The 83,724-nt window shown below is 63.2% G+C and carries 76 protein-coding genes and 2 pseudogenes (1 of these 78 running past the window's edge); 27 read left to right on the top strand and 51 right to left on the bottom strand.

Going from position 1 to position 83,724, the window contains the following annotated elements; genetic code table 11:
- From JQ575_RS06015 to ltnD, 4 genes are all read right to left on the bottom strand, one after another.
- A protein-coding gene (locus JQ575_RS06015; RefSeq protein WP_212032318.1) for a methyl-accepting chemotaxis protein crosses the window boundary here: on the bottom strand, positions 1 to 858 show its 5' portion. 822 nt of this gene lie to the left of the window's left edge; only the first 858 of its 1,680 coding nucleotides appear in the window; the start codon lies at positions 856 to 858; its stop codon lies off the left edge, out of view.
- 177 nt (positions 859 to 1,035) lie between these two features.
- Positions 1,036 to 2,313 carry a 3-oxo-tetronate kinase gene (otnK, locus tag JQ575_RS06020; RefSeq protein WP_212032319.1) on the bottom strand — a complete coding sequence of 426 codons (1,278 nt, stop codon included), beginning with the start codon at positions 2,311 to 2,313 and terminating at the stop codon, positions 1,036 to 1,038.
- The gene (otnI, locus tag JQ575_RS06025) at positions 2,310 to 3,092 is read right to left on the bottom strand and encodes a 2-oxo-tetronate isomerase (RefSeq protein WP_212032320.1); all 783 of its coding nucleotides are present in this window, start codon (positions 3,090 to 3,092) and stop codon (positions 2,310 to 2,312) included. Before otnI ends, otnK begins: the two co-directional genes overlap by 4 nt.
- A gap of 84 nt (positions 3,093 to 3,176) precedes the next feature.
- Positions 3,177 to 4,091, bottom strand: a complete 915-nt coding sequence (ltnD, locus tag JQ575_RS06030; RefSeq protein WP_212032321.1) for an L-threonate dehydrogenase — start codon at positions 4,089 to 4,091, stop codon at positions 3,177 to 3,179.
- Positions 4,092 to 4,206: 115 nt separating this feature from the next.
- Here ltnD and JQ575_RS06035 point away from each other — a divergent pair, with 115 nt between their 5' ends.
- Together JQ575_RS06035 and JQ575_RS06040 are read left to right on the top strand one after the other, a co-directional pair.
- Positions 4,207 to 4,863: an aldolase gene (locus JQ575_RS06035; RefSeq protein ID WP_212032322.1), complete on the top strand. Its 657-nt coding sequence runs from the start codon at positions 4,207 to 4,209 to the stop codon at positions 4,861 to 4,863.
- A gap of 18 nt (positions 4,864 to 4,881) precedes the next feature.
- On the top strand, positions 4,882 to 5,148 hold the full coding sequence (locus tag JQ575_RS06040; protein ID WP_212032323.1) for a hypothetical protein: 267 nt from the start codon (positions 4,882 to 4,884) through the stop codon (positions 5,146 to 5,148).
- Between the two features lie 92 nt (positions 5,149 to 5,240).
- On the opposite strand, the gene JQ575_RS06045 is transcribed toward JQ575_RS06040, so the two are convergent.
- From JQ575_RS06045 to JQ575_RS06070, 6 genes are all read right to left on the bottom strand, one after another.
- Positions 5,241 to 5,945 carry an ABC transporter ATP-binding protein gene (locus JQ575_RS06045; RefSeq protein WP_212032324.1) on the bottom strand — a complete coding sequence of 235 codons (705 nt, stop codon included), beginning with the start codon at positions 5,943 to 5,945 and terminating at the stop codon, positions 5,241 to 5,243.
- The gene (locus tag JQ575_RS06050; protein WP_212032325.1) at positions 5,929 to 6,663 is read right to left on the bottom strand and encodes an ABC transporter ATP-binding protein; all 735 of its coding nucleotides are present in this window, start codon (positions 6,661 to 6,663) and stop codon (positions 5,929 to 5,931) included. The genes JQ575_RS06045 and JQ575_RS06050 overlap by 17 nt, the downstream gene beginning before the upstream one ends.
- Entirely contained in the window at positions 6,660 to 7,640 is a 981-nt protein-coding gene (locus JQ575_RS06055) for a branched-chain amino acid ABC transporter permease (protein ID WP_192737285.1), read from the bottom strand. The genes JQ575_RS06050 and JQ575_RS06055 overlap by 4 nt, the downstream gene beginning before the upstream one ends.
- Positions 7,640 to 8,518 carry a branched-chain amino acid ABC transporter permease gene (locus tag JQ575_RS06060; protein WP_192737284.1) on the bottom strand — a complete coding sequence of 293 codons (879 nt, stop codon included), beginning with the start codon at positions 8,516 to 8,518 and terminating at the stop codon, positions 7,640 to 7,642. The genes JQ575_RS06055 and JQ575_RS06060 overlap by 1 nt, the downstream gene beginning before the upstream one ends.
- Positions 8,519 to 8,690: 172 nt before the next feature.
- On the bottom strand, positions 8,691 to 9,935 hold the full coding sequence (locus tag JQ575_RS06065) for an ABC transporter substrate-binding protein (protein ID WP_212032326.1): 1,245 nt from the start codon (positions 9,933 to 9,935) through the stop codon (positions 8,691 to 8,693).
- Positions 9,936 to 10,016: 81 nt separating this feature from the next.
- The gene (locus tag JQ575_RS06070) at positions 10,017 to 10,838 is read right to left on the bottom strand and encodes a putative hydro-lyase (RefSeq protein WP_212032327.1); all 822 of its coding nucleotides are present in this window, start codon (positions 10,836 to 10,838) and stop codon (positions 10,017 to 10,019) included.
- 119 nt (positions 10,839 to 10,957) lie between these two features.
- Between JQ575_RS06070 and JQ575_RS06075 the strand changes: the two genes are divergently transcribed.
- Genes JQ575_RS06075 through JQ575_RS06085 form a run of 3 tightly spaced genes read left to right on the top strand, consistent with a single transcriptional unit; the run spans position 10,958 to position 14,106 of the window.
- Positions 10,958 to 11,875: a LysR family transcriptional regulator gene (locus JQ575_RS06075; RefSeq protein ID WP_212032328.1), complete on the top strand. Its 918-nt coding sequence runs from the start codon at positions 10,958 to 10,960 to the stop codon at positions 11,873 to 11,875.
- Positions 11,876 to 11,915: 40 nt separating this feature from the next.
- The gene (locus JQ575_RS06080) at positions 11,916 to 13,166 is read left to right on the top strand and encodes a Zn-dependent hydrolase (protein ID WP_212032329.1); all 1,251 of its coding nucleotides are present in this window, start codon (positions 11,916 to 11,918) and stop codon (positions 13,164 to 13,166) included.
- A 25-nt stretch (positions 13,167 to 13,191) separates the two neighbouring features.
- A complete protein-coding gene (locus JQ575_RS06085) occupies positions 13,192 to 14,106 on the top strand; it encodes an NAD(P)-dependent oxidoreductase (RefSeq protein WP_212032330.1) in 915 nt (304 codons plus the stop codon).
- A gap of 151 nt (positions 14,107 to 14,257) precedes the next feature.
- Here the strand turns inward: JQ575_RS06085 and JQ575_RS06090 are convergent, their stop codons facing one another.
- Positions 14,258 to 15,331 (bottom strand): tartrate dehydrogenase, encoded by a 1,074-nt coding sequence (locus JQ575_RS06090; protein WP_212032331.1) that lies wholly within the window; start codon positions 15,329 to 15,331, stop codon positions 14,258 to 14,260.
- A 189-nt stretch (positions 15,332 to 15,520) separates the two neighbouring features.
- Here JQ575_RS06090 and JQ575_RS06095 point away from each other — a divergent pair, with 189 nt between their 5' ends.
- Positions 15,521 to 16,297, top strand: coding sequence for an SDR family oxidoreductase (locus JQ575_RS06095; RefSeq protein WP_212032332.1), 777 nt, complete (start codon positions 15,521 to 15,523; stop codon positions 16,295 to 16,297).
- A 137-nt stretch (positions 16,298 to 16,434) separates the two neighbouring features.
- On the opposite strand, the gene JQ575_RS06100 is transcribed toward JQ575_RS06095, so the two are convergent.
- Positions 16,435 to 17,286: an alpha/beta hydrolase gene (locus JQ575_RS06100; protein WP_212032333.1), complete on the bottom strand. Its 852-nt coding sequence runs from the start codon at positions 17,284 to 17,286 to the stop codon at positions 16,435 to 16,437.
- 52 nt (positions 17,287 to 17,338) lie between these two features.
- On the opposite strand from JQ575_RS06100, the gene JQ575_RS06105 reads away from it, so the two are divergent.
- The 4 genes and pseudogenes from JQ575_RS06105 to JQ575_RS06120 all read left to right on the top strand — a co-directional run bounded on the left by JQ575_RS06105 (position 17,339) and on the right by JQ575_RS06120 (position 22,204).
- Positions 17,339 to 18,805: an amidase gene (locus JQ575_RS06105; protein WP_212032334.1), complete on the top strand. Its 1,467-nt coding sequence runs from the start codon at positions 17,339 to 17,341 to the stop codon at positions 18,803 to 18,805.
- A 148-nt stretch (positions 18,806 to 18,953) separates the two neighbouring features.
- Positions 18,954 to 20,275 (top strand): annotated as a pseudogene (locus JQ575_RS06110) (MFS transporter).
- Between the two features lie 11 nt (positions 20,276 to 20,286).
- Entirely contained in the window at positions 20,287 to 20,952 is a 666-nt protein-coding gene (locus JQ575_RS06115) for a sulfite oxidase-like oxidoreductase (RefSeq protein WP_212032335.1), read from the top strand.
- Positions 20,953 to 20,980: 28 nt separating this feature from the next.
- A complete protein-coding gene (locus tag JQ575_RS06120) occupies positions 20,981 to 22,204 on the top strand; it encodes a bifunctional alpha/beta hydrolase/OsmC family protein (protein ID WP_212032336.1) in 1,224 nt (407 codons plus the stop codon).
- 176 nt (positions 22,205 to 22,380) lie between these two features.
- Here the strand turns inward: JQ575_RS06120 and JQ575_RS06125 are convergent, their stop codons facing one another.
- The 17 genes and pseudogenes from JQ575_RS06125 to JQ575_RS06205 all read right to left on the bottom strand — a co-directional run bounded on the left by JQ575_RS06125 (position 22,381) and on the right by JQ575_RS06205 (position 37,144).
- Positions 22,381 to 23,352 carry a YeeE/YedE family protein gene (locus tag JQ575_RS06125; RefSeq protein ID WP_409364765.1) on the bottom strand — a complete coding sequence of 324 codons (972 nt, stop codon included), beginning with the start codon at positions 23,350 to 23,352 and terminating at the stop codon, positions 22,381 to 22,383.
- Positions 23,353 to 23,666: 314 nt separating this feature from the next.
- Entirely contained in the window at positions 23,667 to 24,671 is a 1,005-nt protein-coding gene (locus tag JQ575_RS06130; RefSeq protein ID WP_409364764.1) for a zinc-binding alcohol dehydrogenase family protein, read from the bottom strand.
- A 127-nt stretch (positions 24,672 to 24,798) separates the two neighbouring features.
- Positions 24,799 to 25,085 (bottom strand): annotated as a pseudogene (locus JQ575_RS06135) (GIY-YIG nuclease family protein); the annotation flags it as partial.
- 139 nt (positions 25,086 to 25,224) lie between these two features.
- Complete coding sequence (paaK, locus tag JQ575_RS06140; protein WP_212032338.1) at positions 25,225 to 26,556, bottom strand: phenylacetate--CoA ligase PaaK; 1,332 nt, start codon at positions 26,554 to 26,556, stop codon at positions 25,225 to 25,227.
- A gap of 27 nt (positions 26,557 to 26,583) precedes the next feature.
- On the bottom strand, positions 26,584 to 27,036 hold the full coding sequence (gene paaI, locus JQ575_RS06145) for a hydroxyphenylacetyl-CoA thioesterase PaaI (RefSeq protein ID WP_212032339.1): 453 nt from the start codon (positions 27,034 to 27,036) through the stop codon (positions 26,584 to 26,586).
- Between the two features lie 88 nt (positions 27,037 to 27,124).
- Complete coding sequence (gene paaE / locus JQ575_RS06150; RefSeq protein ID WP_212032340.1) at positions 27,125 to 28,204, bottom strand: 1,2-phenylacetyl-CoA epoxidase subunit PaaE; 1,080 nt, start codon at positions 28,202 to 28,204, stop codon at positions 27,125 to 27,127.
- Between the two features lie 2 nt (positions 28,205 to 28,206).
- A complete protein-coding gene (gene paaD, locus JQ575_RS06155) occupies positions 28,207 to 28,710 on the bottom strand; it encodes a 1,2-phenylacetyl-CoA epoxidase subunit PaaD (protein ID WP_212032341.1) in 504 nt (167 codons plus the stop codon).
- The gene (gene paaC, locus JQ575_RS06160) at positions 28,704 to 29,480 is read right to left on the bottom strand and encodes a 1,2-phenylacetyl-CoA epoxidase subunit PaaC (protein ID WP_212032342.1); all 777 of its coding nucleotides are present in this window, start codon (positions 29,478 to 29,480) and stop codon (positions 28,704 to 28,706) included. The genes paaD and paaC overlap by 7 nt, the downstream gene beginning before the upstream one ends.
- A 136-nt stretch (positions 29,481 to 29,616) precedes the next feature.
- Positions 29,617 to 29,904: a 1,2-phenylacetyl-CoA epoxidase subunit PaaB gene (gene paaB, locus JQ575_RS06165; RefSeq protein ID WP_192737264.1), complete on the bottom strand. Its 288-nt coding sequence runs from the start codon at positions 29,902 to 29,904 to the stop codon at positions 29,617 to 29,619.
- A 10-nt stretch (positions 29,905 to 29,914) separates the two neighbouring features.
- Positions 29,915 to 30,907: a 1,2-phenylacetyl-CoA epoxidase subunit PaaA gene (gene paaA, locus JQ575_RS06170; protein ID WP_212032343.1), complete on the bottom strand. Its 993-nt coding sequence runs from the start codon at positions 30,905 to 30,907 to the stop codon at positions 29,915 to 29,917.
- A gap of 75 nt (positions 30,908 to 30,982) precedes the next feature.
- Positions 30,983 to 31,852: a phenylacetic acid degradation operon negative regulatory protein PaaX gene (gene paaX / locus JQ575_RS06175; protein ID WP_212032344.1), complete on the bottom strand. Its 870-nt coding sequence runs from the start codon at positions 31,850 to 31,852 to the stop codon at positions 30,983 to 30,985.
- An 82-nt stretch (positions 31,853 to 31,934) separates the two neighbouring features.
- Positions 31,935 to 32,705, bottom strand: coding sequence for a triacylglycerol lipase (locus tag JQ575_RS06180; RefSeq protein WP_212032345.1), 771 nt, complete (start codon positions 32,703 to 32,705; stop codon positions 31,935 to 31,937).
- Positions 32,706 to 32,893: 188 nt separating this feature from the next.
- The gene (locus JQ575_RS06185) at positions 32,894 to 34,180 is read right to left on the bottom strand and encodes a DUF445 domain-containing protein (protein WP_212032346.1); all 1,287 of its coding nucleotides are present in this window, start codon (positions 34,178 to 34,180) and stop codon (positions 32,894 to 32,896) included.
- Between the two features lie 192 nt (positions 34,181 to 34,372).
- The gene (locus JQ575_RS06190) at positions 34,373 to 34,849 is read right to left on the bottom strand and encodes a phasin (RefSeq protein WP_212032347.1); all 477 of its coding nucleotides are present in this window, start codon (positions 34,847 to 34,849) and stop codon (positions 34,373 to 34,375) included.
- Positions 34,850 to 35,091: 242 nt separating this feature from the next.
- A complete protein-coding gene (locus tag JQ575_RS06195; protein WP_212032348.1) occupies positions 35,092 to 35,685 on the bottom strand; it encodes a GNAT family N-acetyltransferase in 594 nt (197 codons plus the stop codon).
- The gene (locus JQ575_RS06200; protein ID WP_212032349.1) at positions 35,682 to 36,767 is read right to left on the bottom strand and encodes an alpha/beta fold hydrolase; all 1,086 of its coding nucleotides are present in this window, start codon (positions 36,765 to 36,767) and stop codon (positions 35,682 to 35,684) included. The genes JQ575_RS06195 and JQ575_RS06200 overlap by 4 nt, the downstream gene beginning before the upstream one ends.
- Entirely contained in the window at positions 36,764 to 37,144 is a 381-nt protein-coding gene (locus tag JQ575_RS06205) for a poly(R)-hydroxyalkanoic acid synthase subunit PhaE (protein ID WP_192737256.1), read from the bottom strand. The genes JQ575_RS06200 and JQ575_RS06205 overlap by 4 nt, the downstream gene beginning before the upstream one ends.
- Positions 37,145 to 37,384: 240 nt before the next feature.
- Here JQ575_RS06205 and JQ575_RS06210 point away from each other — a divergent pair, with 240 nt between their 5' ends.
- Positions 37,385 to 38,302, top strand: a complete 918-nt coding sequence (locus tag JQ575_RS06210) for an alpha/beta hydrolase (protein WP_312015888.1) — start codon at positions 37,385 to 37,387, stop codon at positions 38,300 to 38,302.
- A 104-nt stretch (positions 38,303 to 38,406) separates the two neighbouring features.
- Positions 38,407 to 38,868, top strand: coding sequence for a nuclear transport factor 2 family protein (locus JQ575_RS06215; RefSeq protein ID WP_212032350.1), 462 nt, complete (start codon positions 38,407 to 38,409; stop codon positions 38,866 to 38,868).
- Positions 38,869 to 38,928: 60 nt separating this feature from the next.
- On the opposite strand, the gene JQ575_RS06220 is transcribed toward JQ575_RS06215, so the two are convergent.
- From JQ575_RS06220 to JQ575_RS06250, 7 genes are all read right to left on the bottom strand, one after another.
- Entirely contained in the window at positions 38,929 to 39,603 is a 675-nt protein-coding gene (locus JQ575_RS06220) for a spermidine synthase (RefSeq protein WP_212032351.1), read from the bottom strand.
- Between the two features lie 168 nt (positions 39,604 to 39,771).
- The gene (locus tag JQ575_RS06225; protein ID WP_212032352.1) at positions 39,772 to 43,008 is read right to left on the bottom strand and encodes a bifunctional cytochrome P450/NADPH--P450 reductase; all 3,237 of its coding nucleotides are present in this window, start codon (positions 43,006 to 43,008) and stop codon (positions 39,772 to 39,774) included.
- A gap of 150 nt (positions 43,009 to 43,158) precedes the next feature.
- The gene (locus JQ575_RS06230) at positions 43,159 to 44,154 is read right to left on the bottom strand and encodes an alpha/beta fold hydrolase (protein ID WP_212032353.1); all 996 of its coding nucleotides are present in this window, start codon (positions 44,152 to 44,154) and stop codon (positions 43,159 to 43,161) included.
- Positions 44,155 to 44,163: 9 nt separating this feature from the next.
- The gene (locus JQ575_RS06235; RefSeq protein WP_212032354.1) at positions 44,164 to 45,711 is read right to left on the bottom strand and encodes a wax ester/triacylglycerol synthase family O-acyltransferase; all 1,548 of its coding nucleotides are present in this window, start codon (positions 45,709 to 45,711) and stop codon (positions 44,164 to 44,166) included.
- Between the two features lie 102 nt (positions 45,712 to 45,813).
- Positions 45,814 to 46,548 (bottom strand): triacylglycerol lipase, encoded by a 735-nt coding sequence (locus tag JQ575_RS06240; RefSeq protein ID WP_249166471.1) that lies wholly within the window; start codon positions 46,546 to 46,548, stop codon positions 45,814 to 45,816.
- 62 nt (positions 46,549 to 46,610) lie between these two features.
- The gene (locus JQ575_RS06245) at positions 46,611 to 46,865 is read right to left on the bottom strand and encodes a DUF6489 family protein (RefSeq protein ID WP_212032356.1); all 255 of its coding nucleotides are present in this window, start codon (positions 46,863 to 46,865) and stop codon (positions 46,611 to 46,613) included.
- 99 nt (positions 46,866 to 46,964) lie between these two features.
- Positions 46,965 to 48,218 carry an FAD-binding oxidoreductase gene (locus JQ575_RS06250; RefSeq protein WP_212032357.1) on the bottom strand — a complete coding sequence of 418 codons (1,254 nt, stop codon included), beginning with the start codon at positions 48,216 to 48,218 and terminating at the stop codon, positions 46,965 to 46,967.
- Between the two features lie 193 nt (positions 48,219 to 48,411).
- Here JQ575_RS06250 and JQ575_RS06255 point away from each other — a divergent pair, with 193 nt between their 5' ends.
- The 12 genes from JQ575_RS06255 to JQ575_RS06310 all read left to right on the top strand — a co-directional run bounded on the left by JQ575_RS06255 (position 48,412) and on the right by JQ575_RS06310 (position 62,461).
- A complete protein-coding gene (locus JQ575_RS06255) occupies positions 48,412 to 50,007 on the top strand; it encodes an ABC transporter substrate-binding protein (protein ID WP_212032358.1) in 1,596 nt (531 codons plus the stop codon).
- Between the two features lie 106 nt (positions 50,008 to 50,113).
- Positions 50,114 to 51,094, top strand: coding sequence for an ABC transporter permease (locus tag JQ575_RS06260; RefSeq protein WP_212032359.1), 981 nt, complete (start codon positions 50,114 to 50,116; stop codon positions 51,092 to 51,094).
- A 14-nt stretch (positions 51,095 to 51,108) separates the two neighbouring features.
- The gene (locus JQ575_RS06265) at positions 51,109 to 52,080 is read left to right on the top strand and encodes an ABC transporter permease (protein ID WP_212032360.1); all 972 of its coding nucleotides are present in this window, start codon (positions 51,109 to 51,111) and stop codon (positions 52,078 to 52,080) included.
- A complete protein-coding gene (locus tag JQ575_RS06270) occupies positions 52,077 to 53,075 on the top strand; it encodes an ABC transporter ATP-binding protein (RefSeq protein WP_212032361.1) in 999 nt (332 codons plus the stop codon). The genes JQ575_RS06265 and JQ575_RS06270 overlap by 4 nt, the downstream gene beginning before the upstream one ends.
- A complete protein-coding gene (locus JQ575_RS06275; protein WP_192737242.1) occupies positions 53,072 to 54,070 on the top strand; it encodes an ABC transporter ATP-binding protein in 999 nt (332 codons plus the stop codon). The genes JQ575_RS06270 and JQ575_RS06275 overlap by 4 nt, the downstream gene beginning before the upstream one ends.
- A gap of 88 nt (positions 54,071 to 54,158) precedes the next feature.
- Positions 54,159 to 55,964, top strand: a complete 1,806-nt coding sequence (locus tag JQ575_RS06280) for a gamma-glutamyltransferase family protein (RefSeq protein WP_212032362.1) — start codon at positions 54,159 to 54,161, stop codon at positions 55,962 to 55,964.
- Between the two features lie 28 nt (positions 55,965 to 55,992).
- Positions 55,993 to 56,715 (top strand): DUF1028 domain-containing protein, encoded by a 723-nt coding sequence (locus JQ575_RS06285; RefSeq protein WP_212032363.1) that lies wholly within the window; start codon positions 55,993 to 55,995, stop codon positions 56,713 to 56,715.
- Positions 56,712 to 57,764, top strand: coding sequence for an ABC transporter ATP-binding protein (locus JQ575_RS06290; RefSeq protein ID WP_249166462.1), 1,053 nt, complete (start codon positions 56,712 to 56,714; stop codon positions 57,762 to 57,764). The genes JQ575_RS06285 and JQ575_RS06290 overlap by 4 nt, the downstream gene beginning before the upstream one ends.
- Positions 57,761 to 58,867 carry an ABC transporter ATP-binding protein gene (locus JQ575_RS06295; protein WP_212032364.1) on the top strand — a complete coding sequence of 369 codons (1,107 nt, stop codon included), beginning with the start codon at positions 57,761 to 57,763 and terminating at the stop codon, positions 58,865 to 58,867. The genes JQ575_RS06290 and JQ575_RS06295 overlap by 4 nt, the downstream gene beginning before the upstream one ends.
- Positions 58,868 to 58,884: 17 nt before the next feature.
- The gene (locus tag JQ575_RS06300) at positions 58,885 to 60,396 is read left to right on the top strand and encodes an ABC transporter substrate-binding protein (protein ID WP_212032365.1); all 1,512 of its coding nucleotides are present in this window, start codon (positions 58,885 to 58,887) and stop codon (positions 60,394 to 60,396) included.
- A gap of 232 nt (positions 60,397 to 60,628) precedes the next feature.
- Positions 60,629 to 61,570, top strand: coding sequence for an ABC transporter permease (locus JQ575_RS06305; protein WP_192737237.1), 942 nt, complete (start codon positions 60,629 to 60,631; stop codon positions 61,568 to 61,570).
- 3 nt (positions 61,571 to 61,573) lie between these two features.
- On the top strand, positions 61,574 to 62,461 hold the full coding sequence (locus JQ575_RS06310; protein ID WP_212032366.1) for an ABC transporter permease: 888 nt from the start codon (positions 61,574 to 61,576) through the stop codon (positions 62,459 to 62,461).
- A 4-nt stretch (positions 62,462 to 62,465) separates the two neighbouring features.
- On the opposite strand, the gene JQ575_RS06315 is transcribed toward JQ575_RS06310, so the two are convergent.
- From JQ575_RS06315 to JQ575_RS06345, 7 genes are all read right to left on the bottom strand, one after another.
- Positions 62,466 to 63,209, bottom strand: a complete 744-nt coding sequence (locus JQ575_RS06315; protein WP_212032367.1) for a hypothetical protein — start codon at positions 63,207 to 63,209, stop codon at positions 62,466 to 62,468.
- Between the two features lie 19 nt (positions 63,210 to 63,228).
- On the bottom strand, positions 63,229 to 64,479 hold the full coding sequence (locus JQ575_RS06320) for an adenylate/guanylate cyclase domain-containing protein (RefSeq protein ID WP_212032368.1): 1,251 nt from the start codon (positions 64,477 to 64,479) through the stop codon (positions 63,229 to 63,231).
- Positions 64,476 to 64,865 carry a response regulator gene (locus JQ575_RS06325; protein WP_212032369.1) on the bottom strand — a complete coding sequence of 130 codons (390 nt, stop codon included), beginning with the start codon at positions 64,863 to 64,865 and terminating at the stop codon, positions 64,476 to 64,478. Before JQ575_RS06325 ends, JQ575_RS06320 begins: the two co-directional genes overlap by 4 nt.
- Before the next feature lie 61 nt (positions 64,866 to 64,926).
- A complete protein-coding gene (locus JQ575_RS06330) occupies positions 64,927 to 67,512 on the bottom strand; it encodes an ATP-binding protein (protein WP_212032370.1) in 2,586 nt (861 codons plus the stop codon).
- 121 nt (positions 67,513 to 67,633) lie between these two features.
- Positions 67,634 to 70,729 carry a MexW/MexI family multidrug efflux RND transporter permease subunit gene (locus JQ575_RS06335; RefSeq protein ID WP_212032371.1) on the bottom strand — a complete coding sequence of 1,032 codons (3,096 nt, stop codon included), beginning with the start codon at positions 70,727 to 70,729 and terminating at the stop codon, positions 67,634 to 67,636.
- Positions 70,730 to 70,827: 98 nt separating this feature from the next.
- Positions 70,828 to 72,021, bottom strand: coding sequence for an efflux RND transporter periplasmic adaptor subunit (locus JQ575_RS06340; protein WP_212032372.1), 1,194 nt, complete (start codon positions 72,019 to 72,021; stop codon positions 70,828 to 70,830).
- A 1-nt stretch (position 72,022) separates the two neighbouring features.
- Positions 72,023 to 72,724: a TetR/AcrR family transcriptional regulator gene (locus tag JQ575_RS06345; protein ID WP_212032373.1), complete on the bottom strand. Its 702-nt coding sequence runs from the start codon at positions 72,722 to 72,724 to the stop codon at positions 72,023 to 72,025.
- 375 nt (positions 72,725 to 73,099) lie between these two features.
- Between JQ575_RS06345 and JQ575_RS06350 the strand changes: the two genes are divergently transcribed.
- Positions 73,100 to 74,338, top strand: a complete 1,239-nt coding sequence (locus JQ575_RS06350; protein ID WP_212032374.1) for a cytochrome P450 — start codon at positions 73,100 to 73,102, stop codon at positions 74,336 to 74,338.
- Between the two features lie 12 nt (positions 74,339 to 74,350).
- Here JQ575_RS06350 and JQ575_RS06355 read toward each other — a convergent pair whose 3' ends face one another.
- A complete protein-coding gene (locus tag JQ575_RS06355) occupies positions 74,351 to 74,542 on the bottom strand; it encodes a hypothetical protein (protein ID WP_212032375.1) in 192 nt (63 codons plus the stop codon).
- 189 nt (positions 74,543 to 74,731) lie between these two features.
- On the opposite strand from JQ575_RS06355, the gene JQ575_RS06360 reads away from it, so the two are divergent.
- Both JQ575_RS06360 and JQ575_RS06365 read left to right on the top strand, forming a co-directional pair.
- Positions 74,732 to 74,869, top strand: a complete 138-nt coding sequence (locus JQ575_RS06360; RefSeq protein WP_212032376.1) for a hypothetical protein — start codon at positions 74,732 to 74,734, stop codon at positions 74,867 to 74,869.
- A gap of 215 nt (positions 74,870 to 75,084) precedes the next feature.
- Complete coding sequence (locus tag JQ575_RS06365; RefSeq protein WP_212032377.1) at positions 75,085 to 75,573, top strand: hypothetical protein; 489 nt, start codon at positions 75,085 to 75,087, stop codon at positions 75,571 to 75,573.
- Positions 75,574 to 75,726: 153 nt separating this feature from the next.
- Here the strand turns inward: JQ575_RS06365 and JQ575_RS06370 are convergent, their stop codons facing one another.
- The 7 genes from JQ575_RS06370 to JQ575_RS06400 form a co-directional block, all read right to left on the bottom strand.
- Complete coding sequence (locus JQ575_RS06370) at positions 75,727 to 76,590, bottom strand: sugar phosphate isomerase/epimerase (RefSeq protein WP_212032378.1); 864 nt, start codon at positions 76,588 to 76,590, stop codon at positions 75,727 to 75,729.
- A complete protein-coding gene (locus tag JQ575_RS06375; protein ID WP_212032379.1) occupies positions 76,590 to 77,783 on the bottom strand; it encodes a dihydrodipicolinate synthase family protein in 1,194 nt (397 codons plus the stop codon). The genes JQ575_RS06370 and JQ575_RS06375 overlap by 1 nt, the downstream gene beginning before the upstream one ends.
- A gap of 9 nt (positions 77,784 to 77,792) precedes the next feature.
- Positions 77,793 to 78,944 carry a Gfo/Idh/MocA family protein gene (locus JQ575_RS06380; RefSeq protein ID WP_212032380.1) on the bottom strand — a complete coding sequence of 384 codons (1,152 nt, stop codon included), beginning with the start codon at positions 78,942 to 78,944 and terminating at the stop codon, positions 77,793 to 77,795.
- Complete coding sequence (locus tag JQ575_RS06385; RefSeq protein WP_212032381.1) at positions 78,941 to 80,344, bottom strand: mandelate racemase/muconate lactonizing enzyme family protein; 1,404 nt, start codon at positions 80,342 to 80,344, stop codon at positions 78,941 to 78,943. The genes JQ575_RS06380 and JQ575_RS06385 overlap by 4 nt, the downstream gene beginning before the upstream one ends.
- A gap of 13 nt (positions 80,345 to 80,357) precedes the next feature.
- Complete coding sequence (locus JQ575_RS06390; protein ID WP_212032382.1) at positions 80,358 to 81,206, bottom strand: ABC transporter ATP-binding protein; 849 nt, start codon at positions 81,204 to 81,206, stop codon at positions 80,358 to 80,360.
- Between the two features lie 121 nt (positions 81,207 to 81,327).
- Positions 81,328 to 82,314 (bottom strand): ABC transporter substrate-binding protein, encoded by a 987-nt coding sequence (locus JQ575_RS06395; RefSeq protein WP_212032383.1) that lies wholly within the window; start codon positions 82,312 to 82,314, stop codon positions 81,328 to 81,330.
- Between the two features lie 131 nt (positions 82,315 to 82,445).
- A complete protein-coding gene (locus JQ575_RS06400) occupies positions 82,446 to 83,255 on the bottom strand; it encodes an ABC transporter permease (protein ID WP_212032384.1) in 810 nt (269 codons plus the stop codon).
- Positions 83,256 to 83,724 lie beyond the last annotated feature (469 nt).

Raw genomic sequence — 83,724 nt, forward strand, 5'->3', positions numbered from 1 at the left:
GGTGATGCCGTCGACCCGGCGGCCGCGCTCGATCTTGGCTTCGGCGTCAAGCGCCGCGGCCTCGTCGGCGGCCTTCTTCGCGATCAGCGCCTGCTTGAACACCTGCAAGGTGTCTGCCATGGCACCGATCTCGGTCTTCTCGCCCTGATGCGGAACCTGCGCGCTGAGGTCGCCTTTGCCCAGCGCCTGCATCGGGGTGACGATGGAAGCGATGCCGCTCGAGACGTCGCGAACCAGATAGATGCTGACGGCAATGCCGACGATGACGGCGGCACCGAGGATCAGCGAGAGCATCATGAAGGCGGACGCGTAGCTGTCAGCCGCTTCCTGGGCCGCCTTGTCAGCGCCGGCGTTGTTGAGGTCAATGTCCTTGCGCAGGACGGCGTCGGCCTCGAGCCCGATCTTGTTGACGGTCTTCGAGTTCAATTCATGCGCCTCTGCTGGAAATTTGCCGGCGGCTGCGCGCGACAGCGCCATCACTTCCTGCGTAAGTCCCAGAGATCGGACCATTCCTTTGTACAGCGCACGCTCCTCCGGAGAGGTAATCAGAGGCTCGTAGAGGGCACGGATCTTGGTGTTGCTCTCGACCACGCTCGCCAAGGTCTTTTCCTGCGCCAACTTTCCTTCCAGCGCTCCGACCAGCATGTGCTCGCGGATCACGTTGCGGTAGGTGATGACGCCGGCGCGCAGGTCACCCAGTACGCGGACGCTCGGCATCCAGCTGGTCGCGATGTCGACGGTGCTGGCGTTGATGGCCCGCATGTTGCGGACCGCCAGCAGGCCCATGCCCGTCATCGCGACCAGCAGGAAGGCGACGACAGTAATGATTTTGGCGCGGATCGAGTACTTGGCAAGCATGGGTTAGAATCTCTTGGTTTTGGACGCGCGGAAGACGCGCCGGTTGCGACGGGCGGGTTAAGTCGATGCCCTTCACACCCAGCAGAATCTTATTCGTTCTCAGGTTGTGTTAATTTGGCGCACCGTAAAAATACGGTACGCTACAGAAGTCTCTGAGAAATGAATGGCGTAGGACGATCAGCGCATCAGCTTGAGCGCGTCGGAAAAGAATTCGGCGCCGCCGAAATTGCCCGATTTCAGTGCAAGCAGCATCTCGCCATTTTTCGCGCCCACCGCGCGCAGAACCGGCACCCCTGCAGCGATTTCTGCGCCAACGAGGAAGCCGGGAATTCCCAGGCGATCGACCACGGCGCCTGAAGTTTCACCACCTGCGACGACCAACCGGCGCACGCCCGACTGCACCAATCCGTCCGCGATATCGGCCATCGCCTGCTCGATGGCATGTCCAGCTGCATCGCGGCCATGCCGGGATTGCAGAGCTACGACCTGATCCGGCGTCGAGCTGCTCGCGATCAGAAGCGGGCCGTCACCGATTCGCTCCTTCGCCCACGCCAGCGCACGCCGCGCTTCATCGGGACCAGCGACGACGCGGTCGGGATCGAGATGAAGCACCGGCATCGCCTTTTCGGCATTGGCGATTTGCTGCAGCGTCGCCTGCGAACAACTGCCGGCCAGGCACGCAGCCGGTCCGCCGACCGGCGCATCGGCGCCAGCCTTGGTCACGTTGGATTTGACCTTGCCGGACGCGACCATCGCCCGCGCGAGGCCGAGCCCGATGCCGGAGGCGCCGACCGACAGTCGATGATCCAGCGCGACGTTGCCGATGGTTTCCAGATCGCGGTCGAACACCGCGTCGATCACGGCGGCGCCAATGCCTTTGCCGGCGAGATCGGCAAGGCGCGCGCGGACAGAAGCTTCCCCGCGCGCGAGCGTTGCAAGGTCGACCAGCCCGACTTTCGTCCGGCTCTGCCGCGCCAGCACCCGCACCAGATTGGAATCATGCATCGGGTTGAGCGGATGATCCTTCAGCGGGCTTTCGTTCAGCGGCACGGCGCCGACGAACAGATTGCCCTGATAGACGGTGCGGCCGGTTTCCGGAAAGGCCGGCGTCACCAGCACGATGGCATCGCCGGAATCACCGCGCAGCGCATCCATCACGGGACCGATATTGCCGGCGTCGGTGGAATCGAAGGTCGAGCAGATCTTGAACAGCACATGATCAGCGCCGCGGCCGCGCAGCCATTTCTCCGCCGACCGCGATCTGGTGACGGCCAGGCCCGCCTCGATCGAGCGGCTTTTGAGCGACACCACGACCGCGTCGACTTCCGGCAGCGCGAGATCGTCCGAGGGCACACCGATGGTCTGCACCGTGCGCAGGCCGCAGCGCGTCAGCGTGTTGGCGAGATCGGAGGCGCCGGTGTAGTCGTCGGCGATGCAGCCCAAAGACAATTTCACGATTTTGCTCCGGCGTAGGGTTTGAACCAGCCGAGGCCGTCGGTGGTGTTGCCGCGCGGGTTATATTCGCAGCCGACAAAGCCGCCATAGCCGAGCCGGTCGAGCTCAGCGAACAGGAACGGATAGTTCAGCTCCTCGCCGTCGGGTTCGTTGCGCGAGGGGATGCTGGCGATCTGGATATGGCCGATGATTGGCATCATCTCGCGCAGCCGCATGGTGACGTCGCCATGAATGATCTGACAGTGGTAGATGTCGAATTGCAGTTTCAGGTTCGGTATCTTCAGCTCGGTGATGAGATCGCGCGCGAACAGGAAGTCATTGAGGAAGTAACCCGGCACGTTGCGCGCATTGATCGGCTCGATCACCACGTCGAGGCCATGGGGCGCGAAGAATTCCGCCGCCCACGCCACCGATTTGTAGAACGCTTCCACTGCCTTGCGATCGCCGCGGTCGGCAATTCCCGCCATCAGATGCAGCCGCTTGACGCCGGTCGCCTGCGCGTAGGGCAGCGCCGTCTGCAGGCTGTTCTTGAGATCTTCAAAACGTTCCGGCAGCGCCGCGAATCCCTTTTCGCCGGCGTTCCAGTCGCCCGGCGGCAGGTTGAACAGCGCCTGCGTCAGGCCGGCGCCCTTGAGCCGCGAGCCGACTTCGTCGGCCGGATGCTCATAGGGAAACAGGAATTCCACGGCGGAGAATCCCGCTTTCGCGGCGGCGTCGAAGCGGTCGAGGAACGGGACCTCGTTGAACATCATCGTGAGATTGGCGGCAAAGCGGGGCATGTTCTGTCCTCTTGTGTGTCGCGATTACTCTTTGTCTTGACGCGTTTTCTTCATGCGAACCGGTATCCACTTCGCTAGAAAACGCTATGTTGGCTCGCCCGGCAGATGCGTGCCGGTGACGCGGGCATACATCCGCGCTACCGAGGCGTCGTCGTCGCGGCCCATGCCGGAGGCCGCCGTCATCAGGAACATCTGCAGCGCGGCGGCGGCGACCGGCACCGGGAATTTCGCCGTGCGCGCCATGTCCTGGATGATGCCGAGGTCTTTCACGAAAATCTCCACCGCGCTGCGCGGTGCGTAGTCGCCATCCAGCACATGCGGCATGCGGTTCTCGAACATCCAGGAATTGCCGGCGGAGGCCGTGATCACTTCATAGACTTTTTTGATGTCGAGACCCTGCTTGGCGGCAAACGTAATCGCTTCGGAGGCTGCGGCGATGTGCACGCCGGCCAATAGCTGGTTGATCATCTTGAACGCCGCGCCCTGCCCCGCGGCATCGCCGAGTTCATAGAGTTTGGCGGCCATCGCATCCAGCGCCGGGCGCGCCTTGGCGAACGCGGCCGCACTGCCCGAGGCCAGGATGGTGAGTTCGCCCTGCGCCGCGCGCTGCGCGCCGCCGGAGATCGGCGCGTCCAGATAAAGCCGCCCCGTGGCCTCCAGCTGTTTCGCCAGCCGCCGCGCCACATCGGGATCCATGGTGGCGGAAGAGATGAACACCGCGCCCTTGGCCAGGGTTTCCGCAACGCCGTCAGCGCCAAACAGGATGGTTTCGGTTTGCGCGGCATTGACGACGACGCTGACGACGATATCGGCCGCCTTGGCCGCTTCCGCCGGGGTCTTGGCGCCGTTACCGCCGTCGGCCACGAAGCGCGCGACGGACTCGGCCGAGACATCGCACCCGGTGACCTCGAACCCGGCGCGGCGCAGCGAGGTGGCCATGCCAAAGCCCATCGAGCCCAGGCCGATGACGGCGACGCGCGGTTTTACGGATTCTGGCATTGTGGCGTTCCCTTACGCTTTTGGGCCGCAGTCCCCAGCGGCTTTGCCTCTGGGTATCACGGCTTGGCCGCGCTGCCAAAGCGTGAGAAAAGGCCAGAGGAACAGGGTTTAATCCATGAGCGAAACCAGGATTCGCGAGGAAATCTGCCGCCTCGGCCGCTCGCTGTTCGAGCGCGGGCTGACGCCGGGCTCCTCGGGCAATATCAGCGTCAAGCTCGACGATGGCGGCTGGCTGGTGACCCCGACCAACGCCTCGCTCGGCTCGCTCGATCCTGACAGGCTGTCGCGGTTAGGGCCCGACGGCAAACTGGTCTCCGGCGACGCCCCGACCAAGGAAGTGCCGCTGCACGCCGCCCTCTATCAGACCCGCAGCGCCGCGCGCGCGGTGGTGCATCTGCACTCGACCCATTCGGTGGCGCTGTCGATGCTGCCGGAGATCGATCCCCGCGCAGCATTGCCGCCGATGACGCCCTATTACCTGATGAAATGCGGCCAGACCGCGCTGGTGCCATATTTCCGGCCCGGCGATCCCGCGGTGGCGGACGCCATCAAGGGGCTTGCCGGCAAATATTCTTCCGTGCTGCTCGCCAACCACGGCCCGGTGGTATCCGGCGACACGCTGGAAGCCGCGGTTTTCGCGATCGAGGAACTGGAAGAAACGGCGAAATTGTATCTGCTGCTGCGCGGGCTGAACCCGCGGTATTTGTCGCCGGAACAGGTGGCGGATTTGACAAAAACGTTTGGGCTTACGCTGCCGGACCACAATCACTGATATTCGTGGAGGACGCACATGTTCAAGTTCACTGGTTTCGCCTTCGGAGCTCTGTTCTTGATTGGCCTGTCGGATTCGACAGCGCTGGCGCAAGAGACGGTGCAGAGCATGCTGGCTGCACAGATCCGCACGCAGGGCTTCACCTGCGACAAGGCGCTCGGCGCAAAAAAGGACGCCAAGCGCTCGAAGGCGGACCGCGAGGTGTGGGTTCTCAGGTGCAGCAACGCGACCTACCGCGTGGGCCGCGCGCCGGACATGGCAGCGAAGGTCGAGGTCATTCGGTAGCTGCGTAGGGTGGGTTAGGCGAAGCCGTAACCCACCACTTTTGTCGAGAGCGAGCTGTGGATTACGCCTTCGGCTAGTTCACCCTACAAACTCTACAATCCCAGATACGCCTTCCTTACATCCGGATTGGTCCGGATCTCCGCCGCGCTGCCCTGCATCAGCACGCGGCCGGTTTGCAGGATGTAGGCGCGGTCGGCGATTTCGAGGCACTCGGCCATGCGCTGTTCGACGATCAGGACGGTCATGCCGGTGTCGCGGATGCGTTTCACCGCCTGGAAGATTTCATCGACCAGTTTCGGCATGATGCCTTGCGAGGGCTCGTCAAGCATCAAGAGCCGCGGCCGCGTCATCAGTGCGCGGCCGATCGCCAGCATCTGCTGCTCGCCGCCGGACAGCGTTTCGGCGCGCTGATCCAGCCGCTCCGACAGCCGCGGGAACAGCTTGAACACCAGATCCAGCGGCGCTTCGCGGTCGGCTTCGCCGCGATAGAGGTAGCTGCCAAGCCGCAGATTGTCGCGCACCGAGAGCCGCGGAAACAACCGGCGGTTTTCCGGCACATAGGCGATGCCGCGCGAGGTGATGACATGCTGCGCCAGGCAATCGATCCGCTCGCCGTCGAAGGTGACGGTGCCGGAACGCGGACGCTCGGCGCCGGCGACCGATTTCAGCAGCGTCGACTTGCCGGCCCCGTTGGCGCCGGCGACGCAGACGACTTCGCCCCTGGCAACCTCGATCGTGACAGCCGAGATCGCGACCAGCCCCTGATAGGCGGTGGTGACTTCATGCACCGACAGCATGACGATCCCCCAAATAGGCGGTGATGACTTTCGGATCGCGAACGACGTCGTTTGGCTTGCCCTCGACCAGCACCTTGCCGAGATCGAGCACGATGGCGCGGTCGACCAGCGGCATCACGATTTCCATGACGTGCTCGACCATCAGAATGGTAACGCCGGTATCGCGCACCTTGCGCACCAGTTCGACGCCAGTCTGGGCCTCGAGCGGGGTCAGACCGGTCAGGCATTCGTCGAGCAGCAGCAGTTTCGGTTCGGTTGCCAGTGCGCGCGCCACCTCGAGGCGGCGCTTTTCCGACGGCACCAGGTCGCTGGCGAGCACATTGGCACGCCCGGCCAGGCCACAAAAATCCAGAACCTCATTGGCTTTCTGCCGCGCCACACGCATCACGGTGTTTCTAACCAGCGCGCCGACGATGACGTTGTCGATCACCGTCATGGTCTCGAAGCTTTTCACGACCTGAAAAGTCCGGGCGACGCCGCGCGCGCAGCGCTCGGCTGCCGGCAGCGAGGTGACGTCTTCGCCGTCGAACCAGATCGAGCCCTGGGTGGGCGGCAGCACGCCCGCGATCAGATTGAACAGCGTCGATTTGCCGGCGCCGTTCGGCCCGATCAGGCCGACGATTTCGCCGCGCTCGACCGAGATCGAGACGTCGCTGTTGGCGACGAGGCCGCCAAAACGCTGCCAGACGCCGCGGGTTTCCAGCAAGGGCGTGCTCATCGCGTCGCCTCCTTGCGCTTGGGTGCGAACAGCGAGACCAGGCCTTGCGGCCGCGCCAGCGAGATCGCGATGATCAGGCCGCCATAGACGATCAGGTCGACGCCGCGGCCGGAACCGCCGGCATAGGACCGCGTCAATTCCGTGACCGGAATCAGGATGACGGCCCCCAGCATCGGCCCCCACAGCGTGCCGATGCCACCCAGCACCGCGGGCAGCGCCATCAGCAGCGAGATGTGAAAGCCCATGATGCTTTCGGGATCGATATAGGAGACGAACTGCGCATAGAAGCTGCCGCCGACCGCGACCAGAAACGCCGACACCGCGGCTGCGCCCATCTTGGAATTGAACACCACGACACCAAGGCTTTCAGCGGCATCCGGATTGTCCTTCACCGCGCGCCACCAATAGCCCCATTTGGAATCCTCCAGCCACCAGGTGACGAACCAGGCGACGCAGGCCAGCGCGAGCGCAAAGTAGAAATACGGCAGCTTGCTGCGCGCGAACTGGAATTTGAGCCAGCTGTCGCCGCGCACGGGAATCTCGATGCCCAGTGCCGCGCCCGCCCAATCCCAGTTGTGGAACAGCAGGAGCCCGATCTCGGCAATGACGATGGTGGCGATCGCGAAGTAATGCCCGCGCAGGCGGAAGCAGGGATAGCCCAGCCCCATCGCGATGAGAGCCGATATCAGGCCGCCGCCGAGCATACCGAACCACGGCAGGACGCCGAACTTGGTGAACAGCAGCGTCGTGGTGTAGGCGCCAATCCCGAAATACAGCGCGTGACCGAGCGAGATCTGTCCGCAATAGCCGGAGAGGATGTTCCAGCTCTGCGACAGCGCCGCCCACATCAGCGTCAGCACCATAATGTTCTGGACGTAGGAGTCCTTGACGAACAGCGGCACCACGGCCGCGATGGCGGCGAGGCAGAATGCGACGATCAGGTCGCGGCGACGGCGTTTTGCGAAATCCGTATCCATCACATCGATCCGAACAGGCCGCGCGGCCGCACGAACACGACCAGGAGATAAACCGCGTAGATGCCGACCGACTTCAATGACGGCGGCAGGAGAAGCGCGGTGGAGGCTTCGACCAGGCCGACGATGATGCCGCCGGCAAAGGCGCCGAACACGCTGCCGAAGCCGCCGAGCGCCACCGTGACGTAGGCAATCAGCGCAAACGACGCGCCGACGTCGGGATAGATGTAGAAGAAGATCGACATGATGGCGCCGGCGAGACCGACCAGCGCCGCACCGAGCCCCCAGCCCAGCGCGAACACGCGATTCTTGTCGATACCAACCAGCGCCACCGCGCCGGCGTCCTCGCGGGTGGCTTCGAGCGCACGGCCGAAGTCAGTTCGGTTGATGAAGTAATAGAGCCCACCGAAGGCCAGCATCGCCACCGCCGCGCCGATCAGTTGCGGCTGCGGCAGGAAGATGCCGCCGATCGAGACGGTTTTGCCGCCGAACCAGGAATGGGTGACGCTGCGGTAATCCGGCGTGAAGAAGAACTGCGCCACGCCGCGCATCACGATCGCAAGCCCGAAGGTGGAGAAGATCTGCACCATGCCGGCATTGGCCTTTGCCCTGACCGCGAAGCGTACAATCAGGAGATAGACCACGGCGCCAAAGACGAACAACGCCGCCGCGACCAGCGGCGCCGCCAGCAATGGATCGATCGCGAAGAACGCGAACAGGAAGAACGACGCGTACATCGCGATCATCAGGAATTCGCCATGGGCGAAATTCACGACGTCCATCAGGCCGAAGATCAGCGCGAGGCCGACCGCAATCAGCCCGTAGAGCAGCCCCATCAACAGGCCGCTCGCCAGGCTCTGGATAATCGTCTCGGCTGTCACAGGTGTACCCCCGTCTCACGTCGTCCCTGCGAACGCAGGGACCCATAACCACTGGATTCGCATTTGAAAGAAGGACGTGAGGCCACGATGAAACCGATGCTCCTGAGCGTATGGGTCCCTGCGTTCGCAGGGACGACGCAGCACTTGTGATACATCCCCAAGAAACGATGACTTACTTCATCGGCCAGACGGCCTCGGCGACCGCGCCTTGCGGCGGGGAGATGGTGACGAACTTGCCGCCGATATACTGCAGCAGCACCGGATCGGCGTCGTTGTTCTGGCCCAACTCGTCGAACTTGACGCGCTTCCACGGCATGATGGTCTGCTCGCCCGGGATTTCGGTCGCGGCCAGCGCGGCGCGGATCTTTTCACCGTCGGTCGACTTGGCGCGATTGATGGCGTCCGCCAGCACGATCAGGCCCATGAACTCGCGCGACGTGTTGTCGTTCAGGTCCTTGCCCGACTTCGCCTTGAACAAATCGTTGATCTTGCCGACCATCGGCCGCTTGGCCGCGAGATCGAGCGAGAAACTGCCGCGGGTGATAACGCCCTCGAGCTTGTCGCCAACCGCGTCGTACAGCGCCTTCTCGGAAAAGCCCGCGGCCTGCGCCACGATGGCTTTCGGCTTGTAGCCGAGCTCGGCCATGGTCTTGACCAGCATGATGCCGTCGGTGGTGTAGCTCGAGGGCATCAGCACGTCGGCATTCGCCGACTTGAGCTGCTGGACCTCGGCCGACAACGACGGCGAATTGGAGCGGTACTTGATGTCGGCAACGATCTTGTAGCCGCGCTCATTGGCAAGCTTGATCTGCGCGTTCGCGGAGTCGGTTCCGAAGATCGTGTCCTCGTGGAACAGGGCCAGCGTCTCGATCTTGGTGCCCTTCTTCTTCAAGGCGTCGTAGAAGTCGAACATCGCCTTGGTGAACATTTCGTCGTGGGGCGCGGCGCGGAAGAAGAATTTCAGGCCACGGGTATGCAGGCTCGGCGACGAGTTGTCAGCCGAGACAAACGGGGTCTGATAGCGCTCGCAGATCTGGCTGATGGTGACCGCCACCGAGCTCTGGTAGCTGCCGATGATGGCGCAGACTTTCTCCTGCGTGATCAGGCGCTCGGCTTCGGCACGACCCTTCTGGGGATCGCCCTGATGGTCGGCGAACACGAGGCGAATCTTGGCGCCGCCGAGTCCAGGCAGTCCGGCATCCTTGGCCAGCGGCAGCTCGAAATCATGCTTGTTGTTGATAATGTCGGTGGCGGTGACATAGGCGTGCTGCGCGTCGACGCCGATCTGCGCATTGGCGCCGGACATCGGATAGGTGACACCGATCACCACTTCGGACGTTTGCGCGCGGGCCGCGATCGGCGCGAGAGCGGCGGCAGCGGTGGCTCCAAGCAATACATTGCGGCGCGTGATCGTCATTGCAAATCCCCTTTTGAACGGCTGACATCGATGAAGCGGTTGGCGGTTACGGTAAAGCCTCAATGATCGGCACGAGTTGCATCAAAGCACGGCAAGCGCCTTGTTCTGCAAATCGGTCACCAGCATCAATCCGGGCGCGTGCGTGATCGCAAACGGCAGTTTGGCCGCCGCGATTACCGATTGCGGCGTCACGCCGCAAGCCCAGAACACCGGAATCTCGTCGTCCCCGACCGGCACCGCATCGCCGTAGTCGGGCTTGTTGATATCGGCGATCCCGATCGAATGCGGATGACCGAGATGAACCGGCGCGCCGTGCACCGAAGGAAAGCGCGACGTGATCTGCACCGCGCGGATCGCATCCGCCGGTTTGAACGGCCGCATCGACACCACCATTGGACCTGCGAACGGGCCCGCCGCGCCGCAGGCGATGTTGGTGCGGTACATCGGCACGCGCAGCTTGCGCTCGATGTGGCGGATCGGCAGGCCGTCCGCCAGCAACGCTTCCTCGAATGAATAGGAGCATCCGATCACGAACGCCACCAGGTCGTCGCGCCAGTGCGACGTAATGTCGGTCGGCTCTTCGACCACTTCGCCGTCGCGCCAGACGCGATAGCGCGGCAGGTCGGTGCGGATGTCGAGGTCGAGGCCGAGCGAGGGAATTCTGAAGTCGCCGACATCGGACATGCCGATGATCGGGCACGGTTTGGGGTTGAGCTGGCAGAACCGGTGAAACGCGGCCGCCAGCTTTTCCGGCAGGATCACCAGATTGCCCTGCACGAAGCCGTTGGCGACGCCGGCCGTGGTGGCGGCCATGCCGGTACGGCAGGCATGCCGGGCGGCGACGCTGGGCGATAAATTCGCCGTATCAAGACCGGGTCGTTCCGTCTTTGCCAAGCTGGTCATCGTTGCAACAGCTCCAATCGGGTCGACATCTACTCCCGCATATGGCTATGATAATGTCTAATCGTGATTTTTAATCAAGATCGATAAAATAAATTTATCGACATGCGGGCAGAGGGTGCATGGTTGATTTCAAGGCAATTGAGACCTTCATGTGGGTGGTGACGCTCGGCAGTTTCCGCGGTGCTGCGCACAAGCTCAACACCACCCAGCCCGCCATCTCGCAGCGGATCGCCCAGCTCGAACGCGAGGTGGGCGTGAGATTGCTCCAGCGCGAGCGCCGAATGGTGATGCCGACACCGAGCGGCCGGCAATTACTGGTCTATGCCGAGAAACTGATCGGGCTGCGCTCGGAAATGCTCGCCGTGGTCGGCGACCACTCGGCGATGCGCGGCGTGCTGCGGCTCGGCGTCGCCGAGACCATCGTCCACACCTTCCTGACGCAGCTGATCAAGAGCGTCAATCACACCTATCCCAACCTCTCGCTCGAGATCGAAGTCGACATCACCTCGAATTTGCGCAACCGGCTGTTGGCGCAGGAGATCGAACTGGCGTTCCTGCTCGGACCGGTGACGGGGCCGACCATCAGCAACCGGGTGCTGTGCGACTATTCGGTCGGATTCCTTGCCAGTCCCGCGCTCGGGCTCGGCAAGGAACGGCTGTCGGTGCATGACCTCGCCAAATTTCCCATCATCACCTTTCCGCGCAAGACGCCGCCTTACGAAATCGTCCGCTCGCTGTTCAACCGGCCCGACCTGCCGCCGATGCGCCTGCACGCCAGCGCCTCGCTGGGTACGGTCAAGCATATGGCGATCGAAGGCCTTGGCATTGCGGTGATTCCGACGGCGATCGTCGAAAGCGAAATCGCGGATGGAAGGCTGCAATTGCTGTCGACCAACCTGCAGATGCCGCTGTTGACGTTTTCGGCGAGCTGGCTGGCTTCTCCGGACACCATCGCGGTCGAGCGGGTGGCTGAACTGGCGGCCTCGCTCGCGCAGGGCGGCGTCGTTGTTGACGCGCCGCTGCAGGCGCGTCATTGAAGCGGATCGGGTGAGCATCAATCAAGACCGGAATGGCTGAATGACCAAGATCGCATCCAACCTGCAAATCGATTCCGCCCGGCTGTGGGACACCATTCACGAAACCGCCAAATTCGGCGCAACGCCGAAAGGCGGCGTGAGGCGGCTGACGCTCGGACCTGAGGACAAGCAGGTCCGCGACTGGTTCCGGAAAGCCTGCGAAGCCGCCGGCCTCGAGTGTCACGTCGATGCGCTCGGCTCGATGTTCGGCCTGCGCAAGGGGCGCGACATGTCGAAGGCGCCGATCGGGGTCGGTTCCCACCTCGACACCCAGCCAACCGGCGGCAAGTTCGACGGCATACTCGGCACGCTCGCCGCGCTTGAAGTGGTTCGCACCCTCAACGATGCCGGTATCGAGACCGAGACACCGATCTGCATCTGCAACTGGACCAATGAGGAAGGCTCGCGTTTTGCGCCGGCGATGATGGCGTCGGCCGCCTATGTCGGTGATTTCACCACCGACGACATTCTGTCGCGGAAGGATGCCGAAGGCGTCACGGTGGCGGAGGCGCTGGACAGCATCGGCTATCGCGGCGAGAGCCCGGTCGGCCGGCAGAAATTCTCCAGCTTCGTCGAACTGCATATCGAGCAAGGCCCGATCCTCGAAGCGGAGAACAAGACCATCGGCGTGGTCGATTCCGGCCAGGGCGTGCTGTGGTACGACGGCAAGATCACCGGGTTCGAAAGCCATGCCGGCTCGACGCCGATGCCGCTGCGGCGCGACGCACTGGCGACGCTTTCGGAAATCGTGCTGGCGATGGAAGCTACCGCCAGGAAGCACGGCCCGAAGGCGGTCGGTACCATCGGCGAGGCTGTGATCGCCAACCCCTCGCGCAACGTCATTCCCGGCGAGATCGCCTTTACGATGGATTGCCGCAGCGCGGACGCCGCGATCATGGACGCGCTGGACAGGGATTTGCGCACGGCGATTGCGGAGATCGCGGTCCGGCGCAAGGTCGACGTCAAGCTCGATCTGGTCTGGCGCAAGCCGCCGACCCATTTCGATCCGAAACTCGTCGACGCCGTCGAGAACGCCGCCACGGCACTCGGCTATTCGCATCGTCGCATCACCTCCGGCGCTGGCCACGACGCCTGCAACCTCAACACGGTAATGCCGGCGGCGATGGTGTTCGTGCCCTGCAAGGACGGTATCAGCCACAACGAACTGGAAGACGCCACGCAGGCCGATTGCACGGCCGGCGCCAACGTCCTGATGCATACCGTGCTGGCGCTTGCCGGCGTCGCGTCATAAAATAATCAAAACCGGAGGGACTGCCGTGCGCGGTGTTTTTGTCGATGCCAATGAATCGCTGGCCGTGATCTTCGAGCGGCTGCAAAAACCCGGTGATCCCGAGGTCCGCATCAACAGGGATCCCGACATCACCTCGGATCAGTATCCGGCCCTGCTCGACGGTGCTGAAATCGCCGTCGTCGATCACACCGCGCTGCCGACCGAGATTGCGAAGAAGTGCACCGGCCTGAAGCACGTGGTGTTCCTCGGCACCGGCGCGCGCAGCTACATGAATCCGGAAGAGCTTAGCCAGCTCGGCATCGAAGTGCACCTGATCAAGGGCTATGGCGATACGGCGGTGGCCGAATGCGCCATCGCGCTGATGTGGGAAGGCGCGCGCGGCCTCGCCAGCATGGATCGCGGGATCCGCGCCGGCAACTGGCTGCGCGATGACGCCATGCAACTGACCGGCAAGACGCTGGGACTGATCGGCTACGGCGGCATCGCCGCCGAAGTCGCGCGCATCGCGCTCGGCAGCGGCATGCGCGTGATCGCCTGGAACCGGTCGCCCAAGAAGCATCCGAAGGTCGAGTTCGTCGAACTCGATGAGCTCCTGACCGAGAGCGACGTCATCTCGATCCACCTGCTGCTCAACGACGAGACGCGCGGGATGGTTTCGCGTGCCTGTATCGAGGCGATGAAGCTCGGCGTCATCCTCGTCAACACCGCGCGCGGCGCCATCGTCGATGAGGAAGCGATGATCGAAGCCCTGAAATCAGGCCAGATCCGCCATGCCGGCCTCGACGTCTTCAACATCGAGCCGCTGCCGGCGGATCATCCCTTGACCAAGCTGCCCAACGTCACGTTGTCGGCGCATTCCGCGTTCCGCACGCCGGAGGCGAGCGAGAATCTGATCCGGGCGGCGCTGGAGCACTGCCGGCGGATCGCGAAGGGGAAGTAGGTATCTCGTCGTCCCGGCGAACGCCGGGACCCATACCGCGTTGTGCTATCGGCTGAAGCAAGGTGGCGGACACCTGCCACAAAGACAACGGTCGCGGCGTATGGGTCCCGGCTCAAGGCCGGGACGACGATCGAGTTCGTAATCTCGCGCCCTACTCCACCATATCCGCGACCGCCTTGCCGCAAGCGGTCGTGTCGGCGTTGCCGCCGAGGTCGCGGGTGCGCAGCGTGCGTTCGCCGAGCGTGCGCTCGATGGCGCCGACGATCGATTGCGCCGCTTCCTTCTCGCCGAGATGCTCCAGCATCATCGCGCCCGACCAGATCATGCCGATCGGATTGGCGATGCCCTGCCCGGCAATGTCGGGCGCCGAGCCGTGCACCGGCTCGAACACCGACGGGAAATTTCCTTCCGGATTGATATTGCCCGACGGCGCGATGCCGATCGTGCCGGTGCAGGCCGGGCCGAGATCGGAGAGGATGTCGCCGAACAGATTGGAGCCGACCACGACGTCGAACCAGTCCGGATGCAGCACGAAATTCGCGGTGAGAATATCGATGTGGTACTTGTCCCACTCCACCTTCGGATAGTTCTTCGCCATCGCCTCCACGCGCTCGTCCCAATAGGGCATCGTGATCGAGATGCCGTTGGATTTGGTCGCCGAGGTCAGGTGCTGCTTCGGGCGTGACGCCGCAAGATCGAATGCGAATTTGAGAATGCGATCGACGCCGACGCGCGTCATCACGGTCTGCTGGGTGACGAATTCACGATCGGTATCGGGGAACATGCGCCCGCCGACGGAAGAATATTCGCCCTCGGTATTTTCGCGCACCACCCAGAAATCGATATCGCCGGGCTTGCGGTTCGCGAGCGGCGACGGCACGCCGGGCATCAGGCGCACCGGGCGCAAATTGACGTACTGGTCGAACTCCCGGCGGAATTTGATCAGCGAGCCCCACAACGAAATGTGATCGGGGATTTTTGCAGGCCAGCCGACCGCGCCGAAATAGATCGCGTCGTGCTTGCCGATCCGGGCCTTCCAGTCCTCCGGCATCATCTCGCCGTGCTTTTCGTAATAGTCCCAGGAGGCGAAGTCGAAATGGTCGAAATGCACGGCCACGCCGTGCTTTTTCGCGGCCGCCTCAAGAACGCGCAGGCCCTCCGGCACCACTTCCTTGCCGATGCCGTCGCCGGGAATGACCGCGATCCGATAGGTTTTTTTGCTCATCCTTGAAATCCTTGGGTGGCTTGCTCTTTGGGTCGTGCGCCATGCCCCAGACACGGCCTGTTGATGGCCTTGCAATGGACCAAACGGCGCGCGGGTGCAACGCTGCAGTGCAATGTTGACCGCTGATGGGCCGACCGCCTACCAATTTCGTCGACCACTCCCCCGATACCTCATGAAGCGAGAATTCCCATGGATCTGCATTTGCGCGGCAAGCGCGTCCTGATCACCGGCGCCTCCAAGGGCATTGGCGCCGCCGCGGCCGAAGCTTTCGCCGAGGAAGGCTGCGACATCAGGCTGGCAGCCCGCAACGGCGAACAATTGAAGGCGCTGGCCGATCGCCTGCGTTCGGCCCACCAGATCGATGCCTCGGTGCATGTCGTCGATCTGCGCAACCCGGCCGACATCGAGAAACTGGTGAAAGATACGACGGATATCGATATCCTCGTCAACAATGCGGGCGATATCCCGGGCGGCTCGATCGACAAGATCGACGAGGCCACATGGCGTCACGCCTGGGAACTGAAAGTGTTCGGCTACATCAACCTGACCCGCGCGGTCTACGCGCAGATGAAGGCGCGCGGCCACGGCGTCATCGTCAACGACATCGGTGCGGCCGGTGAAAAATTCGACGCCAATTACATCTGCGGCAGCGCCGGCAATGCCGCGCTGATGGCGTTCACGCGTGCATTAGGCGGCAAGAGCCTCGCCGACAACATCCGCGTGGTCGGCATCAATCCCGGCCCCGTCGGCACCGACCGCCACGTCACGCTGCTGAAGACCCGCGCGAAAAACCAGTTCGGCGATGAGAACCGCTACAAGGAATTCCAGAAGGGCCTGCCGCTCGGCCGCCCTGCGCATGCGCGCGAGATCGGCGACCTGATGGCGTTTTTGGCCTCGGACCGTTCGGGGTACACGTCGGGCGTGATTTATACGGTGGATGGCGGGATCAGTGCGGGGTGGGGTTAGGTCTCCCCTGCACAACCGTCATTGCGAGGAGCGAAGCGATATGGGATTCGTCATTCCGGGATGGTCCGAAGGACCAGACCCGGAATCTCGAGATTCCGGGTTCGATGCTACGCATGGCCCCGGAATGACGATCCAACTTAACCCGCCGTCCGTTCAAACAACTGCCGGATCAGCGTCGTGATCCTTCCCGTCGGCGACATCATCTCGTGCATGATCGAAAAATGGTCGGCGCCGGGAATTTCCTCATAGGTCACCGGCAAGCCGTATCTGGCGCGGTGGGCGGCGAAGTCGGCGGTTTGCTTGCGCAGCAGCGGCAGCTCGGCGCTGCCGGCTACCAGCGACAGCGGCTTGAGCGGACCGCCGGCCATCATCATCGGCGAGTTGCGGTGCGACGTCGCCTCATCGGCCTTCAGTTTCTCGTTGAGATAGCTGTGCCTGATCGGCTCGAGGTCAAAGATGCCTGATATCGCCATCCCGCCCCTCACTTTGGGATGCGACAACGCCATCGAGGTGAGATGGCCACCGGCGGACCAGCCGGATACCACGATGTCGTCACCGGCCGCACCGAGCGCCGGCAACTGTCCGGTGAGATAATCGACGCCGGAATGGATTTCGGCGACGATCTCGTCGAGCGTCGCATCCGGCGCCAGCGTGTAGCCGATCAGCGCCACATTGATGCCGTGCGCCATCGGGCCTCCGGCGAACACCGTAAAGGCCTCCTTGGCACGGGTTTGCCAATAGCCGCCGTGGATGAACAGCAGCGTCGGCGCCTTGTCGGCGGCTTTCAGGAAGTCGATCCGGTTGCGCTCGCGCGGGGCATAGCGGAGGTCGAGTTGGTCGGGGAAGCGCTTGCGCAGGTCGGCGGAGCGCTGCTCCCAGCCCGCGACCAGCTCGATGGCCCCGGGCACGGCGACGACATTGTTGAAGCCGAGATCGCGCTCTTGCTGGTTCATCGCGCGCCAGTCCAGCGCAGAAAACAATGCCGGCATTCCAAATCTCCAGTGCAGCCACGACGTAGGCGCGTTTCCACTTTGCCAAGAAATGTTCTACAGCACCATTCACGACCACGAAACCGCGGAGAACAAAGTGGCTGATCAGGGGCTGGTGCGAGAGACGGCGTGTGCCATCGTTGGCAAATTGAGAGCGGGTGAAGTCACGCCACTCGATCTGCTCGACGTGCTGGAAAAGCGCATCGCCGAAGTCGACGGCCCCGTCAACGCACTGCCGACGCTGTGCTTCGACCGCGCCCGAGACCGTGCCAAAGCGCTGATGAAAAAGCCGGTCGGCGAGCGCGGCCTGCTCGCAGGTCTGCCGATCCCGATCAAGGATCTGACTGCGGTCGAAGGCGTGCTGACCACGCAGGGCTCGCCGATCTACAAGGATAGCATCCCGGCGAAATCGGACATTCTGGTCGAGCATCTCGAAAACAACGGCGGCGTGATCTACGCCAAGTCAAACACGCCGGAATTCGGCGCCGGCGCCAACACCTTCAACGAAGTGTTCGGCGCGACGCGCAATCCCTGGGACACGTCCCGCTCCGCCGCCGGCTCCTCGGGCGGTGCGGCGGTGGCGCTCGCGACCGGCACGGCCTGGCTCGCGCACGGCTCCGACATGGGCGGCAGCTTACGCAATCCTGCGAGCTTCTGCGGCATCGTCGGGCTGCGGCCGAGCATCGGCCGCGTCGCGCACACGCTCGCCGCCGCGATCGACCGCAACCTCGGCGTCCAGGGCCCGATGGCGCGCAATGTCGAGGACGTCGCCTTGCTGCTCGACGCGATGAGCGGCGAACACCCCGGCGATCCCCTGTCGCTGCCGGTGCTGCCGAATTCGTTCCTGTCCGCCGTTCGCGCCGGCAACAAGCCGAAGCGCATCGCCTATTCGCCCGATCTTGGTATCACGCCGGTTGATCCCGAAGTCGCTGCCATTACCCGCAAGGCAGCGCAGCGTTTCGCCGAGCTCGGGGTCATCGTCGAGGAAGCCCATCCGGACCTGCGCGAAGCCCATGAATGTTTCCACGTGCTGCGCGCGTTCGACTTCGCGCTGAGCAAGGCGCAGCTGCTGCGCACCAAGCGCGACCAGCTTAAGCCCGAAGTGATCTGGAACATCGAGGAAGGCCTCAAGCTGACCGTCGAGCAGCTCGAGCGCGCCGAAGCGCAGCGCGTCGCGATGACCGCACGCACGCTGGAATTCTTCGACAAATACGACCTGCTGCTGGCGCCCGCCACCATCGTGGCGCCGTTTCCGGTCGAGAACCGCTACGTCGCCGAATGCGACGGCAAGAAGTTCGACAATTATGTCGAGTGGCTCGGCATCGTCTACGCGATCACGCTGGTGTGTTGCCCCGCGTTGTCGCTGCCGTGCGGCTTTACGGCCTCGGGCCTGCCGGTCGGACTGCAGATGGTGGCCAAGCCACGCGGCGAGGCGCAGCTCCTGGCCGGCGCCAGGCTGCTGGAAGACATTCTGGGTGTGCGCGGCACCACGCCGATCGAACCGCGCGCGCCGAAGTAAAGGTCCACTTACCGTGGCATCGCCCTACAAATGCCTTGCGCCGTACCGGGGGGAACCGTGCGCAGCCATCGGCAGTTACCGGTGCTGTTCGGAAGGACACGCTGAACCGGGATGACCGGGGTTACAGTTACGTACTTGGAGACCAAGCATGACAGATCAAGTCATCAAAGCCACTGGCGATCATCTCGACATCGCCGACGTCGAGCGGCGGATCAAGGCGATCTTCATCGGATCGATCGGCAACCTCGTCGAATGGTATGATTTCTACGCCTACACCGCGTTTGCGCTGTACTTCGCGCCGGCGTTCTTCCCCAACAGCGATCCCGTGGTGCAGCAGCTCAACGCCGCCGTGCTGTTCGCCGCGACCTTCCTGATGCGGCCGCTCGGCGGCTGGCTGTTCGGCACCATCGCCGACCGCTACGGACGGCGGCTGTCGCTGACCCTGTCGGTGGTCTGCATGTGTTTTGGATCGCTGATCATCGCTGTGACGCCGACCTACGCCTCGATCGGCATGCTGGCACCCTGCATCCTCGCATTGGCGCGCATCATCGAAGGCCTCAGCCTTGGCGGCGAATACGGCGCCAGCGCCACTTATCTCAGCGAGGTCGCCGACCCCAAACACCGCGGATTCTATTCGAGCTCCAATACGTCACGCTGATCGGCGGCCAGCTCACCGCGATCATCGTATTGTTGCTGCTGCAAAAGGTGTTCCTGACGCCGGAAGAACTGAGGGATTGGGGCTGGCGAATCCCCTTTGTGATCGGCGCCCTGCTCGCGATCTTCGCCGCCGTGATGCGGCGGGGCCTGCATGAGACCGAGGCGTTCGAGGAAGCCAAGAAGGTCAGCAAGCCTTCCGGCTCGATCACCGGCCTCTTGAAATACCCGCGCGAGCTGTTGCTGGTGGTCGGCCTCACCGCCGGCGGCACCGCGGCGTTCTACACCTTCACCACCTACATGCAGACCTTCGTCAAGCTGTCGGTGGGACTCACCGAGGACCAGACCACGTTCGTGATTTTCGGCTCGCTGATCTTCGCGACGCTGCTGCAGCCGATCTATGGCGCGTTGTCCGACCGCATCGGCCGCAAGCCGCTGCTGATCTTCTTCGGCGTCGTTGGCACGCTGGCGACGATCCCGATCCTGACTACGCTGAAAGAGACCAAGTCGCCCTTCACGGCGTTCCTGCTGATCTGCGCCGCCTGGATCTTCGTCGCCGGTTACACCTCGATCAACGCGATCGTGAAGGCCGAGCTGTTCCCGACCAATGTCCGTGCGCTCGGCGTTGGGCTACCCTATGCGATCACGGTGTCCGTCTTCGGCGGCACGGCGCCTGCGGTCGCGCTGTACTTCAAGAGCCTGGAACATGAGGACTGGTTCTACTACTATCTCAGTGGCATGATCTTTCTCTCGCTGATCATCTATGCGACGATGCGCGACACCAAACATGAATCGGCGATGCATCGTCACGAATGACAGGTCCTGACATGACCGACGACCCCGAGCCGCCGCCGGAGAGCAAGCTGACGCGCAGCAAGGAGCGCTGGGCGCGCGAGGGAAAATTCCTCACCGGCAAAGTTACCCGTCCCGAGGAGCAGCGCCTTCCGCCCGGCCAGCACCTGACGCGCGACTGGCCGGTGCTCGACCTCGGCCTGACGCCGAGCATTTCGCGCGAGCGCTGGCGGCTCGACGTCTACGGCGCGGTCGAAAATCCGATCTTCTGGAATTTTGCCGAGTTCACCGCGCAGCCGCAGACGCAATTCCTGTCCGACATTCATTGCGTCACCACATGGTCGCGCTACGACAATCAATGGGAGGGTCTTTCGACCCGCGACCTCCTGATGGCGTGCCGGCCGCGCGACGAGGCGGCGTTCGTGGTGCTGCATTCGCATGACGGCTACACCACCAACCTTGCGCTGGAGGATTTCGCCGCCGAAGACGCCCTGCTCGCCCACAGCTGGTCCGGCCAGCCGCTGGAGCAGGACCATGGCGGCCCGGTGCGGCTGGTGGTGCCGCATCTGTATTTCTGGAAGAGCGCCAAATGGCTGCAGAGCATCGAATTCCTCGATAAGGATGCGCCGGGCTATTGGGAAGTCCGCGGTTATCACAACCGCGGCGACCCGTGGGCGGAGCAGCGTTATTCCAGCGACTGACGCCTTAGTGAGCCAAGGGAGAACGCCCGTGCCGACCGAACGCTTTCAATTCTCCGGTGAAGGCGGCCATCAGCTTGCCGCCGCGCTGGACAAGCCCGACGGGGCAATCCACGCCTATGCGCTGTTCGCCCATTGTTTCACCTGCGGCAAGGATGTGCTGGCGGCCAAACGCATCGCGACCGCGCTAACCGCCCGCGGCATCGCGGTGCTGCGATTCGACTTCACGGGCTTAGGCTCCAGCGAAGGCGATTTCGCCAACTCGACCTTTACGTCGAATGTTGCCGACCTCGTCCACGCCGCCGATCATCTGCGCGACACCCGGCAGGCGCCCACGATCCTGATCGGTCACAGCCTCGGCGGTGCGGCGATCCTCGCCGCTGCCAGGCAAATCCCCGATGCCAAAGCGGTCGTCACCATCGCGGCTCCCTCCGATCCCGTCCATGTCACGCATTTGTTCAGGGATCGCATCGAGGACATTCGCACGAAAGGCAAGGTCGAGGTTCAACTCGCCGGACGCCCCTTTCACATCAAGCGTGAATTCCTCGACGACATCGCCGAGCATGGCCTGATGGCGCATGTCGCCAAATTACACAAGGCGCTGCTGATCATGCATTCGCCGACCGACGACACCGTCGGGATCGACAACGCGACGAATATCTTCGTTGCTGCAAAACATCCGAAGAGTTTCGTGTCGCTGTCGGGGGCAGATCATCTGCTCAGCAACAAGCGCGATTCCACCTATGTCGCCGACGTCATTGCCGCCTGGGCCGAACGCTATGTTGATCCGCTTCCGGTCCAAGCGACCGCCGAACGCGGCGACGTACCGCGCAATGTCGTGGTGCGCGAAACCCGCGCCGGCAAATTCCAGCAGACCGTCACGTCAGGGCCGCACCGGATGCTGGCCGATGAACCCGTTGCCGCCGGCGGCCAGGACTCAGGGCCCGGGCCGTATGACTTCGTGCTGGCGGGCCTTGGCGCCTGCACCTCAATGACGATGAGGATGTATGCCGACCGCAAATCGCTGCCGCTCGATCGCGTCACGGTGACGCTGCAGCACAAGAAGATCCATGCGGAAGACTGCGCCGAATGCGAAACCCGCGTCGGCATGCTCGACCAGATCGATCGCGTGATCTCGATCGAGGGCGCGCTCGACGCCGATCAGCGCCAGCGCTTGATGGAGATTGCCGACAAGTGCCCGGTACACCGGACGCTGACGTCGGAAATCCGGATCGTGACCAAGGCTGCGGAGTGAGCTTGCTTTAACCTCGCCCCGCTTGCGGGGAGAGGTCGGATTGCGAAGCAATCCGGGTGAGGGGGTACAGGTCTATCAACTCACACCAATTGTGCGGAAGCAGCCCCTCACCCCAACCCTCTAAGAGCGAGCATAGCTCGTCTCGACCCCGCAAGAGCGGGGCGAGGGAGAAGAAGCTAGGCCGTCGCCAGCGGACGAACGCGCAGTGCGCCACGTAGGCCGAGCGCGGTGCCGACCAGTATTCCGGCAACGGCGATCAACGAGGCCAATGCCAGTGTCGAAAATCCTGACAGTCCCTGCCCGATCGAGCAGCCGAACGCCATCACGCCGCCGGCGCCCATCAGCGCCGCGCCGCCGGCCGAGCGCAGCATGTGGCGCGGCGACTGATAACCTTCCAGCTGGAAACGCCCGGTCGCCAGCGCCGTGATCAGGCTGCCGGCGAGCACGCCGCCGACCGTGGCAATGCCGAAATTCAGCGTCGATCCAGTCGACAGCATGACATATTGCAACGCATCGGCGATCGGCGCGATGAAGGTCAGCGACACCACCGGCGTCGGATTGAAGTCGTCGGCGCCGAGATAGCCGCTGGCGAACCAGCCTCCCGCCACCAGAAGGCCGATCACCAGACCGGCGGCGACCTGGCCCGGCGATTTCCGGAACGGGGCGTGCGCGAAGGCGAAGATGATCAGCGCGGCGCTGACGGCGGACGCCGCCAACATGCGCGCCGTGATTTCACTAAGGCCGAACGCCGACAGCAGCGCCGGCACCGAGTTCACCGTCGTCGTGGTCTGCGAGGCCTGCACCATCGCGATGCGCGCCGGCGCGATCAGGCCCTTCAGCGTCATCATCGCAAAAATGCCGAGCACGATCACCACCACGAAAGAGCGGAGATTGCCGCGCCCGAGCAGCACCAGCGCGCGCGAGCCGCAGCCGTTCGACAGCACCATGCCGTAGCCGAACAGCAAGCCACCGACAAACATCAGCGGCACCGAAAATGATGGTTGCAGGTATATCGACTTGCCGAGATCGACGAGGCCGGCCGCCGCCAGCAATTGCGTCGATGCCACCGCGATGCCGATCGCGAGCGCGTAGGTGCGAACCAGACGGCCGTCGCCTTCCGCCCACCAGCCGCGCAGGCTCGAGAGCATGCAGAAGCCGCTCAACAGGCCGACCGCGCCGTAAACGAGACCGATCAGCAGTCCGCTCAGCACAATGATGTTCGCAGGGCCTTCCACGGCATTTTCCTTTGGAGCGTTCGGCGATATCGGCCGCGACAGCATAAATATGCTACAGATTTCACCCTGCTATAGCGGCGCATGCATGTTGGCGTCCACGGCAGGGGAGAACAAAGAATGAAGCTTTCGCGCAGCGGGACGATGAGAGAATAAAACAATCGATCCCAACCGGAATGCGACTGGTTTCGTTCCCGCTGCAACGGGGAAAAAGTTCTGTCCGCGAGGATTTACACCGGGCGCAGGATCACGCGGTCGCGCGACGAACCCGCCACCGCGATGAAAGCGGCTTTGGCCTGTTCCAGTGGATAGATCGCGGCCGGCTTGATCGGGAACGGCTTCAGGTGGCCGCTCGCAAAGCCCGGGCCCAATTCCCTGAGCACCGCGCCGGTTGCGACCGACGACAGGCCGAGCGTATCGATGCCGACATAGGTGTGCTGGCCGCGATAGAACTCCAGAATGTTGAACTGCACGATGCGGTCGACCGCGGCGATCAGGATCTGGCGCCCGCGCAACGCCAGCGATTTATGCGCCGCCTGGAAATAGGGATCGCCGACGGTGTTGAAGACGATGTCGGCACCCTTGCCGCCGGTGAGTTCGCGCACCCGCGCCGCGACATCGGTCGCGGAGGCATTGATCACGTCGACCTTCGAATTGGCGTGGCCTTCATATAGTTCGTCCCTGCGGACGACGCCGATCACGCGCGCGCCGTGCCAGCTCGCGATCTGCACCGCCGCCTGCCCGACCTTGCCGTTGACGCCCATGACCAGCACGGTCTCGCCGGCCTTTGGAATGCCGGCGCGGCGCAGCCCTTCCATCGCGGTCACAAAGGGAACGCCGATGCCGGCGGCCTCCTCCCACGAAATGCTTTTGGGCTTCTCCACCACGGCATCGGCTTCGACCACGAGATGCGTGGCATGGGTGCCGTCGCGCCGAATGCCGAGATCACCGGACGAGCCGAACACTTCGCGCCCGATCGATCCCGCCGGCCCGTCGATCACGACGCCCGCATAGTCGCGGCCCGGCGTGCGCGGAAACACCGCATAGGACATCAGGCCGGTCGCGGCCTTGACGTCAGACGGATTGACGGCGGCAGCCTTGACCTCGATCAGCAGCTCGTTCGCGGCGCGGGATAATGCGTGGATCTCGATGACGGGCGCAAGCGAGGCCGCGTCGGCGACCTTTTCCACGAGACGCACGCAGCGGGCGTTGATCGATTGACCTTCAGATTTCAACAGGAACTCCAGCGTCTTTTCATTTGAGCGCGCTCTTTGGCGTCGAACAGGCACCATGACTACCGGACTGAATGCTGAGTTCAAGAGAATTGTCAGTCCGTTGTCGGCTGTCGCGCGAAGGATGCGGCGTTCTGCGCGCTGAAAGTTGCCGTAAAGATGCGGAATCACCTCTTGCAAGGGCTTCCTTCTTCGCCCGACTCCATTTCTTGAGCTTGCGCTCGTTCTCGATGGCGTCGGTGATCCGGTCGAACCACTGCGAGAATACCAGCGTCACAGGCAACCGAGCTGCGGTATAGCGCCGAATGTTCCGGCGTTATGCTGGGCAATTCTCATCTCCAACGCAGTCCGCGTTACTCCGATGTAGAAGCTTCCATCAGAGCATCTAAGGATGTAGAGAAAGGCACCTTCATCCACGCTCGATCTCCCATTCACCGCTGTCAACCCTCATCCTGAGGAGCGGCGTCTTCGCCGCGTCTCGAAGGATGCAGGCCCGGGCTGTGGCCTCATGGTTCGAGACGGCGCAAGGGCGCCTCCTCACCATGAGGGACGGCACCTACCCCTTCGGGCGCTTGTCGTAAACACGTTTCGCCTTGCCGAGCGATCGCTCCAGGGTCTCGGGAGCGACGGCTTTGATGCGGGCAGTGACGCCGATGGTATTCTTGATGAAGGTTGCGACTTTCTCCGTATGCGCCGGCAGACCGCTGCCGTCCCAATGTTCGGGACGGGCTTCCGCCAGCACGGTCATTTCGTCCATGCGGCCTTCGCGCGTCAATTCGATGATGAAATGCCCGCCGCACCAGTCGGTCGCGAGCAGCGCCTCCTCGATCTGGGTCGGGAACACGTTGACCCCGCGCAGGATGATCATGTCGTCGGAGCGCCCGGTGACCTTTTCCATGCGCCGCATGCCCGGCCGCGCTGTGCCCGGCAGCAGCCGCGTCAGGTCGCGGGTGCGGTAGCGGATGATCGGAAACGCTTCCTTGGTCAGCGAGGTGAAGACGAGTTCGCCCTTCTCGCCGTCCGGCAGCACCGCGCCGGTCTCGGGGTCGATCACTTCGGGGTAGAAATGGTCTTCCCAGATATGCAGGCCGTCCTTGGTCTCCACGCATTCCTGCGCGACGCCGGGGCCTATTACTTCCGAGAGCCCGTAAATATCGGTTGCGTCCATATCGAAGGCCTGTTCGATTTCGACGCGCATCGCGTTGGTCCAGGGCTCGGCGCCGAATATCCCGAACTTGAGCGAGGATTTGCGGGGATCGAGCTTCTGCTTCTTGAACTCGTCCAGGATCGCCAGCATGTAGCTCGGCGTCACCGTGATGATGTCGGGCTTGAAGTCGTTGATCAGTTGCACCTGCCGTTCGGTCATGCCGCCGGACACCGGCACCACGGTGCAGCCGAGTTTCTCGGCGCCGTAATGCGCGCCAAGGCCGCCGGTGAACAGGCCGTAGCCATAGGCGTTGTGCATGATCATGCCGGTGCGGCCGCCGGCGGCGCGGATCGAACGCGCCATGACATCGGCCCATACATCGATATCGGCCTTTGAGTAGCCGACCACGATCGGCTTGCCGGTCGTGCCGGACGAGGCATGGATGCGGACCATTTTCTCGCGCGGCACCGCAAACATGTTGAACGGGTAATTGTCGCGCAAATCGGTTTTGACCGTGAACGGAAATTTCGCGAGGTCGGAAAGCTGCTTGAAATCGCCGGGATGCACGCCAGCCTTGTCGAAGGCCTTCCTGTAGTGTGCGACATTGTCGTAGGCATGCGCCAACGACCAGGCGAGGCGCTTTGTTTGCAGCGCCATGATCTCGTCGCGGGAGGCGCGCTCCGCGGCGTCCAACTCGGCGCGGTAGCCGCCTGCACTGGATTGAAGCTTGGTCGAAGCCATCGCGCGTTTCCTCAAGGATCGTTTTGTTTATTTGACCGTCGTACCCGGCAGCCACGCGCCGCCGATGGTGCGGGAATGACCGCGGAATTCCGCGATCACAACGTCACCCGCGGTGACCTGCACATCGTAGATGCCCGATCTGCCGCTGCGGGAGATCTCGCGCGCGCTCGCCACCAGCACATCGCTGAGCTTGCCGGGCCGGATGAACGTGACATGGCACTGCGCCGCGACCGCGCGCTCGTTATGGGTGTTGCAGGCAAAAGCAAAAGTTGAATCCGCGAGTGTAAAGATGAAGCCGCCATGGGCGATGCGCTGGCCGTTGACCATCTCCGGCCTGACCGTCATCGAAAGCGTCGCCCGGCCCGGCCCGATCTCGACGATCTGCATGCCAAGGCCCTTGCTGGCGTCGTCCTCCTTCCACATCGCGTCCGCACAGGCGCGCGCGAGGTCGTCGGGCGAAAGCGTGGCATTGACGTTCACTGCGGTCTCCCTGTCATCGGGCCTGTTGCAACAGGCCTCTGTCATTCGGCTAGTCTAGCCGTCGCACCGTCAAACGCGACGGCTTGGTTCACACGTGGTCGTAATCCACCACGACCCTGTCCGACACCGGCCGGGCCTGGCAGGTCAGGATGAACCCCGCCTTCAGCTCCCACGGCTCCAGTGAATAGTTCACTTCCATCTGTGCGTCGCCCTCGACCAGCTTGGCGCGGCAGGTCGAGCACATGCCGCCCTTGCAGGCGAACGGCAGGTCCATGCCGGCGCGAAGCGCGGCGTCGAGAATGGATTCGTCCTCGGCCACCGGCACCTCGCGGCGCTTGCCGTCGATCACGAGCGAGGCCAGCGCCTTCGGCGGCGCGGATGTCTCGACGATCTTTTTGGCGCGCGGCTTGCCGCCAAACTCGGAGACGAAGCGCTCGACGTGGATGCGATCCTCGGCAATTCCGATCTCGCGGCAGGTGTTTTCGATGTCCTCGCTCATTCCCGTCGGGCCGCAGACGAAGACGTGATCAACACTCGACGCCGGCACCAGCGAACGCAGCAACACGCGAACCTTTTCGCCGTCGAGCCGGCCGTGCAGGATCGGGATGTCCTGTTCCTCGCCGGAGATGACGTGAAAGACGGAGAACCGCTGCATGAAGCGATCTTTCAGCTCCTCCAGCGCCTCGCGGAACAGCATGCTCGATGTCGAGCGGTTGCCGTAGAACAGAAAGAAGCGGCTGTTCGGCTCGCGCGCCAGCACGCCTTTGACGATCGACAGGATCGGCGTGATGCCACTTCCTGCGGCAAAGCCGACATAGACCCGCGCCTGATCGGGCGCATGCGCGACGCCGAAGCGCCCCGTCGGCGTCATCACGTCGAGCTCGTCGCCGGCTTTCAGTTCATCCGCAGCCCAATTCGAAAACGCACCGCCATCGACCTTCTTCACCGCGATGCGCAATTCGCCGTCGTCGGGGCCGGAACAGATGGAATAGGAACGGCGCACTTCCTCGCCATCCATGGTCGTGCGCAGGGTCAGATATTGACCCGGCGCAAAACTGTAGTCGTTGGTCAGCTCCGCAGGGATCGCAAAGCTCAGCGACACCGCATCCGACGCTTCGCGGCGCAGGTCGTTGACGGCAAGACGGTGGAAACGGGGTGTGAGCGACATGATCAATGACACTTGAAATAGTCGAACGGCTCGCGGCAGCTCTTGCAGCGCCACAGCGCCTTGCAGGAGGTCGAACCGAACTCGGAGAGAACTTCCGTATTTCCCGAGCCGCATTGCGGACACGACACCTGCTGCTCACCGAACAGCGCGCGGCGCGAGCCTGACGCCTGCGGCGGCGCGATGCCGTATTCCCGCAGCTTGCGGCGGCCGTCCTCGCTCATCCAGTCGGTGGTCCAGGCCGGTGACAGCACGGTGCGGATTTTTGGGCGTGCGATGCCGGCGCGCTCCAGCGCCAATTCGATTTCCAGCGCGATCATGTTCATCGCGGGGCAGCCGGAATAGGTCGGCGTGATCGCGACCTCGACATGACCGTCGCTGACGGCCACGTCACGCAGCACGCCGAGGTCGGCGATGGTCAGCACCGGAATTTCGGGGTCGACCACTTGGGCGGCCGCATCCCAGGCGCGCCGGCGCAGATCGGCATCGCTGAGCATGACCGTCACCATGTCGCCCCCGGAAAGGTGCGCGGCATCGACTGCAGTTCGCTGAGCAGATGGCCGAGATGTTCGCTGTGCCGGCCGTCACGGCCGCCCTGCTGCATCCAGTTGCTCTTCGGCAACGCCAGTGTCGCCTCATTGACGACGCCGGAAACCGTCTTGAGCCACGGCGCGTGCAATTTGGCGGGGTCAATCGCGATGCCGGCGTCGATCAGGCCGCGCTCGCCCTCGTCGAGATGGAACATCTCGCCGGTATAGGCCCAGAGATCGTCGATCGCGCTCTGTGCGCGGCGGTGGCTCTCCTCGGTACCGTCGCCTAGTCGCACCATCCATTCCGACGAATGCCTGACGTGATAGGCGCTTTCCTTTTCGGATTTCGCCGCGATCGCTGCCAACGTCGGATCGCCGGATTGCATCATCGCGCGCCAATAGAGATCGGCAAACGCCGCATAGAAAAACTGCCGCACCATGGTGCGGGCAAAGTCGCCGTTCGGCTGTTCCAGAAGCAGCAGATTGCGGTACTGCCTGACGTCGCGCAGATAGGCGAACTTGTCCTCGTCGTTATCCTTACCCTCGACCTTGGCGGCGTAGGCGTACAGCTCGCGCGCCTGGCCGAGCAGGTCGAGGCCCATATTGGCGAGCGCCATGTCCTCTTCCATCATCGGCGCGTGGCCGCACCATTCCGACAGCCGATGGCCCAGAATCAGCGCATCGTCGGCGCGGCGCAGCGTGTAGAGCACCAGCGGGGTTTCGGAGACTAAGATGGAAGCGACTGCCATGTTAGTGTCTCACTGCTTGCTCAGACCTCATCCTGAGGAGCGCGCCCTTGCGCGCGTCTCGAAGGATGGCGGCGAGCACCATCGGGGCCTCATGGTTCGAGACGCGCTTCGCGCTCCTCACCATGAGGGGTTAGATTCACATATGTCCGACTTCGTCAGGCACATCGTAAAAGGTCGGGTGCCGGTAGATCTTGGATTCCGCGGGCTCGAACATCATGCCCTTCTCGGAGGGATCGGATGCGGTGATCGCGTTCGACGGCACCACCCAGATCGAGAGGCCTTCGCCGCGACGGGTGTAGATGTCGCGCGCGGCCTGCAGCGCCAGCGTGGTGTCGGCGGCGTGCAGCGAGCCGACATGCTTGTGCGCGAGTCCGTTGCGGCTGCGGATGAAGACTTCCCAGAGCGGCATGTTCGGCGTGGCCATGGCGATCTCCCTATTCCGCCGCTTGCGCGTGCTGGCGCTGCTTGCGCTTCTCGGCATAAGCCAACGCCGCTTCGCGTACCCAGGCGCCGTCGTCATGCGCCTTGCGCCGCGCCGCCAATCGGTCGCGGTTACAGGGGCCGTTGCCGGCGAGCACCTGATTGAACTCTTCCCAATCGATCGCGCTGTATTCCCAGTTGCCGTTGGCGTTCTGCTTCATGCCAGGATCTGGAATCGTCAGCCCGAGGAATTGCGCCTGCGGCACCGTGGCGTCGACGAATTTCTGGCGCAGCTCATCATTGGAGAAACGCTTGATCTTCCACTTTGTGGAAGTGTCCGAGTGCTGGCTTGCCTTGTCGGGTGGGCCGAACATCATCAGCACCGGCCACCACCAGCGATCGAGCGCGCTCTGCGCCATCGCCTTCTGTTCTTCGGTGCCCTTCGACAGCGTCACCATGATCTCGAAGCCCTGGCGCTGGTGAAAGGATTCCTCCTTGCAGACGCGGATCATCGCGCGCGCATAGGGACCATAGGAACAACGGCACAGCGGAATCTGGTTCATGATCGCCGCGCCATCGACCAGCCAGCCGATTGCGCCGATGTCGGCCCAGGTCAGCGCCGGATAATTGAAGATCGAGGAATACTTTGCTTTCCCCGCCAGCATCAGATCGACCAGCTCTTCGCGCGAGGTACCGAGCGTTTCGGCCGCGGCATAGAGATAAAGCCCGTGACCGCATTCATCCTGCACTTTTGCCAGCAGTGCGGCCTTGCGGCGCAGCGACGGCGCGCGGGTGATCCAGTTGCCTTCGGGCAGCATGCCGACGATTTCGGAATGGGCATGCTGGGAAATCTGCCGCGTCAGCGTCTTGCGATAGGCCGCCGGCATCCAGTCGTTGGGCTCGATGCGCTCGTCGGCATCGATGCGGGCCTGGAAGTTTGCGGAACGTGCGGCGTCCTCGATGTGGCTGTTATCGCCGTCGGACGTATTGAGCGCCTGCGTGTACATGGCCGACCTCCCCGTATGTTCTTTCCTCCAACATATAACAAGAAAATACGAATGCAAGTTATTTTTGTAACATGTTTACGTCCCGTCGAACCGGCGCGCCAGCGCCCCGCCCGGCTTCGGCAACGGCCCGTTTTCGTTGGTCGCATGGTCGTCAAGCCATTGTTCTGACGCAGGAAACAGCCCGCGATAGATCTCGCCGCAAAGCCGTCGCGCCGCCCTGCCCGGCCAGTCCCGGGGCAACAGCGGTGCCGGCAGCAGCGGGTCGCGCAGCACCACGCGGCGGTAATGGTGGATCAAGAGGATCCGCGCGGTGAAGGCATCAGTATCGGCGAGCACTTCGCCGCGGCCGAGCGAGGCGCGGAGCGGCTCAAAGGTTTTCATGAATTTCAGATAGGCGTCGGCGGTGCGCTGAAGCGGCCAGCTTTCGCTGAGCAGACGCCGGCCGCTGTCGTCCTCGGCGGAGACTTCGAGACGGATCGCGCCCGCGGCCTCTTCCGGAACCGGCACGCCTGACGGCGCGACCCACACGCCCGGCAGCGGACTGCCGAAGCCGGCGTTCTTCAGCGCGTCGCGCGATGCATCGCGGTCCCCGCCATTGCCGATCAGCAGCAGCTCAAACCGCCCGGTCCAGTCGGACGGCGGCGGATCGTAGATGTGCTTGGTGGCGGTATCGAAGGTTTGCCGCCCCTTCTTGTCGAGCCGGTAAAAACTGTTGCGGCCGACCTTGTTACGCTCCAGCCAGCCGTCGCTCGCGAGCCGCGACATCGCGGTGCGGACGACGCCGCTGTCGATGTCGATCGCGGCAAAGAATTCGAGCAGCGTGCCGAGCCACACCGAACCGCCGCGCGGCACGATGGCATCGCCGAATACGGTGATGACGATCGAGCCGGTGCGCGAGGGTTCGCGCTTGAGCTGTTCGACAATGCGGGCGAGCGGCTGCGGCATGCGTCAAGGCATAGCGCGTTTTGCAGATTCACGAAAACGCCGGCGCGAGGCCGGCGTTCTGAATTAGCTATCGGTAACCCGATTACCTATCCGGATTCGGATACACCATGCTGCGCCAGCCGCTGCGGTCGAACGGGGCCCATTTGCCTTCCAGCTGCGCCAGACGGTCGGCGACGGCATAGACCGCAGCGGGGTGATGACCCATGCCGCAATGGCTGCTTTCGACCTCGATGCTCTCCGACGTCGCGCTGGTCTGCTCCCTGCAGCCCTGCCAGGCGCAGATGCCGTCGGTACGGCTGAAGATCGCGGTGGTCGGCACTGGCGGCGTGCCCGCCAGCGCCCCGCCGAAACGCGTGTCCTCTTCGTCGGCGCGGCGGCCGCTCGCCATTTCATAGACGCGCCAGGCGTTGGTCGCCTTCGGTCCGGATGCGAACGGGCTGCCAAGCGTGATCACCGAGCGCACGCGCTCCGGCATCATCTTGGCAAGCTGACGCGCGTAAAGGCCGCCCAGGCTCCAACCGACCAGGCTGACCTTCCGGCCATGCGTGTCGTTCAATTCATGGACGAGATCGACCATCGCGTGCTGCACACCCTGGCGCAGACCAAGATTACGGCCCTGGCGCCAGCCGCTGACGGCGTAGCCGCGGCTCTTCAAGAAGCTGCGCAGCGGACGCGTCGAGGTGTCGGACGCAACGAGGCCGGGCAATACCAGCACCGGATGCCCGTCGCCTCGCGGCGCCAGACTCAGGAGCGGCAAGGCACCAAGGAAAGCGCCCAATTCGGAAATCGCTCGCCCCTCCAGAAACATCAGGGTTCTGGACGGCGGACGAAGCGTCTGCGCAGCAACGGACATCATATCTCCTCTCGGGCTCGGCCCCTTAAGTTGCGGCAGCCGGCCACTGGTTCAGTGGGAAGACGAAAGCCTGGTAGAATCGTTCCGCAACGCAACATTATTTCGTAAAAAGCTAGGGAACCGGAATTCTTCTTTCAACGGCCCACTTCACACTTGTGACAATTAAAAGCGCAGACGTGATCAAATAGTCACACGAGCCGCAGCAGATACTCGAGGGTGTAAAGCACCAATCCTGCAAGCCCACCGATCAGCGAGCCGTTGAAGCGGATGTATTGCAGGTCGCGCCCGATGTTGATTTCGATCAGCGCAATCAACTGCCCCATGTCCCAGGATTTGACCTGATCGGAGATGAACGTCGAGACGCCGCTCTTCTGTTCGGCGACCACGCTGCGCAGCACGGCGACCAGACCCTGGTTGATTTCGGCGCGCATTTCGGCGTCGGCGGCCAGCGCCTCGCCTGCCGTTACGAACATGCGCACGAGATATTGCTCCAGCACCTGCGTCTCGCCTGACGCGCTGCGCTCGAAGAACGATCGCGCATTCTCCCAGATGTGGCGCGCGAGGCTGCTCAGTTCGGGGCGCGCCAGGAGATCGCGCTTCAGCCCCTGGATGCGCTCGGCATAGGCCGGATCGCTGCCGAGCCGATCGACGAAGGTCAGCACCATGCGGTCGAACTCGTCGCGGAACGGATGCTTGGGATCGTTGCGCACTTCCTCGAAGAACGCGGTCGCCGACGCCACGATCTTGTTCACCAGGAACCGGTCGGCACGATAGAGTTTTAGCAGTGTCGGCAATTCGTCGCGGATCTTCTCGCGGATCATAGCCATGGTCTCGGCCTGTGTCAGCGATTGATGCACCGCGCGCATGATGTCGTCGAGCAGGCCCTGGTGCCGGCCTTCCTTCACGAAGGTGCGCAGCGTGCCAGCCGCGAGCGGCGCAAGATCGATCGACATCAATTGCGCGGTGATGCGGCGGCTGACGAACGTCATCAGGCCGGAATTCTCAGTCGCCGCAACCGCTTCGGGCAACAGCCGCAGTGCAAAGCGCGCGAGATCCTCGCTGCGCTTGCGGTCGCGCAGCCAGTCGGCAATGAACGCGCCGAAATCGATCTGGCGCAATTTTGCTTCGACCGGGGCCGCTTCCAGAAAATGTTGCTCGATGAATTCGCCGAGCTTGTCGGCGATACGGTGCTGGTTGCTCTGGATGATCGCGGTGTGCGGAATCGGCAGCCCCAAAGGCCTGCGAAACAGGGCCACCACCGCATACCAGTCGGCAAGGCCGCCGATGGTGGCGGCCTCCGCAAACGCGGCGACGAAGCCGAACGCCGGATGGATCGGCAGCAGCGCCCTCGCCGCAATGAAGATCGCAAACGTCGCCGCCAGCACCAGCGTCGCCAGCAGTTTGACCCGGCGCAGTTCGGCGGCGCGCTGCGCATCGGCAGGCGTGTCTACGGCGAATGTGCGGGGGACGGTCATGGCGGCTTTCGACTGAACGCAGACCCTCATCCTGAGGGGCGCGAAGCGCCGTCTCGAAGGATGAGGCCTCATGGTTCGAGACGGCGCAAGTGCGCCTCCTCATCATGAGGGTCTGACTGATCTAAGTGAATACCCGACAAAAAGAAGGCCCGCCTAAGCGGGCCTTCAAAAAGGGCAGTTGGCAGATCGCTATCAGGCGGTCTTGCTGTAGACCTTGGAGAAGTTGTCCTGAGCGGTCTTGGCGCTGTCGGCGACGAGCTTGCCGAGATACTCGGTGGTGGCCTTCGCCCGCGAGACGAACACTTCGCCACGCGCACGGACCATGTCCGACTGGATCTGGGCGGCTTCGCTCAGCGACTTGGCCGAAGCGAGCTTGTCGATGCCGGCGAAGAACGCTTCCGCGTCCTGATAAAACGCCTGCTGGATGTTGCGGCTGATCTTGGCGGCCTCGGAAACCGAACCGGCAACGGCGGTCTCGATGGCAGCGGTCACCTTCTCGGAACCGGCATGCATGTCGGCGGCGCGAACCTTCGCGGTCTCGGCCTGCTTCTTCACGAACTCACGGGCAGCTTCCGGAACTTCCAGGTTCTGGAGCTTGGTGAACGCCTCGGTGACGGGCGCGAAGGCTTCCTTGACGGTGTTCAGCACGGAATTGGTTTCGGTGGTCATTGGGGTCTCTCCATCCTCGGGTTTGAGCTATGGGCTCACCCCGTCCGGTTCGGCCCGGGGCGAGATCGTTGTGCCATAGTTAATGGTGCGACGCAACATCGATGTTGCATCGCGACATCACGAATGCGTGATGAGCCTCATTGATGAGCGGTTTGCCTAGGGAACCAGCAAAAGTTCCACTTTCGTCTAATGCTGGACGGCTGGATTCAGTGCCGGACAGCCCTTAGCGCTCGACGGCCCTCTTAGTGCTGGACGGCGCCCGGAAGCCCGTAGGCCTCCAGCTGGGCCCGCACCTGCGCCACATTGTGTCCGAGCACGACAATGTCGTGCTTCTTGCCGCCGACGTCGCGGACGTGGTCCCGCAGCAGGGCCTCGGCCTTGAAACCGAGGCTCTCGAACAGCGCGATCGCCGCCTGCTGGTCGACGGTCATCTGCACCGAGAGCTTTTCAAGGCCGACGCCCAGCGCCAGCGCGAAGGTTTCCTGCGACAGCGCCCGGCCGACGCCCTGCCCGCGCACGTCCTGCGACACCACCATCCGGATCTCGCCGACATGCGGCGACCACGAGTGCGGGTCGCGCACCAGCGTGCCGCAACCGACCACCGCCTCGCCCTTCACGGCCAAGAGGCTCGTGATCTGGCCGCGCTCGATCTCGTTGATCCAGGCCGACAGCACCTTGGGCTGGCTGATGTTGCGCGGCAGAAACAGCAGATCATGCGTTGGCAGTTTTTGCGCGAAGGCGAGCACCGCGGCCTCGTCGGCGCGGGACATCATGCGGAATTCGATCTCGCCGGCGTCGGTCTTGACGTGGCGCGGATAGGAACGTGTTTCACTCATGTTGATCTCTTACCTAACCAGTTGTCCAGTTTCGGCCATAGCCGCTTGACCGCGTTGGCGCCGGCGACCACGCTGACGTGGCCGCCCTTCAGGATCACCTCTTCCTTGTCGGACGAGCCGACCTTGGCGATCAGGTGCTTGGCCGCGTCATAGGGCACGATGTGATCGTGTTCGGCGACCGCATGCAGGATCGGCACCTTGATGTTGGCAATATTGGCCGCACGGCCGCCGACACTCATGGTGTCGTTGAACAGCTTGTTGTCCCACATCAGGTCCTTGGTAATGGCGCGAAAATACTCGCCGGCCAGCGGCAAGGTGTCGGTGCCCCAGCGATCCATCATCCGGTAGGCCTTGACGTATTCGTCGTTCCAGATGTTTTCCCACAATTGCACCTGGCTGGCAGCGCGCGACGCCGGCCGCAGCATCTCGAACGACGACAGGATCATCTCGGGTGGGACATTGCCGACGCTGTCGACGAGGCGGTCGACATCGAAATAGCGCCGGTCAGAGAAATTCGAGAACAGCTTCATCTCGCGGAAATCGATCGGCGTGGTGAAGCAGATCAGATTCTTCATCGGTCCGTCGTTGAAGATCGAGCCGTACAGCAGCGACAGCACGCCGCCGAAACAATAGCCGATCACGGTGACGTCTTTCTCGCCGGAATCCTGCTGCACGCGGCGGACGCAATCCGGGATGAAGTCGAGGACGTAATCCTCCATCCGCAGCGATTTTTCCTCCGGCTTCGGCGCGGTCCAGTCCATCATGTAGACGTCGTAGCCGCGCTTGAGCAGGAATTCGATAAAACTCTGGCCGGGCACCATGTCGAGAATGTAGCCGCGGTTGGTGGTCGCCATCACGATCAGGATCGGCACGCGGTAGATTTCGTCCGCAATGGGGCGGTAGTGATAGAGGTTAAGCGTGCCGCGGCTGAGCAACACGTCCTTCGGCGTCGAACCCAGCGCGGGGCCCGACGAGGAGATGTATTCGACGCCCTTGATGCTGCGCTGGATCGCGCGCTGCACCTCGGACTGGATCCGCTCGGGAATCGACGTCAGATCGAGGGCTGCTGCGGGCGCGTTCATTTTTGCTCTCCCTCCGACGGAGGACGCTTGGTGCGCGGCGGCCGCGCCGCGCCATAGCCGCCTTCCGGCGCCAGCGAATTGTGATGGATCTGGTGCAGCATCGCCTTGATCTCGTTGAGCTGGCCTTCGATGCCCTGGATGCGCTCGGCCATGCCGACCATTTGCGCCCGGCTCGGCAGGTTCATGCTGACGAGATATTTCTCCATCAGCTCGCCGAGCTGCTTCTGCGCGCCCGCCGTGGCGCCGCCGACCTGGTTCATCACTTTTGAGAATTCGGGCGAAGCCATCGCCTGATTGGCAAAGGAGTTGAACCCCTTTTCCATTTCCCCGATCATCGTCTGCCAGATCACGGCAGGATCATTGCCTTTGTCGGCCATTGGCGCCCTCCCTTGGTTACGAGCGCTTTGCCACGCCTCGATATTATTCCACCATACGACACCGTTGCGGCGTGCCGGTCAACCGGGCGACATGGCGTTTTCAAGCGACGTGGGTAGCGGTTCGCGTCAAGAAAACGCGTCAAAACAAAGAACTGGTTACCGGGACGGTGCAACGCCTTCTGCAATGCGGTAAACCGTGGCATACAGTTCTCATCTAGATACCATCAAAGGATTGCCGCCGTGACGCTTGCCCATCAGCCGCCGCAGATCGCCCACGCCAACGGCATCGACATTTGCTACGAAGTCTTCGGTGACGCAGGCGCGGAACCGTTGCTGCTGATCATGGGTCTCGGAGCCCAGATGATCCATTGGGACGATGATTTCTGCCGCCAGCTTGCCGCGCGCGGCTTTCGCGTCATCCGTTTCGACAACCGCGACATCGGCAAATCCTCAAGGATGACCGGCGGCAAGCGTCTGAGCGCGCTCGAACTGCTCAAGCTGAAATTCCTGAAGATCCCGGTCGCCGCGCCCTACAAACTGATCGACATGGCTAAGGATACGATCGGCCTGATGGACGTGCTCGGCATCAAGTCGGCGCATCTGGTCGGCGCATCGATGGGCGGCATGATCGCGCAGGAAGTCGCGATCTCGTTTCCGGCGCGGGTGCGCTCGCTGACCTCGATCATGTCGACGACAGGCAATCCCAAGGTGCCGGGGCCGACACGGGAAGCCGCCGCCATGCTGATGGCGCCGCCGCCCGCGACCAAGGAAGAGTATTTCGAGCGGTTTGCGAAAACCTGGAAAATCCTGCGCGTCGGCTCGTTCCCCGAAGACGAAGCGCTCGACCGCTCGCGCGCCGAACGCACCTATGAACGCGGCCTCAACCCGGCCGGCGTCGGCCGCCAGCTGCGCGCCGTGCTCGCCTCCGGCAGCCGCAAGGAGCGGCTCAGCGCGGTGAAGGCGCCGACCTTGGTGATTCACGGCACGGTCGACCCGCTGGTGCGGCCCGAGGGCGGCAAGGATACCGCGGCCTCCATTCCCGGCGCAAAGCTGGTCATGGTCGACGGCATGGGCCACGCGCTGCCGATCCCGATGTGGCCGCAGATCATCGACGCCATCGACAAGCACGCCCATGGCGCCGCGGCGAAGGCGGCCTGATCAGGTTACTTCGAGGTGACTTTGTGAGCGGCCGGTGCCCTCTTCCGGCCGGCGGGATCGGGCACTATAGACCGCACACCGATATCGTCAGATGGAGCCTGAACATGGATTTTGCATTCCGGACGCGCGTCGCTCTGGCCGCCGTCATCCTGTTAGCTCTCGCCTCTCCGAGCGCCTACGCCGCCTCGCCACAGCAGGAAGCCAACAGAAAAGCGGTGCTCGAGTTCTATGAGAAGGGGCTGAACCAGAAAGATGCCGACGGCGCGATCGCCTATATGGGCGACCGCTATGTCCAGCACAATCCGAATGCCGCTGATGGTCCCGAGGGTTTTCGCAAGTTCATCGGATTCCTGCGCGAGAAATTCCCGAACTCCCGTAGCGAGATCAAGCGTTCGTTCGTGGACGGCGATTACGTCATCCTGCATGTCCACGCGGTTCGCGAGCCGGGCACGAGAGGGAACGCGATCATCGACATCTTCAAGCTCGAGAACGGCAAGATCGTCGAGCATTGGGACGTCGTCCAGCCGATCCCCGAGAATCCGGCAAACAACAACACGATGTTCTGAGGGAGGTCTGCAGGGTGGACAAAGGCGCGCTTGCGCCGTGCCCACCCTACGAAGCGAAACTCAGCTCCTCGTCGCGATCCAGATGACATGGCGCGCACCGCCGCCTCTGCCGGTGGCGCGCACGGCAACTTCGTTCACATCGAAGCCGGCGGCACGCAGGCGTTTTGAGAACGGTGCATTGGGACCTGACGACCAGACAGCCAGGACGCCGCCGGGACGCAGCGCCGTATGTGCCGCGCCCAATCCGGCTGAACTGTAGAGCCCGTCATTGGCCTTCCGCGTCAGGCCTTCGGGGCCGTTGTCAACGTCGAGCAGAATGGCATCGAATTTCGATCGGGAAGACCGTATGATTTCAGTGACGTCCACTTCCTGAATGCTGACTCGCGTATCGTTCAGGCTGCCGCCGAAAATCTCCGCCATCGGGCCTCGTCCCCAGGTAACGACGGCCGGCACCAGTTCCGCCACCACGATCCGCGCCCCGGCGCCGAGCACCGCGAGTGCGGCGCGCAGCGTAAAGCCCATGCCCAATCCGCCGATCAGCAGATGCGGCTTCTTGTTCGCTTCCAGCTTCTTGACCGCGAGGGTGGCGAGCGCGGCTTCGGAGCCAGAGAGGCGGCTGTTCATCAGCTCGTTGGTGCCGAGCATGATCGAAAACTCGGCGCCGCGCTTCATCAGGCGCAGTTCCGCGTCGGTGCCTGGAACACGCGCGGTATCGATTTTTTCCCAGGGAATCATCTGGGGGTTCTAGCACACGATTATAAAATGCTGTCGTCCCTGCGAACGCAGGGATCCATAGCCACCGGCGCCAATGGCTGCGAAGACTCGTCGAACAGCGTCTTTAAACCGTTAGAGCACGCGGTATGGGTCCCTGCGTTCGCAGGGACGACGGTGTGGTGGCTACCGTCAGCCCCCCGCCCACACATCCAGCACGTAGCGGTTCCTGGCGCCAAGATCGTCGATCCAGCGCAGGCCTGCCGCTTCGTCCGCGCCGGTGCGTTCGCGATAGATCGACACCAGCGCTGCCTTGACGTCCGGCTCCATCTTGCCGCCGTCGCCGCAGACATAGACGATCGCGCCCTTCTCGATCAGGTTCCACACCTGATCCTTCTGCGCCGCGACCAGGTGCTGCACATAGGTCTTCGGTCCGTCGGCGCGCGAGAACGCGGTGTGCAGATCGGTGATGCCGTTGGCGGCGAACGCCTTCAGTTCTTCGGCGTAGAGAAAGTCCTGCTCGGGATGGCGGCAGCCGAAGAACAGCATCGCCGCGCCCAAGCTCGCGCCCTTGGCCTTGCGGTCGGCGCGCTCCTGCAGGAAGCCGCGGAACGGCGCCAGCCCCGTGCCGGGTCCGATCATGATGATCGGCACCGACGCATCGTCCGGCAGGCGGAAGCCCGCCTTGGTTTCGCGCACCGTGGCGTGGATGGTGTCGCCGGCGCGGCGACCGGCGAGATAGTTCGAGCAGACGCCCTTGTAGACGCCGCGGCCCGAACTTGCGGGCGCTTCGACCACGCCGACGGTGACGCTGCAGCGCGAGGCATCGCCCGCGGGTGACGACGAGATCGAATAATAGCGCGGCGCCAGCAGCGACAGCATTTCGAGATAAGCGTGGAACGGCAGCTCGCAGGCCGGATACTCCTCCAGCAAGTCGAACACCGATTTGCGTTTTGCCAACACATCGCTCCGATAAAGCTCGGTGGAGGCGGCGTCGTCGCCGATATAGGCCAGCAGCTTCGGCTTGGTCATCGGACAACGTGTGTTTTCCGACATGATCTGGATCTGCTTGCGGGTCGCGATCTGCTGCAACTCGACGAACTCAGTGAGCAGACGCCCAACCGACACGGCATCGCCGGTCGGCAATTGCGCACGGCGGCCTTCCGCGACGGCGAGCCTGATCTGGTCGGCGGGCAGGAAGCCGAACCGGCGCGCGACGGAATCGACCAGCGCCGGATCGTTGCGCGGCACCACGCTGAGGTGATCGCCGACGCGATAGGAAACGCCCGCCGGCAGTTGCACTTCGATATGCCGCGTCGAGCGGTCGGACGGATTGGCGCCGGCCTTGTTCTGCAGCTCGGAATTGAGCTGCACCTTCATCGGCGAAACGCCGCCCTGCGCCACGATCACGTTGACGGCGGTCGGCGCCACCGGCTCGATCGTGTAGAGCGGCGCGTCGTCGGCGCTGCGGGTGAAGGTCGACGCGAGACCGAACTCCTTGGTTGCCGCGGCGGCGGCGGCCGCAAACCATTTTTCGAACTGGCCGTCGAGATCGCTCCGGGCATCACCCTCGCCGCGCCCATGGACGCTGCGCGCGCCGTGCGCGGCCATTTGTTCGTCGATCATGCGCGGCACCGACTGATAGGTCGCCGCCCAGTCGCTGTTGCCGCAGCCGAACACCGCATAGCGGACTTTGGCCAGCGCGTCCTTGGGCAAGCCGCTGTCAAGCCATTTGACGAATTGCGTGGCGTTGTCGGGGGCGGCGCCATTATAGGAGGCGCAGAAGATCAGAACGCCGCCCTGCTCCGGCAGCTTGCCAACGTAGTCATCGAGCGCGCCGAGCTTCGTCGCAAATCCGTTGACCTCGGCAAGGTCGGCAACGCGGGTCGCGAGTTCTTCCGCGGTGCCGAGGTTGGAACCATAGAGAACGAGCAGCGGCGTGTTGTGGCCGGGGCGTGTCCGGGCCGGTGCTGCCGCCGTGTTCGAGGCCGCCACCGCGGCTGCGGCGCGACCGGCGAACGCGCCGCGCTCCTTGTCGGCGCGCGGGCGCACCTTGATCTTGAAGCCGTCGGGCTTGATCGTCAGCGTCTCTTTCAAATGCATCTGATAGCGATTGACGTCGATCAGCTTGAAGCGCTGCAGGATCATGCCGATCGCCAGCGCCGCCTCATGCATCGCAAATCCACGCCCGATGCAGGCGCGTTGGCCGTTGCCGAACGGTTTCCAGGCATTGACCGGGCGCTTGGCCTCGGCCTCGCGGCTGAAATTCTCTGGATCGAACGCGTCCGGGTTCGGCCCCCACACGCTGGGATCGCGGTGCAGCGCCATCACGAGCACGGTGACGAAAGTGTTTTTCTTCAGCTTGTACTTGCCGCCGATGGTCTCGTCCTGGAGCGGAGCGATGCCATAGGCCGGCGCCGGCGGCCACAGCCGCAGCGCCTCCTTCAATATCTGCGTGATGTAGGTCAGCTGCGTGACCTGCTGATAGGTCGGCCGCGCGTCGACATCGGGGCCGAGCACCCGGTCGACCTCCTCATAGGCCTTCTTCAGCACATCGGGATGCTTGAGCAGCGCATAGAGCGTGCAGGACAACAGGCCGCTGGTCGTTTCATGGCCCGCGATCAGGAAGGTGTTGATCTGGTAGCGGATGTTGACGTCGTCGAGCTGCTCGCCGGTGGCGCGGTCGACGCCGGTCATCATGGCGCCGAGCATGTCCTTCTTGCCCTCGGCGGCTTCCGCGTTGCCGCGGCGCTCGGCGATGATCTCGTCGACCATCTTGTTCATGAAGGCGACGTCCAGCGCCAGATCCTTGCGGCGCTTCTGCAGCCACAGGCCTTCGAGCGGGATGCCGCGGGTCATCATGATGGTCTCGAGCGAACGCACCAGCGATTCCACGAACGGATGATAGTCGCGGCGGTAGAACGAATTGAAGCGGTAGTCGAAGCCGCAAAGGCCGATGGTGTCGAGCGTCAGCGCGGTCATGTCATGGACGACGTCGATCTCCTCGTCGCCGTTGAGCCGCTCCCATTTCTTGACCAGCTGCTCGGCGATATCGACCATGCTCGGATGATAGGACGTCATCGCGCGGTTGCCGAACGGCTGCAGCAGGATGTTGTGCGCCTTGCTCCAGTTCGGCTCTGACGTATCGGCGGTGAAAAGCCCGTCGCCGCCGACCGCGCGCACCCGGCGCAGCGAACCGCGCACCGCCTTGTCGAAGCGCTTCTCGTCGGACAGTTCGTCGATCAGGTCGTGGCCCGACACGATCACCAGCGGCGCACCCATCATGTCGAGCCAGAAGATCGGCCCCAGCTCCTTGGTCAGCCGCACCAGATGCTGAACGGGCGCGTTCGGATCCAGCGACAGCATGTTGCCGACAACGGGCTTTTTCGGCGGATGCGGGATCGGACTGAGTTTGTTCGGTGACGCCATTGTCGAATTGTCTCCTGCCCATCTTTTTTATACGCCGCCGTCATCCTGAGGAGCGCGCCCTTGCGCGCGTCTCGAAGGATGGCTGCTTGCTCCCCCGCCAATCATCCTTCGAGGCGCGCCGAAGACGGCGCGCACCTCAGGATGACGACCTCACCCAAACCGCTTCCTGCGCCATTCGATCAGTTTGGCGCTGACCTCGTCCGGCTTTTCCTGTTGCGTCCAATGGCCGCTGTCGCGCACCAGATATTTTTCGAGATCGGGAACGATCTTTTCCATGCCGTCAGCCGACGACGGCGGCAGCACATGGTCGTTCTCGGCCATGATCATCAGCGCCGGTACTTTCACCGTGTGATCGATCCCGGCCGAACGCTGCCAGTTGCGCGACATGTTGCGGTACCAGTTGATGCCGCCGGTAAAACCTGACTTCGTGAACGTATCGACGAACACCTGCTTCTCTTCCGGCGACAGGATGGGTATCCGCGGATCATGCTTGGCGTCGTAACCCGCAATCATCTGCGGAAACGCCAGATTGAGTCGCGGTGAAGCACCGACGCCGGCAACCACCTGATCGGGGGGCGTGTCCGCGGGCCGCGGCACCGGCTTGCGCATGAAGGCGTCAAACGTCTGCTCGACCCGGCTGCCGAAGATCCGGTCGGGCTCGCGCGCCGGATCCTGGAACTGCACGATGTACATGCTGTCGCCGAACCGTTTGCGGAACAGCTCGATCGGATCGGCCGGCGGGCGATCGTGATGCGGCGTGTTGATGCCGACCACGCCGGCAACGCGGTCGATGTGGCGGAGCGGCATCTGCCAGATGATGAAGCCGCCCCAGTCGTGGCCGACGAAGATCGCCTTGTCGATATTCAGATGGTCCATCAGGCCGACGAGATCGCCGGTCAGGTGCTCGATGTCATAGGCCTCGACCGGCTCGGGCCGGTCGGTCGAACCATAGCCGCGCTGATCCGGTGCGATCACCCAGATCCCGGCCTCGCTCAGCGCCTTGATCTGGTGACGCCAGGAGAACGCGATCTCCGGCCAGCCGTGGCACAGTATGACAGGCGGCTTGTCGGTCTTCGGCCCGGCCTCGTAGTAACCCATGCGAATGCCGTTCGTCTCGGCGAACTGCAGCGGCGGCATTTCAATCATCGCAAAACCCTATTCAGCCGCGCTGGTCATCTTGGACGGCGGCGGCGCATAGGCCGCCTCCAGCGCCTCAAATTCCAGCGGAAGCATGTCGCACAAGACCTGGACATGCGGGATGATGTTGGCGCCGGCGATGAAGCCGAAATCGAGCTGGTCGCGATAGCTCTGCACGGTGATGTTGAGCGCGAGCCCGTGAGTCGAGATCGACACCGGGAAGATGTGCAGCAACTCCGCGCCGGCCGCATAGAGCGTTTGCCGCGGCCCCGGCACGTTCGACACGGTGATGTTGGCCGCCGGCGGCAGCACGTTCGAGAGGTCGGAACGGCTGTAGAGCAGCGCCAGAATCTGCACCAGGATCGGCGCGCCCAGCATCGAGATGTTGGACACCTGCGGCATCAAGGCCCGCAGCGGATGCGACATTTCCTTGGACTTGGTGGATTGCGCGATGATCGCCTCCAGCCGCCCCTTGGGATCTTCGACGTTGGTGGCGATCGAGCAGATCATGCCGAACACCTGGTTGTTGGCCTCGGTGTTGCCTTCCTCGCGCAGCGAAATCGGCACCGCCGCCGTCAGCGACTTGGTCGGCAGCGCACCCTGCTGCAGCAGATAGCGCCGCACCACGCCGGAAGACAGCGCCAGCACGACGTCGTTGAGCTTGCCGCCGGAGGCCTTCGCCACCGCCTTGGCCCGCGACAGCGAGATCGAGGTGCCGGCAAAGCTGCGCTCGGACGAGATCGCCTTGTTGAGGACAGTCGGCGGCGAAACCATGCTGGCGATGCTGTCGCGCGACTTCGGATCGGAAATCTTGCCGACCACCTCGGAAACGCTCTTGAGCATCGTCGGCACGCTGGCGGCGAATTTCACCGCGCTCTCGATCTGGAACATGGCGTTGTCGAACAGGATCGATCCGAGATCGCTCTTGCCCGAGCGCGGCAATTCCAGGCTCTTCGGCGCCGACGAGGAATCGAACGGCTGCCGCCAGAGCTGCTGATAGGAATCGATCAAATTGGCGGCGATATCGCGCGGCTCCTGCGCGACCTTGCGCGCCGTCGGCGGCTCGACCTGGCGCGGCACCGGCGTCAGATCGTAGATCATGTTGGTGAGCGCCGCACCGGCGCCGCCGTCGATGCAGGCGTGGTGCATCTTGGAATAAAGCCCGATCTCATTGTCCTTCATGCCCTCGAAGACATAGAACTCCCAGAGCGGACGGGCGCGGTTGAGCAGCTTGGCATGCATCCAGCCGACGATGCGCTCCAGCGTCGCGCGGTCGTAGGGGGCCGGCAGGCTGCCGCGGAAAATGTGGCGGTCGATGTCGAACTGGTCGTCCTCGACCCAGGACGGATGATCGATGTCGAGCGGCGCCTTTTCCAGGCGCGCTTTCAGGATCGGCGCAAGATGCAGCCGCGAGCCGATCATCGCCTTGAATTCTTCGAAGAAGTTGCCGTTGTAATTCTCGGGCAGGCGGAAGATCGCCATGCTTCCGACATGCATCGGCATTTCCGGCGTTTCCAGATACAGAAACGACGCGTCCATCGATGACAGTTTCTTGGCGTCAGTCATGTTTTCCTCCCGCAGAGATCACGCGACGCCTTGATGGCGCTTCTGGCGTTCAGATGGTCCTGAAGACGGGGGTTGGGTGTCCCCGGTCTTCAACGACATTGGTCAGGATAGTGCATTTTCCGGAGCCCCATATGCAATGGCAAACGGCCCCGATCGGTCAAATTGCTTAAATTCGCCTTCCGGCTGCGCCAGGCGGTCTGCCACCGCCCACAAGGCGGCCGGGTTGACGCCAAGGCCGATATGGCTTGCGAGATGCACCTCGATATTTTCGGCCGTGCTGGAGGGGCGCAGCAGGCTGGTACGCCAGTTCACGATGCCATCGGTGCGCGAATAGATCGAGGTCGCGGGCACCGGCAGGTCGCCGGCGATCGCTTCCCGGATCTCCGGATTGTCGTGGATACCTTCCCCCGACAGCGCTTCGTACAGTCGCGTCGCATTGGTCGCGGTGATGTCGTTGGCGAACGGGCTGCCGAGCGTGATCACCGATCGCACCACGTCCGGCAGTTGCAGCGCGAGATCGCGTGCGTAGATGCCGCCGAGACTCCAGCCAATGATGCTGACCTTTCGTCCCGTGGTCTCGTGGATTCGCTTGACGAGGTCGCGCAGCGCACCGCGCTTGCTGGCGACGCCGCCGAAATTGCGGCCCATGTTCCAGGCATAGCTGTCGTAGCCGAGCTCCTTCAGGTAGCGCCGCATCGGCGCCATCGACAAATCGCTGGCGAGAAATCCCGGCAGCGTCAGCACCGGATGACCGTCGCCCTTCGGGGCGCGCATCAGCAGCGGCGACAGCAGCAGGCTCGAATTCAGTTCGAACACGCTTCTGGCTTCGGCGAGCATCAGGAACAGGCTCGGCGGACGCAGCTTGCGTTCTGCCGCCGGCGTGTCCTCCGCGACGGCCACTATTTCTTGTCCTTCTTGGCCATGCCGCCGAGACCGGCCATGGTCACGAACATGTCCTGAAAGCGTTCGGCGATCTTGGGGTCGAAGGTGAACCAGGACTGCATCAGCGATTCCGGCGAGACCTTGTCGATGTTGGCCATCATCTGCTGCTGCAACTTGTCCATGACCGCGATCTGCATCGGCTGAACGTCCGGAAGTCCGAAGAACTGCCGGGCCTCGAGCGGCGTACAATCAATTTCGACGTTTACCTTCATGGCCGCTCCTTCATTAATGGCTTGCCGCAGTATCACCGTGACTGGCTGAGTCACGCAAGGACAAGACCGCCTTCCGGGGCCCCCATTCGCCCCCTATGGTCAACCAAAACGTTCGACAGCAAAAGGGGTAGTATCGGCAAACGGGGTCTCGCCGGTCATCATTTCCGCCAGCAGCCGGCCGGTTGCGGGTCCGAGCGTCAGGCCGTGGTGCTGGTGGCCGAAATCGAACCACAAACCGGGATGGCGGGGCGCCTTCCCGATCACCGGCAGCATATCCGGCAAACAGGGCCGCGCCCCTTTCCATGGCCGGGCGTCGACCGGCTCCCCCAGGGGAAACAGTCTATGCGCCTTTGGCATGGCCCGTTCGACCTGGACCGGGGTCGGCGGCGCATCGCGGCGGGCCATCTCGGCGCCGGTGGTCAGGCGAATGCCGCGGTTCATCGGCGCCAGCAGAAAGCCCTGATCGGTGTCCAGCACGGGATGATTGAGCACGGCGTTGCCGCGCGGCGCCAGATGGATGTGATAGCCGCGCTTGACGTTGAGCGGGATCGAATAGCCGAGCGGGGCGAAGATCTGATCGGACCACGGCCCCATCGCGACGACGACTTCGCGCGCGGTGATTGACCCTTTCTGGGTCGCGACGCGCCACCTTGCACCGGATTGTTCGAGCGTTCGCGCATCGCCGACCAGGAACCGGCCGCCCTTGCGGCCGAACAGCGCCGCATAGGCCTTGGTGAGGCCGCCGGGATCGGGGACAAAACCGGGATCGGGAAAATGCACCGCGCCGGCGAAATCGCCGGTCAGATTCGGCTCGCGCGCCGCGATAGCGGATGCGCCGAGGATGTCGCCCGCGACGCCATATTGCTTGGCGCGCTCGAGTTCCTTCACCGCTTTCGCCAGCGTCGCATCGGAGCGATAGAGCTTGATCCAGCCGGTCCGGCGCAACAGCCCCGGCACATCGGCTTCCGCGATCAGCGCCTCATGCTCGATCAGGCTGCGCTGGATCAGCGGCAATTCGGCCATCGCACTGTGCAGCGCACGCTCGGGCGAAGACGCCACGAAGTAACGCACCAGCCAGGGCAGGAAGGACGGCAGATCGGCGAAATGATAACGCAACTGCGGCGTACGGTTGGTCGCGTACTGCAGGATCTGGCGCAGATCGCGGGGAAACATGTAGGGAAAGACCGACGCGCATTCGATCAGTCCGCCATTGCCATAGCTGGTCTCCTCGCCGGCAAGCTCGTGCCGGTCGATCAGGACCGTGTCGCGGCCCTTCTTCTGCAGGTGCAGGGCAGCGCCGACGCCGACCATGCCTGCCCCCAACACAAGAACGTCAGCCTTCAGTTCCGCCACCGGCACTCCGAAAGTTTAATGTAACGCGGTCTCGCGCTCGGCTTAAGGTGAAGCTAGACGTTGCCGCATCGCGGTGCAAACCGGTCCGCTGAAGGGGATCGCGCTTGCGCGGTGGCTGGACTTTGGCAACATGGATCGGCAATATCCGCCGCTATTGCGGAATTGGGCTGATCAAAGCGGGGAAATCGAACAAATGTCGTTACGTCAGAGTTTGCTTGCAGCGGCTACGGTTACAATGCTCGGCTTTGCGGTTGCGCCGGCATCGGCCCAGACCCTGCGCTACGCCAACCAGGGCGACCTCAAATCGCTGGATCCGTATACGCTCAACGAATCCACCACGCATGCGCATCTAGGGCAGGTCTATGAAGGCCTGATTGCGCGCGACAAGGACCTCAAGATCATTCCGGGGCTGGCCGAACGCTGGGAAACCCCGGAGCCGACCCGCTGGCGCTTCCATTTGCGCAAGGGTGTCAAGTTCCAGAACGGCGACCCCTTCACCGCCGACGACGTGGTGTTCTCGGCCGACCGCGCTCGCGCCAAGGGTTCGAACGTACAGGCCCGCATCGCCGCCGACGTAAAGGTCGTCAAGGTCGACGACAACACCGTCGATTTCATCCTGACCTCGCCCAATCCCATTCTGCACTACCAATGGGATACCTGGTACATCATGGACAAGAAGTGGGCCGAGGCGAACAACGCCACGGCACCGACGCCGGCCGCAGCGACGACGCCGAGCTTCGCCTCGCTCAATGCCAACGGCACCGGCGCCTTCACCGTCGAGAGCCATCAGCCCGGCGTCAAGACCGTGTTCAAGGCGAACCCGAATTGGTGGCGCAAGCCCGAGCACAATCTCAAGGAAATCGTCTTCACGCCGATCGGGTCCGACGCCACGCGTGTCGCTGCCCTGCTGTCGGGCGAAGTCGACATCATGGAGCCGGTTCCGACCCAGGACATCGGCCGCGTCGATTCCACCCCGACTACCCAGGTGATGAAGGGGCCTGAGCTGCGCACCATCTTCCTCGGCATGGACCAGGCCCGCGACGAATTGCTGTATTCGAACATCAAGGGCAAGAATCCATTCAAGGACATCAAGGTCCGCGAAGCCTTCTTCAAGGCGATCGATATCGAACTGATCAAGACCCGCGTGATGCGTGGGCTCTCGACGCCCTCGGCCCTGATGATTGCGCCGCAACTGTTTCCGCTTTCCAAGGACTTTACCCGCCCGAAATTCGATCCCGACGGCGCCAAGAAGCTCTTGACGGAAGCGGGCTATCCCGACGGTTTCCAGGTCACGATGGATTGCCCCAACGACCGCTATGTCAACGACGCCACAATCTGCCAGGCGGTGGTCGGCATGCTGGCGCGCATCGGCGTCAAGGTCGACCTGCTGGCGCAGCCCAAGGCGCAGTATTTCGCCAAGATCCTGAAGCCCGGCGGCTACCAGTCTTCGTTCTATCTGCTCGGCTGGACGCCCGGCACGTCGGACTCGCACAACGTGCTCTATGACATCATGGGCTGCCGCGACGACCCGAAATCCTCTCGCGGCGAAGCCAACGTTGCCGGCTACTGCAACAAGAAGATGGACGAGATCACCGACAAGGTACTGGTCGAACCCGATCCGGCCAAGCGCGATCAGCTGATCAAGGAAGCGTTCGAGATCGCGGCGAAGGACTACGCCTACATCCCGCTGCATCAGCAGGCGCTGGCCTGGGGCGTATCGAAAAAACTGAAAGTGGTGCAGCGCGCCGACAACCAGGTCCTGCCCTACTGGATGGTCAAAGAACCGTAGGCAGGCCCAACGACCCAGGTCCCGGTGGCTTCGCGCCCCCGGGACTTTTCGTTTCCGGCGGACAGTGACGTCCGCCACAGCGTAAAGAGAGAAGTGAAAGGATCACATGCTCGCTTTCACTCTTCGCCGGGCGATCCAGGCGATCGGCGTCATGCTTGCGGTCGGGATCATCTCGTTTTCGATGTTCCGGTTCGCCGGCGACCCCGTCAACCAGATCGTGTCACTGGATACGTCTGCGGCCGAACGCGAAGCGGTGCGCAAGTCGCTCGGTCTCGACGATCCCGTGGTGATGCAGTTCGCGCGTTATTTCGGCAATGCTGCCCAGTTCAAATTCGGCGTGTCCTATCAGTTCCGCCAGCCGGTCTCGAGCCTGCTCGCCGAGCGGATGCCCGCAACACTCGAGCTCGCCATCTGCGCCACCATCTTCGCGATGGTGTTCGGCATCCTGATGGGGGTTTATTCGGCGCTCAAACGCGACACCGCGCTTGCCAAAATATTCCAGGCCGTATCGCTGATCGGAATCTCGCTGCCGACCTTCCTGATCGGTATTTTGCTGATCTATCTGTTCTCGGTGACGCTGGGCTGGCTGCCCTCGTTTGGCCGCGGCGAAGTCGTGCGGGTGGGTTGGTGGACCACAGGCCTCCTGACTCTATCCGGCCTCAAGGCGCTGATCCTGCCGTCCATCACGCTCGGCCTGTTCCAGCTGACATTGATCATGCGGCTGGTGCGCGCTGAAATGCTGGAAGTCCTCCGCACCGATTACATCCGCTTCGCGCGGGCCCGCGGCCTGACCACGCGGGCGATCCATTTCGGCCACGCGCTCAAGAACACGCTGGTTCCCGTCATCACCGTGGCCGGGTTGCAATTTGGCTCGGTTATTGCATTTGCCATCATCACCGAAACCGTATTCCAGTGGCCGGGCATGGGGTTGCTGTTCGTGCAGGCAGTGCAAAACGTCGATATCCCGATCATGGCGGCTTATCTGCTGATGGTGTCGCTGATCTTCGTCACCATCAATCTGGTGGTCGATATCCTCTACACCGTCGTCGATCCGCGGCTGCGCTCGACCCTCCGCCGTCCGGCTTGAAAGAAAGATTATCGATGTCCGACGCCGTCGTTCCCCACCGAGCCGAGCCGAGCGCAGCGCCTTCGCGCGCCGGCACGGGCTGGTTCAGACGCGCGCTCGACAGCGACATCTTCTATTCGTTCCGCCGTTCCAAGCTGACGATGGTGGCGGCAGCCGTCACCCTCCTGTTTTTCCTGCTGGCGATCTTCGCTTCCGTCCTTTCGGTGCAAAACCCGTTCGATCCGGCGCAGCTTCAGTTGATGAACTCCCGCATTTCGCCGCTGTGGACCGCCGACGGCCAGAGCCCATTCCTGCTCGGCACCGATGAGCAGGGCCGCGACGTGTTCTCCGCCATTCTCTACGGGCTTCGGATCTCGCTCGTCGTCGGCGTGCTCGGCGTCGTCTTCGCCGGCACGCTCGGAATTACGCTTGGGCTGATCGCCGGCTATGTCGGCGGCGCGGTCGATGGCCTGATCATGCGCATCGCCGACGTGCAGCTCACCTTCCCGGCCATCCTGATCGCGCTCCTGGTCAACGGCGTCGCCAAATCGGTGTTCGGCAACCGGCTGGACGCCATGAGTACGCTGGTGGTGCTGGTGATCGCGATCGGACTGAGTTTCTGGGTGCAGTATGCCCGCACCGTGCGCGGCTCCGTCATGGTCGAGAAGAACAAGGATTATGTCGCGGCCGCCCAATTGATCGGGCTGCCCGCCCCCATCATCATGCTGCGTCACGTGCTGCCGAACACGATGGGTCCGATCCTGGTGATCGCCACCATCAACCTGGCGCTCGCCGTCATTACGGAAGCCACGCTGTCATTCCTCGGCGCCGGGATGCCCGATACCATGCCGTCGCTGGGCACGCTGATCCGGATCGGCAACAATTATCTGTTTGCGGGCGAATGGTGGATCGTGGCCTTCCCCGGCTTTGCGCTGGCCGGACTGATCCTGTCCATCAATCTGCTCGGCGACTGGCTGCGCGACGCGCTCAACCCAAAACTCCGATGACCAACCCTGTCCTTTCCGTGCGTAACCTCGAGGTGGAGTTCCACACCCGCCGCAGCGTCTTGCACGCCATCAACGGTATCTCCTTCGACATCGCCAAGGGCGAGGTGCTCGGCGTGGTCGGCGAATCCGGCGCGGGAAAATCCGTGACAGGCCTTGCCGTGATCGGCCTGATCGATCCGCCCGGACGCATCTCGGGCGGCGAGATCTATCTGTCGGGGATGCGGATCGATCACCTGCCGCCGGAAGAGATCCGCCGCATCCGCGGTAAACGCATCGGGATGATCTTCCAGGATCCGCTGACCAGCCTCAATCCGCTCTACAAGATCGGCGACCAGATCGTCGAAACCATCCGGACCCATCTCAATCTCTCGGAGACCGCGGCGCGCAAGCGCGCCATCGACCTGTTGGCGGAGGTCGGAATTCCCGCCCCGGAAAAACGCATCGACGCCTATCCGCATGAATTCTCCGGCGGCATGCGCCAGCGCGTCGTGATCGCGCTAGCGATCTGCGCCGAACCGGACCTGATCATCGCCGACGAGCCGACCACGGCTCTCGACGTCTCCGTGCAGGCGCAGATCATCTCGCTGATCAAACGCCTTGGCCGCGACCATGGCACCGCCGTGATGCTGGTGACGCACGACATGGGCGTGATCGCCGAAACCTCCGACCGCGTCGCGGTGATGTATTCGGGGCGGATTGCCGAGATCGGCCCGGTTCAGGACGTCGTGCAGAACCCGCTGCATCCCTACGCCAAGGGCTTGATGGGCGCGATCCCGACGCTGGCGGGCGAAGACAAACGGCTGGTGCAGATACCCGGTTCGATGCCTCGGCTGTCGGCGATTCCGAATGGCTGCTCGTTCAACCCGCGCTGCGGCTTCGTCTTCGACCGTTGCCGCGTGGAGCGTCCGGAGCCGATCGCGCACGGGACGCAGGCCGTGGCCTGTCATCTCTATGATGGCGCGGCCAAGACGGCGATCAAGGAGACCGCGGCATGAGTGCGGCCCCCTTCATCGACGTCAGGAATTTGCGCTGCCAGTTCGACGTTTCAAAACCGTGGCTCAACCGCGTGCTCGAAGGTGGGCACCTGGAATTCCTGAAAGCGGTCGACGGCGTCACCTTCGGCATCAAGAAGGGCGAGACATTTGCCCTCGTCGGTGAATCCGGTTCGGGCAAGACCACCGTGGCGCGGATGGTCGTCGGATTGCTGCCGCCGAGTTCCGGCGAAGTCGTCATCGACGGCGTCTCGATGACCGATGCAAGGCAGGCACAGGTACGGCAGAAGCTGCGCCGCCGCATCCAGATGATCTTCCAGGACCCCTATGCGAGCCTCAATCCGCGCTTCCGGGTCGACGCCATCGTCTCCGAGCCGATCCGCGCCTTCGACCTGATCGCGGGCGAGCGCGACATCGCCGCGCGCGTCGGTGAATTGCTGAGTCTCGTCGGCCTGCATGCCGATGACGGCCTGAAGTTTCCGCATGAGTTTTCCGGCGGGCAGCGCCAGCGCATCGCGATCGCCCGCGCGCTGGCCTCGGAAGCCGAATTCATCGTCTGCGACGAGCCGACTTCGGCGCTGGATGTCTCGGTGCAGGCGCAGATCCTCAATCTGATGCGCGACCTGCAGGACAAGTTCGGCCTGACTTATCTCTTCATCAGCCATAACCTTGCCGTGGTGCGCCACATGGCGAGCCGGATCGGCGTGATGTATCTCGGCCGCATCGTCGAAATCGCCGAAGGGCGCGAACTCTTCAGCAATCCACGAATGCCCTACACCAAGATGCTGCTGGGTGCGGTTCCTGATTTGGCGATGTCCGGCCGCCAGCGGATTCCGGTCAAGGGCGAGATCCCCAATCCGATCAACCCACCGCCCGGCTGCGCCTTCAACCCGCGCTGCCCGTTGGCCTACGATCTCTGCCGCCAGCAGGCGCCCGCACTGATCAACGGCGTCGCCTGCCACGCCGTCAATTCGCCGGCCGAGGCCGTGCCTGCCTGATCACAGGGATGGGTCAACCAAACGGTTGGCAGCAGGCCTCGCCTGTGGTCAAGTGGCGCACCAAATACCAGCGCAGCATCGGATTCCCATGAGCAACATCAATCCCGATCCGTTCACGACCAGGCCTGAAATCGAAGGCACGTTCGGGGTCGTGACCTCGACCCACTGGATCGCCACCGCGGTCGGGATGGGTATCCTGGAAAAGGGTGGCAATGCGTTCGATGCGGGCGTTGCCACCGCCTTCACGCTGCAAGTGGTCGAGCCGCATCTCAACGGCCCGGGCGGCGATGTGCCTATCATCGTGCATGACACCAAGCGCGGCCGCACCGAAGTGATTTGCGGCCAGGGCCCGGCGCCGGCGGGCGCCACCATCGCGCATTATCGCAGCGAGGGGCTGGAGATGGTGCCCGGCACCGGACTGCTCGCAGCCTGCGTGCCCGGCACGTTCGAATCCTGGATGCTGCTGCTCCGCGATTACGGCACGATGCGGCTGCGCGACGTGCTCGAACCCGCGATCGCCTATGCCCGCGACGGCTATCCCCTGGTGGAGCGCGCGGCGGCGACGATCCAGATCGTCGAAAAACTGTTCCGCAATCACTGGAAGACATCGGCCGCGGTCTATCTGCCGAACAATGAAGTGCCAAAACCCGGCACGCTGTTCACCAACAAGCAGCTCTCGGAAACCTACGCCCGCATCCTGAAAGAAGCCGAGAGCGCCGGCGGTGACCGCACAGCCCAGATTGAAGCCGCGCGAAAAGCCTGGTCGCACGGCTTCGTTGCGGAGGCGATCGACAAGTTCTGCCGCACGCAGGACGTCATGGACGTCAGTGGCTCGCCGCATCGCGGCGTGCTACGCGCCGACGACATGGCGCGCTGGCAGCCGACCGTCGAGGCGCCGCTGACCTATGATTACGGCCGCTACACCGTGTGCAAACCCGGTGTCTGGAGCCAGGGCCCCGTGATGCTGCAGCAGCTGGCGCTGCTCAAGGGTTTTGAACTCGACGGGCTTGATCCCGCCGGTCCCGAATTCATCCATCTGCAGACCGAATCCGCCAAGCTTGCCTTCGCCGACCGCGAGAAATTCTACGGCGATCCAAAGTTTACCGACATCCCGATCGCGACCTTGCTGTCGGACGCCTACAATGACGAACGCCGCAAGCTGATCTCGAGGGACAATGCCTCGCTCGATTTCCTCCCCGGCTCCGTCGAGGGTTTTGGTTCGGTCGTCAAGATGCGCCGCGCCGAAGGCCATCGCGAGGCGGTCGGCGCCATGGGTGCCGGCGAGCCGACCGTCGGCCGTTTCGGCGAAGTGCGCGGCGACACCGTGCATTTCGACATCATCGACCAGGCCGGCAACATGATCTCGGCGACGCCGTCCGGCGGCTGGCTGCAATCCTCGCCGGTGATTCCCGAACTCGGCTTCTGCCTCGGCAGCCGCGCCCAGATGTTCTGGCTCGAGGAAGACCATCCCGCGGCATTGGCGCCGGGCAAGCGCCCGCGCACCACGCTGTCGCCGACCATGGCGCTACGCGACGGCGAACCGTACATGGCCTGGGGCTCGCCCGGCGGCGACCAGCAGGATCAATGGACCACGCAATTCTTCTTGCGCCACGTTCACGCCAATCTGAACCTGCAGGAAGCGATCGACGCACCCGCATGGCACTCCGAACATTTCCCGATCTCGTTCTGGCCGCGCACCGCCCGGCCCGGCGTGCTGGTGGTTGAGAACCGCGTGCCGAAGGCGACCATCGACACCTTGAAAAGCCGCGGCCATGTCGTCGAGATCGGCCCCGACTGGTCGGAAGGCCGCCTCACTGCCGCCTCCAAGGTCGGGCGCCGCCGCCGTGCGGCCGCCAATCCCCGGGGCATGCAAGGCTACGCGGCCGGACGATAAGGGCTTCAGATGACTTGTAAGGCTTGAGATGACTTGGTCGATCATCGCGCGCGATCCCGCAACCGGCCAGTTCGGCATCGCGGTCGCGACCAAATTCTTCGCAGTCGGCGCGCGCGTGCCGCATATCGTGGCCGGCATCGGCGGCATCGCGACCCAGGCATTGGTCAATCCCTATTACGGCATCGACGGCGTGAAGCTGTTGAGAGAGGGACGTGAACCGGACGACATCCTCAAGACCCTGATCGCCACCGACGACGGCCGCGAGAGCCGGCAATTGCACATCATGGACGCGAAAGGCCGCATCGCCGCGCATACCGGCCGCGATTGCGTCGACTGGTGCGGGCACATCCAGGGCGACGGTTTTTCGATCGCAGGCAACATGCTGGCGGGCGCCGCCGTGCTCGACGACACCGCAAAAGCCTATGTGGCCAACGCCGGCCTGCCCTTTCCCCGGCGGCTGATCGCGGCGATGCATGCGGGCGAAGCCGCGGGCGGCGACAAGCGCGGCAAGCAGTCCGCCGCGCTGCTGATCCACGGCGAGGAGGAATGGTCCGAACTCAATCTGCGCGTCGACGACCATACCGATCCGCTGCGCGAGCTCGAGCGGCTGGAAGAAGTGAGCCGCGAGCGCTGGGTGCATTTTCGCGCCTTCATGCCGACGCGCAGGAATCCCGCCGGGATCACCGATCGCGCGACCATTGACGCGGGCATCGAGGCCAGCATCAAAGCGGCGGCTGCAGGCAAGGCATGACCTCAAGAGCGTTTTCCAGCGAAGTGGAAACCGGTTCGCGTCAAGAAAACGCGTCAAATCCAGAATCCAGCCCGCTGATCGAAATCGAGGGACTGCGCGTCATCTTTCATGGCGACGATGGCCGCGCGACCCATGCGGTCGATGCCGTCGATCTCAGCGTGGCCAATGGCGCGACACTCGGACTGGTCGGCGAATCCGGCTGCGGCAAGAGCGTGACCTCGCTCGCCATCATGGGGCTATTGTCGAAACACTCGGCGGAGGTTTCCGGTTCGATCCGCTTCGACGGTTTTGACCTGCTCGACGTGCCCGACGAGACCCTGCGCGACCTGCGCGGCAATCGGCTGGCGATGATTTTTCAGGAGCCGATGACCTCGCTCAACCCGAGTTTCACCATCGGCGACCAGATCATCGAGACCATCCTGCGTCATCGCGGCGGCTCGAAGCGCCAGGCGCGCGAACGCGCCATCGAGCTGCTGCGCCGCGTCCACATCCCCTCGCCCGACAAGCGCATCGACGAGTATCCGCACAAGCTTTCCGGCGGCATGCGCCAGCGCGTGATGATTGCGATGGCGCTGGCCTGCGATCCTCGCCTCCTGATCGCGGACGAGCCGACCACCGCGCTCGACGTTACCCTTCAGGCGCAGATCCTCGATCTGATGCGCGAGCTGAAGGCCGCTAGCGGCGCCGCGATCATCCTGATCACGCACGATCTCGGCGTCGTCGCCGAGGTCTGCGACGAAGTCGCTGTCATGTATGCCGGCGAAATCGTCGAGCGCGCGCCGGTCGATGAATTATTCGCCAATCCGCAACATCCCTACACGGTCGGCCTGCTCGGCTCGATCCCGCGGCTCGGTCGCCGCGCGTCGCATCTGGCCACCATCGAGGGCATGGTGCCGAACATGGCCAATCCGCCGCCCGGTTGCCGCTTCTCGGCGCGTTGTCCATTTGTGACTGACATCTGCGTCGCAGCGCCGCTGCCGCTGGCGATCATCAGCCCCGGCCACGCCTCGCGCTGCATCCGGGCGCCGCTGGAGCACTTGGTGTCATGACCGCGCTGCTCGAAGTCGAAGGACTCGTAAAACATTTCGTCGCGGGACGTTCGCTGTTCGGCCGCGCCACCGCCGTCGTCAAAGCCGTCGACGGCGTCAGCTTCCGCGTCGAGGCCGGCAAGACGCTGGCGCTGGTCGGTGAATCCGGCTGCGGAAAATCCACCGTGAGCCGGCTGGTGCTGCGGCTGATCGAACCGGACGCCGGCAGCGTTCGCTTCGAGGGCAGCGATCTCCTGGCGCTCGATGCCAATGCACTGCGCAACTTCCGCCGCGACGCGCAGATCATCTTCCAGGACCCTTACGCCTCGCTCAACCCGCGCATGACGGTCAGCCAGATCCTGACCGAACCGCTGGCGCTGCACAACCTGGTGCCCGCGCCGCGCCGCCGCGAGCGGGTCGAGGAATTGCTGCGGCTGGTCGGGCTGGAGCCGCGCTTTGCGCGCCGCTACCCGCATGAATTTTCCGGTGGCCAGCGCCAGCGCATCGCCATCGCACGGGCGCTGGCGGTGGAACCAAAACTGATCATCTGCGACGAGCCGGTCTCCGCGCTCGACGTCTCGATCCGCTCGCAAATCCTGAACCTGCTGCGCGATCTGCAGAACCGGCTTGGGCTCGCCTATATCTTCGTCTCCCACGATCTGGCCGTCGTAAAACACATCGCCGACCGCGTCGCGGTAATGAATCTCGGCGTCATCGTCGAGACCGCGGACGCGCAGGCACTGTTTGCCGCTCCGCGGCATCCCTATAGCCGGGCTCTGTTGTCGGCTATTCCCGTACCCAAGCCGCAAGCCAAACGCAGCCGCATCGTGCTGCAGGGCGAGATGCCGAGCGCGCTCGATCCGCCGTCCGGCTGCCGCTTTCATACCCGCTGCCCCTATGTGGTCGAGCGCTGCCGCACCGAGGTGCCTCAATTGCTTGCCGACCCCACCGGTCACGCCACCGCCTGCCACCGGATGGCGGAACTGCCGGCGCCTGACAGCATCGTGCCCTCGGATGGTGGCTTCTCGCCGGTGCTGGAAAAACTGGTCGCCGCCTTTGGACGGGCGGAAGGCGCGGGCCGCAACGGGGTTGATGTATCAGGAACACGACCAACAGCAGTGTAATCAAGAGGACGGGTGCGATGAAAATCTTGCGTTTGGCGGTGACTGCGGCAGCCCTGTTGCTGTCGTTCGAGGCGGGTGTTCAGGCCCAGACCACGCTGCGCATCGGGCTTGCGGAGGACCCGGACATTCTCGATCCGACCCTGGCGCGCACCTATGTCGGCCGCATCGTGTTCGCCAGCTTCTGCGACAAGCTGTTCGACATCGACGAGAAGATCAACATCGTGCCGCAGCTCGCGCTGTCGCACGAGACCTCGGCCGACGGCAAGGAGGTCATCATCAAGCTGCGGCCGGGCGTGAAATTCCACGACGGCGAACCGCTGGACGCCGAGGCCGCGAAATTCTCGCTCGACCGCCACATGACGATGGCGACCTCGTTCCGCAAGCCGGAGCTGGCGCAGCTCGACCGCGTCGAGGTGGTCGATCCCCTCACCATCAAGCTGGTGTTGAAGACGCCGTTCTCGCCGCTGATCGCCCAGCTCACCGACCGCGCCGGCATGATGGTTTCGCCCAAGGCGGCGAAGGCCGAGGGCGACAAGTTCGGCCTGAAGCCGGTGTGCGCCGGCCCCTACAAATTCGTCGAGCGCGTGCAGCAGGACCGCATCGTGTTCGAGAAGTTCGCCGATTACTGGAACAAGGACGCGATCAAGATCGACCGTATCGTCTATCTGCCGCTGGTCGACGCCACCGTGCGCCTCGCCAACCTGAAATCCGGCGGCCTCGATCTGATCGAACGCCTGCTCGCCACCGACATCAAGGCGGTGCAGAGCGACCCCAAGCTGAAATTATCCAGCGCCATCGAGCTCGGCTATCAGGGCGTAACGCTGAACGTCGGCAAGGACAAGACCAAGGGACCGCTCAGCCAATCCGCAAAGATCCGCCAGGCGCTCGATCTGTCGCTCGATCGCGAGGCCATCAACCAGGTGGTGTTCAACGGCGAATTCAAGCCCGGCAACCAATGGGTCAACTCTGATCATCCCTATTACCAGAAGGCCTTTCCGGTCCGCGGGCGCGACATCGCCAAGGCCAAGGCGCTGTTGAAGGAAGCCGGCGTCACGGCGCCCGTCAGCGTCGATTTCATGGTGCCGAAGGGCGCGGAAACCGAAGCGGTCGCACAGGTGATCCAGTCGATGGCCTCCGAAGCCGGCTTCGACATGAAGATCAGGGTCACGGAGTTTGCGACCTCGCTGAAGCTGGCGGAATCAGGCGAATACCAGGCCTTCATGCTGGCCTGGAGCGGACGGATCGATCCCGACGGCAATTCCTACGTGTTCCAGAAATCCAACGCGCCGCAGAACTACAGCGCGTGGTCCAATCCCGAAGCCGACAAGGCGCTCGACGACGGGCGTCTTGTGACGGATCAGGCGCAGCGCAAGGCCATCTATGAGAAGCTGGCCAAGCTCGTGCTCGAGGAAAAGCCGCTGCTCTACATCTATCACCGCAAGATCCTGATCGCGCATAGTACAAAACTAGAGGGCTACAAGCAGATGCCGGACGGGCTGGTGCGCGTGACCGGGTTGACGCTGAAGTGAGGACGATCATGCCACTTGCTCAGTGCGCTCCCTCCCCCCTTGCGGGGGAGGGTTGGGGAGAGGGGTACCACAGCGGTGGTGTCGGTGCGTTGCGAACAGCATTGGCCGATCGTAGCGTCCTCGCCCGGAGCCCCCCCTCTCCCTGTCCCTCCCCCGCAAGGGGGGAGGGAACCGTGCGGCTGCCACCGTCAGCCCAATCCAAACTGCCCTTACTCCAGACAACACGGCTGCCATGCTGAACTTCCTCGGCCAGCGCATCCTGCAGCTGATCCCGACGCTGTTCTTCGTGTCGGTCCTGATCTTTTCGCTGCAGCATCTGTTGCCCGGCGATCCCGCGCTGGTCATGGCCGGCGAGGAACGCGATCCCGAGGTGATCGCGCAAATCCGCGCGCAATACCGGCTCGATCAGCCGATCCCGATCCAGTACGTCTATTGGGTCAAGGGCGTGCTGTCGGGCGATTTCGGCGAGTCGCTGCGCATCAAGGTGCCGGTGCTCAGCCTGATCGCGCAGAAACTGCCGGTGACGATCCAGCTCGGCTCGATGGCGATCGTGATCGCCTTCCTGATCGGCATTCCCGCCGGCATCGTATCGGCCGTAAAGAAAGGCACGGCGTGGGACTACGGCGCCAACCTGTTCGCGCTGTGGGGCATCTCGACGCCGAATTTCTGGCTCGGCATCATGCTGATCTTCCTGTTCTCGATCGAGCTCGGCTGGCTCCCGGCTTCCGGCTATGTGCCGCTGTCGGAAAACTGGCGCGCCAGCCTCGCCTCCACCATCATGCCCGCCTTCGTGCTCGGCAACGCGATTGCCGCGATCCTGATGCGGCACACCCGCAGCGCGATGCTGCAGGTGCTGGAGAGCGACTACGTCCGCACCGCGCGCGCAAAGGGCCTTTCCGAACGCTCGGTGATCCTCAAGCATGCGATGCGCAACGCGCTTACCCCGGTGATCACGCTCGGCGCGCTCGAACTCGGCACGCTGCTGTCGGGCGCGGTGCTGACCGAGCAGATTTTTTCGATTCCGGGTTTTGGAAAATTGATCGTCGACGCCGTGTTCAACCGTGACTACGCTGTCGTGCAGGGCGTCGTGCTGACGACGGCGACGATCTACATCACGCTGAATCTTGTCGCCGATATCGCCTATGTCCTCGTCAACCCGCGGCTGAGGGCGTAACCCATGACCGACGTCGCCCTCGGCACCTTGCCAAAAGTCGCCTTTGATGAACTGGAGAGCCCGACCCGGCGCGCACTGCGGCGGCTGTTCAAGCGCAAGGGCGCCGTGGTCGGCCTTGTCGTCATCGCGCTGTTCGTGGTGCTCTCGCTGTTCGCGCCGCTGATCGTGCCCTATGACCCGATCGCAACCAGCTGGTCGCTGGTGCGAAAGCCCCCGACGTGGCAGCACTGGTTCGGCACCGACGATCTCGGCCGCGATATCCTGGCCCGCGTGGTCTATGGCGCGCGGGCTTCCCTGATGGCCGGCGCGATCTCGGTCGGGATTGCGCTCGGCATCGGCGTGCCGCTCGGCCTGCTGTCGGGCTATCGCGGCGGCTTCATCGACGGCCTGATCAGCCGCATCACCGATGCGATGCTGGCCTGCCCGTTCCTGATCCTCGCCATTGCGCTGGCGGCGTTTCTGGGGCCGAGCCTCGGCAACGCCATGATCGCGATCGGCATCTCGGCGACGCCGATCTTCGTGCGGCTGACCCGCGGCCAGGTGATGAGCGTCAAGGTCGAGGATTATGTCGAGGCGGCACGCGCGATGGGCAATCCGCGCTGGCGCATCGCGCTGTTCCATATCCTGCCGAACATCATGCCGGCGCTTTTGGTGCAGGCGACGCTGTCGATCGCGGCCGCCATCATTGCGGAGGCCGCATTGTCGTTCCTCGGCCTCGGCCAGCAGCCGCCCTCGCCGTCCTGGGGCAGCATGCTCAACGCCGCGCAACGTTTCCTGACCAACGCGCCCTGGATGGCGATCTGGCCGGGACTTGCGATCTTCCTCGTGGTGCTGTCATTCAACCTGGTCGGCGACGGCCTGCGCGACGCGCTCGATCCGCGGGAGCGGTAGCGCCCTAAACCACAATCTCCCGCAGCACCCGCCGGCAATCCATCTCGTATTCGAGGTCGATCACCGGCGGCCTTGCAAAATGCCAGGTCAGGCCCGAACGCGCGGCGCCGCGGCGGACCAGCTCTTCGGCAAACACCGCATGGAAATCGTGGATCGTGTAGGTCTGCGCCGCCGTCGCATCCTTCCAGCCGAAGCCGAACTCGCCCATGCGCTTTTCCATCGTGGCGACCACATGGCGGATCTTTTCCTTCATCCCATCCGGGCTGAGGTCGCGGTAACGCACGGTGCGCTCGGCATAGGTCGCACCGCCTTCCAGCGATTCACCGCTGCCCGCGATCACGAAACTCGGTGTGCTATTCCCGCTCGGACGCGTGAAGGAGAAGGCGTGGAACGACGGCTCGGCCGGCGGGTCGATCTCGGGACAGACATTGCTGCGCGCCACCGGATTGGTGGTGCCGTCATAGATGTCCCATTCGGCGAGCGTCTTGACGTAGTGCAGGTTGAAATTACGGAAGCCCTCGTCGGTGAAGGCCGCCGGCGAACGCAGCTCGCAGGCGCAGAACGAGGTCAGCGGCCTGCCCGCGGCCTGAATATATTTGGCAATCTGCGCAAAGCCTTCCGCCAGCGCCACCGGTTTGTCGAACCGCACCCGCTCGATCTCAAAACCGGGATTGGCCGCAGCCCCGGCCGAATACTGAAACACCGCCGGGATGAACCGGTAATTGCCTGCCACAAAGTCGGTCGTCATATCCGCTCTCCGTTTCTTGTTATTCCAGTTGCATGCGGACGCCCTTGGCGCCGTTGAGCAGCCGCTTCAGATGAAAGCTCGCGAGCGCATCGTCGGCATGGGCGCCGACCAGCGCCGCAAAGGCCGGCATCGCCGCCGGGTCACCCGCCTCGAGCCTGGCGAAGGCTTCGGAATATTGCGACGTCGCGGGGCTCTCAAACGCTGCCGCCGTCAACGGCTCATAGGCGCGCAGCGGCTCGCTGCGCCCGCGCAGCGCGAGGTCGCCGACCGGCCGGCCGCGGAAATCTCCGGCGCCATCAGCGACGACGGCGCTGACGCAAATCCGCGTGCCCAGGAATTTGTTGGCGGCCTCCAGCCGCGCCGCCGTGTTGATGGTGTCGCCATAGGCGGTGTAGTCGAAAAACCTGCTGCCGCCGAAATTTCCGACCAGCGCGGGACCGGCGTGAACGCCGACGCGCGTGGCCCCGAAACTCACGCCCTTTTCCTTCCAGCGCAGGCGAAATTCCTGCGCCCAGCCATCGAGATCGTGGGCGCAGGCGATCGCGCGCCTGGCGTAATCAGGCTGATCCCCCGGCGCGTTGAACAGAACGTGGATCGCATCGCCGATGATCTTGGCGACCGTCCCCTCATGCGCGAACACCACGTCGGTCATGCCGCCCACATAGTCGCCGAGCAGCGTACCCAGCACGTCGGGTGCGGCGGTTTCCACCAGCGAGGTGAAACCGGTGATATCGGTGAAGATCGCCGCGACCTCGCGCCAATGCACCTCCATGCCGTCGCTGTCGCCGATGGCGGCAAGACGGCTCGCAATCTGCGGCGAGAAATAGCGCGACAGCGAGGCGTGCGCGCGCTCGGCCTCGGCCTGGCGGCGGCGCGCCTCGCGCATCATCTCGACATGACGGATGGTCTTGTCGATCGTCATTTCGAGATCGCCGAAATCGATCGGCTTGGTCAGGAAATCGAACGCGCCGCGGTTCATCGCGGTGCGGATGTTGCTCATGTCGCCATAGGCGGACACGATGATGGTGGATTTCTTGTCTTCGGCCTCCTGCAGCCTGGCGAGCAGCGACAGCCCGTCCATGCGCGGCATGTTGATGTCGGATACCACCATGTCGACATGCGGGTTCTGCTCGATCGAGGCCAGCGCTTCGATCCCGTCATGGGCAAACACGAAGCTTACGATGCCGTCGCGGATCTGGCGGCGGAATTTCTGCAGCACCAGAGCCTCGAGATCGGGCTCGTCGTCGACGACGAGGATCGTTGCGGTCATGCGGCTTGCCCGAGCCGGGTATCGATCTCGTGGCGCAGCAGCGCAAAATCGATCGGCTTGGTCAACAGGCCGATCGCGCCGCGCTCGATCGCCTTGCGGCGGGTTTCGGCATCGCCATAGGCGGTGATCATGATGACGGGCACATCAGGCCGCGCCGCGCGCACTTTCGGCAGCATTTCAAGCCCGCTCATGCCGGGCATGTTGATGTCGGACAGGATCAGGATCAGCGACGGGTCACGAACTTCCACAGCACGCTCCAGCGCCGCAGGCGCCGACGGCGCAAATTCCATCGTAAAGCGACCGGATTTGAGATCGCGCCGGAACTGCTGCCGAAACAGCGCTTCGACATCGGGCTCGTCATCCACGATGAGGATGTAAACGCTCAATTTTTGCCTCCAGTATCGTTGGGCATGATCTTATCCGAAAACCGGTCTCCACTTTTCAGAATCATGCCTGCGCTACGCCTTTTCGCGGCAGCGTAATAATGAATTCCGTGAATACATCAGGCTCCGTCCGCACGTCGATCTTGCCGCCATGCTGTTTCACCACGATGTCGTGACTCATCGACAATCCGAGCCCGGTTCCCTCGCCGGCGGGTTTCGTCGTGAAGAAGGGATTGAACATTTTCTCCTTCACTTCCAAGGGGATACCCGTGCCATTGTCACGAATCCGGATTTCCACCTTGTTGCCGAGGTTTTTCGTCGTCGCCGTGAGAACAGGCTCGAAGCCCTCCTCGCCCGTCTCCTTGCGCTTGGTCGCGGCGTAAAAGCCGTTCGAGATCAGATTGAGGAACACCCGCGTGATTTCCTGCGGATAGAGATCGACCATGCCGGCCTCGGGGTCGAGATCGCGCTTGAGCGTGATGTTGAAGCCGGCTTTTTCCGCCCGCGCGCCGTGATAGGCGAGGTTGAGGCTCTCCTCGATGATCGCATTGATGTCGGCGGACCGGAGTTCGCCTGATCCCTCGCGCGAATGCAGCAGCATATTCTTGACGATCGAGTCGGCGCGCTTGCCGTGCTGCACGACCTTTTCGAGATTGCCCTTCAGCATATGGGTGAGTTCGTCGATCTCCTCACGGGTCTTGTCGTCGAGCGTGGCGGGCTTCAGCACATCGTTCAGCTCGTCGATCAGTTCCGCCGACAGCGCCGAGAAATTGTTGACGAAATTGAGCGGATTCTTGATTTCGTGGGCGATCCCCGCTGTGAGCTGGCCCAGCGAAGCCAGTTTCTCGGTCTGTATCAGGCGGTCCTGCGCGGTGCGGAGATCGTCGAGAGACTCGCTCAGATCCTTGGTACGTTCGCGCAATTCTCGGAGCAGCCGCGTGTTCTCGATTGCGATCACGGCCTGGTTGGCGAAACTGCTGACAAGCGCGATCTGCTTGTCGGTAAATGGCCGGACCTCCTGGCGATAGATCGCGATCGTGCCGATCAACTCGTTTTCCTTGAGCAGCGGAACGATGACAATGGTTCGAGCCCCCGCAAGATCGGACATCGCAACAACAGCTGGATGGCCTTCGAGATAGGGCTGTTGTGTCCGAAGATCCTCGATTTGGACCGCCTGATGCGTTCTTACAATCATGCCAAGACCGCTCTTCGGGTGCGGATAGATTGGCTCATCCGCCTGGGCGACATACGCTTGCGGTACATTGAAGAGCGCAACGTTGCGGAAGCTGTTGCCGTCGTACTGATTCATCGTGCCAAAATGCGCGCCGCAGATATGGGTAGCGTTTTCGAGCATCTTCTGGAACACCGGATCGAGTTCGCCCGGAGATGAGCTGATGACTTCCAATACTTCCGACGTCGCGGTTTGCTGTTCGAGCGTTTCTCTCAGTTCCGCAGTCCGTGTCTCGACCTTCTTCTCCAGGTCCGCATAGGATTCCTGCAGCCGCGCACCCATGTCGTTGAACTGATTGGCGAGGCCTTCGAGTTCGTCGCCGGTCTTGATGTTGATGCGCTGGGCGAAATCGCCGCCGCCGATGCGTTCGGCGCCGGCCCGCAATGCCTGGATCGGGCCGACCATGCGACGCGCCAGGAAGATTCCCGCGAGCACCGCAAGGATCGATGCCGCCGCCAGCAGCAAGGCAAGCCGCTGCAGCGCCTGGTACAGCGAGGCGTAGGCTTCGTTGACCGGCAGTTCGACGAACATCGTCCATCCCAGCGGGGTGATCGGCGCGGATGCCGTCAGCACCTCCTGCCCCTGGATGTTCAGCGCGCCCTGCAATTCAACGGCTTCGCTCGTTCTGCCGGTGCGGGCGGCGGCCTGCACCTGTGTCAGCTTCGACATGTCGGTGTTGCGCAGCACCAGGCTGATGTCGGGATGGGCAATCAGGCGTCCCGCCGAGCCGACGACATAGGCGTGGCCGCGCTCGCCGACCTTGATCTGCGAGACCACGTCCCAGATCAGCTTCAGATTGACTTCGGCGATGCTGACACCGGCATCCTTGCGGGTGCCCGCCAGCGATAGCGTCATGTAGGGCTCGGACTCCCGGCGAAAATACACCGGCCCGTAAAACACCTTGTTGGCGACGGCTTCCGTGAATTTCGGGTCTTTGGAAAGGTCGAGGCCGGAGTCGACCACATCCATCGCCAGCCGCGACACCCGCAGGCGTTCCTTGCCGGTGGAATCGATCTGCGACAGTTCGGTGATCGCCGGCACCTGCCGCAGCAGGCGGAGCGCATCGAACCGGCGATCCTGCAGCGACCCGGCCGACCAGGGCAATTGGGTGGTCCAGCCCAGCTGGCTTTCGATTTCCTTGATGAACTGACCGATCTTGGCCGCGGCGGCTTCGGCCTGCTCGTGCTGGATCCGGATCAGGGAGGTTTTGTGTTCCCGATAATAGAAGAAAACCTCGAAAATCCCGTTGGAAAGCAGTGCCACGCCCACCACGGCAACGAACAGCGCGACGTATTTGGTGAACAGCCGGTTGCGGGTTTTTGTCCCGGGCGCCCCCTGCGCGGGCACAGCATTCTCCGCGGGCGAAGCAGCCGCCAGCGTGCGCCCCTCTGGGGTGCCGGGATGCAGGGAAATGCTCATCCCGGCCAAGCTACCAAGAAGCCTTGAGCTTGTCTCTTGCCGCACCGCGGCAAGCCGGAGCTCATAACGAAACGGCGGCGGTCAGGACCGCCGCCGTTCCAGCCTTATTCGCCTGCAATCCTCAGGTCGGTTTGAGCCCTGACGTTCCCAGATCGAAATCTTCGATTTCCTTGGTCCGCTGCGAACCAGCCTTGGCCTGATGGTCGGTGGCCATCCAGACATAGACCGCCGGCAGCACGAACAGCGTGAACAGCGTACCGATCGACATGCCGGAGACCACGACGAGACCAATCGAGAAGCGGCTCGCCGCACCTGCACCCGTTGCGGTCAGCAGCGGGATCAGGCCGGTGACCATCGCCGCCGTCGTCATCAGGATCGGACGCAGCCGGATCCGGGCTGCCATTTCGATCGCCGAACGCTTGTCGAGACCTTCCTTTAGCTGCAGTTCGTTGGCGAACTCCACCATCAGGATGCCGTGCTTGGTGATCAGGCCGACCAAGGTCAGCAATCCGACCTGGGTATAGATGTTGATCGTCGCCACGCCGAAGAACAGCGGGATCAGCGCGCCGACGATCGCCATGGGAACGCTGATCATGATCACCAGCGGATCGCGCAGGCTTTCGAACTGCGCCGCCAGCACCAGGAAGATGATGATCAGCGCGAAACCGAACGTGATCGCGAGCTGATTGCCTTCCTGCACATATTGGCGGGAATCGGCCAGATAGTCGTGACCGAAGCCGGCGGGCAATTTCTTGGCTTCACCTTCGAGGAAGTCCACCGCCTGCCCAACCGTCACGCCCGGCATCGGCACCGCCTGGAAGGTCGCGGAGTTCAGCTGGTTGTAATGCGTCAGCGAATTCGGATCGGTCGCGGTCTCGATCGACACGATGGTCGACAGCGGCACCAATTGCCCCGTGTTGGTCGGGACATAGTAACCGCCGAGCGATTCCGGCGACAGCCGCATGCCGCGGGGCACCTGCGGGATCACCTGATACGAGCGCCCCTCGAGGTTGAAGCGATTGACGTAATTGCCGCCCAGCAGCGTCTGCAACGTGGCACCGACCTGCGCCATGTTGATGCCGAGATCGCTTGCTTTGGAACGGTCGATGTTGACCCGCACCACCGGCTGATTGAAGTCGAGGTCGCTGTCGGAGACGATGAACAGGCCGCTCTTGCGCGCCGCGTCCTTTAGCTTGTTCATCTCCTCATAGACGGCCTGGAAGCCGGCGGTCGAATTGATCACCATCTGCACCGGCAGACCACCGGGCCCGCCCGGGAGCGGCGGCAGGTTGAACGCGAACGCCTGGACACCTTCGATCTTGCTGATTTCCGCCTGTACCAGCGGCTTCAGCTTGATCGAGGAACGTTCACGCTCGTCCCACGGCTTGAGCAGCATGCCGGCGATCCCGCCCTGCGGCCCGTTGATGCCATTCAGGACGAAGCGCAGGTCGGTTTCGGGAAACTTGGCAAACGCCTTGTCGAGCTTGTCGCCGTAGAAGTCGACATAGTCGATGTTGGCGTATTTCGGTGCCTTGGTCACCGAGAACACGATGCCCTGGTCCTCTTCGGGCGCGAGTTCCTTGGCCGTGTTCATATACAGGAACCCGACCAGACCGAGGATCGTCAGCGCGAACACGCCGGTGATCGGACGATAGTCGAGCGAGCGATCGAGTTGCCTTCCGTACCAGCGCGTCATCGCGCCGAACACCCGGTTGACGGTCCTGGCGAAACGCCCCTCTTCGGCGCTCTTGAGCAGGACCGAGCACATCATCGGCGACAGCGTCAGTGCAATCACGCCCGACACGATCACCGAGCCCGCGAGCGTGAAGGCGAATTCGCGGAACAGCGAGCCGGTCAAGCCGCCGAGGAATCCGATCGGTGCATACACCGCCGCCAGCGTGATCGTCATCGAGATCACGGGGCCGACGATTTCGCGCGCCCCCTGCAGTGACGCCTGTACCGGTGTTTTTCCCTCTTCCAGATGGCGATGGATGTTTTCGACCACCACGATGGCGTCGTCGACCACGAGCCCGATGGCGAGCACCATCGCCAGCAGCGTCAGCAGGTTGAAGCTGAAGCCCAGCGCCAGCATCAGGCTGCAGACGCCGATCAGCGACAGCGGTATCGTGACGACGGGAATGATGACCGAACGGAACGATGCCAGGAACAGGAAGATCACGACCACGACGATCAGCATCGCTTCGATCAGCGTGTTCTGCACCTCGTCGATCGATGACTGAATGAACTTGGTGGAATCGTAGGCCACCTTCATCTTCATCGAAGGCGGCAAGTTGCGTTCCAGCTCCGGAAACAGCGCACGCACGCCCTTGACCAGCGTCAACGGATTGCCTTGCGGGGTCGCCTGCACGCCGATGAAGATCGCGCGCTCGCCGCTGAACGCGACACTCGCATCGGTGCTTTGCGCCGCCAGTTCGACGGTTGCGATATCCTCGACCCGAACAAAGCCGCCGTCCTTGGACTTGACGATCATCCGCTTGAACTGATCAAGGCTCCGCAAGTCGGTATTGGTCGTGATGTTGGAGACGATGAAGTAGCTCTTGGCCTGGCCGGCGGCGGCCTGGAAGTTGTTGGCCTGGATCGCCGCCTGGACATCGCTCGGCGATACGCCGCGCCCGGCCATCTTGACCGGATCAAGCCACAGCCGCATCGCAAATGTCTGGCCGCCCAGAATGTCGGCCGACGCCACGCCGTCGACGGTCGACAGCACCGGCTGGACCACGCGCGTCAGATAGTCCGAGATCGCCGAACCGGACAACTCCTCGCTGGAGAAGCCGAGATACATCACGGCCGTTGTCTGACCGGTTGTCTTGGTCACGATCGGATCGTTGGATTCTTTCGGGATCAGGTATTTGACCGAGTTCGTCTTGGCGAGAACTTCGGTCAGCGCCTGGTTCGGATCGAAATTCAGCTTGATGTAGACCTGGATCGTGCTGGTGCCCTGCACCGACGACGACGTGATGTAGTCGACGCCTTCGGCGGAGGCGATCGCCTGCTCGATCGGCGTCGTGATGAAGCCCTGAATCAAATTCGCCGACGCGCCCGGATAGACGGTGGTGACGTTGATCACCGTGTTCGACAGCTTCGGATACTGCCGGATCGGCAAGACGCTGGCGGCCCGCAGACCGAGCAAAAGAATCAGCAGGCTGACGACGACCGACAACACCGGGCGCTTGATGAAGATATCAGTTAAGGCCATCGCTGGTTATCCAGTTCAAACATGTGGGCACGGTCCCTCCACGAGACCGATGCCTGAATCTTGATGTTGCAAACGCGGCCCTACCGGCCGCGCCACGTTCAATAGCGCGGCGGCTTCGCCGGAATCACAGGCGCCGGATCGGCCGAAATCGTCACCGCCGCACCCGATTGCAGCTTGAGCTGGCCGACCGCAACGACACGATCGCCGGGCTTCAGCCCCTTCAGAATCTCGGCACGCCCGTCGATGCGGTTGCCGGTCTGCACGAAGGTGCGCACCGCCGTCAGGCTGGTCTTGCCGTCATCCGCTTTCTTCTCGGTGAGGAGATAGACGCTATCGCCATACAGCGTGTAATCGACCGCGGTCTCGGGAATGGTGACGACCGGCGGCTTGTCCGGCAGCACCACGGTGGTGGTCGCGAACATGCCCGGCTTGAGGATGCGGTCCGGGTTGTCGATCGTCGCCTGGACGCGAATGTTGCGCGTGTCGGTGGCGATCTGCGGCTCGATGGTCGTGATCTTGCCCTCGAACTTGCGGCCCGGATAGGCGTCGACCGCGATACGGACGATCTGTCCGACCTTGAGCGCGCCTGAGTCCTTTTCCGTCACGGTGAAGTTGGCATAGAGCCGCGACAGATCGGTCAACGAAACGATCTGCGTTCCCGCCGTCAGATACTGACCGACCTCGACCTTACGAACGCCGAGTTCGCCGTCGAACGGGGCCCGCACCTGCTTTTGCGAGATGATGGCCTGGGTCTTGGCGATCCCGGCATTGGCCTGGTCGAACGCCGATTGCGCCTGGTCGACAGTTGCCTGCGGCCCGAACTGGCGGCTTGCCAGTTGCTTGGCGCGCTCGAGCGAGAGCTGTGCCATCGTGGCCTGCGCCTTGAAGCTGGCGAGGTCGGCCTGCTCGGGACCATCGAACAACTGAACCAGCGGGGTGCCTTCCTTCACGGCAGCACCCGCGGTGAACATGATCTCGGTAATACGGCCGTTCAAATCCGAGGTGACATTGACCTGATGCACGGCGGCGAGATCGCCGACCGCGGTCAACAGGTTCGGTATGACTTCGGACTTCGCGTCGGCAACGCTGACGCTGGTCGGCGGCGGTTTGTTGTTCGCGAAGAACTGCGCGATCATCTTGCCGCGGAAATAATTGAACCAGACCAGGCCGCCGACCAGCAGGCTCAGCAACAGCCCGACGACGATGAACCAGCGCACCATCCGGACCGGACGCTTGCGCGCCTTGTCGCCGATCGGCTGACCCTTGAGGTGGCTTTCGGTTACGATATTCATTTCATGCACTTTCTGCAGTTACCGATTGTCCCGAATTCGGCGACGGCTCGTGGTCCAAATGCGTAGCAATTGCGGCTTCGTTGAGTCCGATGCCGCGGAGGATGAATTGACAAAGCTGCCGTTCCAGATTGGCGGCGTTGCCGTAAGTGAGAACAGGCACCGCCGGAAGCCGCGACAGCGCGGCCATCAGCACGGTGTGATGTGCAAACCAGAACAGGTTGAGCGGTTCATCGCCGATCTTGATCGCATCGCCGGCAGCTACGGCGCTCTCGAGCGATTCCGTGAACACGCTGCCGATCAAATCGCTGATCTTGGTATAAAGCAGCCGCGCGAACTCGCCGTCGTCGAGATGGCTCGTCGTCATCAGCCGCAGCCGCTGCGCCTCTTCCTCGTCGGGGCCGTCGGAGATCTGCATGAAATGCCCGACCATGCCCTTGATCAGTTCGACCAGCGTGCCGGTCGACGGCGGCAAGCCGAGCAGATGCGCCAGATCCGGATCGGCTTCGCACTCTTCCGCCAGGATCTCGGCATAGAGCGCGGCCTTGGACGGGAAGTGCTTGAACAGCAGCCCTTCCGAAATGGCCGCGGCGGCCGCCACGCTCTTGGTCGTGGTGCCGGCAAAGCCGTTGCGGGCGAAGCACCGCTTGGCGGCGCTCAATATCAATTGACGCCGTAAATCACTCGTCATGCGAAGGCTGGACATGGGCGTGTGAGTAATCACTCACCTTGACCAAGTCAAGGTTTTATTGCAGCGCAAACCGGACATTTCGGCCCAAATCAGCTGCAATCCCAACGCCCGCGAAGGCGATAACGAAATTGGCATCCCGGCTGGAGCTGCCGCTCCAGATTGGCGCTGCCGCTCGGCGCGGCGTTCGCACTCACTCGGGGGGCGCGGAGCGCCCTTCGGGCAGGACGGTAGACGGCAGGCCGCCTGCCAAAGGCGCGAAAATCGTGCAGCCGCTTCAATTGGAGTTGACCCCGGCCCGGGGACGGAGTTTAAATTAGTTGCAACTGCGACTAATTTGAACTGACGCCTCCGCGCCAGTCTTGTCCGCCTTCGCAAAGAGTAAGACGCGCCATGAATTGGGATGCACGGGAGCTGTCGGCGAATTTCGATCTGGAGAAACTGACGCCGGACTTCTATGCCAACCCCTATCCGACCTATCGGGCCCTGCGCGAGAACGAGCCGGTCAAGCGGCTGCCGAACGGCTGCTACTTCCTGACCCGCTATGACGATCTGGTCGCGGCCTACAAGGCGACCAAGGTGTTCTCGTCCGACAAGAAGAAGGAGTTCCTTCCAAAATACGGCGACAGCCTGCTCTACGAGCACCACACCACCAGCCTCGTCTTCAACGATCCCCCCGCCCACACCAGGGTGCGGCGGCTGATCATGGGCGCGCTGTCACCGCGCGCGATTGCGGAGATGGAGCCCGATTTGATCAGGCTGGTCGACCGCCTGCTCGACGGCCTCGCCGCCAAAGGCGACGTCGAACTGATCGAGGATTTCGCCTCCGCCATCCCGATCCAGGTGATCGGCAACCTGCTCGACGTGCCGATGGAGGAGCGCGAGCCGCTGCGCGACTGGTCGCTCGCCATCCTGGGCGCGCTGGAGCCCGTGATCAGCAGGGAAGTGTTTGCGCGCGGCAACAAGGCGGTGAAGGATTTTCTGAGCTATCTCGAAATCCTGGTCGAGCGGCGGCGCGCAAAACCCGGCAACCCCGAGCGCGACGTGCTGACGCGCCTCATTCAGGGTGAGGACAATGGCGAGCGGCTGACCTCGAAGGAACTGCTGCACAATTGCATCTTCCTGCTCAATGCCGGCCATGAGACCACCACCAATCTGATCGGCAACGGGCTGGTGGCGCTGTCGCATTATCCGCACCAGAAGGCGCGGCTGATCGAAAACCCCGCCCTGATCAAGACCGCGATCGAGGAGATGCTGCGGTTCGAAAGCTCCAACCAGCTCGGCAACCGCATGACGGTCGAGCCGGTCGAACTCGGCGGCATCACAATGCCGGCAGGCACGCCGGTGACGCTGTGCATCGGCGCCGCGAACCGCGATCCGCAGCAGTTCGCCGACCCTGAAAACCTCGATATCGGCCGCACGCCGAACCGGCATCTCGCCTTCGGCACCGGTGCGCATCAATGCGCCGGCATGGCGCTGGCGCGGCTGGAGGGCGCGATCGCGATCTCGCGCTTCCTGGCGCGGTTTCCGGATTATGCGCTGAACGGCGAGCCGGTGCGCGGTGGCCGGGTTCGCTTCCGCGGATTTCTGAGCGTGCCGTGTCAGGTCGGCGAAACCACGCCGGCATCGTAGGCGGCAGCGTGCTTACGCCGCCGCCGGCTCGCCTGCGATCGCGCGGTCGATCGCATCGATCAGCACCTGCATTTCCAGGAATTTGGCGCGCGCCCGCTCGGCCTTGTCTCGGTCGAACGGCGCCGCCAGCACCTTGGCGTGCGCATCGCGGTCTTCGAGCATGCGATCCCTCGCCTTCTTCAAATTGTCCAGTCGGTCGCTCATGCGGGCTCGCTTTGCTGTTGGCTGTACCAGGCTCTGCAGGGAATCGCCGCGTGACCATAGGGCATAGCAAGGCCTAAGGACCCAAATTAAATCAGCTTTCGCCCGATCGTCCTGTATCTATCCTTCGCCAAGTTGCTACCCTCGCCCATCACGATGCTTTCGAAGCATCAACTCCAGGGAGAGACCGACATGGCCAAGGGCGAGCAAAAGAACAATCGCGAGGCGAAGAAGCCCAAGAAGGAAAAGATCAAGACCATCGCGGCGGCGCCGAGCCAGAAGGGCGTCGGAAGCCTGCAGTCGGGTTTTGACTCGGGCAAAAAGAAATAGTCAGCAAGGCTGTCTGACAGGCTTCGGAGTTTGGACCGATCCTCCTCACCTGCACCGGCGTCTCACCTCCACCGGCGTCGGCTGGGGTTTTGCGCCGTTCGATCAGGCACGATTCCGGCCTCGGCCGTCGCTCTGCCCGGGGCCGGTAATTAACCCGCGGTTTACCATGTTTGCGTACCTTTTTCGCACCGGCGTTTCGAAAAAGGGCCTCCCGTATGGCGTACCGCGCAAATCAGCAGCTTCGTGAGGACATCTGGGATTACCGCTACCCCTCCGCGCCCGTCCCGCTGCCCGACGAAGAAGAGAAAGTCGTCAGTTTTGCCCGGCAACCCGCGAAAGGACCCGGCACGACAGCGCTGAGCCTGATGCAGCAGGCCACCGAGATGTTCGAGGGCATCGAAAATCAGGCCCGCGAGACCGAAGCCCGCGCCCAGTCGCTGTGCAAGAGCGCCACCGAGCGGCTGCGGCTGGCCGAAAAACAGCGCGACGCTTCCGAGCGCGCGCGCCGCGACCTGATCAATGATTTCAACGGCCGGCTCGAGGAAATGGCGAAGGCCATGCAGCGGGCCGAAAAGCGCATCGTAAGCGCCGAGGATCACGCGATCGCCGCCGAGTTCCGCGCGCAGGCCGCCGAGGCCCAGCTTCACAAAGCCAACCGCGAACTCGCCGCCATCGAGGACATGATCCGCAAGCGGCTGGTTTGAGCGGTTTGGGTTACCCTCTCGCCGCCGTCCCGGCCTTGAGCCGGGACCCATAACCACAGGCTTTCGTGGTTAGACCAAGCTGGTGCTCCAGCCTTTCTCAACAATCAAGATCGGCGGCTATGGGTCCCGGCGTTCGCCGGGACGACGAGAACCTTAAACCACCGACCGGTGCCGCTCGATGCAGGTCCGCAAGACCTCATCCATCGGCTTGCTCCACCACTCCTCCGAAAAGATCTCGATCTCGGAATAGCCCGCAAAGCCCTGCGCCTCGACGGCGGATCGCACCGATTTGATGTCGATGACGCCGTCACCCATCATGCCGCGGTCGTTGAGGATGTCCTTGGTCGGTACCAGCCAGTCGCAGACGTGGAACGCCAACAGACGATCTTTCCCGGCGCGCGCGATCTGCGGCAGCAATTCCGGATCCCACCAGATGTGATAGACGTCAAGCGCGACGCCGAGCGCGCCCGTGCGTTTCGGATCGAGCGCATCGCAGATATCGAGCGCCTGCTTTGTCGTGTTGACGCAGGCGCGGTCCCCGGCATAGGCCGGATGCAGCGGCTCGATCGCCAGCGGCATATTTGCGCTATCAGCATATTCCATCATCTCGGCGATGCCGTCGTGAACCTGGCTGCGGGCTGCCAGGATATCCTTTGAGGCCGAACTGCCCGGCCGCGAATATTGCGGCAGTCCGCCGACGACCAGCACGATGCAGGGCGCGCCCAGTGCCTTGGCTTCATCAACGGCGCGGCGGTTATCGTCGCGCGCCTCGATGCGATGCGCGGCATCCGACGTAAACATGCCGCCGCGGCAATAGCCTGTCAGTTCCAGCCCGGCGTCGCGCACCGCACGCGCGGCACGCTCGAGGCCGACGGCGGCGACCTGGTCGCGCCAGGGGTCGATGGCGCGGATGCCATGCCGCGCGCAGGCTTCGATGATCGCGACGAGATCGCCCTGCTTGCGGACCGTTGCCGTGTTGAGCGACAGCCAGCGATGGTCTTTCGAAAAATCCCGCATCAGGCCTCAACGCCGCGTGTCGCCAGCACAGTCTTCATCCGTCGTGTCGCCAGTTCCGGATTGGCGAGCAGGCCCGCCTGGTCGGCCAGCCGGAACAGTTCGGCCAGATGCAGCGTCGAGCGCGTGCTCTCCTGCCCGCCCACCATGGTGAAATGGTCCTGGTGGCCGTTGAGATAGGCCATGAACACGATTCCCGTTTTGTAGAACCGCGTCGGCGCCTTGAAGATGTGCCGCGACAGCGGCACCGTCGGCCCCAGCACGTCGTGGAATCCGGCCTCGTCGCCGGCCGAAAGGAGCGACAGCGCGTAGGACGCCGCCGGCGCAATCGCATCGAAGATGCCGAGCAGCGCGTGCGAAAAACCCTTGTCGTCGCCGGCGATCAGTTCGGCATAGTTGAAATCATCGCCGGTATACATCTTCACATTCTTGTCGAGGCGCCGCCGCATGTCGATTTCGCGCTGCTTGTCGAGCAGCGAGACCTTGACGCCGTCAACTTTTGCAACATTCGCGTTGATGATACCGACTGCGGTGTCCATGGCTTGATCGAGATTGGTCGTGCCCCAGTAACCGGCCAAAGCCGGATCGAACATGTCGCCAAGCCAGTGGATGATCACGGGCTCGCGGACCTGCGACAACACGCGGTTGTAAACCTTGGCGTAATCGTCGGCGTTGCGGCCGATTTTTGCGAGTGCGCGCGAGGCCATCAGGATGATGCGCCCGCCGGCCTTCTCGACCGCAGCGATCTGCTCTTCATACGCCCGGATCACGTCGTCGATACTCTTGGCATCCTCGACCGCGAGGTGGTCGGTGCCGGCGCCGGAGAACACCAGCGCATTGCCTCTTGCCTTTGCGGCCTTTACCGAACGCTGAATCAGTTCCAGCGAAGTCGGCCAGTCCAGCCCCATGCCGCGCTGCGCGGTGTCCATCGACTCGGCAACGCCGAGACCGAGGTCCCAGATATGTTCGCGGAACGCGATGGTCCTGTCCCAGTCGATCGCAGCCGTCAGCCACGGATCATTGTCGGCCAGGGGATCGGCGACCACATGCGCGGCAGAGAACGCGACGCGGTTCAGCGTGCCTTCGAGCTTCGCCGGAAAGACCCGCGACGCCGCGAGGCGATAGGTTTCGATGGAACGGTTCGCGGTCGGCAACCTCAGCGACAGCGACGACACAGGCATGACCGGCTTGTTCATGGCTTCACCTCACACCTTGATCGGAGCGACGTCGATCCAGCGCCGTTCGCGCCAGCTCTGAAGTGCGCATTCCGCGAGCTGCACGCCCTTGGCGCCTTCCAGCAGCGTATACTTGTAGGGTGCGTCCTCGCAAACGTGGCGAATGAACATTTCCCACTGCTCCTTGAAGCCGTTGTCGTAGACGACGTTCTCGGGGAGCGTCTGCCAGTCGGCGTAGAAATCATGCGTGCGCTTCTCGTCCGGATTCCACACCGGCCGTGGCGTCGCCTGCCGTGCCTGAATGACGCAATCGGTGAGCCCCGCGACCGCCGAGCCATGGGTGCCGTCGACCTGGAAGGTGACGAGATCGTCGCGATAGACCCGCGTCACCCAGCTCATGTTGATATGCGCGATCACCCCGCCCTTGAGGCGGAAGGTGGCGTAGGCGGAATCGTCGGCGGTCGCCTTGTACTGCTGGCCCTTCTCGTCGAAACGTTCGGGAATGTCCGTGGTGCCGATGCAACTCACGCTCTCGACCTCGCCGAAGAGATTGTCGAGCACGTAACGCCAGTGGCAGACCATGTCGAGGATGATGCCGCCGCCATCCTCGCTGCGGTAATTCCAGGACGGCCGCTGCGCCTCCTGCCAGCCGCCTTCGAACACCCAATAGCCGAACTCGCCGCGCACCGAGAGCATGCGGCCGAAGAAGCCGGAGTCGCGCAGGAAGGCGAGCTTCTTGAGGCCCGGCAGGAACAGCTTGTCCTGTACCGTGCCGTGCTTGACGCCTTTTGCAGCGGCGAGGCGCAGCACCGCAACGGCTTCATCGAGATTGGTCGCGATCGGCTTCTCGCAATAGACATGCTTGCCGGCATTGATCGCCTTGGTCAGCAGCGTGGGCCGCGCCTGCGTGGTCGCGGCATCGAAGAAGATGGTGTCATTCTTGTCGGCCAGCGCCTTGTCGAGGTCGGTGGACCAGCGCTCGATGTTGAAGCGCCTGGCGAGACGTTCCACTTTATCTGCGTCGCGGCCGATCAGGATCGGGTCCGGCATCATGCGGTCGCCATTGCCAAGCACCACGCCGCCCTGGTCGCGGATCGCGACGATGGAGCGGATCAGATGCTGGTTGAGTCCCATGCGGCCGGTCACACCGTTCATGATCAGGCCGAGGCGTTTGGTCGTCATATCGCTTGCTCCTGCAAGGTTTTTGCTTTTGGTTGTTGAAGCGGCGGCAAAGCCGACCACTCCGGATGTGCTGATGTCGCGAAGCCCGGCGCTGCCAGCGATCCCGTCAACAGATCGCCGTCGTGGATCGACAGGCGGATGATGTTGCCGTCGCGGATGTAGAGATCGGGATGCGCGACAAGAAACGCGTCGGCCTCGGCGGCGGGCGTCTCGGCGAATCCATCGACGTAATGGTGGCCGTTGCGCTCGGCATGGGTGACGCCGATCAGCGCGCCCAGCGCCAGATCCTGCTGCACACCGAGCCCGGCCTGACAGGTCAGGTCCTCGCCCGAGATGAAATACCGTCCGCCGTCGGCGCTCCATTTGGCCGCGCGAGCGGCGTTGATGACCGATTTGTAGATGCCCTTGCACGACTTCGAGGAGATACCCCGATAGCCCAGCGCGCGGGCGGCCGGGAAGGCATCGTAGGAATCGTCGGCTTCGTCGATGATGAAATCGCGGCCGGCAAGCGCACCGAGCGGCGACTGCCGCGTGATGTCGCGCGGCATCGGCTGCTCGATATACAGAAGTTTTCCCGCGATCGGCTTCAACGCGCCGTCACGGTCGAGGCGCTCGACCAGCGCGCCAAGCGCACCGAGATCGGCATACTGCTCGTTGGCATCCAGCGTCACCTTGTACTCATACGGCAGCTTCGCGAGTTCGTCGCCGATCCGGATCAGGCGCGCCGCGTCCGCCGCGGGATCGCCGTTCAGCTTCAGCTTGAAATAACGCGCGCCGGCGTTTTCGTGTGCATCGGCGACGCCGCCCTCGCCTTCGACCTTGTCGTCCATGCCGACCGTGTGCCGGATCGCGACGCGCTCCAGCCGCCGGCGCCCCGAAAGGAACTGCGCGATGGCGTCATCTCCGAGATCGGGCGCCAGCCGCGCATCGATCCCGGCCACGTTTGCGGCCATGCCGTCAAAGAAATTGGCGCCTAGCCCGCGCAGCAGCGCATCCAGGATCGCCTTGTCGATCTCGGCCGGCCCAAAGCCGGCAGCGAGCGGTGGGATATCCTCTTTCGCACAGGCCTCGACCTGCGCGGCGATGATGGCGGCGTGGTGTCCGAACGCGGTGTCAAAGCCGGATCGCGCCAGATAAAGCTCGCGTGCGATCGCAAGCGCGCGGCGCAATCCGTCGATGGTTTGTTGCGGCGAAAGATGCGCCCGCTTGTCGAACCATTTCGAGGCCATCATTTCGGCGCTGGCGCCGATCGAAGTGCCCTTGCCCTCGATCTCGATTTCGGCGCGCACGAAAACCTGCACCGACGACGTGATCACCACGCTGCCGAACCGGAACGGCTTAGCGAACGGGATCGGCCGCTCGAAGAACAAAATATCCCGCACAGCGATGCGAGGAGGCATGGCGTTCTCCACTCTAGTCCAGCGCGCTTTGGGTGAAGAAGTGCTTGCGAATTCGCTGCACCAGTTCGGTGAAGGCGGGATCGGCCATCGCGTCAAGTGAACGCGGGCGCGGCAGCGGCACGTCGTAGATCGCGGCGATCGCGCCGGGGCGTTCGGTCATGACCAGCACGCGGTCGGCCAAAAATACCGCTTCGGGAATCGAGTGCGTGATCAGCAGCACGGTCTTGCCGGTCTCGCGCTGGATCCGCATCAGCTCGACATTCATCTTCTCGCGCGTCATGGCGTCGAGCGCGCCGAACGGCTCGTCCATCAGCATGATTTTTGGATCATGCACCAGTGCCCGGCAGATCGAGGCGCGCTGCTGCATGCCGCCCGACAGCTGCCAGGGCAGCTTCTTCTCAAAACCTTCGAGCCCGACCATCTTGAGCAGCGCCTTGGCGCGCACGAGATACTCTTCGCGCGGCAGCTGCTTCATGTCGATCGGCAGCATCACATTGCCGAGAATATTCCGCCATGGCAGCAGCAGCGCGTTCTGGAACACGATGCCGACATTGCCGTGCGGCTTTGTGACCTGCTCGCCTTCGACCAGGATTTCGCCGGTCGACGGCGCCAGCAGGCCCGAGATCATCTTCAGCAGCGTGGACTTGCCGCAGCCGGACGGGCCGACCACGACAAAGAACTCGCCCTCGTTGATGTGAAAATCCAGCGGCTTCAGCGACGGCACATCGCCGTCGCGCGAGCGATAGGTCTTCGACACGCCGGATAGCGTGATGCCGGGCGTGCCAGCGCCTGCCCGATCGGACACCAGGCGCAGATGCGCGGCGGGCTGATCGGCGTCGGTTGCTTTGGTGGCTGCGCTCATTCAGTTAGTTCCGTTCGAATGCAGTGGTAGCCATCCGTCATTGCGAGGAGCAAAGCGACGAAGCAATCCATACTTGCTTTGCGGCACCATGGATTGCTTCGCTTCGCTCGCAATGACGATATCAAGACCCGCCCTTCGGCAGATAATCATTGGTATAAAACGCCTTCGGATTGTCTTTGGCCTTGGCTTCGAGGCCGCCATACTCGACCATCAGATTGACCGTGTCGGTCATGTTCTGGTCGGTCACCTCGAACGGCCGCTTGCCCTTGGTTTCCGCCGTGCGGTACAGCGGAATGGTCAGCTCAAAGCCCTGCGTCAGCGTTTCGATCTTGCCGCCCTTGGGGTTGGCGTCGAGAATCGATTGCGCTGCGGCCTTCGGGTCCTTCTCGGCGGCTTCGACGGCCTTGGTCGTCGCCGACATGAAGCGCTTGACGAGGTCGGCATTGGCCTTGACGAACTCGGTGTTGGCGACGACGCCCGAGCAGACCATGTTGATGCCGTAGTCGGCGAACTTGATCGCGTTGACGTCCTTGCCGGTGGCGTCCTTGATCTTCATCGACTGGTCCATGACGTAACCAAGCAGCAGGTCAGCCTGGCCGTTGATGACGGCGTTGAGCTTGGTCTGGCCGTCGCCAGCCACCGTCTGGAAATCGCTTTCCTTCAGGCCGGTCTTCTTCAGGAACAGCGGCCAGATCTGGGTCATGGAATCGGCGGGCGTGATCGCCACCGTCTTGCCCTTGATGTCTTCGGGCTTCTTGATGTTCTTTTCGACGAAACCCATTGCCGACATCGGGCTGGTCTGCAGCAGCACGCCGGTGGCGACGATCGGCGCGCCCTTCACCGCCGCGCGCATCATGGTGGGCACGTCGACATAGCCGAAATTGGCGGTCTTGGCCGCAACCGCCTGCGTGGTCGCCGCCGAACCGCGGCCTTCCTGGATTTCGAGATCGATACCCTCGGCGGCATAGATGCCCTTGGCCTTGCCGTAATAGAACGGCGCGTGCTCACCATAGACGTACCAGTTCAGCATCAGCACCACCTTGTCGGCGGCGGATGCAGAAGCGGTCCACGTTAACGTGACTACAATCGCCAGAATAAATTTCAGCATGTCTTCTCCTCCCGTTTTGCTTTTGTTGTTCGTCATTGCGAGGAGCGATAGCGACGAAGCAATCCATTCTGCTTGGCCTAAAAGATGGATTGCTTCGCTTCGCTCGCAATGACGGCTACCGTTTAGTCTCCCTACGAAGCAAAGATGATGTCCTCGCGCTGGCTGACATGCCAGGGAATGACGAGGCTTTCGATCCGGTCGACGATCCAGAACAGGATCACGCCCATCAGCGCGAGAATTACCAGCGCGGCGAACATCGTCGGCAAATCGAAAGTGCCGATCGAGCGCTGCAGCACGTAGCCGATGCCGGAATTGGAACCGACGAATTCGCCGACCACCGCGCCGACCACGGCCAGCGTGATCGACACCTTCAGGCCCGAGAAGATCGCGGGCATCGCATGCGGCAGGTTGACGGCGCAGAATACCCTGAAGCGGCTGCCCTGCATCGCGCGCGCCAGATCGACCATATCGGGGTCGACCGATTTGAAGCCCTGCACCGCAGACACCACGACCGGGAAAAATCCCAATAAAAACGCCGAGATCACTTTCGGGATGATGCCGAAGCCGAACCAGACCACGAACAGCGGCGCGATCGCGATCTTCGGCACGGACTGGGAGAACACCAGCAGCGGATAGACGTAGCTTTCCACCGTCTTCGATCCCGCGATCAGCATGGCGACGGGAATCCCGAACACGGCCGACAGCAGGAAGCCGCAGATGGTGGCGTAGGTGGTGGGCCAGGCCTGCCGCAGCAGTTCCGGCCAGTCGGTCCACAGCACCGCGACGACATCGCCGGGCGCCGGGATTTGGTAGGCGGGAATCCGGAACACGCGGATAGTCAGGTCCCAGATCACGACGATGAAAATAAGGAACAAAAACGGCCGCACCCACGCCGCGTTGAGCGCTTTGGTCACGCCGCTGGTGCCCTTCGGTTCGGCCACGTCTCGCTCCCTGATCAGCTTCTTCTCGGCGAGAAATTAACCCGTTGGATAAATACTGTCCAGTGGCTTCCCTGTGACATTTTGAGCCGTGTTTCTTCGTCATTCCCCGATGCGCAATTGCGCATCGGGGAATGACAGCGGATGGATTGCTCGCGCTGCGACAAATTAACCCGACGGGCAAAATTCCGCTTTCCTCGTCGGGCAAATCAGCGGTTTGAATTGTCGCGTCCCGCCCGACAAGAGGGGCGTGCGCACGTCCCGAACGCGCGGCGGGATGCGGTGGACGCTGGTTCACGTCTGACGACGGCGTGGATTAAGCGTACGGCAAAACCGTGTGGTCCTGGCGCCCGTTGCCGGCGTCAAGCTGTCGGAGAAGCGCAAGCGGAAACGGCAGCGACGGAGTCAACCAAGAACTCGTCTCCGGGGAGATCACGGCATAAGCCGTAAAGCCATTGCGCAGGGAAGGCCG

Source organism: Bradyrhizobium sp. JYMT SZCCT0428, assembly GCF_018131075.1.
Classification (GTDB): Bacteria; Pseudomonadota; Alphaproteobacteria; order Rhizobiales; family Xanthobacteraceae; genus Bradyrhizobium.

What these genes read in the sequence shown, in the direction of transcription:
- otnI (WP_212032320.1), bottom strand. Translation starts at nt 3,092, where the DNA reads ATGCCCCGCTTTGCCGCCAATCTCACGATGATGTTCAACGAGGTCCCG.
- ltnD (WP_212032321.1), bottom strand. Translation starts at nt 4,091, where the DNA reads ATGCCAGAATCCGTAAAACCGCGCGTCGCCGTCATCGGCCTGGGCTCG.
- JQ575_RS06035 (WP_212032322.1), top strand. Translation starts at nt 4,207, where the DNA reads ATGAGCGAAACCAGGATTCGCGAGGAAATCTGCCGCCTCGGCCGCTCG.
- JQ575_RS06040 (WP_212032323.1), top strand. Translation starts at nt 4,882, where the DNA reads ATGTTCAAGTTCACTGGTTTCGCCTTCGGAGCTCTGTTCTTGATTGGC.
- JQ575_RS06045 (WP_212032324.1), bottom strand. Translation starts at nt 5,945, where the DNA reads ATGCTGTCGGTGCATGAAGTCACCACCGCCTATCAGGGGCTGGTCGCG.
- JQ575_RS06050 (WP_212032325.1), bottom strand. Translation starts at nt 6,663, where the DNA reads ATGAGCACGCCCTTGCTGGAAACCCGCGGCGTCTGGCAGCGTTTTGGC.
- JQ575_RS06055 (WP_192737285.1), bottom strand. Translation starts at nt 7,640, where the DNA reads ATGGATACGGATTTCGCAAAACGCCGTCGCCGCGACCTGATCGTCGCA.
- JQ575_RS06065 (WP_212032326.1), bottom strand. Translation starts at nt 9,935, where the DNA reads ATGACGATCACGCGCCGCAATGTATTGCTTGGAGCCACCGCTGCCGCC.
- JQ575_RS06070 (WP_212032327.1), bottom strand. Translation starts at nt 10,838, where the DNA reads ATGACCAGCTTGGCAAAGACGGAACGACCCGGTCTTGATACGGCGAAT.
- JQ575_RS06075 (WP_212032328.1), top strand. Translation starts at nt 10,958, where the DNA reads ATGGTTGATTTCAAGGCAATTGAGACCTTCATGTGGGTGGTGACGCTC.
- JQ575_RS06080 (WP_212032329.1), top strand. Translation starts at nt 11,916, where the DNA reads ATGACCAAGATCGCATCCAACCTGCAAATCGATTCCGCCCGGCTGTGG.
- JQ575_RS06090 (WP_212032331.1), bottom strand. Translation starts at nt 15,331, where the DNA reads ATGAGCAAAAAAACCTATCGGATCGCGGTCATTCCCGGCGACGGCATC.
- JQ575_RS06095 (WP_212032332.1), top strand. Translation starts at nt 15,521, where the DNA reads ATGGATCTGCATTTGCGCGGCAAGCGCGTCCTGATCACCGGCGCCTCC.
- JQ575_RS06100 (WP_212032333.1), bottom strand. Translation starts at nt 17,286, where the DNA reads ATGCCGGCATTGTTTTCTGCGCTGGACTGGCGCGCGATGAACCAGCAA.
- JQ575_RS06105 (WP_212032334.1), top strand. Translation starts at nt 17,339, where the DNA reads ATGTTCTACAGCACCATTCACGACCACGAAACCGCGGAGAACAAAGTG.
- JQ575_RS06115 (WP_212032335.1), top strand. Translation starts at nt 20,287, where the DNA reads ATGACCGACGACCCCGAGCCGCCGCCGGAGAGCAAGCTGACGCGCAGC.
- JQ575_RS06125 (WP_409364765.1), bottom strand. Translation starts at nt 23,352, where the DNA reads ATGCTCTCGAGCCTGCGCGGCTGGTGGGCGGAAGGCGACGGCCGTCTG.
- paaK (WP_212032338.1), bottom strand. Translation starts at nt 26,556, where the DNA reads ATGGCTTCGACCAAGCTTCAATCCAGTGCAGGCGGCTACCGCGCCGAG.
- paaE (WP_212032340.1), bottom strand. Translation starts at nt 28,204, where the DNA reads ATGTCGCTCACACCCCGTTTCCACCGTCTTGCCGTCAACGACCTGCGC.
- paaD (WP_212032341.1), bottom strand. Translation starts at nt 28,710, where the DNA reads ATGGTGACGGTCATGCTCAGCGATGCCGATCTGCGCCGGCGCGCCTGG.
- paaC (WP_212032342.1), bottom strand. Translation starts at nt 29,480, where the DNA reads ATGGCAGTCGCTTCCATCTTAGTCTCCGAAACCCCGCTGGTGCTCTAC.
- paaB (WP_192737264.1), bottom strand. Translation starts at nt 29,904, where the DNA reads ATGGCCACGCCGAACATGCCGCTCTGGGAAGTCTTCATCCGCAGCCGC.
- paaA (WP_212032343.1), bottom strand. Translation starts at nt 30,907, where the DNA reads ATGTACACGCAGGCGCTCAATACGTCCGACGGCGATAACAGCCACATC.
- paaX (WP_212032344.1), bottom strand. Translation starts at nt 31,852, where the DNA reads ATGCCGCAGCCGCTCGCCCGCATTGTCGAACAGCTCAAGCGCGAACCC.
- JQ575_RS06180 (WP_212032345.1), bottom strand. Translation starts at nt 32,705, where the DNA reads ATGTCCGTTGCTGCGCAGACGCTTCGTCCGCCGTCCAGAACCCTGATG.
- JQ575_RS06185 (WP_212032346.1), bottom strand. Translation starts at nt 34,180, where the DNA reads ATGACCGTCCCCCGCACATTCGCCGTAGACACGCCTGCCGATGCGCAG.
- JQ575_RS06190 (WP_212032347.1), bottom strand. Translation starts at nt 34,849, where the DNA reads ATGACCACCGAAACCAATTCCGTGCTGAACACCGTCAAGGAAGCCTTC.
- JQ575_RS06195 (WP_212032348.1), bottom strand. Translation starts at nt 35,685, where the DNA reads ATGAGTGAAACACGTTCCTATCCGCGCCACGTCAAGACCGACGCCGGC.
- JQ575_RS06200 (WP_212032349.1), bottom strand. Translation starts at nt 36,767, where the DNA reads ATGAACGCGCCCGCAGCAGCCCTCGATCTGACGTCGATTCCCGAGCGG.
- JQ575_RS06205 (WP_192737256.1), bottom strand. Translation starts at nt 37,144, where the DNA reads ATGGCCGACAAAGGCAATGATCCTGCCGTGATCTGGCAGACGATGATC.
- JQ575_RS06215 (WP_212032350.1), top strand. Translation starts at nt 38,407, where the DNA reads ATGGATTTTGCATTCCGGACGCGCGTCGCTCTGGCCGCCGTCATCCTG.
- JQ575_RS06220 (WP_212032351.1), bottom strand. Translation starts at nt 39,603, where the DNA reads ATGATTCCCTGGGAAAAAATCGATACCGCGCGTGTTCCAGGCACCGAC.
- JQ575_RS06225 (WP_212032352.1), bottom strand. Translation starts at nt 43,008, where the DNA reads ATGGCGTCACCGAACAAACTCAGTCCGATCCCGCATCCGCCGAAAAAG.
- JQ575_RS06230 (WP_212032353.1), bottom strand. Translation starts at nt 44,154, where the DNA reads ATGATTGAAATGCCGCCGCTGCAGTTCGCCGAGACGAACGGCATTCGC.
- JQ575_RS06235 (WP_212032354.1), bottom strand. Translation starts at nt 45,711, where the DNA reads ATGACTGACGCCAAGAAACTGTCATCGATGGACGCGTCGTTTCTGTAT.
- JQ575_RS06240 (WP_249166471.1), bottom strand. Translation starts at nt 46,548, where the DNA reads ATGCTCGCCGAAGCCAGAAGCGTGTTCGAACTGAATTCGAGCCTGCTG.
- JQ575_RS06245 (WP_212032356.1), bottom strand. Translation starts at nt 46,865, where the DNA reads ATGAAGGTAAACGTCGAAATTGATTGTACGCCGCTCGAGGCCCGGCAG.
- JQ575_RS06255 (WP_212032358.1), top strand. Translation starts at nt 48,412, where the DNA reads ATGTCGTTACGTCAGAGTTTGCTTGCAGCGGCTACGGTTACAATGCTC.
- JQ575_RS06260 (WP_212032359.1), top strand. Translation starts at nt 50,114, where the DNA reads ATGCTCGCTTTCACTCTTCGCCGGGCGATCCAGGCGATCGGCGTCATG.
- JQ575_RS06265 (WP_212032360.1), top strand. Translation starts at nt 51,109, where the DNA reads ATGTCCGACGCCGTCGTTCCCCACCGAGCCGAGCCGAGCGCAGCGCCT.
- JQ575_RS06270 (WP_212032361.1), top strand. Translation starts at nt 52,077, where the DNA reads ATGACCAACCCTGTCCTTTCCGTGCGTAACCTCGAGGTGGAGTTCCAC.
- JQ575_RS06275 (WP_192737242.1), top strand. Translation starts at nt 53,072, where the DNA reads ATGAGTGCGGCCCCCTTCATCGACGTCAGGAATTTGCGCTGCCAGTTC.
- JQ575_RS06280 (WP_212032362.1), top strand. Translation starts at nt 54,159, where the DNA reads ATGAGCAACATCAATCCCGATCCGTTCACGACCAGGCCTGAAATCGAA.
- JQ575_RS06285 (WP_212032363.1), top strand. Translation starts at nt 55,993, where the DNA reads ATGACTTGGTCGATCATCGCGCGCGATCCCGCAACCGGCCAGTTCGGC.
- JQ575_RS06290 (WP_249166462.1), top strand. Translation starts at nt 56,712, where the DNA reads ATGACCTCAAGAGCGTTTTCCAGCGAAGTGGAAACCGGTTCGCGTCAA.
- JQ575_RS06295 (WP_212032364.1), top strand. Translation starts at nt 57,761, where the DNA reads ATGACCGCGCTGCTCGAAGTCGAAGGACTCGTAAAACATTTCGTCGCG.
- JQ575_RS06300 (WP_212032365.1), top strand. Translation starts at nt 58,885, where the DNA reads ATGAAAATCTTGCGTTTGGCGGTGACTGCGGCAGCCCTGTTGCTGTCG.
- JQ575_RS06305 (WP_192737237.1), top strand. Translation starts at nt 60,629, where the DNA reads ATGCTGAACTTCCTCGGCCAGCGCATCCTGCAGCTGATCCCGACGCTG.
- JQ575_RS06310 (WP_212032366.1), top strand. Translation starts at nt 61,574, where the DNA reads ATGACCGACGTCGCCCTCGGCACCTTGCCAAAAGTCGCCTTTGATGAA.
- JQ575_RS06315 (WP_212032367.1), bottom strand. Translation starts at nt 63,209, where the DNA reads ATGACGACCGACTTTGTGGCAGGCAATTACCGGTTCATCCCGGCGGTG.
- JQ575_RS06320 (WP_212032368.1), bottom strand. Translation starts at nt 64,479, where the DNA reads ATGACCGCAACGATCCTCGTCGTCGACGACGAGCCCGATCTCGAGGCT.
- JQ575_RS06330 (WP_212032370.1), bottom strand. Translation starts at nt 67,512, where the DNA reads ATGAGCATTTCCCTGCATCCCGGCACCCCAGAGGGGCGCACGCTGGCG.
- JQ575_RS06335 (WP_212032371.1), bottom strand. Translation starts at nt 70,729, where the DNA reads ATGGCCTTAACTGATATCTTCATCAAGCGCCCGGTGTTGTCGGTCGTC.
- JQ575_RS06340 (WP_212032372.1), bottom strand. Translation starts at nt 72,021, where the DNA reads ATGAATATCGTAACCGAAAGCCACCTCAAGGGTCAGCCGATCGGCGAC.
- JQ575_RS06345 (WP_212032373.1), bottom strand. Translation starts at nt 72,724, where the DNA reads ATGTCCAGCCTTCGCATGACGAGTGATTTACGGCGTCAATTGATATTG.
- JQ575_RS06350 (WP_212032374.1), top strand. Translation starts at nt 73,100, where the DNA reads ATGAATTGGGATGCACGGGAGCTGTCGGCGAATTTCGATCTGGAGAAA.
- JQ575_RS06355 (WP_212032375.1), bottom strand. Translation starts at nt 74,542, where the DNA reads ATGAGCGACCGACTGGACAATTTGAAGAAGGCGAGGGATCGCATGCTC.
- JQ575_RS06360 (WP_212032376.1), top strand. Translation starts at nt 74,732, where the DNA reads ATGGCCAAGGGCGAGCAAAAGAACAATCGCGAGGCGAAGAAGCCCAAG.
- JQ575_RS06365 (WP_212032377.1), top strand. Translation starts at nt 75,085, where the DNA reads ATGGCGTACCGCGCAAATCAGCAGCTTCGTGAGGACATCTGGGATTAC.
- JQ575_RS06370 (WP_212032378.1), bottom strand. Translation starts at nt 76,590, where the DNA reads ATGCGGGATTTTTCGAAAGACCATCGCTGGCTGTCGCTCAACACGGCA.
- JQ575_RS06375 (WP_212032379.1), bottom strand. Translation starts at nt 77,783, where the DNA reads ATGAACAAGCCGGTCATGCCTGTGTCGTCGCTGTCGCTGAGGTTGCCG.
- JQ575_RS06380 (WP_212032380.1), bottom strand. Translation starts at nt 78,944, where the DNA reads ATGACGACCAAACGCCTCGGCCTGATCATGAACGGTGTGACCGGCCGC.
- JQ575_RS06385 (WP_212032381.1), bottom strand. Translation starts at nt 80,344, where the DNA reads ATGCCTCCTCGCATCGCTGTGCGGGATATTTTGTTCTTCGAGCGGCCG.
- JQ575_RS06390 (WP_212032382.1), bottom strand. Translation starts at nt 81,206, where the DNA reads ATGAGCGCAGCCACCAAAGCAACCGACGCCGATCAGCCCGCCGCGCAT.
- JQ575_RS06395 (WP_212032383.1), bottom strand. Translation starts at nt 82,314, where the DNA reads ATGCTGAAATTTATTCTGGCGATTGTAGTCACGTTAACGTGGACCGCT.